Genomic DNA, 114,959 nt, shown 5'->3' with positions numbered 1-114,959 from the left:
CTCCACGTCCTTTTCCGACAGGCCAGCCTGGTCCAGCGCCTTGAGCGCCAGGTGATGGCCAATCGACCCGCGGCCCGTGGCGATGCGCTTGCCCTTGAGGTCGGCGGCGCTGTTGAAGGGCGCGTCGGGGTTCACCAACAATGCCGTGCCGTAAGGGTCGGACTTGTCGACGGCGATCGCCTTGACCGGCGCCCCTGAGGCGAGCACGAACAGCAACGGTGCATCGCCGATAATGCCGGCATCGATCGCCCCAGCATTCAGCGCCTCGGCCAAGGGCGCAGCGGCGGGGAACTCGGCCCATTGAATGTCGTAGGGCAAGTCGCGCAAGGCACCGGCGGCCTCCAGCTGCGCACGCATGTTGCCTTTCTGGTCACCAATGCGCAGGGTCAGGCGTTCGGTTGCGAAGGCTTGGGTCGCCAGCAATGCGCTGGCGGCAATCATCAGAAGGTGGGATCGGATGGACATCCGCGGCTCCTTGCAGGTAGGGAACCTGGACTCTAACGGCAGCGAATTAATAAATGAAATTGATTTTAGCGATAACCTAATATGCAAAACAAAGCACAAACCAGTGACTATCGAACCCTCGACACCTGAAGCAACAGGCCACCTGCATCACTCAAGCGCGCAACCGGTGTACAGTAACCCCACAACAAAGCCCGTCAAGGAGCCCGGCGATGACCGTGACGCTGTCCCCCCTGCAGATCGACTGCGATTTCGATTCCGGCAACATCCAGGTACTGGATGCCAGCAACCCTGCCAAGGTCCACCTGAACATCCGGCCGGACACCCACAGCGGCCACTTCCAGTGGTTCCACTTCAAGGTCAGCGGGTTGACGCCGGGCCAGGTCCATCGCTTCAGCCTGGATAACGCCTCCGCATCCTCCTACAAGAATGCCTGGGCCGGGTACAACGCCGTGGCCTCCTACGACCAGCAGACCTGGTTCCGCGTACCCAGCCAGTTCGATGGCAAGGCATTGTCATTCGAAGTGACTGCCGAGCAGGAACAAATCTGGTTCGCCTATTTCGAGCCCTACCCGCGCGCGCGCCACAATCAACTGATCGAGCGCGCCAAGCAGATCCCCGGTGTCGAACTGCTGGCCAGCGGCCGCAGCGTGCAAGGGCGCGATATCCCCTTGCTGCGTGCAGGCGACGGCGCAACCGGCAAGCGCAAGCTGTGGCTGATTGCCCAGCAACACCCGGGCGAGCACATGGCCGAGTGGTTCATGGAGGGCGTGATCGACCGCCTGCAAGCCAACGATGGCCAGGTGCAGCAACTGCTGGCAAAGGCTGACCTGTACCTGATCCCCAACATGAACCCGGACGGCGCCTTCCTCGGGCATCTGCGCACCAACTTCAAGGGCAAGGACCTCAACCGTGCCTGGCAGGACGCCAGCGTCGAGTTCAGCCCTGAGGTGTTCTTTGCCCAGGCGCAGATGAAGCAGTACGGGGTGGATGCGTTCATCGATGTGCACGGGGATGAAGAAATCCCCCATGTGTTCACTGCGGCGTGCGAGGGCAACCCCGGTTACACACCACGCCTGGCTAAGCTGGAGGAGCAGTTCCGGAGCACGCTGTGCAGCGTGACCCCGGACTTCCAGACCGTGCATGGCTATACACGTGATGAGCCTGGGCAAGCCAATACCACGCTGGCGTGCAATGCGGTGGGCATGGCTCATGACTGCCTGTCACTGACGCTGGAAATGCCCTTCAAGGACCATGACGATGCACCCAATGCCGTTACCGGGTGGTCTGGGGCGCGGTCGAAGGCGCTGGCAGGGGCAGTGTTGGAGACATTGCTGAAGATGGCTGACGACCTGCGTTGACCTTCAAGGCCCCTTCGCGGGGCAAGCCCGCTCCCACAATTTGAGGCTACACAGTTCGGGTGGGAGCGGCGGTGCGGCGGTCCGACTTGCCCGCGAAGAGGCAGGTTCAGTAGAACGCTAAAACTGCACATCCAACGTCACACTGTCGGTGTAGCTCGCCGCCGGCGGTGTGGCCTGGTCGGTGTACACCTTGGCGTTGTAGTTGAACACCTGGCTGCCTGTCCCCGTACCCACCCCTGGATTGATATCGGCATCACTGCTCGAACGCCGGGCACCGGTGACCGAGCCCCAGCGCACTGCACTGGCGCTCTTGAAGATATCGTAGGCCAGGTAGTTGTTGGCCGCCGACTTCATCCTGCGCCGCCCACCCGACACGTTCTGCCCGTCATCCAGCCCCACCGTGTAGCTGGTGCCCTTGGTACATGACAGGCTCACGCCTTGGTTCACCGTGGCAAACCCCGACACCACCGGCGCACTGCCGAAACTGATGGTGGGTGTGGTGATCTGGCAGTCGTTGCTCACCGTCAGGCTGACCGTGAGAAACTGGGTGCCGGAACTGTTATCTCGGCCGATGCACAAACCGCCAATGCCAATCCCATCGCAGTAGTTCCAGGCCCAGTTGACGCTCAGCGTCTCCTGGTAAAGCCCCGCCGCGACGTTACTGTTGAGCTGCGTGCGCATGTAGATCGGCACCGCCTTGGGTGTACCGTTGAGCAACCCGAGCAGGTCAAGAATGCCGTTGCGGGCAAAATCGAAGGCCACACCACGGGTGATCGGGTAGTTGGTGCTGCTGTCGGCATACAGCGTGTAGGGGATGACGTCACCGGTGGGGCCGACCAAACCTCCGGTAGCCGGCAGAATGGTCGCTTTGAAGGTATCGCCACTGCCGAGCACGCTGAGCACCGAGCCGTTGCACTGCAACCCCGAATTGCTGCTGAAGGCGGTCTGTACTGTGCTGCGTACCAGGGTCGAACTGATGGTGCCAAACGCTGCGGGCGAGGTTGGCACCGACGCGCACTTGGCCCACGCCGCACCTGCCGGCAGCAGCAGCGCGCACGCCCACAACCCTCGCTGCCAGGCCTTCATCGGCACACCAATGGGCCGATCAAGGGGACCGAGCCTGCGCCTTCAGGCAGGTCGAATTCGACTTGGCACTGCCCTCCGCCCTCCAGCGCCACCAGCAGGCGGTTGTGCGGCGAGAGGTTCTCCAGGTAGACCAATCCATCCCAGCCAACCACCGCCTGGCTGCCGCTTTCCTCGTGGGTCACTCGGCTGCCGAGCTTGATCACCTGCTGGCTAGCGTCCACCAACTCGATACTCGCCGCCAGCACGCGCCTGAGCGGGAACTCCAGCAAGTAGCCGCTGCCACGACGCACCGCCACACGCTGCTCCACTTCGGGTGCCAGGATGTCGGGCGGCAGGTCCATCGGGTCGATCTCATACTTGCCCCTGTAGTAACCGCTGCTGTACGGCACCAGCAAATGGCCGCTGCTGTCGGTGCGGCCGATCTGCTGGTTCTCGTAGCGCACCGGCACATCGGCGTAGCCGTTGGTGCTGACCACCACGAAGGCGTCGTCGATGCGGTTGGCGGCGAACACCCCGGCGTCCATCCAAACCAACGAGCCGCTGGCGTCTGCCCAACGGGTCATCTCGCCACTGCTGCCGTAGACACCGGCCTGCAACTGCACCGACTGCAGGCGCCAGGTGACATCGGCCTGGCGATAGGCATCGCGGTTGCCACCGGTGGCATACCCCAGGTTGTACCCGACGCCGCCACCCACCGGCACCGCCCTGCTGTAGTTGACCCGCTGCAAGTCCTCGCCTTCCTTGCTGCGTTCTGCGCTTAACGCCAGGGTACCGTTAAGGTCGAACGGCATGACCAATTGCGCCTGCACAGCCCACTGGCTGTCACCGATTTCGCGGTTGGCCGACAGGTAGATGCTGCTGTTGCCCCACAGCGGCTTGCTCCAGCTCAGGTTGATCAACCGCGTGCGCGAAGCGTCTGCGGCGCGTACGTCGAAATAGCCAGCGCCGAGGCTGCCGTATTCATTGAGGTTGAGGCTGACGGTGACCTGCTCGCTACGTTGGCTCAACAGCATGTCCGGGCTGTCGACCCGCGACAGGTCAGCGTAGTCGCCGTGGCGCTGCAGGCGCTGGTAGCTGAAGCCGATACGTTGGCTGTTGTACTGGTAGCCGAGGGCGACCTGATGGCCCTTCTCGCCGTCGAACTGGCTCTGTGCCAAGGCCGCATTCAGCACCCCGAAGTTGCCCAGGCGCATGTTGCCACCCAGGCCGCCCAGCACCAGTGACTCGGCGGTTTCAAGGTGGCTCTCTAGGGTAAAGCTGTCGCTGAGGCCGTAGCGCAAGCTCCCCGAGGCGACCCCTGGGCCGTAACTGAAATCGCGCACGGCATAATCGCGGCGCAGGCTACCGGCAGCTACCGAGAAGTCCGACAGGCCCTTTTGCAGCAGGCTGCTGGTGACATAGAACGGCAGCGTGGTCGACACCTGCCGGCCGAGGGCGTCGGTGGTTACCACCACCGCTTCACCTGCACCGTTGATGAACGGCACGTTGGTCAGGGTGTACGGGCCAGGTTGCAGCTCGGTACTGCTGGACTTGTAGCCGTTGATGAACAGGTCCAGCGAAGTCGGTACCGCCGCCTCTCCGGCGAATGCGGGCAGCGGGTAGGTCACCAGGTCCGGACGAGCCGCAAAATCGCGCGACAGTTGCAGGCCGCCGACCCGCACCGCGCTGGTCCAGGGCAAGGCACCGGTGACGAAATCACCGGCTTCGTAGCTGAGCAGCCGTTGTTCATCGGTGAAGCGCCAGGTGCTGTCGTAACGCAGGAAGCCCTGGCGCGACTGGTCGGCCTGGGCGCCATTGAACGACTGGCGCCACTGGCCGGTACTGGAGAACGTCCCCCAGCTGTCGAACAGGCGCAGTTCGTTCCAGGCTGCCAGGTAGGTGCCACCCTCATCGGTGTCATTCAGGTACAGGTCGTAGTTGAACAAGGCGCCGAAACTGCTGCGCGCATCGCTGGCCGGGTACAGGTTGCGATCGCCCACCTGTTGGTCCGGCAACCAGGCCGGCGGCACCTGCAGTAGCAGGCGCTGGTTCTGGCTGTCGTAGTCGGCGTGCAGGCCTGGCACGGCATCTAGTGCCACCTCGCCCTGGGGATCGTTCGGCAGGCTGATGCCGGCCGCGCGCAGCACATCACTGCCCAGGAACAGCTGCCCGGCCCGTTGCTGCACGGGCACCAGTTCAGCCCTGGGCATCTGGTTCACCAGCAGGTCGAGGTACAGCGTGGCGTCGGCGATGGCGGACATCTCCGTGGGTGGTGGCGGCAGGTCGTCGGCCAGCGCCAGGCAGGGGCCGAACAGGGCGAGCCCCAGGCACCAGCGGCGCGGCGTCGCCGACAGCCATTTCACACACGGTTTCCGACCATTGCCGGGTCCTCCCTGGCCCCTGCCCTTCATTCAGCCGCAGGCTCATTGACCTTGGCGGATGGCATCCGCCACGTTCTGGCCATTGACCCGCCCTTTCAGCACACTGCCGGCGCTCGGCGCCAGCGGCGCCGGCCAACGCATGCTGGCACCGGGCAATACATAGCCCAGCAGGCCTTCGGCCAACGGTTTGCTCTGGCTGCCTTGCTGCACCACCACATCGGTCAGGCGCGCATGCACCGGGCCGGTGTTGCGCAGCTCGACGTAGGGTTTGCCCTGCACGGTCACTGCGTGCCAGCTCAGTTGCGGCTTGCCCACTCCTTCGGCATTACGTTTGCCTTCAGGGTCGGCCTTGCCCCACAACCCTTCGCCGTAGACGAACAGCGGCACCGAATAACGCATCTGCAGGCGGATCGCGGCCGTAGCGCCCTGGCTGGCGTTGTCTGCCGGGACTGCTGGGGGGATTTCGTCGATGATGATGCGATAGGCCTGCTCTTGGCCGGCGGGCGAACTGCCGGTGCGGGTCAGGCGGATCAACTGCTTTTGCCCCGGGGCGATATTGGCCACGGGCGGGCTGCCAATGATGTCGCGCTGTGCCTGAAACTGCTCTTGGTAATCACCCTGGCGCCAGGCGAACACCCGCACCTGCAGGTTCGCCGGCGCAGTGCCGCGGTTTTCCAGCCACAGTGCGCCGGCCTTCTGGTCAGCCTCCAGCACCGGGTCAATCGGCCAGATCAGCACCGAGGTGGCTGCCCCCGCCGGCAGGCTTGCCAGCAGCGATAACCCGATCAAACCACGCGCCCACTTCGCGCCTGCCCACATGCCACTCTCCTTAGACTGCTGTCATGGGTGCTGGCCGTTTCACCAGGTCACCGTCACTTGCACTACATCGGTGTAGGTCCCTGCCGGCAGCGTGCCGGTCAACTGGGTTCTGCCGTACACCGGCAATTTGATTGACGTGGGGTCGGTGTAACTGACCGCCACGCTCTGGCCAATGCCGAAGGCTTGGCTGTACGCCGCGTCGCGGTACAACTGGTAGGCCAACACCTGCGTGCCGCCCGTACGCTTGAGGTTGCGTGTGCCACTGGCGTTGTTCTGGCCGCCATCCAGGCTCATGTTCAGGGTTACCCCGGGTGTGCACTGAAACGTCACACTGGCGCCCCCCAGTGAGGTGCTCAGGGTGCCGCTGGCCAGCGCCGACTGGGTGCCGAAGTCGAGCGTGCCGTAGTTGCTCACGCCACCGACGACCAGGCAACCGGCGACAATCTGCGCATTCACCTGGAACGTGCTGGTGGGCACCGCCCCCAGAGGCGTGGCCAGCAGCACACCGACACCCGTGATGCCACTTGCCAGCCAACCGCGCATGGCTCAGAAGGTCAGCTCGACGGCCACCGTGTCGGTGTACACCCCCGCTGGCAGGCCCGCCTTGCCGCGCGCCTGGCCATACAGGTTGACGGTCTGGGCCACGCCGGTACTGGTCGGCAAGGTGATGGTGGCGTCAATGACCAGAACCTGGGTGCGCCCTGTATCGGTGTAGAAGTCGTAGGGCACGAAGTTGCCGGCGCCATCGGCGAGTGCACGCGTGCCGCCGCTGGACTGGCCATCGTGGCTACCGGCCCGCACGCGGATCGCCGGGATGCTGCCCGCCGAACACAGGATGCTCAAGGCGCTACCCGTGCCGCCAAGCACCTGGGCGTTGGCAGTACCGAACAGGGCATCCTGGGTGCCGAAGTTGAGGGTACCGAAGTTCAACCCTGAGCTCGCGGAACTGCCATTGACCTGGCAGGCCGCGATCAGTGTCAGCGTCGAGGTGATGTTACCGGTCACCGTGGCGGCCTGGGCCTGGGAAGCCAAGGCCAAACCGAGGCCGGCGAGGATGCAGTGGGTGAGGTTCGTGCGCATCGAAGTCTCCTTGCGTGGTTACCAGTCCAGGGTCACTCTCAGGGTGTCGCGGTACAGCCCGGCAGGCAGCGCGCGCGGTTGCGCCACTACCACGCCGTAGATCGGAATCGGTATCTGCTGGGTGCTGCTGATGGTGAAGGCGCGGGCCTGGCCGATGCCGTAGCGGCTGTTGCCACCCGGGTCCACCGCCAGTTGATATGGGATCAGTTCACGGCCGTTGCTCAGGCGCCGTACGCCGTCATTGCCATTCAGGCCGCCGTTGATCCGCACGTTGAAGGCCCTGACTTCGGGCGTGCAACTGATCTGCAAGCTGCCCTCACCGGCCACTTCGTCGACCCGGCTGCGCAGTGGCTGGTCCCAGTTCGGGCCACGTTCACCGAAGTCCATCAGGCCAGGGTTGCCCAGGGTTGCAGGCTGGTCGGTGCCGCTGCTGATCTGGCAGGCCGCACTGATCACCAGCCGCGCCTGGATGAAACCGGTGGTGGTGCCATGGGCCGCACCACCGGGCAACAGCAGCGGGCCGAGGGTAAGCAGCAGGATCGAGGTGCGGTTCATGGCGTCGCGTCCTTGTGCATGGTGGCGTCCTTACCAGGTGACCGTGATCTTGAGCAGGTCGCCATACAGGCCTGCCTGTGGTACCCAGGCCAGTTTGTCGATGCGGGCATAGAGTGGCAGTTCGATCGAACCGCTGCTCGGCACCCGCGCCGAGTGCGCGACATCGACCGCCAGCGGCTCGCGCCAGGCGGGGTCGCGGTACAAGCGATAAGGAATAGGCCGGGCCTTGCCGTCGTCGTTGGCCAGAAAGCGCAGTTCACCTGCGCCACCGTGCTGGCCGCCATCGACCCGCACCTGATAGGGCGTGTCGGGGTTGCATTCCAAGCGTGGCGGCCGCTGGCTGTGCAGTACACCGCTCAAGGGCGCGCCTGGGCCATCGAGCCGCGCGGCACTGCCAAGGTCAATCAGGCCCAGCGCTTGTGCCCCGGCATCTCGCGTCTGGTTGACCAGCATGCAACCCCGCTGCACCAGGACCCGCACTTCAACGAGAAAGTCCGTCGCTACGGCACTGCCGCTCAACAACAGGCCAAACAACGCGGCCAAAAAGCGTTCCGTCACTTTATAATCCTTATCGCTGTGTGCTGACGCTTTGCATTGAAGCTGTGTACCCATTGGAGCGTAGCAGCGGGGTGGAATAGCAGTGATGGCTTCAAGCCATTTTTTTGTATTAGCGATAAAGCGATAGCGGGCGTTCGCGGCCACCGCGAAAAAATCTTCGATGCCACCGAACCCCTCGTCGCACAGTGCCTCCAATGGCCATGAGCCGGCAAATCAGCCGACATTCTGGTACGGTGCATGTCAACCATCGTCCTGCACCAGACACGTGACCGCTGCATGGGCGGGCATGACAGGAGCGTTTTCATTGATAACTGCAGACAACCCCCTCGCCGAGGCCGTAGAGCGCTGTGCCCAGGAGCCGATCCAGGTGCCGGGCAGCATCCAGCCCCACGGGTTTCTGCTGGTGCTGGACGAGACCGACCTGCACATCCTCCAGGCCAGCGAAAACGCCGAGCACTGGCTAGGCTTGCCCGCCAGGGAGCTGCTGGGCTGCGCCTTGGCCGAGCTGGTCGATGACGGCTTCGATATGCGCGCGCACCTTGCACGCCTGCCCGACGACGAGGCCTTTCCGTTCCATATCGGCGACGTGTGCCTGCGCCCGAGTGCGCCCTGGCGCGACAAGCTGCGCGTGCTGGCCCACCGTCACGACCAGGTGCTGATCGTCGAGTTCGAGCCTGTGCGCTTGCCGGCCGACCTGGCTGAGCAAGGTGATTACTACCCACTGGTGCGCAGCTTCGTCGGCAACCTGCACCTGGCCGCCAGCCTTGAAGACCTGCTGCAGCAGTCGGTGGAACAGCTCAAGCGCATCACCGGGTTCGGCCGGGTCAAGGCGTACCGGTTCGACAGCGAAGGCAATGGCCAGGTGCTGGCCGAGGTGGCCGACCCCGGCTACCCCAGCTACCTGGGCCTGTGCTTCCCCGCCTCGGACATCCCGCGTCAGGCGCGCGAACTGTATCGGGTCAACCGCATCCGCGTGATCGAAGACGCCAACTACCAGCCCTCCAAGCTGGTACCCGCTGCCAACCCCCGCACCGGCAAGGCGCTGGACATGAGTTTCGCCGCGCTGCGCAGCGTGTCGCCGGTGCACCTGCAATACATGCGCAACATGGGCACGCTGGCCTCGATGTCGCTGTCGATCGTGGTCGACGGGCAACTGTGGGGGCTGGTGTCCTGCCACCATGACCAGCCACGCCCGGTGGACCTGCGTACCCGTACCGCCTGTGAGCTGCTGGCCAGCGTGTTGTCGCTGCAGATCGAGTCGCGTGAATCCCACGCCAGCACGCGTACCCTGCTCGACCTGCGCCAGCACATCGTGCGGATGATCTCGTCGATGGCCGATCACGACAGCGTCAGTGAGGGCCTGCGCGACCTGCCCGATGTGCTGCTGGAGTTTGCCGGTGCCAGCGGCGCCGCAGTGATCTCTGCCGACCGTTGCGACCTGATCGGCAAGACGCCACCGCAGGCGCAAGTCACGGCGCTGGTACACTGGTTGGCCCAGCGCGGTGAAGACACGGTCTTCCACAGCGACAACGTACGCCGCGACATCGACGAGCTGCCTGAACTGGCAGACCATGTCGGCGGTGTACTGGCAGTGGCCATCTCTCAAATCCACTCGCACTACCTGCTGTGGTTCCGCCCCGAGCAGGTGCGCACGGTCAACTGGGCCGGGCAGCCAAGCAAACAGGTCGGGCCGCAAGGCCAGCTCGACCCGCGGCACAGCTTTGAACGCTGGCAGGAAGAGGTACGCGGCTTTTGCCAAGCCTGGGACCCGTTGATCGTCGAAGGCGTGGTGGAGCTGCGCACTGCCGTGCTGGGCATCGTCCTGCGCAAGGCCGAAGAGCTGGCACAACTGGCCGGCGAACTGCGCCGCTCGAACAAAGAACTCGAAGCCTTTTCCTACAGTGTGTCCCACGACCTGCGCGCGCCCTTGCGGCACATTGCTGGGTACACCGAGTTGCTCGGCGAAATCGAAGGCCAAGGCCTGAGCGAGCGCGGCCGGCGTTTCTTGCAGCACATAGGTGAAGCCGCGCAGTTCGCTGGCAGCCTGGTGGACAACCTGCTGAATTTCTCGCAAATGGGCCGCTCGGCCCTGCGCCTGTCGGATGTCGACCTCAATGCCCTGGTCGACGCCATACGCGCCGAGCTGGCACCGGACTACCAGGGCCGCGAAATTGTCTGGGACATCGCCCCCCTGCCCAAGGTGATCGCTGACCCGGCGTTCATCAACCTGGCGCTGCAAAACCTGATTGGCAACGCCATCAAATACACCCGCGGTCGCGACCCTGCGCGCATCGAGATCCGCGCCCAGGAGCACCCAGACGAGGTCGAGGTGTGCATCCGCGATAACGGCGTAGGCTTCGACATGGCCTACGCCAACAAGCTGTTCGGCGTGTTCCAGCGCCTGCACCGCATGGAAGACTTCGAAGGCACCGGGATAGGCCTGGCAAGCGTACGCCGCATCATTGAGCGCCATGACGGCCGTGTCTGGGCCGAAGGCCAGATCGACCAGGGCGCCAGTTTCCATTTCACCCTCCCGCGCCCCGCCGCGACTACATGAGGCCCCTGTACCATCATGCTCAAACCTATCCTGCTGGTAGAAGACAACCCCCGGGACCTGGAGCTGACGCTGCTGGCGCTGGAGCGCAGCCAGTTGGCCAACGAAGTCATCGTGCTGCGTGACGGCGCCGATGCGCTCGACTACCTGTTGCGCCGCAATGCCTATGCCGAACGCGACGGTGGCAACCCCGCCGTGCTGCTGCTGGACCTGAAACTGCCCAAAGTCGATGGCCTGGAAGTGCTCAAGGAAGTTCGCACCACCCCTGACCTGCGCAGCATCCCGACCGTGATGCTGACCTCGTCGCGGGAGGAGCCCGACCTGTTGCGCGCCTACGAACTGGGGGTCAATGCCTACGTGGTCAAGCCCGTGGAATTCAAGGAATTCGTCGCCGCCATCTCCGACCTCGGGGTGTTCTGGGCCGTGCTCAACGAACCGCCACCCGGCTCGCTGCGCCTAAACCGCCGCGGCAGCAACTGAGGCCACCGCGAAGATGCTGCCAACGCCGCTGAAACTCTTGATGGTCGAAGACAGCTCGATGGACGCCGAGCTGACCCTGCTGCGCCTGGAGCGCAGCGGGCTGCACGTTCAGTCGCAGTTGGTGTTCGATCATGTCGGCGTCGAACACGCCCTGCGTGAGAGCCACTACGACCTGATCCTTTGCGACTGTGTGCTGCCCGGCTCGTCCGGTACCGACGTGCTGGCCATCGCCCAGCGCCTGGCGCCAGACACCCCGTTCATCTTCCTCTCCGGCATCTACGGTGAAGAGCACGCGGTGGAGATGATCCGCCTGGGTGCCACCGACTATGTACTGAAAAAAAACCTGCCGCTGCTGCCAAAGGCCGTGCGCCGGGCGTTGACCGAAGTGCAGGAACGCCAGCGTCGGCGCCGCGCCGAAGAAGCGCTGGCGGATGTCGAGGCGCGCGCCCGCATCGCCATCGACGCCGCCGGCATGGGCACCTGGGACCTGCGCCCACAGGAAGGCCTGTTGCTGTGGGACGACCGCTGCAAGACCTTGTTCGGGCTGCCAACCAGCACCGAAATGACCCTGGACGTGTTCTTCGCCGGCATCTACCCCGAAGACCTGGCCATGGTCCGCGACGCCGTGCAGCATGCCATGCGCCCCGAGAGCGGCGGCCACTACCGGGTCGAGTTCCGCATCGCGCAACCCCACGGCCTGGAACCCCGCTGGCTGCTCAGCAGCGGCCAGAGCCAGTTCGTCGATGACCAGTGCGTGCGCTTTTCTGGCGTGCTGCAGGACATTCACACCCAACGCCAGGCTACCCTCGCCCTCAAGCAACTGAACGAGATGCTTGGCGAACGGGTCGAGCGCCGTACCCGTGAACGCGACCGCGCCTGGGAGCTGTCGCAAGACTTGTTGGCGGTGCTGAACAAAGACCTCACACCGGTCGCCCTCAACCCGGCCTGGGAAGCCAGCCTGGGCCTTTCGCGCGAACGCCTGAGCCAGACGTCACTGTTGCACCTGCTGCCCGAGCCCGATCAGGAGCTTTTCCTCACGGAGCTGGCCGCCCTCGCCCACGGCCGCACCAGCGCGCGCTTTGTCGGCCGCATCCTGCATGCCGGCGGCCAGCAGCGCTGGCTATCTTGGGTGGTGGTACCCGAAGACACCCTGCTGTACGTGGTGGCCCGCGACATCACCAGCGAGCGCGAGTCCGCCCTGGGGCTGGCCGAGGCCAACACCCGCCTGCGTGAACAAATCACTGAACGCGAGCGTATCGAGGCTGCGCTGCAACAGATGCAGCGCTTGGAAGCGGTCGGCCAGTTGACCGCGGGTGTGGCGCACGACTTCAACAACCTGCTGACGGTGATCCTCACCGGTGCCAGCTTCCTTGAACGGGACCTCAACAAGGCCGACCTGGACAAAGCGCGCACCCGCCTCACACACATCCGTGAAGCAGGCGAACGCGGTGCCAAGCTGACCTCGCAGTTGCTGGCCTTCTCCCGGCGCCAGCGCCTGGAGCCCGTGCCGCTGAACCTGAACCGGACGCTGGCCGGTCTTGAAGAACTGCTGCGCCGCACCCTGGGCGGTAACGTGTCTGTGCGCCTGGACCTGGACCCGCAGCTGTGGCAGGCACTGACCGACCCGACCCAGACCGAGATGATCATCCTCAACCTGGCGATCAATGCCCGCGACGCCATGCCCGACGGCGGCCAACTGACCCTCTACACCCGCAACACCCACATCGAGGCCCGCCCCCAGCGCCCGGAAGACCCGGACCCTGGCGAGTACGTGATGCTGAGCATCCGCGATACCGGCTGCGGCATGAGCGAAGACGTGCTGGCCAAAGTGTTCGAGCCGTTTTTCACCACCAAGGACATCGGCAAGGGTTCGGGGCTTGGCCTGGCCCAGGTGTTTGGCTTCGCCAAGCAGTCGGGCGGCGGCGTGCGCATCGACACCGTGCCCGGGCGCGGCACCCAGGTAGCGGTGTACCTGCCGGCGGTCAAGGGTGAAGCGCAGAGCGAGCCCGTGGTGCCAGAGGTTTCCCAGCCGATCGGTGACAGTGGCCAAAACCACACTGTCTTGCTGGTAGATGACGACCACCTGGTACGCGACATGCTCGGCGATGTGCTGCGCCAGTACGGCTATCAGGTGCGCCAGGCACACAGCGGCGAACAGGCATTGGCATTGCTCGACGACGGCATCGACCTGTTGCTGACCGATTTCGCCATGCCCGAATTCAATGGCGCGCAGTTGGCCCTGGCAGCGCGCGAGCGACACCCACGTTTACCGGTGGTGTTTCTGACGGGGTATGCGGAACTGGAAGGGTTGGAACTGCCCGGTAGCCTGGTGATTCAAAAACCGGTGCAGGCCGATGAACTGGCGCGGGTGCTGAGTGAATTGCTGCGGGTCTCGGCGTAGCTTTACAGCACCTGTTGTATGCACGCTAACTGCACCTGCCGTATCTACGCTACCTGGAGCAGCCTTGTGCTGCGAAGAGGCCGGCAGCCGCAGCGGACATTCCCTGACGGTCACTGGCCTCTTCGCAGCACAAGGCTGCTCCTACAGTTTGGCGGGCATGCCAGGACTAAAAACCGGAAACGACAAAACCCAGCGCTTATCTGGCTAAGCACCGGGAAGAAATATTGAGTTGAATCAGAAAATGGCAGGGGCGGCTGGATTCGAACCAACGCATGGCAGGATCAAAACCTGCTGCCTTACCGCTTGGCGACGCCCCTGTATCGAGATGCAGCAAACGCTGCTCTGACAATTCCAACTGAGTGACAACTGGGTTGTTGTCTTGGAATGCGCGGCACTTTAACAACATTCTTTCGGCCTGTGAACCCCCTGATGTAAAAAAAATGCTTTAAAACAGCAAGTTAGTCCCTTCCCTCTGCCAATACCCCATCCTGGCAACCATCCGTCGCTTTCCGCCTGCATGGCTTCAACACAATCGCATTTCGCCTTTCCAATCAGATAGGCGCATTCATTGACCAAGGAGGTATCCATGCCTGTCTCACACGACCTTTACCAAGACCTGCACTACCCGCGGGAAATCGTCCAGCAACGTCGCCAGCAAGACAAAGCCCTCGACCGCCTGCTGGACGAGTACATGGACATCGACAACCAGGTGCTGGCCGCCGAATCGATCTCGGCCGGCAACTTCGTCGACGAAGACCTGCGCCACCTCAAGGAGCGCCGGTTGACGGTGAAGTACATGATCGAGCGCCAGCTGGAGCGCAAAGCCTAAGCGGGCGCTCGACCTATCTCGTCAGGCGATCATTGCCCACTGCTTTCTCTATTGGTCAAAATGGCGACCGTCGCGCAAGCTGCGCCCTGCACCGCCATCGACCAAGGAGCTATCGAATTGCCTGCCTGGATCCCTACCCCGTTGCGTCAGCTCGGCCAGCGCCTGCGCGCCAACACTGCCCCTGAAAGCGAACTGCTGGCCTGGTTCGAAGACAAGGCGTGCAGCCGTGGCTACCAGCTCAGTGACGGCCAACGCCGGGTCATCCACAGCATGGCCGAGCAACTGGCGCAGCTGGAACACGGGCAACCGTGCAGCCTGTACCTGCACGGCTCGGTCGGCCGCGGCAAAAGCTGGCTGCTCGACGGGTTTTTCCAGGCTGTGCCGGTAGAGGCCAAACGACGCCTGCACTTCCATGATTTTTTTGCCCGCCTGCACCAGGGCATGCACCGCCACCGCGCGCTGGACGATGCACTGGGCGCTACCTTGGACGAGCTGATTGGCCAGTGCCGGGTGTTGTGCTTCGACGAGTTCCATGTGCATGACATCGGCGATGCCATGCTGCTCACTCGGCTGTTCACCGCGCTGTTCGAGCGTGGGGTTTTCCTGTTGGTAACGTCGAACTACGCACCTGAAGGCCTGCTGCCCAATCCGCTGTACCACGAACGCTTCCTGCCCGTGATCCGCCTGATCAACGGGCGCATGCGGGTGCTGGAAGTCGGTGGCGACACCGACTTTCGCAGCCTGCCGGCCAACCGCGAGCATCAGCGTTTTACCCAGGGGCACTATGTGTGGCCCGGCACTGCCGAGCAACGCCAGGCGGTGCAAGTACCGGACGCGCAGCCGGCCACATTGGACATCAATAAACGCAGCCTGCGCGTGCTGGCCAGTAACGACCGGCAGGTGATGTTCGCCTTCGACGACCTGTGCGAACAGCCTACCGCGGTGATCGATTACCTGGCACTGGCGGCGCAGTACGATGCGTGGGTCATCGATGGGCTGGACGACCTGTCGGAATGTTCGCTGGCAGCGCAGCAGCGGTTCGTCAACCTGGTGGATGTGCTGTATGACCAGGACAAGCAGGTGACAGTGATCGGGCGGCGGCCGCTGGACGAAAGCCTGGGCGGAGCGATTGCCGACCTGATGCGCACCCGCAGCCGCTTGGGGCAGTTGCATCAGGTGGGGCCTGAGTACTTTGTTGGCTGAACTGGCGCATTCGCGGGGCAAGCCCGCTCCCACCGGCATGTCACCGAACCTGAAAGCCGGGGGCTTCCTGTGGGAGCGGGCTTGCCCCGCGAATGGGCCATCAATACCACCGAATCAACCCGCCCGTGGCAGGTCTGCCAACACCGCCTCGATCTCCCCTAGCACCGCCGGATCATCCAAGGTCGACGGCGGCACATAGTCCTGCCCATCGGCAATCTTGCGCAGCACCGCCCGCAAAATTTTCCCCGACCGGGTCTTGGGCAGCCGCTTGACCAACCGCACCCGGTTGAAACACGCCAGCGCACCGATTTCTTCGCGCACACTGCCGACCAGGTCCACCAGCAACTGCGATTCGGCAATGCCCTCGCCATCTTTCAGCACCACCAGCGCCAACGGCACCTGACCCTTGATAGCGTCATGCACGCCGATCACCGCGCACTCGGCCACGGCCGGGTGACGCGCCACCAGGTCCTCCATTTCACCGGTGGACAGGCGATGCCCAGAGACGTTGATCACGTCGTCCGTGCGCCCCATGATGTAGACGAAGCCGTCATCGTCCAGGTAGCCGCCATCGCCCGTGTGGTAGTAGCCCGGGTAGGCGCGCAGGTACGCTTGCAGGTAGCGCTCGTGATCGCCCCACAGGGTCTGGCTGCAGCCGGGCGGCAACGGCAGCGCGATCACGATCGACCCCTGGTGGTTTGGCCCCAACACATGGCCGTCATCGTCCAGCACACGCACGTGGTAACCCGGCACTGCGCGGTTGCTCGACCCTGCGCGCGCCGCGCTGCCCTCCAGCCCAACGCAGGGCGCGGTGACCGGCCAGCCGGTCTCGGTTTGCCACCAATGGTCGTGCACAGGTTTGCCAGTGACCCGCTCCAGCCATTCGTGGGTGCTTGAATCGAGTTTTTCCCCCGCCAGGAACAACTGGCGCAGCGAGCTCAGGTCGTGCCCTTTGATCCGCTCACCGTCCGGGTCTTCCTTGCGGATGGCGCGCATGGCGGTCGGCGCACAGAACAACGCGTTGACCTTGTATTGCTCGACCACGCGCCAGTAGGCGGAGGCGTCCGGGGTGCGGATCGGCTTGCCTTCGTAGAACACCGTGGTGCAGCCGCTCATCAACGGCCCGTAGACGATCAACGAATGGCCCACCACCCAACCCACGTCAGAAATACCCCACCACACATCGCCCGCCTGCATGCCGTAGATGTGGCGCATGGCATAGCACAGCGCAACCGCGTTGCCGCCGTTTTCACGCACGATGCCCTTGGGCTTTCCGGTGGTGCCGGAGGTGTACATGATGTACAGCGGGTCACCGGCGTCCAGCTCGACAGGGGCCACCGGCTCGGCCGTTGCCAACGCCTGCTGCCAGTCCAGGTCGCGGCCCGGCTGCAATTGGGCGGTGGCCTGGGGGCGTTGCAGGACCAGCACGTTGCGCGGCTGGTGACGGGCCAACTGCAGGGCACGATCGACCAGCGGCTTGTATTCGATTACCCGGTCGAACTCCAGGCCACAGGACGCCGTCAGCAGCAACGTGGGGCGGGCATCATCGATGCGCAAGGCCAGCTCGTTGGCGGCAAAACCGCCGAATACCACCGAATGCACTGCACCAATCCGCGCGCACGCCAGCATGGCCATGGCCGCCTGCGGCACCATGGGCATGTAGATGATCACCCCATCGCCCTTGCCGACCCCCAACTGGCGCAGCAAACCGGCCAGGCGTGCCACCTCGTCGCGTAGCTGGTGGTAGGTATACGTCTGCTGAGTACCGGTCACCGGCGAGTCGTAGATCAGCGCCAACTGCTCGCCACGGCCTTGTTCGATCTGATGGTCGAGTGCCAGGTGGCAGCTGTTCAGGCGGCCGTCAGCAAACCAGCGGTGGGTGCGGTCTGGGTTTTCCTGCAGGGTCAGGGAAGGCTTGCGGTGCCAGGCCAGGTGCGCGGCTTGCTCGGCCCAGAAAGCGGCAGGGTCGGCGATGGAGTGGGCGTAGCTGTGCTGATAGCTCATGTCGAAGGGAACCCGGTACTTGTTGTTATTGAAGGGCGAAACTTGAGTATGGACCGCCACGCCGGGCGCGCCATGGGACTAAAGTCACAACCGACCTGCAAATTTGCAGACAACACGAATACGCCCCATAACGGTGCAAAGCCTCTAGAATAGGCCGCCCCTTTTAGCCACCGAGCAGCCCATGGACATCGATCAGGCCCGTACCTTTCTGGAAATCGTGCGCTGCGGCAGCCTGGTCGCCGCCGCCGAACGCCTGTTCGTGTCACAAACGGCGATCACGGCGCGGGTTCAGCGCCTTGAGCAGCAACTGGGCTGCCAGTTGTTCGTGCGCAGCCGCAACGGCGCCAGCCTGACCAGCGATGGTGAGGCCTTCGTCAGCTATGCCAACCAGCTGGTGCAGACCTGGGAGGCGGCGCGCCGTGACCTGCCGCTGCCCGAAGGTTGCCAGCAAGTGCTGCATGTGGGCGGCGAAGTGAGCCTGGGTAACCCGATGATGCTCGATTGGGTCAGTGCGCTGCACCGCGAACTGCCCAGCCATGCCATCCGCAGCGAAGTGAGCGACGGCGAATCGCTGCTGCGCAAGGTCGAAATGGGCCTGCTGGACGCCGCGCTGGTCTATCAGCCGACTTACGGGCCAGGCCTGCAAGTCGAGCAATTGATGGAAGAGAAGCTGATCCGCGTGCGCCGGGTCGATCAGCCTGACCCGTACATTTACATCGACTGGGGCGAGGCGTTCCGCCGCCAGCACGATGCCGCCCTGCCCGACTGCGCGCGCCCGGCACTGAGTTTCAACCTCGGGCCGCTGGCCCTGCAGTTCATCCTAGACCAGGGCGGCAGTGGCTACTTCCGTACCCGCGTGGTGCAGGCTTACCTGGACAGCGGCGTGTTCGAGCGCGTGCCGCAGGCGCCAGAGTTCACCTACCCGACGTATCTGGTGTACCCGCGCAAGCGCGACAGCGAAGCGCTGCAACAGGCCTTCGCGATACTCCGCCAGCTGGTGGCTGCCGGCGCCAGCGATTGGTCACAGCGCTGGGACCCGGTTATCTGAGGCACTGCCGGCGGCGCTCAGCAATTGCCGCTTGAGGCCGGCGATCAGGTCAGTCTGGGTAACCACCCCGACCAGCTGGCCATTGTCGAGCACCGGCAGGCAGTGCAGCCCTTGCTCGCACAGCAAAGGCAGCAGGCGTTCCAGCGGGTGCTGGCTGCTGACGCTGACCACCCGCCGGCTCATCACCTGCTCCATGCGCACTGCCTTGCGCCCGAACAGGCCACGCCAGCGGAACCGCCCGCGTTGCATGGCCGGCCCTACCAGGTCACTTAAGCTGACGATGCCGACCAGCTTGCCGTGCTGCAGCACCGGCAGGGTTTTCAGGTGGTGGCTGGCCAGCAGCTTCCACGCCTGCTCCAGGGTGGTGTCCGGTGACGCGAACTGCACATCGCGCGACATCACGGAGGCTGCAGTGATACCGCCCAGGCTGCGCTGCAAGGCATGCTGTTCAGTGGCGAGGATGATGCGCTCCAGTTCGTCCCGGGTGACGTCGACGAACTCGCCCAGCTCTTCAAGGGCCTGGTCCAGGTCGGCGCCGCTGACCCCGACACGCTCGCTGGGCAGCGGGTCGTGGGTGTGATGCAGCTCTTTGCGTGGGGCCGTGCCTTTGGGGTAACGCACGCCAGTCAGGCGGTTGTAGACCACCGCCACTGCCACCAAAATCAGCGCATTGAGCAGCACCGGCTCCAGCAGGTGATCCCCCAAGCCGGCCAGGCCGGGGTCGGCCAGCACCGCACTGACCGCCACACCGCCGCCCGGCGGGTGCAGGCAGCGCAACAGGCACATCACCAGTACCGAGAGTGCCAGGGCAGCAGCCGCCACCCAAAGCTCGGGCCCGAAACCCTGGCGCATGGCCAGGCCGACGGCGCCCGCCAGGGCGTAACTGCCCAGCACGGGCCAGGGCTGGGCCAAAGGCCCGGAATGCACGGCAAATACCAACACTGCCGAGGCGGCCAAAGGGCCCAGAAGGTGCAAAGCGATGCCAGGGCCATAGGCCATGCTGGTCAGCCAGCCGGCCAGGAACAGGCCAAGCAAGGCGCCGATACCAGCGCGCAGCCATTCTTTGGGGGGGATATTCAGGGGTGCGGGCAACAGCCGCTGCAGACGACTTTCGGAACGCGAAGCAGGCATGTGAATAATCGAAATCGTAGTTTTTCTGGTTAAAAAGAAAGCCCAGCCGCGCTGGCCTGGGCCCTGTATTGCCAGAGCAATAGCGCAAGGGGCTCCGTCCGTGGAGAGATGGAAACTGGGAAGTTTCGTGCGGGGATTGTGCCGGGTGGGATTGGCAAGGGCCAATTCAAAAAAATGCGCCTGTACTGCAATTTTTTTGCAGTGGTGATCTGCTCACAGGCCCGCTGCGACAGTTCTGTGGGCGCGGCCTTGCGTCGCGAAAGGGGCGCGAAGCGGCCCCGGCATTATCTAGCCCTGCGCGGCAAGTCGATGCTGACCCGCAACCCGCCCAACGGGCTCTGAAGCAACGCCAGTTGCCCGCCCCAGGCCTCGACGATATCGCGCACGATGCCCAGCCCAAGGCCATGCCCATCGACCTGCTCATCCAGCCGCGAGCCCCGCTCCAGCACCTGCAGGCGCTGGCTTTCTGGAATACCTGGGCCATCATCGTCGACCCACAGCCGGTAACCGCCGTCGCTCGGTGCAATGCCCAGGCGTACTTCGCAGTCTGCCCATTTGCAAGCGTTGTCCAGCAGGTTGCCCAACAACTCCAGAACGTCCTCGCGGTCCCACGGCAACAGCAGACCCGGCGGTACGTCCCGCTCAAGCAACAGGCCTTCGCCGTGGATCATGCCCAAGGTGCCCAACAGCCCCGGCAATTCGGCATCGCAGTCGAACTGGGCACCGGGCAAGGCGTCGCCCGCCAGGCGAGCGCGGTTGAGTTCGCGGGCCAGGCGCTGCTGAATGTGCTCAAGCTGCGCGCGCATTTGCTCGCGCACGTCCGGCAGGCCCTCCAAACGCGCGCTGGACGCCAGGCTCAGCAAGACCGCCAACGGCGTCTTCAGCGCATGGCCAAGGTTGCCCAGTGCATTGCGCGAGCGCCGCAAGCTGTCTTCGGTGTGGCTCAGCAAGTGGTTGATCTGCCCCACCAGCGGCGCCAGCTCCACAGGCACTTCGGCATCCAGTTGCGAGCGCTGCCCTTGCTGCAACTGGGCGATCTGCTGGCGGGCACGCTCCAGCGGGCGCAATGAGCGCTTAACCGTGACGCGCTGGAGCACCAGCACCAGTATCAACGCCACCAGCCCCATGCCCAGGCCGATCTGCTGCATGCGCCGGAAGCCTTCACGCACCGGTGAGTAATCCTGCGCCACGCTGATCGAGATGTCCTGGCCTAGGCGGCGATAGTCAGCACGCAGCGCCAGCAATTGCTGCCCCTCTGGGCCCAGCTCGTGGCTATCGGAAAGCCCAGGAGCGGCGGGCTTGGGCATGTCCAGGTCCCACAGCGAACGCGAGCGCCAGGTGCCTTGGTCAAAATCGATGCGAAAGTAATACCCGGAAAACGGCCGCTGATAGGCCGCAGAAATGCGCCGCTCATCCAACTGCAAACCTGCAGGCCCCCGCACCAGGGCCACCAGCAGGTTCTCGCTTTCCTTGCGCAAGCCGTTTTCCAGGTAGCGCTGCAGGCCCGCCTCGAACAGCCACAGGGTGAGTTGCGCCAGCACCACACCCACCACCACCAGCACGGCCACCAGACCCAGGCTCAGCCGCGCCTGAATCGACTTCACGCGACGCTCCCGGCGTAGATATAGCCTTGCCCGCGGCGCGTCTCGATCACACTGCGGCCCAACTTGCGGCGCAGGTGGTTGACGTGCACTTCAAGGACATTGGAATCGCGCTCCGTCTCGCCGTCGTAAAGGTGCTCGGCCAGGTGGCTCTTGGACAGGATCTGCTGCGGGTGCAGCATGAAATAACGCAGCAGCCGAAACTCGGCAGCGGTCAGCTGGATATCGACACCGTCACGGCTCACGCACTGCCGGCTTTCATCCAGGTGCAGGCCGGCGGCTTCCAAGGTGGGCTGGTTGGCCAGGCCACGCGCACGGCGCAGTAACGCCTGGATGCGCAACTGCAACTCTTCGGGGTGGAAGGGTTTGCTCAGGTAGTCGTCGGCACCGGCCTTGAGGCCTTCGATGCGCTCGGCCCAGGAGCCGCGGGCGGTCAGCACCAGCACTGGCGTGGCCAGGCCAGCGGCACGCCACTGGGCGAGCACGTCGAGCCCCGGCAAGCCTGGCAAGCCGAGGTCCAGGATAATCAGGTCGTAGGGTTCGCTCTGGCCCTGGTACACCGCATCGCGGCCATCGGCCAGCCAGTCCACGGCGTAGCCCTGGCGCTGCAGGCCGGCGATCAGTTCATCGGCCAGCGGGACATTGTCCTCGACAAGCAACAGGCGCATTCAGTCGTCTTCCTCGTCTTTGAGCAGGGCACCGGTACTGGCGTCTAGCTTGATTTCGCGGACCACACCTTCGGCAGTCAGCAACTCGACTTCGTATTCGTAGCGATCGTCGTCTTCTTCCAGCTCGGCCTCCAACAAACGCGCCCCGGGGTGACGCCCCAGGGCGGTTTCCAGCAGTTGCTCGAGCGGCAGGATGACGCCCTTCTGACGCAACGCCAGGGCCTCGTCCTGATCCAGGTCACGGGCAGCCGCCAGGGAGCAGACAGCCAGCAGCGAAAGCGCGAGGTATCGCGCTGGCCGCGGTAAGTGGATCATCAGTTGTCTCGTGCGTCCTTGAGTACTTCACCGGTCTTGGCATCCAGGTCGACGTCCCACTCGACGTTCTGTGCGTCGCGCAGCTCGACCTTGTAGATGTAGCGGCCGTATTCGTCTTCAAGTTCCGAGTCTTTGACCGTGGCGCCTGGGTGCTTGGCCATGGCGGTGGCTTTCAGCTCATCCAGCGACTTGATGGTCTTGGCGTTGACCAGTTTGACCACTTCGTCAGGCTGAACGTCCTTGGCGAAAGCGGCATTGGCGCCCAGGGCAAGGGCGGCGGCGGTGAACAGGGCAGTCAAGGTTTTCATCGTGTCTTCTCTCCTGAGAGATGTTCAAGTTGTCTACGGGGTTAAGATTACCCAGCGGTCCTTAATTCAACCTGAAAACAGCTGGCGCCATGATAAACTGCGCGCATTCTTGATTCATACAGAGTTCTGACAGCGTGGAAATCTTTAAGGAATTTACATTCGAATCGGCCCACCGCCTGCCGCACGTCCCTGCCGGGCACAAGTGTGGTCGCCTGCACGGTCACTCGTTCAAGGTCGGCCTGCACCTGACCGGCCCGCTTGACCCGCACACAGGGTGGATTCGTGATTTTTCCGAGATCAAGGCGATCTTCAAGCCGATCTACGAACAGCTGGACCACAACTACCTGAATGACATTCCAGGCCTTGAAAACCCCACCAGCGAAGTGATCGCCAAGTGGATCTGGGAGCAGGTCAAGCCGTTGCTGCCAGAGCTGTCGAAGGTGCGCATTCACGAGACCTGCACCAGCGGGTGCGAATATACCGGCGACTGAGCCGAGAAGTTTTCCGGCCTCTTCGCGGGGCAAGCCCGCTCCCACACGTGCCCCGCAAATTCTGAATAGTGTGGGGCACTTGTGGGAGCGGGCTTGCCCCGCGAAGAGGCCAGTGAAATTTCAGCCCTGCCCATTCTCCAGGGCATCGCGCAAGAAGCTCGGGGCGATATAGCGCTGGTAATGCGCCTCGGACAGCAGAAAGAACTCGCGGTCGATGGCGTCGCGCAACTGCGGCAGTTCCCAGCCTCGAAACTCCGGCAGCAATACCATGCCGTAAGCCTCCAGATCACGGATCATCCGGGCCCCACGGGCGATCAACTGGTAGGCCCAGCAATATTCCGACTGTTGGTCCACAAAGCGGATGGAGCGCTGCTCCAGCTGCAGGCGCAGCAGGCTTTTGTCGAAGACTTCCAGCTTGGCCATCATCACCTGCACCAGCAACTGCTCCAGACGCAGCCACACGGCGCGCTTCTGCGCGTCGTCGTAGCCGTTCCAGTTGATCACTTCGTGGTGAAAACGCTTGCAGCCACGGCATACCGTGTCTCCGTACACCGTGGAGCACAGGCCGACGCAAGGGGTCTTGATGGACTTGTTGGACATGAAAAACAACGGCTTGGCGGTGGAACACGGGCCCATGTTAGCCCTTTGTCTAACCAGGGTCACTCGTTAAAGTCATCTTCGCCGCCTTACCTTCAGGCTTTTTTTGCCGTAGAATCATCCGGCCTTTTCAAGGCAACAATGTCCGTTGGAAGCTGTTTTCAAAGCGTCACGAGCACAGTTAATCCGGTAGAACGGCGTTGGCCCGGGCCATGCACCCTCGCATGCCCGTGCCAGCCCTCATCAGCTCCCCGTTCTGCAGGCGTAAAACTTTGAAAGCAGCTTCTGTAAGGATTCTCTGCGACCCTGGCTGGGCGGCCCAAGAAGCCGTCATTGCGCATGGGTGCAGGGAATGCTGGATGAGCGTCCCGGACTCCCTTTAGGGACCACTGATGAGGGTAATAACTGTGCTTGAAGCCTACCGCAAACACATCGAAGAGCGTGCCGCCCTGGGTATCGTGCCCCAGCCGCTGAACGCCGAACAAACTGCAGGCCTGGTCGAGCTGCTGAAAAACCCGCCGGCCGGCGAAGAAGCCTTCCTCGTAGACCTGATCACCAACCGTGTACCGCCAGGGGTCGACGAAGCTGCCTATGTCAAGGCTGCCTTCCTGTCCGCCGTGGCCAAGGGCGAAACCAAATCCCCGCTGATCGACCGCAAGCTCGCCACTGAGCTGCTGGGCACCATGCAGGGCGGCTACAACATCGAAACGCTGGTCGCGCTGCTGGATGACGCCGAACTGGGCGCCGTCGCGGCCGAAAAGCTCAAGCACACCCTGCTGATGTTCGATGCCTTCCACGACGTAGCCGAAAAAGCCAAGGCGGGCAACGTCCACGCCAAGGCCGTGCTCGAGTCCTGGGCTGCCGGCGAGTGGTTCACCTCGCGTCCGGCCATCGCCGACAAGTACACCCTGACCGTGTTCAAGGTGCCTGGCGAAACCAACACCGACGACCTGTCCCCTGCCCCGGACGCCTGGTCGCGCCCTGACATCCCGCTGCACGCCCTGGCCATGCTGAAAATGGCCCGTGACGGCATCGAGCCACAGCAGCCAGGTTCGGTCGGCCCTCTGGCCCAGATCGAAGCGGTCAAGGCCAAAGGCTTCCCAGTTGCCTACGTGGGTGACGTGGTCGGTACCGGTTCGTCGCGTAAATCCGCCACCAACTCGGTGCTGTGGTTCTTCGGTGACGACATTCCGTACGTGCCGAACAAGCGCGCCGGTGGCTTCTGCTTCGGCACCAAGATCGCCCCGATCTTCTACAACACCATGGAAGACGCCGGCGCCCTGCCAATCGAGTTCGACTGCACCAACCTGGCCATGGGCGACGTCATCGACGTCTACCCGTTCAAAGGTGAAGTGCGCCGTCACGGCAGCGACGAACTGGTCACCAACTTCGAGCTGAAAACCGAAGTGCTGCTGGACGAAGTCCGCGCAGGTGGTCGTATCCCGCTGATCGTTGGCCGTGGCCTGACCGATAAAGCCCGCGCCGAGCTGGGCCTGGGCCCTGTCGACCTGTTCAAGAAACCGGAGCAGCCTGCCGCTTCGACCAAGGGCTTCACCCTGGCACAGAAGATGGTCGGCCGTGCGTGCGGCCTGCCAGAAGGCCAGGGCGTGCGCCCAGGTGCCTACTGCGAGCCGAAGATGACCACCGTCGGTTCCCAGGACACCACTGGCCCGATGACCCGCGACGAGCTGAAAGACCTGGCGTGCCTGGGCTTCTCCGCTGACCTGGTCATGCAGTCGTTCTGCCACACTGCGGCCTATCCGAAGCCGATCGACGTCACCACCCACCACACCCTGCCAGACTTCATCCGCACCCGTGGCGGCGTGTCGCTGCGCCCAGGCGACGGCATCATCCACAGCTGGCTGAACCGCATGCTGATGCCTGACACCGTCGGCACCGGTGGCGACTCGCACACCCGCTTCCCGATCGGCATCTCGTTCCCGGCCGGTTCCGGCCTGGTGGCCTTCGCTGCCGCCACCGGCGTCATGCCGCTGGACATGCCAGAGTCGATCCTGGTGCGTTTCAAGGGCAAGCTGCAACCTGGCATCACCCTGCGTGACCTGGTTCACGCCATCCCTTACTACGCCATCCAGAAGGGCCTGCTGACCGTCGAGAAGAAGGGCAAGAAAAACGCCTTCTCCGGCCGCATCCTGGAAATCGAAGGCCTGGACGAACTGACCGTCGAGCAAGCGTTCGAACTGTCCGACGCCTCGGCTGAACGTTCGGCTGCCGGTTGCACCATCAAGCTGCCAGAAAAGGCCATCGCCGAGTACCTGACTTCCAACATCACCCTGCTGCGCTGGATGATCGGCGAAGGCTACGGCGATGCCCGCACCCTGGAGCGTCGCGCCCAGGCCATGGAAGCCTGGCTGGCCAAGCCTGAGCTGCTGTCGGCCGACGCCGATGCCGAATACGCCGAAATCATCGAAATCGACCTGGCCGACGTCAAAGAGCCTGTGCTCTGCGCGCCGAACGACCCGGACGATGCCCGCCTGCTGTCTTCGGTACAGGGCGAGAAGATCGACGAAGTGTTCATCGGTTCGTGCATGACCAACATCGGTCACTTCCGCGCTGCCGGCAAGCTGCTGGAGAAGGTCAAGGGTGGCATTCCGACCCGTCTGTGGCTGGCTCCGCCAACCAAGATGGACGCTCACCAGCTGACCGAAGAAGGCTACTACGGCATCTACGGCAAGGCCGGTGCGCGCATGGAAATGCCAGGCTGCTCGCTGTGCATGGGTAACCAGGCACGTGTGCAGACCGGTTCGACCGTGGTCTCCACCTCGACCCGTAACTTCCCGAACCGTCTGGGCGACGCCACCAACGTGTACCTGGCATCGGCCGAGCTGGCTGCTGTCGCTTCGATCATCGGCAAACTGCCGACTGTCGAAGAGTACATGCAGTACGCGCAGGACATCGACAGCATGGCTGCCGACGTCTACCGCTACCTGAGCTTCGACCAGATCGCCGAGTTCCGCGAGGCTGCGGCCAACGCCAAGATCCCGGTTGTTCAGGCGTAATCAGCAGTAAGCTGTAAGAAAAAACCCCGGCAGAAATGCCGGGGTTTTTTATTGCCCTCTCGGGCCTCTTCGCGGGGCAAGCCCGCTCCCACGGGTTTGGACTGTCCCCAAGAAGTTGGACACCCATCCAACTTTCTGGGGGCAGTCAAGGCTTGCTCGGCCCCTGTGGGAGCGGGCTTGCCCCGCGAAGAGGAGCGCACTGGCAACCTCACATCACGAACAGATCCACAAACCTGTGCACCGCCGTCGCCTCCAGCTTTTGCTGATCCTCGCACAGCTCGAAAATCGCCTCACACCGTTGCCGCGCAAACCGCGTCGCCAGGTTCTCCCTGAACTTCGCCTCCAGCAAGGGTATGCCCTCCCCGCGCCGACGCCTGTGACCGACCGGGTACTCCACCACCACCTGCTCGGTGCTGCTGCCATCCTTGAAAAACACCTGCAAGCCGTTGGCGATCGAGCGCTTGTCAGCCTCCAGGTATTCACGGGTGAAGCGAGGGTCCTCGACCACCTCCATCTTGTCGCGCAAGCGGTCGATACTCGGGTGGGCAGCGTGGAAGACATCCTCGTAATGCTCGGCCACCAGATGGCCAAAAATCAGCGGCACCGCCACCATGTACTGCAGGCAGTGATCACGGTCAGCGGCATTGGCCAGTGGGCCGACCTTGGAAATGATGCGAATTGCCGACTCCTGCGTGGTAATGACAATACGGTCCACTTCATGCAGGCGATTGCGCACCTGCGGGTGCAGCAGCACGGCGGCTTCACAGGCCGTCTGGGCGTGGAACTCGGCCGGGAAACTGACTTTGAACAGCACGTTCTCCATCACATAGCTGGCCAAGGGCTGCGGCAGGCGCAACTCCTGCTGGGCAGAGGGTTTGAGCGCCAGGTCCTTGTTGGTATGACTGAATGACACATCATAGAAGCCCCATTGCGGCGCCGTGAGCACGCCAGGCACACCCATCTCGCCACGCAGCGCGATATCGGCCAGGCGCACACCTCGGCTGGACGCATCGCCAGCAGCCCAGGACTTGCGCGAGCCTGCGTTGGGTGCATGGCGGTAGGTGCGCAGCGCCTGGCCATCGGCAAAGGCATGCGACAACGCCGACAGCAGTTGCTCGCGGCTGGCCCCCATCAGCTTGGCGCACACGGCCGTGGAGGCCACCTTGACCAGGATCACGTGGTCCAGGCCCACGCGATTGAACGAATTCTCCAGCGCCAACACGCCTTGGATCTCGTGCGCCATGACCATGGCTTCGAGCACTTCGCGCATCAGCAGTGGGCGTTCACCCTTTGCTACGTGTTTTTGCGACAGGTGATCGGCCACGGCCAGAATGCCGCCGAGGTTGTCTGAAGGGTGCGCCCACTCGGCGGCCAGCCAGGTGTCGTTGTAGTCCAGCCAGCGCACGATGCAGCCGATGTCCCAGGCGGCTTTGACCGGATCGAGGCGGTAGGCGGTGCCGGGCACGCGGGCGCCATTCGGCACCACCGTGCCTTCCACCAACGGGCCGAGGTGTTTGGTGCACTCGGGGAAGCGCAGGGCCAGCAGGCCGCAGCCCAGGGTGTCCATCAGGCAGTTGCGCGCGGTGTCCAGCGCCTCTGGGGATTCGACCCGGTAGGTGAGGACGTAGTCGGCGAGGGTTTGCAGCACCCGGTCGTAGTCCGGGCGCTGGTTAAGGTCCACGTTGGCGCTCATTTGCAGCTCCTGTGATTGTGGGGCTGCCTGGCAGCCCATCGCCGGCAAGCCAACTCCCACAGGTTCGGTGTGGGAGCCGGCTTGCCGGCGATGGGCCGCGAAGCGGCCCCAGTCATCGAACGCCGAGCGCCAGTGGTGCGTCAGAAGCTATCGCCAGGCACCCTCACCCAGCCTTCCATCAGCACGCGAGCACTGCGGCTCATGATTGCCTTGGTCACCGTCCATTCGCCCTTCACCTGACGCGCTTCGGCGCCAACCCGCAGGGTACCGGAAGGGTGACCGAACCGTACGGCACTGCGCTCGCGCCCGCCGGCGGCGAGGTTGACCAGCGTGCCTGGGATGGCGGCAGCGGTACCGATGGCGACCGCGGCAGTGCCCATCATCGCGTGGTGCAGCTTGCCCATGGACAACGCACGCACCAGCAGGTCGATGTCAGCCGCCGCTACCACCTTGCCACTGGACGCAGTGTAGGTGCTCGGTGGCGCGACGAAGGCCACTTTCGGCGTGTGCTGACGCCCGGCCGCCTGGTCGACATGCTCGATCAGGCCCATGCGCACGGCGCCGTAGGCACGGATCGTCTCGAAACGCAGCAGCGCTTGCGGGTCACCGTTGATCGCGTCCTGCAGCTCGGCGCCGGTGTAGCCGATATCGCTGGCATTGACGAAGATGGTCGGGATACCCGCATTGATCAGGGTTGCCCTGAACGTGCCAACCCCTGGCACTTCCAGGTCATCTACCAGGTTGCCGGTAGGGAACATCGACCCACCTGCGCCCTCTTCGTCGGCAGCTGGGTCCAGGAATTCCAGCTGAACCTCGGCCGCCGGGAAGGTCACGCCGTCGAGTTCGAAATCACCGGTTTCCTGCACTTCACCTTCGGTGATCGGTACGTGGGCGATGATGGTCTTGCCGATGTTGGCTTGCCAGATACGTACGGTGGCGATGCCGTTACGCGGCACCCGCGCCGGGTCGACCAGGCCGCTGCTGATGGCGAAGGAACCGACCGCGGCAGACAGGTTGCCGCAGTTACCGCTCCAGTCGACGAAGGCCTTGTCGATGCTGACCTGGCCAAACAGATAGTCGACGTCGTGTTCGGGCTTGATGCTGCGCGAGAGGATCACCGTTTTACTGGTGCTCGAGGTCGCGCCGCCCATGCCATCGATCTGCTTGCCGTAGGGGTCGGGGCTGCCGATCACCCGCAACAGCAGCGCATCGCGGGCTGGGCCTGGGATCTGCGCCGGCTCGGGGAGGTCGTCCATGCGGAAGAATACGCCTTTGCTGGTACCGCCACGGATGTAGGTGGCGGGGATCTTGATTTGTGGTGCGTGTGCCATTGCTTAAGTGTCCTGTTTGAATATGCAATAACCCTAGGGCCGCTACGCGACCCATTCGCGGGGCTAGCCCGCTCCCACAGGTACAGTGCAAACCGGCAGCGCCACACCTACCCTGTGGGAGCGGGCTTGCCCCGCGAATGGGCTGCAAAGCAGCCCCATGCCACTACGCGGTCGCTTCGAGGAAGTCTTGGGCAAAGCGCTGCAGCACCCCGCCCGCCTCGTAGATCGACACTTCCTCGGCGGTATCCAGGCGGCAGGTCACCGGCACCTCGACCCGCTCGCCATTGCGACGGGTAACCACCAGCGTCAGCGTTGCACGCGGCTTGCGCTCACCGAGCACATCATAGGTCTCACTGCCATCCAGACCCAGGGTGTTGCGGTCCGTACCCGGCTTGAACTCCAGCGGCAGCACGCCCATGCCCACCAGGTTGGTGCGGTGAATGCGTTCAAAGCCTTCGGCCACGATCGCCTCGACACCCGCCAGGCGCACCCCCTTGGCCGCCCAGTCACGGGACGAGCCCTGGCCGTAGTCGGCACCGGCGACGATGATCAGCGGCTGCTTGCGTTCCATGTAGGTCTCGATCGCTTCCCACATGCGGGTCACCTTGCCTTCCGGCTCGATGCGCGCCAACGAGCCCTGCTTCACGCTGCCGTCATCCTGGCGCACCATTTCGTTGAACAGCTTGGGGTTGGCGAAGGTGGCGCGCTGGGCGGTCAGGTGGTCGCCACGGTGGGTGGCGTAGGAGTTGAAGTCTTCTTCCGGCAGGCCCATCTTCGCCAGGTATTCACCCGCCGCGCTGTCCATCATGATGGCGTTGGACGGTGACAGGTGATCGGTGGTGATGTTGTCCGGCAGCACCGCCAGCGGGCGCATGCCACGCAGGGTGCGCTCACCGGCCAGGGCACCTTCCCAGTACGGCGGACGGCGGATATAGGTGCTCATCGGGCGCCACGCGTACAGCGGCGCCACCTTCGGCCCACGGTCTTCCTCAATGGCGAACATCGGAATGTAGACCTTGCGGAACTGCTCCGGCTTGACCGAGGCACGCACCACGGCGTCGATTTCTTCATCGCTCGGCCAGATATCCTTGAGGCGGATTTCCTTGCCGTCGACCACGCCCAGCACGTCTTTCTCGATGTCGAACCGGATGGTTCCGGCGATGGCGTAGGCCACCACCAGCGGCGGCGAGGCCAGGAACGCCTGCTTGGCGTAAGGGTGGATGCGCCCGTCGAAGTTGCGGTTACCCGACAACACCGCAGTGGCATACAGGTCACGCTCGACGATCTCTTGCTGGATCACCGGGTCCAACGCACCGGACATGCCGTTGCAGGTGGTGCAGGCGAAAGCGACGATGCCAAAGCCCAGGTGCTCCAGCTCTTTCTCAAGCCCTGCTTCTTCCAGGTACAGCTGCACAGCCTTGGAGCCTGGCGCCAGCGAGGATTTGACCCAGGGTTTGCGCGCCAGGCCCAGTTTGTTGGCATTGCGTGCCAAAAGGCCCGCTGCGATCACGTTGCGCGGGTTGCTGGTGTTGGTGCAACTGGTGATGGCGGCGATGATGACCGCGCCGTCCGGCATTTGCCCCGGCACATCTTCCCAGGCCCCGGCGATGCCCTTGGCCGCCAGGTCGCTGGTGGCCACGCGGGCATGCGGGTTGGACGGGCCGGCCATGTTGCGCACCACGCTCGACAGGTCGAAGCTCAGGGTACGCTCGTAGACGGCGCCGGCCAGGCTGTCGGCCCACAGGCCGGTGGCCTTGGCGTAGGTTTCCACCAGCTTGACCTGCTGCTCTTCGCGACCGGTCAGCTTGAGGTAGTCGATGGTCTGCTGATCGATGGCGAACATCGCTGCAGTGGCGCCGTATTCAGGGGCCATGTTGGAGATGGTCGCGCGGTCGCCCAGGGTCAGGGCATGGGCACCCTCGCCGTGGAACTCGAGGTAGGCGCCGACGACTTTCTGTTTACGCAGGAACTCGGTCAGGGCCAGCACCAGGTCGGTGGCGGTGATGTTCGGTGCCAGCTTGCCGGTCAGCTCGACGCCGACGATTTCCGGCAGGCGCATCCACGAGGCGCGGCCGAGCATCACGTTCTCGGCTTCCAGCCCGCCGACACCAATGGCGATCACGCCCAGGGCGTCGACATGCGGGGTGTGGCTGTCGGTGCCAACGCAGGTATCCGGGTAGGCCACGCCGCGGTCGCTGTGGATCACCGGTGACATCTTCTCCAGGTTGATCTGGTGCATGATGCCGTTGCCCGGCTGGATCACGTCGACGTTCTTGAACGCCTTCTTGGTCCAGTTGATGAAGTGGAAACGGTCTTCGTTACGGCGGTCTTCGATGGCACGGTTTTTCTCGAACGCCTGCGGGTCGAAACCACCGCACTCGACCGCCAGGGAGTGGTCGACGATCAACTGCACCGGCACCACCGGGTTGACCTGGGCCGGGTCGCCGCCCTTGTCGGCAATGGCGTCACGCAGGCCGGCCAGGTCGACCAGAGCGGTTTGGCCGAGGATATCGTGGCACACCACGCGCGCCGGGAACCACGGGAAGTCGAGGTCGCGCTTGCGCTCGATCAGTTGGCTGAGCGAGGCGTCGAGGGTGGCGGGGTCGCAGCGGCGCACCAGGTTTTCGGCGAGCACGCGCGAGGTGTAGGGCAACCCGTCGTAGGCGCCGGGCTTGATAGCCTCGACTGCCGCGCGGGCATCGAAGTAGTCCAGGTCGGTGCCTGGCAGGTGCTTGCGGAATGCGGTGTTCATCATGGAATCAGGCTCGGTCACAGGATTCGGAAGGTTGCTCCGTCCCTGTGGGAGCGGGCTTGCCCGCGAAGGCGTCAGCAGGTACCCATCGGTTGCCCGGTCTGACGCCTTCGCGGGCAAGCCCGCTCCCACAAGGGAACGGGTTGCCTCTCTAGATCTATTCAGCGCTGCTCGATCGGCACGAACTGGCGCTGTTCGACGCCGACATACTCGGCGCTCGGGCGGATGATGCGGTTGTTGGCACGCTGTTCGAACACGTGCGCCGCCCAGCCGGTCAGGCGCGAGCAGACGAAGATCGGGGTGAACAGCTTGGTCGGAATGCCCATGAAGTGGTACGCCGACGCATGGTAGAAGTCGGCGTTAGGGAACAGGCGTTTCTGCTCCCACATGGTCTTGTCGATGGCTTCGGACACTGGGTACAGGACCTTGTCACCGACCTCGTCAGCCAGTTGCTTCGACCAGCCCTTGATCACCTCGTTGCGCGGGTCGGACTCTTTGTAGATGGCATGGCCAAAGCCCATGATCTTGTCCTTGCGCTCCAGCATCTTAAGCAGCTCGGCCGTGGCGTCCTGCGGGCTCTGGAAGCGTTCGATCAGTTCCATCGCCGCTTCGTTGGCACCGCCGTGCAGCGGGCCACGCAGCGAGCCGATGGCGGCGGTGACGCAGGAGTACAGGTCGGACAGGGTCGAAGCGCAGACCCGTGCGGTGAAGGTCGAGGCGTTGAATTCGTGCTCCGCGTAGAGGATCAGCGACACGTTCATCACCTTGACATGCAACTCGCTCGGCTTCTTGCCGTGCAGCAGGTGCAGGAAATGCCCGCCGAGGGTGTCTTCATCGCTGGTGCAGTCGATGCGCACGCCATGGTGGGTGAAGCGGTACCAGTAGCACATCACGGCCGGGAACAGCGCCAGCAGGCGGTCGGTCTTGTCGTGCTGGGCTTCGAAGGTGAGTTCGGGCTCTAGGGTGCCCAGCACCGAGCAGCCGGTGCGCATCACGTCCATCGGGTGGGCGTCGCGCGGGATGCGCTCGAGCACTTCCTTGAGGGCTTGCGGCAGGTCACGCAGGCCTTTCAGCTTGTGCTTGTATTCGGCCAGCTGTGCTTTGCTTGGCAGCTCGCCGTACAACAGCAGGTAGGCCACTTCTTCGAATTCAGCATCAGCCGCCAGGTCACGGACGTCGTAGCCACGGTAGGTCAGGCCGGCACCGGCCTGGCCAACGGTCGACAGTGCGGTCTGGCCGGCCACCTGGCCACGCAGGCCTGCGCCACTGAGTACTTTTGCTTCGGCCATGGTGTTTCTCCTTTCTTGAATTTGTTATGGATTTCTTGCTGGCTAATTCGGTTTGCCTGTACCGGCCTCTTCGCGGGCAAGCCCGCTCCCACAGGTCCAACACAGCTTTTGAAACTTGCGCTGTACCTGTGGGAGCGGGCTTGTCCCGCGAAAGGGCCAGCACAGGCGGTCACTTATCCTTTCTTCTGGGCAAACAACGCATCGAGGCTCTGCTCGAAGGCGTGGTAACCAATGGCATCGTAGAGCTCCATGCGGGTCTGCATGGTGTCGACCACGTTCTTCTGGGTGCCGTCACGACGCAGCGCCGTGTAGACATTCTCGGCCGCCTTGTTCATGGCGCGGAACGCCGACAGCGGGTACAGCACCAGCGACACGTCGACCGACGCCAGCTCTTCGGTGGTGTACAGCGGGGTGGCGCCGAACTCGGTGATGTTGGCCAGAATCGGCGCTTGCACGCGGTCAGCGAAGGTCTTGTACATCGAAAGCTCGGTAATGGCCTCCGGGAAGATCATGTCGGCGCCGGCCTCGACGCACGCTGCGGCACGGTCCAGCGCAGCATTCAAGCCTTCGACGGCCAGGGCATCGGTGCGCGCCATGATCACGAAGCTGTCATCGGTACGGGCATCGACGGCGGCCTTGATACGGTCGACCATTTCCTGCTGGGTGACGATTTCCTTGTTCGGGCGGTGGCCACAACGCTTGGCGCCAACCTGGTCTTCGATGTGGATGGCGGCTGCGCCGAACTTGCTCATCGAGCGCACGGTACGCGCCACGTTGAACGCCGAGGCACCGAAGCCGGTGTCGACATCCACCAGCAGCGGCACGTCGCAGACGTCGGTGATGCGGCGCACATCGGTGAGCACATCGTCCAGGCCGCTGATACCCAGGTCCGGCAGGCCCAGGGAGCCTGCGGCCACGCCGCCACCGGACAGGTAGATGGCCTTGAAGCCGGCGCGCTTGGCCAGCAGGGCATGGTTGGCGTTGATGGCGCCGACTACCTGCAAGGGATGTTCGGCGGCAACCGCGTCGCGGAAACGTTGGCCGGGCGTGCTCTTCACAGTCATGAATCACCTCGTGGGCTATTGTCGTTGGCGTCCAGGTAGTGACGCTCGATGTTGCGTTTGGACGCGCCGATGTGGCGGCGCATCAGGAGTTCGGCCAGCTCACCGTCACGGTCGGCGATGGCATCGAGAATCCGGTGGTGTTCGGCAAACGCCTGGCGTGGCCGATTGGGCGTGGCGGAGAATTGGATGCGGTACATGCGCACGAGCTGGTACAGCTCGCCACACAGCATCTTGACCAGGGTCTGGTTGCCGCTGCCCTGGATGATCCGGTAGTGGAAGTCGTAGTCACCTTCCTGCTGGTAGTAGCCGACACCCGCCTGGAACGCCGCATCGCGCTCATGGGTGTCGAGCACCCGGCGCAGTTCGTCGATATCGGCCTGGCTCATGCGCTCGGCGGCCAGGCGGCAGGCCATGCCTTCGAGCGATTCGCGGATTTCGTACAGCTCGATCAGCTCGGCATGGTTGAGCGACACCACCCGCGCCCCGACATGCGGCACGCGCACCAGCAGGCGCTGGCCTTCGAGGCGGTGGATGGCCTCGCGCAGCGGCCCGCGGCTGATGCCGTAGGTGCGCGCCAGCTCCGGCTCGGAGATCTTGCTGCCCGGGGCGATGTCGCCCTTGACGATGGCCGCTTGGATGCGCCGAAAGACGTTTTCGGACAAGGTTTCCGTTTCGTCCGCCAACGCTGGGCTGGGAGTGGATAGGTCCAGCATATTGTCGACACCCTGATAATCACATGGCCAGAAATTAGCTAATTAAGCGCGATCAGTCAAAGACAAAATGAACATTGTCGACAATCGTCTAATAACGAACTAACCCTGCCCCGCCGCTGTCAGATCGCGACGCGCTGGCGTCAAGACGTCGGCGTGATAGAATGCCGCGCCTCCGACGGAGTATGGATAGCGTGTCTGTCATCTATTCATGTTGTTGACAGATGAACGAGGAAGCTTGCGCAGTCGTTGCCAGTCGCCTTGCCCCGAACCCTGCACAGTACCGCGCCAGGATTATGAGACTTACACCCGTTTTATTGCTGCTATGCCTCACCCTGCTGCCGGCCATCGGCCAAGCGGCGGGCAAGACCGTGTACGGTCTCAACGAATACGCAAAGCTGGGCGACCTGGACCTGGAAGTGGCCGCCAAGCTCGACACCGGTGCCAAGACCGCCTCGCTCAGCGCCCGCGACATCAAGCGCTTCAAGCGTAACGGCGAGAGCTGGGTGCGTTTCTACCTGGCCATCGATGCCGCCCATTCGCACCCGATCGAACGCCCCCTCGCGCGCGTCAGCAAGATCAAGCGACGGGCAGGCGACTACGATGCCGAATCGGGCAAGGCCTACACCGCGCGCCCGGTCATCGAACTCGAAATCTGCATGGGCCAGGCCCTGCGCACCATCGAAGTCAACCTCACCGACCGCAGCGCGTTCCAGTTCCCGCTGCTGATCGGCTCCGAGGCGCTCAAGCACTTCGACGCGCTGGTCGACCCAAGCCTTAAATACGCGGCCGGCAAACCTGCCTGTGCCACCGACGCTCCTAAAGCAGAGTAATCCCGATGCGCTCTCTTACCCTCCATCTGAAAGTCCTGATCACCGTCCTGGTGCTGCTGGGCGTGGCGGTCACCGCTTATCAGATCTTCTTCCTCGGCATCCCGGTGACCGAAGACGAAACCGACGACCTGTGGAATATCGACGCCAAGGTCGAGTTCGTGGCCAGCACCAAGGACCCGGTCAAGGTGCAGATGTTCGTGCCGCCACTGAACCGCGACTACGTCAGCCTCAACGAGAGCTTCATCTCCAACAACTATGGGGTGAGCGTCAACCGTGCCGACGGCAACCGCAAGGTGACCTGGTCGGCACGCCGCGCCAGCGGCAACCAGACGCTTTACTACCGCCTGGTGCTGACCAAGCGCTACAGCAACGAAAAGACCACCATCAAGGGCCCGACCTTCCGTGACAGCCTGGCAGTCGACGGCCCCGAGAAGATCGCCGCCGAAGCCCTGATGGCGCCTATCCGCCAGCATTCGGCCGACGTTGAGACCTTCGTCAGCGAAACCATCAAGCGGGTCAACAACCTCAACGACGACAACGTCAAGCTGCTGCTGGCCGGCGACACCTCGGCCATGAAGAAGGCCCAGGTCATCGACCTGCTGTTGTCCATCGCCCACGTGCCGATGGAAAAGGTCCACACCATCCGCCTGGTCGCCGACACCCCGCAGACCCCAGAACTGTGGCTGCGCAGCTTCAACGGCAACGACTGGCTGTACTTCAACCCGGACACCGGCGAGCAGGGCCTGCCCAACGACCGCCTGCTGTGGTGGACCGGTGATGACAACCTGATCACCGTCGATGGCGGCAAGAAAGCCAACGTCACCTTCAGCATGAACAACAGCGAGATGAACGCCATCCGCCTGGCCAAGCTGACCGACGAGAACACCGACGCCGACTTCCTCGAGTACTCGCTGTACGGCCTGCCGCTGCAGACCCAGCAGACCTTCATGATCATGGTGATGATCCCGATCGGCGTGTTGGTGATCCTGGTGCTGCGCAACCTGATCGGCCTGCAGACCCTGGGTACTTTCACCCCAGTACTGATCGCACTGGCCTTCCGCGAGACCCAACTGGGCTTCGGGATCGTGTTGTTCACGGTGATCACGGCGCTGGGCCTGTCACTGCGCTCGTACCTCGAACACCTCAAGCTGCAGATGCTGCCACGCCTGTCGGTGGTGCTGACCTTCGTGGTGGTGCTGATCGCCGCCATCAGCCTGTTCAGCCACAAGCTGGGCCTGGAGCGCGGGTTGTCGGTGGCGCTGTTCCCGATGGTGATCCTGACCATGACCATCGAACGCCTGTCGATCACCTGGGAAGAGCGCGGCGGTGGCCATGCCATGAAAGTGGCCATCGGCACCCTGTTCGCAGCGTCCGTCGCGCACCTGCTGATGATGGTGCCGGAGCTGGTGTACTTCGTCTTCACCTTCCCGGCGGTGCTGCTGATTCTGGTGGGCTTCATGCTGGCGATGGGTCGCTACCGCGGCTACCGCCTGACCGAGCTCGTTCGCTTCAAGGCGTTCCTGAAGAAGGCTGATGCCTGATGTTCGGACTGATCAAGACCTGGAAAGCCCTGGAGGCCCGGGGCATCATGGGTATCAACCGGCGCAATGCGGACTATGTCCTGAAGTACAACAAGCGCCACCTGTACCCGATCGTCGACGACAAAATCATCACCAAAGAGCGCGCGCTCGCGGCCGGCATCCACGTGCCGGAAATGTACGGCGTCATCGAGACCGAGAAAGAGATCGAGAAGCTCGACCAGATCATCGGCGGGCGCAGTGATTTCGTTATCAAGCCGGCGCAAGGCGCCGGCGGTGACGGCATCCTGGTGATCGCCGACCGCTTCGAGGATCGCTACCGCACGGTGTCGGGCAAGATCATCAGCCACGAGGAAATCGAGCACCAGATCTCGAGCATCCTTACCGGCCTGTACTCGCTGGGTGGTCACCGCGACCGGGCGCTGATCGAGTACCGGGTAACGCCGGACCAGATCTTCAAGAGCATCAGCTACGAAGGCGTGCCGGACATCCGCATCATCGTGCTGATGGGCTACCCGGTCATGGCCATGCTGCGCCTGCCGACCCGGCAGTCCGGCGGCAAGGCCAACCTGCACCAGGGCGCCATCGGCGTGGGTGTCGATCTGGCCACGGGGGTGACCCTGCGTGGCACCTGGCTGAACAACATCATCAGCAAGCACCCGGACACCACCAACGCCGTGGACGGCGTGCAACTGCCGAACTGGGACGGCTTCATGAAGCTTGCGGCCGGCTGCTACGAGCTGTGCGGCCTGGGCTACATCGGTGTGGACATGGTGCTGGACCAGGAAAAGGGCCCGCTGATTCTGGAACTCAACGCCCGCCCAGGCCTGAACATCCAGATTGCCAACGACTGCGGGCTGACCCAGCGCACCCACGCCATCGAGGCGCACATCGAGGCGCTGGCCAAGGACGGTGTGACCGAGGATGCCGAACAGCGCGTTCGTGTCTCGCAAGGGCTGTTCGGGCACGTGCATCCGCGCTGAAATTGCCGGGGCTGCTTTGCAGCCATTCGCAGCGCAAGGCTGCTCCTACAGGTACCGCGCAGCCCTTCCCTGTAGGAGCAGCCTTGTGCTGCGAATGGGCAAAACACAATGTTGAATGTCGCGCTAACGCTAGGCGCATTTCCTACACAGGTCTACAATCGCCCTCCTCGCTTTTACATCGCCGTCCACACTGATGCCGACCTGTACGCTCCACCCCCTGCCCTACCAGCCTGACCCTGCCGCCTATTTCGCCCGCCTGCGCCAGGCGCCCGGCGCGATTCTGCTCGACAGTGCCCGCCCCGGTGCTGAACGCGGCCGCTTCGACTTGCTCAGCGCCTGGCCCGTGCAACACCTACAAGCCTACGCAGACGAGGACGGCCGCGCCTTCCTGCAACGGCTGCGCGCAGGGCTGGCGCAACTGGGCCACGCCGACTTGCCGGTTGGGGTGGAACTGCCGTTTGCCGGCGGCCTGATCGGCTACCTCAGCTACGACTTCGGCCGGCGCCTGGAAAACCTGCCCAGCCTGGCCGTCGATGATCTCGGCCTGCCCGATGCGCAACTTGGCCTTTACCACTGGGCATTGGTGACCGACCACACGCTGGCAACCAGCCAGCTGGTGTTCCACCCAAGCCTGGCAAGCGCTGAGCGCGAGCGCCTGATTGCCCTGTTCGAAGCCCCCGATTGTGCTGCAACTGGCGATTTCCACCTGCTGGCCAACATGACCGGCGACTTGAAGCCAGAGCACTACCAAGCAGCGTTCGACCAGGTGCAACGCTACATTCAGGCCGGCGATTGCTACCAGATCAACCTGACACAACGCTTCCGCGCACCGTGCCAGGGCGACCCGTGGCGCGCCTATCAGGCGCTGCGCAAGGCGTGCCCGACGCCATTCTCCGGCTACCAGCAACTGGCCGATGGCAGCGCACTGCTGAGCTTCTCGCCGGAGCGGTTCATTCGCGTCAGCCAAGGGCTGGTCGAGACTCGCCCGATCAAGGGTACCCGGCCACGCTCTAGCAACCCCGACCAGGACGCCCGCAACGCCGAAGAGCTGCTGAACAGCCCCAAAGACCGCTCGGAAAACCTGATGATCGTCGACCTGCTGCGCAACGACCTGGGCCGTACCTGCCAGATCGGCTCGGTCAAGGTGCCCGAGTTGTTCAGCCTGGAAAGCTACCCCAACGTTCACCACCTGGTCAGCAGCATCACCGGGCAATTGGCCACCGACAAGGACCCACTCGACCTGATCGGCGACAGCTTCCCCGGCGGCTCAATCACCGGGGCGCCGAAGATCCGCGCCATGCAGATCATCGACGAACTGGAGCCCAGCCGCCGTGCACTGTATTGCGGCTCGTTGCTGTACGTGGATGTGCGCGGCGAGATGGACAGCTCCATCGCCATTCGCAGCTTGCTCGTGAAGGATGGCCAGGTCAGCTGCTGGGGCGGCGGCGCAGTGGTGGCGGACTCCGACTGGGCGTCGGAATACGAAGAATCGATTGCCAAGGTGCGGGTGCTGATGGAGACCTTGCAACAGCTCTGATTCGGCGCCACAAGGCCTTTATGCCAGGCGTCTAACCCAGCATTTTTTGTTACCATCACCTCATTACGAGCGCACAGCGCCACAGCCAAGATGGAAACCGCCTGATGAGCCAACCCTTCGACGTCGCCGCCCTCGCCGCGACCTATGCCAACAAGTCCCCGCAAGACATCCTGAAACTCGCCTTCGAGCATTTCGGCGACGACTTGTGGATCTCCTTCAGCGGCGCCGAGGATGTGGTGCTGGTCGACATGGCCTGGAAGCTGAACAAACAGGTCAAGGTCTTCAGCCTCGACACCGGCCGCCTGCACCCGGAGACCTACCGCTTCATCGACCAGGTCCGCGAGCAGTACAACCTGCCGATCGAGATCCTCAGCCCGGATCGCAGCAAGCTCGACCCGTTCGTCAAGGAAAAGGGCCTGTTCAGCTTCTACAAGGACGGCCACGGCGAGTGCTGCGGCATCCGCAAGATCGAACCCCTGCGCCGCAAACTGGCCACGGTAAGCGCCTGGGCCACCGGCCAGCGTCGCGACCAGAGCCCAGGCACGCGTAGCCAGGTGGCGGCACTGGAAATCGACAGCGCCTTCTCTACCCCCGAGCGCCCCCTGTACAAGTTCAACCCGCTGGCACAGATGAGCAGCGAAGAAGTGTGGGGCTACATCCGCATGCTCGAGCTGCCCTATAACAGCCTGCACGAGCGCGGCTTCATCAGCATTGGCTGCGAACCGTGCACACGGCCGGTGCTGCCGAACCAGCACGAGCGCGAAGGCCGCTGGTGGTGGGAAGAGTCGACCCAGAAGGAATGCGGCCTGCACGCCGGCAACCTGATCAGCAAAGGCTGATCGACAGGTAAAGAAAAACCGGCCCACTGGGCCGGTTTTTTCATGCTCGAACGGCTTAGTGCACCGGCAGCTCGACGCCTTCGAACAGCTCTTCAAGCTCTTGCTTGTTATGGCACTGGATGGCTTTGGCCATCACTTCGCGGGTCAGGTGCGGGGCGAACTTCTCGATGAAGTCGCACATGAAGCCGCGCAGGAAAGTGCCACGGCGGAAGCCGATCTTGGTGATGCTGGCCTCGAACAGTTCGCTGGCATCCAGGGCCACCAGGTCGCTGTCGAGCTTGGTGTCGACGGCCATCTTGGCCACGATGCCCACACCCAGACCCAGGCGCACGTAAGTCTTGATCACGTCGGCGTCGGCGGCGGTGAACACCACTTTCGGCGTCAGGCCGCGATGGTTGAAGGCTTCGTCCAGCTTGGAACGGCCGGTAAAACCGAACACGTAAGTGACGATCGGGTATTCGGCAACGGCTTCCAGGGTCAGCTTCGGCAGCTTGGTCAGCGGGTGCCCCTGCGGAACCACCACGCAGCGGTTCCACTTGTAGCACGGCATCATGATCAGGTCGCCGAACAACTCCAGCGCCTCGGTGGCGATGGCGAAGTCGACAGTGCCATCAGCGGCCATCTCGGCAATTTGCATCGGCGAGCCCTGGTGCATGTGCAGGGCCACTTCCGGGTACTGCTTGATGAAGCTGCTGATCACCGGCGGCAGCGCGTAGCGGGCCTGGGTGTGCGTGGTGGCGATGGACAGGGTGCCCTTCTTCTCGTTGGAGAATTCCTGGGCGATCTGCTTGATGCTCTCGACCTTGCGCAGGATTTCGCCAGCGGTATTGATGATGCGCTCACCTGCCGGCGTGACGCGGGTCAGGTGCTTGCCGCTGCGGGCAAAGACTTCAACGCCCAGCTCATCTTCGAGCAAACGGATCTGCTTGCTGATACCTGGCTGGGAGGTATACAGGCTCTGCGCCGTCGCGGAGACGTTGAGGTCGTGGTGCGCCACTTCCCAGATGTAGCGCAGTTGTTGAAGCTTCATAGGTTTCCCTCGGTTCAGCGGTGAGTCAGCGGCAGCAGGCAGCGACGATATATAACTATATTAGTGGTTCTGGAAATAAATCTAGAACTATTTTGTTACACGCGCCCCAGTACTAGCCTACGGCCAGCTTCACGTTTTCCTACGTCCCAGGTGCTGTGCAAGCGGCACCATATACACCGGCACAGGCGACAACTGCAGCAACCGCACCGCCGTTCGCCCCAGCGGCACATCAACGCCCGCACCGGCACTGTGGCTTCCGAAAATCAGCAGATCGACGCTCAAGCGCTGCGCCTGGTCGAGTATGACCTGGGCAGGGTCACCCTGGCGCACACGCACCGCCTTGATGACCGCAAGGTCCGCCTCCTCGCCCAGTTCATCGCGAAAATTTTCCAGCACGCGCTGTTCGATATTGGCCATGACCGTGTTGACGCCCTGGCTGTGCAACTGGTCAAGCGTCTGCTCATCGAGATAGCTTTGCAGCAGCGACTCGGCGAACTGGCCCATGGGCTCCACGGCGTGAATCACATACAACTCGGCATTGAACGTGCGCGCCAATGCCAGGGCGTGCTGCATGACAAAAGGGGCGTAGACACCGAGGTCGGTGGCGTACAGCATGGAGCGGATCATTCGACCTCCTCGACTGCCGCTGCGGCAGAGCAAGCTTCAGCTTAGCAGCGCGCCGCACGCACGCTTTGCCGTCCGGCGTGCTGCTGGCGCGGGCCGCAGGAGGCGTCAGATGGGGCGTGTATCGCGGCTGATGAACGACAGCGCCTGGTACAGCATCTCCATGCGCGGCAAGCTGCAGCCCGCCGCCCGTGCGCGCGCCAGCGGCTCGCCATAAATGGCCTGAAGCTCCAGCGGGCGCTGCTGGGCATGGTCGTGGTACATGCTTGGCCAGTAGTCGGGCATCCGTTCGGTGACCTGGAACAGATGCTCGGCATACCCCTCGGGCAGCACATGGCCACACGCTGCAGCGCCTTGCACCACCTCGTCCATCAATGCCTGGATCAACGCCCGGCTATGCGGGGCGGCCATCAGCGGCGTGGTGCTGGCGCCGAGCAACACCGAAAGCCCGTTATACGGCACGTTCCACACCAGCTTCTGCCAACGGGCCTGGCTCAGGTTGTCCATGGCCTGCGAATCGATACCCGCCGCCTGGAACAGCCCTGCCCCCTCCTTGACCAGCGCAGCACCACCCTCGCTTGCCGGCCCACTGTGATAGCCCAGGTTGACCGTACCCAGTGCCTGATGGCGGATCACACCCGGGGACTGGCGATTGACGCAAATGAAGCACAGGCCGCCGAGCAGGTGCATGTCGTCGCGCAATGCCGGGCGCAGTTGCTCCTCCACGCCCAGGCCATTCTGCAGCAGCACCACGCGTGCGTCAGGTGCAGCGGCCTGCACGATCAGCGGCGCCAGCTGGTCGTTGCTGGTGGCCTTGGCGCCCACCAGCAGCCAGTCGCACTGCGGCATGTCGGCAACATTGGCATACGCCTGAACCTGCATCTGCAACGCGCCATGCACGGCACTTTCAAGCACCAGCCCCTGGTCGCGCACCACCTCGTATTCGCTGCGCAACAGGAAGTGCACGTCGAAACCGGCCCGCGCCAGCATCAACCCATAAAAGCCGCCGATGGCACCACTGCCGATGATCCCGATACGTGGTTTGCGCGGATGCATGCCGATCTCCAGGTAAATGTCAGAGCGCTTTTTTACACCGGTTGCGGCCCGCTGGGCACCCCAATCGCGCAACGGCGCCGCCAGCACGGGAAAATCCCTGCCCTGACGGGCCAAAGCCCATTGTCGCGCCACCTGTAACGCGCTAAGGTTCGGCTCCCCGCTGCGAACATTCTTGCTGCTGGGCCGCACGGGGATTGCTGGCGGCCGGCACCCGTGACCTGACGAGTAACACGATGGCTGATTTACCGATCGACGACTTAAACGTTGCCTCCAACGAGACCCTGATCACGCCCGATCAGCTCAAGAAGGAAATCCCCCTCAGCGCCACGGCCCTGCAGACCGTGACTGCCGGCCGCCAAGTGGTGCGCGATATTCTCGACGGCAAGGACCATCGCCTGTTCGTCGTGGTCGGCCCCTGCTCCATCCACGACATCAAGGCTGCCCACGAGTACGCCGAACGCCTGAAGGTATTGGCTGCGGAAGTCTCCGACACCCTCTATCTGGTCATGCGCGTGTACTTCGAGAAGCCGCGCACCACCGTAGGCTGGAAAGGCCTGATCAACGATCCGTACCTGGATGACTCGTTCAAGATCCAGGACGGCCTGCACATCGGCCGCCAACTGCTGCTGGACCTGGCTGAAATGGGCCTGCCGACCGCTACCGAAGCGCTCGACCCGATCTCCCCGCAGTACCTGCAGGACCTGATCAGCTGGTCGGCCATCGGCGCCCGCACCACCGAATCCCAGACCCACCGCGAAATGGCCTCGGGCCTGTCTTCAGCGGTCGGCTTCAAGAACGGCACCGATGGCGGCCTGACCGTTGCGATCAACGCCCTGCAGTCGGTGTCCAAACCGCACCGCTTCCTTGGTATTAACCAGGAAGGCGGTGTTTCGATCGTCACCACCAAGGGCAACCCTTACGGTCACGTGGTGCTGCGCGGCGGCAATGGCAAGCCGAATTATGATTCGGTCAGCGTTGCCTTGTGCGAACAGGACCTGGCCAAGGCCAAGATCAAGGCCAACATCATGGTCGACTGCAGCCACGCCAACTCCAACAAGGACCCGGCCCTGCAGCCACTGGTGATGGAAAACGTCGCCAACCAAATTCTCGAAGGTAACCAGTCGATCATCGGCCTGATGGTCGAGAGCCACCTGAACTGGGGCTGCCAGTCGATTCCGAAAGACCTGAACGAACTGCAATATGGTGTTTCGGTGACCGACGCCTGTATTGACTGGTCTGCGACTGAGAAGACCTTGCGCAGCATGCACGCCAAGCTCAAGGATGTACTGCCGCAGCGCCAGCGCGGCTGACAAAAAAAAGGGCCGCTAAGCGGCCCTTTTTTTTACAGGTTCAGACTTTGCTCGAATGACGCTGCTGGCGTTCCATGTAGCGTTCTACATAAGAGCACGACGGAATCACCGTGTACCCCATCTGCTCGGCATACTCCAGGGCCCGCTCGGTCAGCGCTGCGGCAATGCCACGCCCGCGCAGGGCGTTAGGCACGAAGGTGCGATAGATGTCCAGCGTCTGCTTGCCCAGATCCATGTACGTCAGATAGGCACGATGACCGTCCACGTTGGTCTCGAACTGATGACCGGCCTGGTCATGGTGGATGGTCAGCGCTTCGCTCATCACTACTCCTCGCAGGTCTTCTCGGCAGACCCATACCTTAACCGATGGTGGTTTATCCGGCACAGAATCCTCTACGCCACCTGTTGCCCCTTGGACCACAGGACGATTGCAATCGTTCTACCCTCGGGCATTCACAAGATAGTAGGCGCGGCAAGCAGGATTGCTCAAGGTGGCAACGGTTAAAAAACGGCAAAAAACGTCGCTAATGGACTCTTCCCGTTACGCCAACAGCCGCCGGATGTTGTAGGGCTTAAGACGCTGAACGACAGACAAAGTCACCGTTAGTTCAACAAAAAAGTTCCCGTAGTACAGACGGTTGCGGCCCCTGTACGTTTTTTTCACAAACGCGTCGCAAATCTTGTCGGCGTGACCTGGAGCAACATTTTTTTTGCAGTTCTTGCGCTCTGTCAGTTTACTTACTACAAGTAATGGGTACTATGTACGCCGGCCAGTTTCTCTTTTCCGAGAGATGGCTCTTTAATAGAAAGTCCTTGAAGGGGAACACGATGAACAACGTTCTGAAATTCTCTGCTCTGGCTCTGGCCGCAGTTCTGGCTACCGGTTGCAGCAGCGTATCCAAAGAAACCGAAGCTCGTCTGACTGCGACTGAAGACGCAGCAGCTCGCGCTCAAGCTCGTGCAGACGAAGCCTACCGTAAGGCTGACGACGCACTGGCAGCCGCTCAGAAGGCTCAGCAAACCGCTGACGAAGCCAATGAGCGCGCTCTGCGTATGCTGGACAAAGCCAGCCGCAAGTAATAGTCCTCACGGATTGTTATGAAGCCGACCCACTTGTGGGTCGGCTTTTTTATTGCCCCGCAACAAGCAGTGCACAAACGAAAAGGCCTGCACTAAGGCAGGCCCTGGGCAGCTCGCGAACGCTTACTGCAGTTCAGGCGGGATGCTCGAAACCATCGGCGCCGTACCCTGATTATCGACTGGGACGGCAATTTCGACGGGCATGCCATCTTCAGCGGCGACAACGTCACGCACCATGTCCCAGTTCATGCGCAGGTTGTTCGCCAGGTCTTCACGCTTGAGCAATGCATTGATAACCGCAGTGTGCTTATCCACCACCGACGGATTACCTTGATCGTCCAACGGCGTGTGCGCTTCGAGGTAGACCTTGCCAGCACTGATACCGAACTTGTAAGGCTCGTTGATGATGCGCACTGGGGTACCTACCGGCACCATCTTCGACAGCTCGACCACGTTGTTGTTGAGCATGCGGAAGCAACCGTGACTGGTGCGCATGCCGATGCCAAACTTCTTGTTTGAACCATGAATCAGGTAACCTGGTACACCCAGGGTGAACTTGAACGGGCCCAGCGGATTGTCCGGCCCGGCAGGCACCACGGTCGGCAGGATGTCGCCGTCGGCGGCGTGCTCGGCGCGGATGGAAGCGGGCGGGGTCCAGGTCGGGTTCGGGGTTTTGGCGGTGATCTTGGTATTGGCGATTGGCGAACCCCAACCTTCACGACCAATGCCCAGCGGGAAGGTGTACACCACGCTCTGCCCTTTCGGGTAGTAGTACAGACGGTACTCGGCCAGGTTGATGACCACGCCTTCGCGCGGCCCCGGCGGCAGCACATAGCGGGTCGGCAGGATGATTTCGGTACCGGCACCCGGCAACCAAGGGTCGACGCCCGGGTTGGCGGCGATCATTTCCAGGTAGCCAAGGTCGTTGGCAGTGCCGATATCGGCGAAGGTGTCTTCGTACTTTGCCTTGATCACCTGCACCTGGCCGACGATGTCTTCACCGGGGGGTGGCAATGGCAGCTCCAGCGCAGCAGCGGGGCCCGCTACCAGCAGGGCGGCCAGGGACAGGCTACGGGTGACGGCAGGAAAGCGCGGCAACATCCGGTAAATCCTTCGAAAGGTGGGTCAAGAGGATCGATTGTACACCCGCACCGATGCAAGCGGGAGGCATTGGCGTCACGCAAGCGTTTCAGATGATGAAAGGTGTGTCAGGTTTGGCATCAAAGCTGCGGCCACACCGGGCGCATGCCGCGCCGCTGGGCGTCGAGAATGGCGCGGCAGAGTGCGCACAGGCGGTCGTCGCGGTAGATCGACCGTTGCACCCCGGACCAGCGCGGCTGCGCGGGCAGCAAACCGCCGCACAAGGTACGGTCGACCGGCACGCCCAGCTCAAGCTGGCGGGCCGCCAGGTGGACGCGAACTTCCTGGCAGGCAAACAGGTCGAGCTGTTCGTCAGGCTCGATCAGTTGGTAGGCATAAAGGGACCAGGCAGGGCGCGGCATCGGGGGCTCTCGAAACGGGGGGCGCAACCTTAGCCGAAAGCCGGCCCCGTTTAAAGCGTCACAGCAAGGGTTTTATCGCCGGCCAGGCATTTTCCAGCAGGCGCTGCTGGGCACCTTGCGCAGGATGGATGCCATCAGCTTGCATCAGCGCCGGCACACCGCCCACACCCTCCAGGAAAAACGGCACCAACGGCACCTGTTTTTCCGCAGCCAACTGTTCATACACCTGGGCAAACGCCGTGGTGTAACGCACACCATAGTTGGGCGGCAGGCGCATCCCCAGCAACAGCACCTTGGCACCTGCTTGCCGAGCGCTCTCGATCATCGAAGCAAGATTTTGTTGCAATTGCTGCGGCGGCTGCCCGCGCAGCCCGTCATTGCCGCCCAACTCCAGCACCACCACCGCCGGCTTGTGCGCTGCAAGCAGCGCCGGCAGCCGCGCCTGGCCTCCTGCACTGGTATCGCCGCTGATCGAAGCATTGACCACCTGATCATCGAAACCTTCGTCCTTGAGCCGGGTCTGCAACAAAGAGACCCACCCCTGGCGGCTATCCAGGCCAAAACCGGCGCTGATACTATCGCCAACCACCAGCACCGTTCCCGCCGTGGCGCTCTGGGCCAGGCAACACAAGGCCAGACCGGCACTCAACCACCACATTCGCATTGGATTCTCCATGGGCCCCAGCATTCTCGTTGCGCAGAACCTTAGCAAAGTGGTCCCCAGCGCGGAAGGCGATCTGACCATCCTCCACGCCCTCTCCCTCGATCTCGCCCAAGGCGACAGCCTGGCCATCGTCGGTGCTTCGGGCTCAGGCAAGTCGACGTTGCTCGGCTTGCTCGCCGGCCTCGACCAGCCCAGCGCCGGCAAGGTCATCCTCGCCGGGCATGACCTGGGCCCACTGGACGAAGACCAGCGCGCCCGCGTGCGCGCCGAGCATGTCGGCTTCGTATTCCAGTCATTCCAGTTGCTAGACAGCCTCAACGCCTTGGAGAACGTCATGCTGCCTCTGGAGCTGGACGGCCGCCGTGATGCCCGCGAACACGCGCGCACCCTGCTCGAACGGGTTGGCCTGGGCAAGCGCCTGAGCCACACCCCGCGCCAGCTGTCCGGTGGCGAGCAACAACGGGTGGCGATTGCCCGCGCCTTCGCGGCACAACCTGCCGTGCTGTTCGCCGACGAGCCCACCGGCAACCTCGACAGCCACACCGGCGAACGCATCAGCGACCTGCTGTTCGAATTGAACAAGGAGCGCGGCACCACGTTGGTACTGGTCACCCATGACGAACGCCTGGCCAGACGCTGCCGGCGCCTTATCCGCCTGGACGCCGGCCGCCTGGTGGCCCCGGTGGAGGTCTGAGCCCATGACCAGCATGCCCTTCTCCCGATTGTGCGGCTTGGCGTTGCGCCAGTTGCTGCGCGACATCCGCGCCAGCGAAGTGCGCGTGCTGTTCTTTGCCCTGCTGGTGGCCGTTGCGGCCAGTACGGCGATTGGTTACTTCGGTGCCCGCCTCAACGGCGCCATGCAGTTACGTGCCAGCGAATTCCTCGGTGCCGACCTGGTGCTGCAAGGCAGCGCACCTGCCCGGGACGAACAGATCAGCGCAGGCAAGGCCCTCGGCTTGCGCCACGCCCAAGTGGTCGAATTCACCAGCGTGGTGGGCGGAGACAGCGGCATCCAGCTGTCCAGCGTCAAGGCCGCCGACGGCGCCTACCCCTTGCGCGGGCAAGTCCGCAGTGCCGCCGCCCCCTATGCCCAGGAAACCCCCGGGGGTGGCCCGGCGCCCGGGGAGGCCTGGGTCGAACCAAGGCTGCTGGCCGCGCTGGGGCTAGCGATCGGTGACAGCATCGACGTGGGCATGAAAACCCTGCGCATGAGCCGCGTACTGACCTACGAGCCGGACCGCGCCAACAACTTCTATAGCCTGACCCCGCGGGTAATGATGAACCTGGCGGACCTGGCCGCGACCGGGGTGATCCAGCCGGGCAGCCGGGTGTCCTACCGCGACCTGTGGCGCGGCGACGTCGAAGCGCTGGCCCAGTATCGCCAGGCCGTGGAGAAAAACCTCGCGGCCAACCAGCGCCTGCTCGACACCCGCGATGGCAACCGCCAGATCGGGGGCGCCCTGAGCAAAGCCGAGCGCTACCTGAACATGGCAAGCCTGGTGGCGGTATTGCTGGCCGGCGTCGCCGTGGCCATGTCGGCCAGCCGCTACGCCGCCCGGCGCCTGGATGCCAGTGCGCTGCTTCGCTGCCTGGGCCTTTCCCGTCGGCAGGCCCTGGGCCTGTACTGTGTACAGCTGGCCATGCTTGGCCTGGTGGCTGCCGTGGCAGGCGCCCTGCTCGGCTGGTTGGCGCAACTGGGCCTGTTCCGGCTGCTGCACGGCCTGCTGCCGAGCGTCGTTCCGCCTGGCGGTGTCGTACCCGCGCTGGCCGGCATCGGCACCGGGCTGGTCGCCCTGGCCGGCTTCGCCCTGCCGCCCATTGCCGCCCTCGGCCAGGTACCCCCGCTGCGCGTGCTGCGCCGTGACCTGCTGCCGGTGCCACCCAGCAGTTGGCTGGTGTATGGCGCCGCCTTGTTGGCCCTGGGCCTGATCATGTGGCGCCTGAGCCTCGACCTGCTGCTGACCTTCGCACTGCTGGGCGGTGGCCTGGTCGCGGCGGTGGTGCTCGGCGGCCTGCTGCTACTGGGCCTGCGCAGCTTGCGCCAACTGTTGGTCGGTGCCCCGCTGGCCTGGCGCCTTGGGCTCGGGCAATTGTTGCGCCATCCGTTGGCCGCCGCTGGCCAGGCCCTGGCTTTTGGCCTGATTCTGCTGGCCATGGCGCTGGTCGCATTGCTGCGTGCCGAGCTGCTCGACACATGGCAGGCACAATTGCCCAAGGATGCACCCAACCACTTCGCCCTGAACATCCTGCCGGATGATCGTGAGCCCTTCGCTCAACACCTGCAGCAGGTCAATGCGGCCTCGGCACCGCTGTACCCGGTAACGCCCGGCCGCCTGATCCAGATCAACCAGCAACCGGTGCAGCAGATCGTCAGCAAAGACTCCGCCGGCGAGCGCGCCGTGCAACGCGACCTCAGCCTGACCTGGGCCGCCGAACTGCCCAATGGCAATGCACTGACGGCAGGCGAATGGTGGCAGGCACTGCCGTCGGGCGACGAGATACCGGGCGTTTCGGTGGAAGCCGAACTGGCCACGAGCCTGAAGCTGCAACTGGGTGACCTGCTGACCTTCGACATCGGTGGCCAGCAACGCCAGGCCCGGGTCAGCAGCCTGCGCAGTGTGCACTGGGACAGCTTCCAGCCGAACTTCTACATGATCTTCCAGCCTGGCACGCTGCAGGGGTTGCCCACGACTTACCTCACCAGCTTCTATCTGGCCCCAGGCCATGACCTGGATGTGGTCGCGCTGTCACGGGCTTTCCCGGCGGTGACCATCCTGCAGGTTGACGCGTTGCTGGATCAGCTGCGCAGCATCCTTGCTCAGGTCACCCTGGCGGTCGAGTACGTACTGCTGTTCGTCTTGGCGGCAGGCTTGGCGGTGCTGTTCGCCGGCTTGCAGGCAACACTGGACGAACGCATTCGCCAAGGCGCCCTGCTGCGGGCACTGGGCGCGGCACGGCCATTGCTGGTCAAGGCAAGACGTATCGAGTTTGGCCTGCTGGGCGCAGCCAGCGGGTTGCTGGCTGCACTGGGTTGCGAGTTGATCACGCTGGTGCTGTACCGCTATGCCTTCGACCTGCAATGGAACCCGCACCCGTGGCTGCTCGTGTTACCCCTGGCGGGGGCAGTGCTGGTGGGGGGTGCTGGGGTGCTCGGCACGCGGCGGGCGCTCAATGCCAGCCCGTTGACGGTGTTGCGGGAGGGGTGAAAAAACCGCTACAGGAGCGTAATGCTGTTCACTTAAGAATGCTGGGGCCGCTCTGCGGCCCATCGCGGCACAAGGCCGCTCCCACATCGACCGCGTTATACCCCTAGGGCCGTTCCTACACGTAGCTGATGCTGTTGACGTACCAGGCCGCGTCGCCGGTCGGGGTCTGCACCACCACCTCGTCGCCCTCCTCCTTTTTGAGCAAGGCACGGGCCATGGGTGAGTCGATCGAGATGTAGTCGTTACGCCCATAGATCTCGTCATACCCGACAATGCGAAACTTCTTGGTCTCGCCCTCGTCGTTCTCGATCTCGACCCAGGCACCGAAAAACACCTTCCCTTCCTGCTCTGGCGAATACGCCACGACCTTTACATCCTCAAGGCGCTTGCGCAGGTACCGGACCCGGCGGTCGATCTCGCGCAACAGCTTCTTGTTGTATTGGTAATCGGCATTCTCGCTGCGATCACCCAGCGATGCCGCCCAGGTCACCTTCTGGGTGATCTCGGGGCGGTAGACACGCCACAGGTGATCCAGCTCTTTTTTCAGGGCCTCATGGCCTTCGGTGGTGATGATGTTGGTGCTCAACTGCGTTCTCCTCAACGGCGGGTGATCAGGCCTTGACGAGCGATGCGGGTGAGATGGCCAATGACTTCGGCAGCCTCGGCAGAGGCCGGGGCCTGAATGACCGCCAAATCGAAACGGTCGTTGCCGTACTGCGCGAGATGGCAGCAGGTTTCGGTGAACTGGATTAGAAAGGCACGCGCCTGGCCCTTGCGACGTGAAAGGCCTTCGAGATGACGCAAAAGGGTAGGCTGATGCTGGCCACCGAGCAGGATGCGCGGTGTGCGGGAGGCCTCGTTTGCAGGCAACGGGCTCAAACAGACGCTAGTACGTGGGCTACGTGGGCAACTCATGGTGCTTCTCTCCGCCTCGCGAATCCCGCTGGGCAGCGGTGGGAGGCGTCACCGAACCAGCGCTTTAGCGGTATTTCGGATGACCCGGAGGGGGCCTCTCCTGCGCCCCGCAAGTAGCTGTTTAAATCGGCGCAGGCGGTATGCTAGAGCTACAAGCGCAAAGATTCAAGCCTCAAGCTGCACGATGCAGCTTGAGGCCCGGGGCCTGTCAGCGGGCGATCAGGCGGTCGAGGGAGAAGCGACCTGCACCTTCGATCATCACCGCCAGGGTGCCGGCCAGCAGCGCCAGGGCAAATTCATAACCGTTGTTGGCCATGAACAGGCCGTTGCCGATGTGCACCGAAAAGATCGCCACCACCAGGGTGACCGTCAGCGCCAGGGCCGCTGGGCGTGCCAGCAGGCCGATCACCAGGGCCAGGCCGCCGAAGAACTCGGCGCTGCCAGACAGCAAGGCCATCAGGTAACCCGGTGCCAGCCCGATGCTTTCCATCCACTGGCCGGTGCCCTCCAGGCCATAGCCGCCAAACAGGCCGAACAGCTTCTGCGCGCCATGCGCCATGAAGATGATGCCGACCAGGATACGGATCACGCTGAGGCCAGCGCCTGCACGGGTTGCGATCACTGCGTTGAGGGAGGTGGTGTTCATGATGTGGCGTCCTTGAATCCGGGAAGTTGTGTTGGAATGGCGCCATCATAATCAATTCAATGAATATGAAAATCGCAAAAACCCCAACATAACAATCGACAAAATCGATTTGTCAGCGCTTGGCTACTCGCTCCAGAACAGCACGCTCACGGTTGAACGCCAGGAAGTACTTGTTGACACTGTTGACGAAGTTGACTGGCCCCATGCCCACCTGCTCCATCGCAATGCGCTCGGTCTGGAAGAACCACTGGTTGCCGTTGAGCCCCCGACGGCGGGCTTCGGCACGCATCGCCTGGACCCGTTCAGGCCCCAGGTTATAGGCCGCCAGCACAAACGCCATGCGCTCTCGCTCGTTGATCTGGGCACTGGCAAAGAATTTGCGCCGGATCAGCGCCAGGTAGCGGGCACTGGCTTGGACGTTGCCATCGACCGTGGCGGTATTGCTCACCCCGACCCGTTGCGCGGCCGACGGGGTAATCTGCATCAGGCCATGGGCGCCGCCCGTGCCGCGGGCCGATGGGTTGAGTGTCGATTCCTTGAAGGCGAGCGCGGCCAGGTTGAGCCAGTCGATTTGCTGCGCCTCGCCATGCTTCTGCAGCACCGCACGCACTGCGCTCAGCCGCTGCCGATCCTTGCTCGCCAAGGGGTTGTGTACGCGGTACTGGCGACGGTAGATGCGCTCGAACGCGGCATCCTGGTTATCCGGTGCGCGGTAACCCTGCAGAAAGCGATCGACGCTGGCCAGCAGCTGCGGCGCGTCGCGCCCCACGTACCAGCGCATGGCTTGCGGCGCCCCCAGGTGCACACGGCTGTCCAGGCGCAGACGCGGCATCACCCTGGCCCAACGCAGGGCAATCGGGCGCTCGACCACTGTCAGGTGATAGATACCGGCCTGGACCATTTCCAGCACGTCTTCCACCGCCAGGGTCGAGTCGACCCACTCCACCTTGATTGGCGCACGCTTGCGCAAGGCCAATTGCTGGTTCACCTGCTGGATCAAAGGCCCGGCGGCACTGGCACTGGTCAAGGCGACCGTACGCCCCGACAACTGCTCGACATGGCTGAAGCTGCGCTCGCCTTTGCGCCCGACCAGCAACAGCGGCACTTGGTCGAGCACCGGCGCGCTACTGCTGACGCCCCGTACCACCACCGGGTCGAGCAGTTCGCCCGGGGCAGCCAAGTCCCCTTCGCCGCGCTGCAGGGCACCCAGTAACTGCTCTTTGGCGCGGGGGATGAGTTTCAGCTGAATCTGCTGCCCATCGCCAGCCCGAGCATTCAGGTAATGCTCAAGCGCACGCAAGCGATAGTATTCGATGCCGACCGGCTCGCCCTTGACCTCGCCAGAGCTGTTGCGGCTTTGATTGACCAACACCCGCAGCACCTTGCTGCTACGGATCTGCTGCAGGTCACGCAGCTTGCTGGGCGGGATATTCTGCTGCGGCCCTGGCAGACGTGCCTGGGCAGCACCGGCAGTGGTCAGCCCAAGCATCAGCAGGAAGGTCAGCAGGTATCGCAGCATGCGAGAGCGTGTCCGAGGTCGGTGGGCGGCGTTCATGTGGCATCGCCGCTTCGTGATAAATGACGGCAGAAGACCACGGCAACAGCATGAAGTTCTTGGTTTTTTCCGAAAAACGCGGATTTTGCTATGCTGGCCGCCCCGCGGCAGAGATAGCACCATGCAACTGATCGATATCGGCGTCAACCTGACCAACAGCAGTTTCCACGACCAACAGGCGGCCATCGTCGAGCGCGCCATCGAAGCTGGCGTGGCGCAAATGGTCCTGACGGGCACCAGCCTGGCGGTCAGCGAGCAGGCGCTGGAGCTGTGCCAGCAGCTGGATGCAAGCGCTGAACACCTGTTCGCCACCGCTGGCGTGCACCCTCACGATGCCAAATCCTGGGATGCCAACAGCGAGCGTCAGCTGCGCCAATTGCTGAATGAGCAACGGGTACGGGCAGTGGGCGAATGCGGCCTGGACTTCAACCGCGACTTCTCCCCTCGCCCGCTGCAGGAAAAGGCCTTGGAAGCTCAACTGGCGCTGGCTGCCGAACTGGGCTTACCGGTGTTTCTGCACGAACGTGATGCCAGCGAGCGCTTACTGGCCATCCTCAAGGGCTACCGCGACCACCTGAGCGGTGCCGTGGTGCACTGTTTTACCGGCGAGCGTGAAGCATTGTTCGCCTATCTGGACATGGACCTGCACATCGGCATAACCGGCTGGATATGCGATGAACGCCGCGGAACGCACCTGCATCCCCTGGTCGGCAACATCCCGGAAGGCCGCCTGATGCTCGAGAGTGATGCGCCCTACCTACTGCCGCGCAGTCTGAGGCCCAAGCCTAAAAACGGCCGTAACGAACCGGCGTTTCTACCGGAGGTGCTGAGGGAAGTGGCGTTGCACCGGGGCGAGCCCGTGGAGCACACGGCAGCCCATACGACGGCGGCTGCACGGGCATTCTTTCGGCTAGCCTAAGCTGGCCCCAGCCCTAATGCCAGTCAGTTAGGGCCTAGGGGGCCGCTGCGCGGCCCCAATTAAGGCGGATGAAGCTTAACTGACTGGCATTAACCCCTGCCCTGTTTTTTCTTGATACATATCAAGAATGCCTCTGTCGGGTGCAGGCACAATGATGGCACCTTGCCAATATTGTTTCCGCTCAACTCAGAGAAGACCTGCCCATGGGTGCCTGGCTTAGCAATGTTTCCCTGAAGTACAAGTTCTGGGCCGTCAACGCGGTGGCCTTTGTCACGACCTTGCTGCTGGTGCTCTACGCCGTGCACCTGGAGCAACGCGCCCGCGCCGACGCGGCCCAGGCGCAAGCTGCGGCACAAGCCCAGCTGTTGTCCGCCTGGCCTGCCGGGCAAGCGCTGCCCCGGCAAGCCAATGTCATCAGCTGGTTGCCGGGCCAGACGCCACGTTTTGCTGGCGAACCGATCGAAGCCCTGCGCAACGCCCAGGGCTGGGTCGACCTGCCCGCCGCGTGGCTGCTGGGCGACAACCCGCTGCGCGGCGCCCAGGTGCTGCAACACGGCGACCAGCAGGTTGCCGTAGTGGCCCAGTCACCAAGCGTGCGCCAGGTGTTCTTCGAACGCTTCACCAACTACGCCGTGTGCGTACTGATCCTGATGCTGGCCATGCTCGGAGCTTCGCAGTTGCTGATCCGCTTCCTGCTCAGCCAGCTCAACACCCTCAAGGACGTCATGCTGCACGTGGAGAAGACCGGCGACTTGTCGGCGCGGGTGCCGTTGGCATGTGGCGACGAAGTCGGCCAGATGGCCGGGGCCTTCAATGCCATGCAGTCGACCTACCACCGTGTGGTCAGCACCGTGGCCCTCACCGCCGCGCAACTCGACGCCGGCGCAGCGCGCCTGGCGTCTAGCATGAACGACGTGCGCCACGGCATGCTCGGCCAGCAAAGCGAAACCGACCAGGCCGCCACGGCCATCAACGAGATGTCGGCCACGGTGCACCACATTGCCCAGCATGCCGGCGCTACCCGCGACCTGTCGCAGACGGCCGATACGCTCGCCGGCAGCGGCCAGGAAGTGGTCAGCCGCGTACAAGATTCGATCGCAGGGCTATCCAGCGGCGTGCAGCAGACCGCCGAGATGATCCGCCAACTGGCCGAGGACAGCCAGAAGATCAACGGCGTGGTGGGGGTGATCCACAGCATTGCCGAGCAAACCAACCTGCTGGCACTGAACGCCGCCATCGAAGCAGCACGCGCGGGTGACTTGGGCCGCGGCTTCGCGGTGGTCGCCGATGAAGTACGCAACCTGGCCAAACGCGTGCAGACCTCGACCGACGAGATCACCACCATGGTCTCCGCGCTTCAGTCCGGCACCCGCGATGCAGTGGAGTTCATGCAGGAAAGCTCGTACAAGGCCGACGATTGCGTTAAACAGGCCCAGGCAGCCGGTGAGGCGCTGGCCGAGATTACCGGTGCAGTGGCGCAGATGCGCGAAAGCAATACCCAAATCGCCGTAGCTGCCGAAGAGCAAAGCCAGGTGGCCGAAGAAATGAACCGGGCGGTGGTGAGCATCCGTGATGTCACCGAACACACCGTGCAACAGACCGTCGGCTCGGCCACCACCAGCAACGAATTAGCGACCCTTGCTGGCGAGCTGAACAAGGCCATAGGCCAGCTCAAGCTATAGTCACCTTAGCTAGCCACGATAGCCAGGCTCGATTGGCCCCCTCCCCGTGGCCGCACTAAGCTTTGGGCATGACCGAGAGGAAATGCCCATGAGCAAACGCCTGCCCAATCTGCCCGCCTGGCAATGGCGTGGCTATCACCATAACCATCGCCACCCGACCAACCTGGCGCTGCACCTGATTGCCGTACCTCTGTTCATTCTCGGTGTGCTGCTGGTGCTGTCCGGCCTGTTTGCCCTGGACCTGGGTCAGCTTGCCGTTGGCATCATTTCTCTGATCGCTGGCCTGGGCTTGCAACGTCACGGGCATCGACTAGAAGCTCAACAACCCGAGCCGTTTGCCAACCGCAAGGACGCCGTACAGCGCCTGCTGACGGAACAGTTCATCACCTTTCCGCGCTTTGTACTGAGCGGTGCCTGGTGGCGGGCTTGGCGCGAACGGCACAAGCATCGCCACTGAAGGCTGAAGAGGACATCTAGGCGAAAACTGTTACCGTTTGACGGCTTAGCGCCAGCAACTCGCCCTTTTCCGACCAGAGCGCGGCGGCGGCATGCCCATAACCATCACGCGCGTACTCGGTCTCGACGCAATAGCGGCACCAGTCCAGCGTCGACAGCTTTGGCGTGGGCTGGATGAATTCGATGGTCCAAGTCAGCGTACTGCCGGCTGCCGGCTGTTTCAGGTGCGGCAACAGGCTCGGTGGCCAAGCATCTACCAAAGCCAGCAGGTGAGACACGTTCAACGCTTCGTCGGCGATGTTGCGCAAGCGTACCCAGCCGCCCATCTGCCGTGAATCGTTGCCACTGAACGGCAGCCCGCCCACCGCCCAGCGAAGGGCTACATGGCGCATGAATTCCGGGGTCACGCCTTTGATGTAAGGCAGCTCTGGGGCAGCTTGCTCCAGCGGCTTCATGGCAAACGCCGGTTGCGCCGGGATGTCGACCACCGAGGGGCGGCCTGCACCGAAGTTGCCCTGTACCAGCGTCACCACCTGCCCTTCCTGCACCGCTCGGCCAAGCAAGGTACTGACAGCCTTGCCTTCACGCAGCACGTCGACTTCGAAACGAATCGGTACATCCGCCGCCGCAGGCGCCACGAAGCTGATGGCCAAGGAGCGCACAGGGCGGTCATCGGTCAATTTCAGGCGCATTGCTTCATGGACCATGGCAGCCATCAACCCGCCGAAGGCCGCGCGGCCCTGGGCCCATGTCGGGGGGACGGTTACCGATTCAGCATTCGCTCGCACGGCGTCGAGCAGTTCAGTGAAGTTCATCGCACGAAGGCTCCTGCAGCGTATCGATCTGGGGGCACGTAGTGCACGCGCCCTGCATCGAAACATACTAACCAGCCCTCCTACACCGATCAGGCCCTAAATCGGTCATATGCCGGGCTATCGCTGCTTCAACGCCACCTGCAAAGCCTCCAGCGTGAGGTCGGATTGACGCTCCGCCTCATGCAGCTCTTGCTCCCAGTCGATCTTGCACGGCGCCAGGTCGGCGTGCTCGCGCGCTTGCAGCAACCATTGCAGGCGGTCATGCCAAGTGCCCAGGTCGCCCTGAGCCTTTTTCAGCAGGCGTTGCAGTTTTTTTCCGGCATGCTCAAGCTGCGGATACGCCTCATCACCGTAGCGTGCACGCTTGATCAACAGCCGCAGCCGATGCCGATCGTGGGCCGGGTCTGCCAGTGCCTTGCGCAGCTTGCGCCATTGCTGAACCAGGCGTTTGTCGACGCGTTTTTCCAGCGCATCCGCCAGGCCCTCGCGATCCGCCGCACGCAGGAACAACGGAAACGCATCCACGATCGCCAGTAGGCGGGTCAGTTGCGGGCTGCCAGCGACACTGCCAAAGGCCTTGCCCCGCCCTGCCAGCCGCCGCTGCCCGGCCTCGACCAAGCCCCGCTCGACCAACTCGGCCGCCAGCACCTCCCGGTCACGCAACGGCGTCGTCAATGTGCCCAGGGACTTGGCAGCGCCCTCCAGCTGTTCGACACCCGGCAACCCCCGCAGCGGCCGCAGCAGGCTGCGCAAGCGCCGTACAGCGATGCGCAGGTCGTGCAGTGCCTCGCTGTCGGTATCCGCGGCAAGCCGCTCGCGGCAGGCCAGCAGGCGCACTTGCAAGGCCAGGATTTGTGACACGACATGATCGAGCATGGCAGACATGGGACGCTCCTCGGTCAGCGGCCAGCGCGCGACTCACGAATGTAGAAACGCGCCTTCTCGGCCTTCTTGGTACACCCTTCAAAACCTTCGAACTGCTGCTGGGTCTTGGCCCCCGTCAGCAGCGACAACGCCTTCGAATAACTGACAGTACCGGCAAACCCTTCGGCCTTGGCCAGGTCGAGCTCCTTCCAGGCGGCATCCAGCTGGGTCGCGCAGCTGTCACGGTAGGCCGTCTTGCCCGCACAGCCAGCAAGGGCCAGGGCAATCAGTGGAAGGCAGATCCAGGCTTTCATCGGTAATTCCTCAAAGTCAAAAGAGTGGCTGTTCGACGCATGGGCAAGCAAAAAGTGCCCGCGTATGGGCTTTGCTTAGCGTAGATCAGCGCGGTCTACATTGAAGCACAGGCAGCAATGGGTGCATTGTTAAACCATGGTTGCACAGGCTGAGGGAAAATCATGAGTAAACGCGTGGCGCTGGTGTTGGGGTCGGGGGGTGCACGAGGGTATGCACATATCGGGGTGATCGAAGAAATAGAGCGGCGCGGCTACGACATTGCCTGCATTGCCGGCTGCTCCATGGGGGCAGTGATTGGCGGCATCTACGCCGCCGGCAAACTTGACGAGTATCGCAACTGGATCGAAAGCCTCGACTATCTGGATGTACTGCGCCTGGTCGACGTCAGCTTTCGCCTCGGTGCGATCCGCGGTGACAAGGTTTTCGGACAGATCCGCAAAATCGTCGGCGACATCAACATCGAACAGTTGCGCATTCCCTACACCGCCGTAGCCACCGACCTCACCCACCAGCAGGAAATCTGGTTTCAGGAAGGTTGCCTGCACCAGGCCATGCGCGCTTCGGCGGCGATCCCTAGCCTGTTCACCCCAGTGATGCAGGGCAACCGCATGCTGGTCGATGGCGGCATTCTCAACCCGCTGCCGATCGTGCCGGTGGTGTCCAGCCACTGCGACCTGATCATCGCGGTCAACCTCAACGCCACCAACCAGAAGCAGTACCAGTTGCCGGTGATCGAACGCCCGGCAGCCTTCAAGATGCGCTTCGATTCGCTGCTTAGCTCACTGGGGTCGCGCCTGCCGTTCCGGCGCAAGCCGGCGGAAGAACTGATACGTATCGAACAGGAAATCGTTGCCGAAGGCCTGGCCCCACCCAGCCCATGGCTGGCGGACGTCGCCGACCCGGAAGGCCAGCAGCCCGCGGCCGCGCCCGAGCGCGAAGGCGCACCCAAGTCGGCCACCGGCTCGTTCATCATCGACAACGTGGGGCCGGCTTCGCTGCTGGACCTGATCAACCAGAGCTTCGAGGTGATGCAGACGTCGTTGGCGCAGTACAAGATCGCCGGTTACCCGCCAGATGTGTTGATCAACGTACCGAAGCGGGTGTGCCGGTTCTTCGAGTTCTACAAGGCCCCCGAGCTAATCGCCTTGGGGCGGGAGATTGCGCGGGACACGCTGGACAACTACGAAGGGGTGAAGCGCTAGGAGGCCGCTCCTACAAAAGGCCAGAAACAAGACAGGCCGCATTATGCGGCCTGTCTTGTCATGCAGTGATCACTCAGTAACGGGTGATATCGGCATTGGCTTCCAGCTGCTTGCGGTAAGCCGCAAAGTCTTGCTGGCCGGCACGCGACGCGAGGTAGCGGCGAATCTGCTGCTTCTCTTCGTCGGTGGCGGCGGCGCCTTCGTTGACACCTTTGAGCTGCAAGACAACCAGGCTGCCATCGCCCAGGACCACGCTGCTGTATACCGGCTTGTCCTTGGCTTGCGGCTTGCCCAGGCGGAACACGGCCTGCAGTTCGGCCGGGTCGATACCCTCCTCACCGCGGGTCACCGCCTCGTAGGCTTTCCAGCCCTGCCCTTCATGGACGCTGCCAGCGGCAACAGAACCATCACGCAGGCCGGCAATCAGCTTGTCCGCCTTGGTCTTGAGCTCGGCAGTCGCCTTCTCCTTGGCCAGGTGTTCGCTGATGTTCTTGGCCACGGCTTCCAGCGGCAGTTGTTCTGGCTTGCGGTGCTCCTTGACGCGCAGCACCACGGTGGTTTCCGGATCGAGCTCGATGGCGGTGCTGTTGGCACCCTCTTCCAGCACTTCTTCCGAGAACGCCGCCTGGACCACTGCACGGTTGGCGGTGATACCTTCGCCACCCTCACGGCCGAAGGCTGCGGAGGTGTGCACCTTCAGGTTCAGGTCCTGTGCCGGCTGAGCCAGGTCAGACGCCTCGTACGCGGCATCCTGCAACTGCTTGCTGGCGTCGACGTAGCGCTGTTCCACCAGCGGGATCTTCAGGTCACGGGTGAGCTTGTCTTTCAGGCTGGCAAAGCTCGGCACTTCCGGCGCCTCGACACCCAGCAGCTTGATCAGGTGGTAACCGAACTCGGTGCGAACCGGGGCCGACACCTGGCCATCCTTCAGCTTGTACAAGGCATCTTCGAAGGCTGGGTCGTACACGCCCGGGCCGGCGAAGCCAAGGTCACCACCGCTGTTGGCCGAACCTGGGTCCTGGGAGAACTCCTTGGCCAGTGCGGCGAAGTTTTCACCCTTGGCCAGGCGCTGCTCGATCTCTTCGGCACGGGCCTTGGCCTGGGCGTCGGTGACCTTGTCGTTGACCTCGATGAGAATGTGCGCCGCATGGCGCTGCTCGGCGAGGTTGGCGATTTCTTTCTCGTACTGGGCCTTGAGTTCGTCGTCGCTGACCTTGACCTGGTCGAAGAACACCGACTTTTTCAGCTCGATGTAATCGATGACCACCTGGTCGGGCGACATGAATTCCTTGGCATGCTTCTCGTAGTGCGCCTTGACCTCTTCTTCGCTGACCTTGACCGCGGCCGGGTCGGCCTTGAAGGTCAGGGAGGCGAAATCACGGGTCTGCTTCTCAAGGCGTGCAAACGCCTCGACCTGCTTGTCAGTGACGAAGCTGCTGCCGGCAAGGCCGGTACGCAATTGGCCAATGAGCATTTCTTCGGCGAGCATGTCGCGGAATTGCAGGCGGCCGTAGCCCATCTGGCGAATGACCTGGTCGAAACGATCGGCGTTGAACTTGCCGTCAACCTGGAATTCCGGGGTTTGCAGGATCACTTGATCCAGCGCAGCCTCGGAGAAGGCGAACTTGGCATCTTCAGCACCTTGCAACAACAGCTTGCGGGTGATCAGGCCTTTGAGCGCCTCATCACGCAGCAGCTTGTCATCCAGCAGTGCAGGGTCGAAATCCTTGCCCAGCTGTTGCATCAGCTGGCGGCGCTGCATGTCGGCCGCTTGGCTCAGCTCGTTCTGGCTGATGGTCTGGCCGTTCACCTTGGCGGCGTCCTGGCTATGGCTGGCAGCCTGGAAAATGGCCTCGAAGCCGGTCAACGCCATCAACACGACGATTAGGCCGATGATGGTCTTGGCAATCCAACCTTGTGAATTGTCCCTGATATTTTGCAGCATGCGTCCCCCAGAAACGGCTGTACCACTGCGTCGACAACCGCGGAGCGTGGGTAGAATCCTGATAAAAGAAAGGCGCATCCGAGGATGCGCCTTTTCTTAGCAAACGTGTCAGGCGGGAACGTTTGCGACCCGCCTTAACGTGCTCGGACCTGGCGAAGCCGGGCCCGGCTGAAAGAGACGACTTAGTTGACGGCGTCTTTCAGGCCTTTGCCAGCCTTGAAACCTGGAACCTTGGCAGCAGCGATTTTGATGGCGTTGCCGGTTTGCGGGTTGCGGCCGGTGCGCTCGGCGCGCTCCTTGACCGAGAAGGTGCCGAAGCCAACCAGAACGACGTCGTCGCCTGCTTTCAGGGCACCCGTTACGGAGTCGATCACAGCGTCCAGAGCCTTACCTGCGGTAGCTTTGGAAATGTCAGCCGATGCAGCGATAGCGTCAATCAGTTCCGACTTGTTCACTCTAAGTCCCCTTATTTCTCTATTGAGTTTGTTTCTAAGTATGTAATGAAAAGCGTATCAAACGAGTGCTGGGTGGCCTGATAACAATAGCGTGCCGCTTTATAGCAAGGCCCCGAAAAAACTGTCAAGGAAAGCCCCCCAGCCAAAAACTACTAATGCGTGCTGATTCTTTCCTTCGCGTCGCTGTCGCGCTTCTCTTCCTTCGCGACAATCTCCGGAGCCACATCTGGCAAGGGCTCCGGGGCGTATTGCAGCGCAATTTGCAGGACTTCGTCAATCCATTTGACCGGTTTGATCTGAAGATCCTGTTTGATATTTTCCGGAATCTCCTTCAGATCGCGAACATTCTCCTCGGGAATGATCACCGTCTTGATACCACCACGGTGTGCCGCCAGCAGTTTTTCCTTCAAGCCGCCAATGGCCAGCACCTGGCCACGCAGGGTGATCTCGCCGGTCATGGCCACATCGGCACGCACCGGAATCTGCGTCAGCGCCGACACCAGTGCGGTGCACATGCCAACACCGGCACTCGGGCCATCCTTCGGCGTAGCACCTTCAGGCATGTGGATGTGCACATCGTGCTTCTCGTGGAAGTCGGCTGCGATGCCCAGGCTGCGGGCGCGGCTGCGTACCACGGTCTGCGCGGCAGTGATCGACTCGACCATGACATCGCCCAGGGAACCGGTTTTGATCAGCTGGCCCTTGCCAGGGATGACCACGGCCTCGATGGTCAGCAACTCGCCGCCCACTTGGGTCCATGCCAGGCCGGTTACCTGGCCGATCTGGTCCTGCTGCTCGGCGAGGCCGTAGCGGAACTTGCGCACGCCCAGCAGGTGCTCGAGCTGCTCGCTGGACACCTTGACCTTGACCTGCTTCTGGCCGGTATGTTCCTTGACAACCTTGCGGCAGACCTTGGCAATTTGCCGTTCCAGGCCCCGCACACCGGCTTCGCGGGTGTAGTAGCGAATAATGTCGCGGATCGCCGAGATATCGACCTCGAGCTCTTCCTTCTTCAAGCCGTTGGCTTTGACCTGCTTGGGCACCAGGTACTTGACTGCGATGTTGATCTTCTCGTCTTCGGTGTACCCCGGCAGACGGATGACTTCCATCCGGTCCAGCAGCGCTGGCGGGATGTTCATCGAGTTGGAGGTGCACAGGAACATCACGTCCGAGAGGTCGTAGTCGACTTCCAGGTAGTGGTCGTTGAAGTTGTGGTTCTGCTCAGGGTCGAGCACTTCGAGCAGCGCCGAGGCAGGGTCGCCACGCATGTCACTGCCCATCTTGTCGATTTCGTCGAGCAGGAACAGCGGGTTACGCACGCCGACCTTGGTCATCTTCTGGATCAGACGACCTGGCATGGAGCCAATGTAGGTGCGACGGTGGCCACGGATCTCGGCCTCGTCACGCACACCGCCGAGGGCCATGCGCACGAACTTGCGGTTGGTAGCAGCGGCAATCGACTCGGCCAGCGAGGTTTTACCGACGCCAGGCGGGCCGACCAGGCACAGCACCGGGCCACGGATTTTCTTGACGCGCTTTTGCACGGCAAGGTATTCGAGAATGCGTTCCTTGACCTCTTCCAGGCCATAGTGGTCGGCATCGAGGATTTCCTCGGCCTTGGTCAGGTCCAGGCGCACCTTGCTCTGGGCCTTCCACGGCACCTGCACGAGCCAGTCGAGGTAGGAGCGAACCACCGTAGCCTCGGCCGACATCGGCGACATCTGCTTGAGCTTGTTCAGCTCGGCCTGGGCCTTGGCCAGGGCATCTTTGGGCAGGCCAGCGGCTTCGATGCGCTTTTTCAGCTCTTCGACTTCGTTGTGGCCTTCGTCGCCATCGCCGAGCTCTTTCTGAATGGCCTTCATCTGCTCATTCAGGTAGTACTCGCGCTGGCTGCGCTCCATCTGCTTCTTGACCCGACCACGGATGCGCTTCTCGACCTGCAACAGGTCGATTTCGGCATCCAGCAACGCCAACACGTGCTCGACGCGTGTCGCCAGGTCGACAATCTCGAGGATTTCCTGCTTCTGTTCGATTTTCAGCGCCATGTGCGCGGCCATAGTGTCGACCAGGCGCCCAGGCTCTTCGATGCTGTTCAACGAGGACAGTACTTCGGCAGGGACTTTTTTGCCCAGTTGCACGTACTGTTCGAACTGCGACAGCAACGTGCGCACGAAGACCTCCGACTCGCGCTCGGCGGCGTCGACTTCGTCGATCAGGGAGACTTCGGCACGGATGTGCCCTTCCACTTCCGTGAAGCGCTCTACCGCGCCACGCTGCTCGCCCTCTACCAGCACCTTGACGGTGCCATCGGGCAGCTTCAGCAATTGCAGTACGGTGGCAACGGTGCCGACGCGGTACAAGGCATCTTCGCCTGGATCGTCATCGGCTGGGTTTTTCTGGGCCAGCAGCAAAATCTGCTTCTCGCCCGTCATCGCGGCCTCTAGGGCTTCAATGGATTTTTCGCGCCCCACAAACAGCGGGATGACCATGTGCGGGTAAACAACGACATCGCGCAATGGCAAAAGAGGCAAGTCGAGGGTGGTCTTCATGATTTCGCCTCTAACAGCGGCCTTGATGGCCGGAAACCGGTGGAAATGATGCTTGGACCTAATGTGGGGGCACGCTTGGGAAATTACAAGCGCTTGCGCAGGAAAAGCAGAAAGGGGCCCGTAGGCCCCTTTCTTGCTTGCAACCATCACCCAAGCATCACCTGAATCAGGCGTCGGGTGCGGCCTTGGCTTGCGGCTCGCTGTTCTCGTAGATCATCAGCGGCTGCGAAGTCCCTTCGATGACGCTCTCATCGATCACCACCTTGCTGACATCCTTCTGCGAAGGAATCTCGTACATGGTGTCGAGCAGCACGCCTTCGAGGATGGAACGCAGGCCACGGGCGCCCGTCTTGCGCTCCAGAGCCTTGCGAGCAACGGCCTTGAGCGCATCGCTGCGGAACTCGAGGTCGACGCTTTCCATCTCGAACAGCTTGGCATACTGCTTGGTCAGTGCGTTTTTCGGCTCGGTGAGGATCTGCATCAACGCAGCCTCGTCCAGCTCATCGAGCGTCGCCAGTACTGGCAAACGGCCGACGAACTCTGGGATCAGGCCAAACTTGACCAGATCGTCCGGCTCGACTTCACGCAAGGACTCGCCAACTTTCTTGCCTTCTTCCTTGCTACGTACTTCTGCACTGAAGCCGATGCCACCCTTGGTGGAGCGGTTCTGGATGACCTTTTCCAGGCCAGAGAACGCGCCACCGCAAATGAACAGGATGTTGCGGGTATCAACCTGCAGGAATTCCTGTTGCGGGTGCTTGCGCCCACCTTGCGGTGGAACCGAAGCAACGGTGCCTTCGATCAGCTTCAACAGCGCCTGCTGCACGCCTTCGCCCGAGACGTCACGGGTGATGGACGGGTTGTCCGACTTGCGCGAAATCTTGTCGATTTCGTCGATGTAGACAATGCCCATCTGGGCCTTTTCCACGTCGTAGTCGCACTTCTGCAGCAGTTTCTGAATGATGTTCTCGACGTCCTCACCCACATAACCGGCTTCGGTCAGGGTGGTGGCATCGGCAATGGTGAACGGTACGTTCAACAGGCGTGCGAGGGTTTCGGCGAGCAGGGTCTTGCCCGAGCCAGTAGGCCCGATGAGCAGGATGTTACTCTTGCCGAGTTCGACTTCGTCGCCCTTCTTGTCACGCTGATTAAGGCGCTTGTAGTGGTTGTATACCGCTACGGCCAGCACCTTTTTAGCGCGCTCCTGACCAATCACGTACTGGTCCAGGATGCCGCTGATTTCTTTCGGCGAAGGCAATTTGTGCGCGCTGCTCTCGGCCTGGGCTTCCTGCACCTCCTCACGGATGATGTCGTTGCACAGGTCGACGCACTCGTCGCAGATAAATACCGAGGGCCCGGCAATCAATTTGCGCACTTCGTGCTGGCTTTTGCCGCAGAAGGAGCAATAGAGCAATTTGCCGCTGTCCTCGCCGTTACGGGTGTCAGTCATTCGATCGATCCAATCCGGTAGGCTTGCAACACAAGATGAAGGCAATTGCGGGCTTTTTCAAGTCCGCAGGTAGGCGCTTTCGGCACCCACCTGCTCTGGCCCCTGGGATCAGGAGGCCAGTTGCCGCTTGTCGTATACCGAGTCGATCAGGCCGTACTCGGCCGCGCGCGAGGCGCTCATGAAGTTGTCACGCTCGGTGTCGCGCTTGATGGTCTCCAGATCCTGGCCAGTGTGGTAGGCCAGCAGCTCGTTCAGACGCGCCTTGATATTGAGGATTTCCTGGGCATGGATCTCGATATCGGTAGCCTGGCCCTGGAAGCCGCCCAGCGGCTGGTGAATCATCACGCGCGAGTTCGGCAGGCAGTGACGCTTGCCTTTGGCACCGGCAGTCAGCAGGAACGCGCCCATGCTGCAGGCCTGGCCGATGCAGATGGTCGAAACGTCCGGCTTGATGAACTGCATGGTGTCGTAGATCGACATGCCAGCGGTGACCGAGCCACCCGGCGAGTTGATGTACAGATGGATATCCTTGTCCGGGTTTTCCGCTTCGAGGAACAGCATCTGCGCAACGACGAGGTTGGCCATGTAATCCTCTACCGGGCCAACCAGGAAAATCACACGCTCCTTCAACAGGCGCGAGTAGATGTCGTAAGCGCGTTCGCCACGGGCGGACTGCTCGATAACCATCGGGACCAGGCCGCCTGCGGCCTGGATGTCAGAGCTCTGCTGAATATAAGAATTGCGGGACATGTCCTGCGCTCACTCCCAAATAGTCATGGCTTGAATACGCACAAGCCAGCGCGAAGGCTGGCTTGTGGGGGTTTCCTACGAGAGTAGCGTATTACTCGGCTTCGGCAGGTGCCTGGGCTGGTTTTACGGCTTCTTCGTACGAGACCGACTTGTCGGTCACAGTCGCTTTCTGCAGAACAGTATCTACAACTTGTTCTTCCAGCACAACCGAACGGACTTCGTTCAGTTGCTGGTCGTTCTTGTAGTACCAGGAGATGACCTGCTCAGGCTCTTGGTAAGCCGAAGCCATTTCTTCGATCATTTCGCGAACCTTGCCTTCGTCTGGCTTCAGTTCGAACTGCTTGACCACTTCAGCGACGATCAGGCCCAGGACCACACGGCGCTTGGCTTGCTCTTCGAACAGCTCAGCTGGCAGTTGCTCAGGCTTGATGTTGCCACCGAACTGCTGAACAGCCTGCACGCGCAGACGGTTGACTTCGTTTTCCAGCAGGGCTTTTGGCACTTCGATCGGGTTGGCAGCCAGCAGACCGTCCATGACCTGGTTCTTGACCTTGGCCTTGATTGCCTGACGCAGTTCACGCTCCATGTTCTTGCGAACTTCGGCGCGGAAGCCTTCCAGGGTCGATTCCTTGATGCCGAACTGAGCGAAGAATGCTTCGTTCAGCTCAGGCAGCGCAGGGGCCGAAACGCTGTTGACGGTGATGGTGAACTCGGCGGCCTTGCCGGCCAGGTCCAGGTTCTGATAGTCCTCTGGGAAGGTCACGTTGACAACGCGCTCTTCGCCAGCCTTGGCGCCAACCAGGCCTTCTTCGAAGCCTGGGATCATGCGGCCGGAGCCCAGAACCAGTTGGGTGCCCTTGGCCGAACCGCCAGCGAACACTTCACCGTCGACCTTGCCGACGAAGTCGATGTTGACCTGGTCGTCGTTCTGCGCGGCGCGATCAACTTCTTCGAAGCGGGTGTTCTGCTTGCGCAGGACTTCCAGCATGTTGTCCAGGTCGGCGTCAGCCACTTCGGCGCTCAGGCGCTCGACGTTGATCGACTCCAGGCCAGCAACGGTGAACTCTGGGAACACTTCGAAGATTGCGACGAATTCCAGGTCCTTGCCCTTTTCGAAGGACTTCGGCTCGACGGCTGGAGCGCCGGCCGGGTTCAGCTTCTGCTCGACCACGGCTTCGTAGAACGAAGACTGGACCAGATCACCGAACACTTCCTGACGGGCGTCAGCTTCGAAACGCTGACGAATCACGCTCATCGGTACCTTGCCAGGACGGAAGCCTGCAACCTTGGCACGACGGGCAGTCTGTTGCAGACGCTTGTTGACTTCGGTCTCGACGCGCTCGGCCGGGACGGCGATGGTCATGCGGCGCTCGAGAGCGGAAGTGTTTTCAACAGAAACTTGCATGGATATTCCTCGTTGCACAGACGTTAGCCGGCGTTAGCCCGACTCCAGAATCAAGGGCAAGCATTCTAGTGAGTCGCGCAGCAGAAGTCACCCCACTCGGGACGACGGGAAACCACGCCGGTCGATTAACTTGCAAGGCCCGCACGGCTTACCGCCGAGCCCCTTTCAATTGAGGCTGCGCAACGCCTTTGGCGACGCGCAGCCGTAATAACTTGTCAAACAACTGCTGCCTACGAAATCGCTTCCTTTATTGAGGGTCGATCTCGTTGAACTGGCAGTACTCTTCCCACGCCATGCCCAGCGCCTCAGCGACCTCGCGATGGGTCTCCAGGCGCATGGCCTGCAGTTGCTCGGGGCTTTCGGCGATCAGTTGCAGCGCCAGCTCCCAAGGCTCGACGCCCTGTTCCTGCGCCGCATCTTCGAACGCCCACTCGATCTGCTGAGCTTGCTCACGCGCATCCAACTCGCGGATTTCTTCGAGCAGTTGCGGATTGGCTTCGGCGAAGCGCTGCAGCGCCAGGGCCTGACGGGCTTCTTTTGCAATCATGGGGTTATCCTCTGCCGACCGCGGGGCCGGTGTTTCAACCGGCTGAAATCTATCAGCTTTTATTGGGGTGTCACCAGAGGATTGCAAGGGGTGGATTGTGAAGTGTTCGATTTGAGCCTTGCAGCGCCTTTGAGGTCGAGCGCCGCCCGCGCGGCGCTTCGCAGCACAAGGCTGCTCCTACATCTGTTTCGGGCCAGTCACGCCTACCCCAACGCGCGCGACCGCCTTGTTGACCCGACTCGATATAGAGGCGGACGCCAAAGGGTCGCGCGCGCATGCCCCAGGAATAATTGGCCCGAAACAAATGTAGGAGCAGCCTTGTGCTGCGAAGCGCCGCGCGGGCGGCGCTCTATCTCAAAAGCGCTACAAGGCTCAAATTGAACACCCCACCCAAAAAAACGCACAAAAAAAGCCGCAATCAGCGGCTTTTTCGCAACACAAAAAAACAAAGGCGCCCGATCTTCGATCAAGGCGCCTTCGAAAAATATGGGGTGGACGATGGGAATCGAACCCACGACAACCGGAATCACAATCCGGCGCTCTACCAACTGAGCTACGCCCACCATATTGCGGTGTTGCGGTACAACCTTACAGAAGCATGGTGCGGACGAAGAGACTCGAACTCTTACAGCTTGCGCCGCTGGAACCTAAATCCAGTGTGTCTACCAATTTCACCACGTCCGCGTAACGCTTAAAACAAAGGCGCCAGATACTATCAAGGCGCCTCTGTAAAATATGGGGTGGACGATGGGAATCGAACCCACGACAACCGGAATCACAATCCGGCGCTCTACCAACTGAGCTACGCCCACCATATTGCGGTACAACTACTTGCTTGCCTAAGCTGCCTGATGGCGCACCCGGCAGGACTCGAACCTGCGACCATCCGCTTAGAAGGCGGATGCTCTATCCAGCTGAGCTACGGGCGCATAAGCGATCAGCCTAACCGAACGATGTTTTAGCAGAGAACCGCTAAACCATTCATTCTGCCCGACTTTGCCAACCAGTGCTAGGCAGTGCCCGACAAGTGCGGCGAATGTTATAGTCGAGGCGCAGGGTCGTCAACATCTTTCTCAAAAAAATTTAAATTATTTAAGGGGTTAGGGGATTTGCCCGACCACCCGCCTTTGCCCTCGGGCCGTGTCGTGCGAGAATGTGCCCTCTTTATTGTTTCCTTCTCGATGGTTAATCACGCGTCTATGACTGCACACCTAATCGATGGCAAGGCGATCGCCGCCAGCCTGCGCCAGCAGATCGCTCAACGTGTCGTGGAGCGTCGCCAGCAAGGCCTGCGCACCCCAGGCCTGGCTGTGATCCTGGTCGGCACCGACCCCGCCTCCCAAGTCTATGTCTCGCACAAGCGCAAGGACTGTGAAGAGGTCGGCTTCATTTCCCAGGCGTTCGACCTGCCCAGCGAAACCACGCAGCAAACCCTGACCGACCTGATCGACCGCCTCAATGATGACCCGGCTGTCGACGGTATCCTGCTGCAGCTGCCGCTGCCCGCGCACCTGGACGCCTCGCTGCTGCTCGAGCGTATTCGTCCGGACAAGGATGTCGATGGCTTCCACCCTTACAACATCGGTCGCCTGGCCCAGCGCATCCCGCTGCTGCGCCCGTGCACGCCCAAAGGCATCATGACCCTGCTCGAAAGCACCGGTCAGGACCTGTACGGCATGAACGCAGTGATCGTCGGCGCGTCCAACATCGTGGGCCGCCCCATGGCCATGGAACTGCTGCTGGCCGGCTGCACCGTCACTGTCTGCCACCGCTTCACCAAGGACCTCGCCGGCCACGTCGGCCGTGCCGACCTGGTGGTTGTGGCCGCCGGCAAGCCGGGGCTGGTCAAGGGTGAGTGGGTCAAGGAAGGCGCCATCGTCATCGACGTGGGCATCAACCGCCAGGAAGACGGCAAGCTGGTCGGCGATGTGGTCTACGAGACCGCCTTGCCGCGCGCGGGCTGGATCACCCCGGTGCCGGGTGGTGTCGGGCCGATGACCCGGGCGTGCTTGCTGGAAAACACGCTGTATGCGGCGGAAGAGCTGCATAAGTAACAAGGCGTGACATGAAAACGGCACCTGCTGCAGGTGCCGTTTTTTTTGCCTGAAGGTTTTAGGCTCGCTGCACCGGCCTCTTCGCGGGTAAACCCGCTCCCACAAGTTCGGCACCTGTCTTCAAGACAGCGATGAACCTGTGTGGGCTTGCCCCGCGAAGAGGCCAACGCGGTCATCAGCCGATTACTTGCGCGCTGCCTCCCACGACTTCAGCAACTCGGTGTAGCTCACCGTCTCGCCCTTGGGCTTCTCGTTAGCCAGCTTCGGCTTCGGCGCACCCGGCTGGTCGTACCAGTACTGGGCATCCTTTTCCGGATTGAGCTTCGGTGCACAGGTCGCCTGTGCGTTGGAACGCTGCAGCCGTTCCATCATGCGGTCCTGATCGCGGGCCAGGCCATCCAGCGCCTCCTGCGGGGTCTTTTCGCCACTGGCCACTTCGGCGATATGGCTCCACCACAACTGCGCCAGCCGCGGGTAGTCAGGCACGTTAGTGCCGGTGGGCGTCCATTGCACCCGCGCCGGGCTGCGGTAGAACTCCACCAACCCACCCAGCTTGGGCGCCAGGTCCGTCATGGCCTGGGAGTTGATGTCCGACTCACGAATCGGCGTCAGGCCGACGATGGTCTTTTTCAGCGAAACGGTCTTGGAGGTTACGAACTGCGCATACAACCAGGCGGCCAGGCGTTGCTTCTCCGGGGTGGATTTGAAGAAGGTCCACGACCCCGTGTCCTGATAGCCCAGCTTCATCCCCTCCTCCCAATACGGCCCCTTGGGCGACGGCGCCATGCGCCACTTCGGCGTGCCGTCGGCATTGACCACCGGCAAGCCGGGTTTGGTCATGTCGGCGGTAAAAGCCGTGTACCAGAAAATCTGCTGGGCAATGTTGCCTTGGGCCGGCACCGGGCCCGCTTCGGAGAAGGTCATGCCCTGGGCTTCCTTGGGCGCGTAGGCACGCATCCAGTCCACGTACTTCTGCGTCGCATAGACCGCCGCGGGGCCGTTGGTGTCACCGCCTCGGGTAACGCTCGAGCCCACCGGGTGGCAGTCCTCGACGCGAATCCCCCACTCGTCCACTGGCAAACCATTGGGCAGGCCTTTGTCGCCACCACCGGCCATCGAGAACCAGGCATCGGTGAAGCGCCACCCCAGCGAGGGGTCTTTCTTCCCGTAGTCCATGTGGCCGTACACGCGCTTGCCGTCGATTTCCTTGACGTCTTCGGTGAAGAATTGGGCGATGTCCTCGTAGGCCGACCAGTTCACCGGCACGCCCAGTTCATAGCCGTACTTTTCCTTGAATTTGGCTTTTAGCTCAGGCCGCTCGAACCAGTCGGCACGGAACCAGTAAAGGTTGGCGAACTGCTGGTCAGGCAGTTGGTAGACCTTGCCATCCGGCGCGGTGGTGAAGGAAATGCCGATGAAGTCTTTCAAGTCCAGCGTCGGCGAGGTGTAGGCCTTGCCCTCGTTGGCCATCAGGTCGGTGATCGACTCGACCTTGCCGTAACGAAAGTGCGTGCCTATCAAGTCCGAATCGTTGACCCAGCCGTCATAGATGTTCTTGTCCGACTGCATCTGCGTCTGCAGCTTCTCCACCACATCGCCTTCCTGCAGCAGGTCGTGGGTCAGCTGGATGCCGGTGATCTCGCTGAACGCCTTGGCCAGCACCTTGGACTCGTATTCATGGGTGGTGATGGTTTCCGACACCACGTTGATCTTCATCCCACGAAACGGTTCGGCGGCCTTGATGAACCACTTGAGTTCGGCCAACTGCTGCTCTGGGGTCAGGGTCGACGGTTTGAACTCACTGCCGATCCACTTGTTCGCCGCGTCTTCGTACTGGTCGGCCCACGCCATCCCGTGCACGCTGGCCAGTACCAGCAACGCGGCCAGGGTCAAATGTCGCCGTTTGTGATTGTTGTGGAACATTGTGATCTCCCGATTGAGTTATTCCCGGAGCCGTCGCTCAGCCCCAGCGCAACACCACCACGAGCCAGCCCAGCGACAGCAGCGAGGCCACCCACAAAGGCCAGTCGCTGACCCCGACTACCAGCAAGTGCAGGTAGGCGCTGGCCAGCAGGCCGATGAACAACCGGTCGCCACGGCTGGTGACGATCGGCAGGAAGCCGCGCCGCTCCACGCAGGGGCGGCGCAGTTCAAGCAGGGTCATGCACAACAGCAGCATGCCGACGGCCGCGAAGAACAGCGCCGTGGGCAAGGTCCAGGCCATCCATTCCATGTGCTCCCCTCCTCACACTCGGCCGAGGGCAAAGCCCTTGGCGACATGGTTGCGGACAAACCAGATCACCAGCATGCCGGGCAGGATGGTCAACACCCCGGCCGCCGCCAGCACGCCCCAGTCGATCCCCGAAGCGGACACGGTTCGGGTCATCACCGCTGCGATAGGTTTGGCGTTCACCGACGTCAGGGTGCGCGCCAGCAGCAGTTCGACCCAGGAAAACATGAAGCAGAAAAACGCCGTCACACCGATGCCGGAGCCGATCAGCGGGATGAAGATCTTCACGAAGAAGCGCGGGAAGCTGTACCCGTCGATGTAGGCCGTTTCGTCGATCTCTTTCGGCACCCCCGACATGAAGCCTTCAAGAATCCACACCGCCAGCGGCACGTTGAACAGGCAGTGGGCCAACGCCACGGCAATGTGCGTGTCGAACAGGCCAATCGAGGAATACAGCTGGAAAAACGGCAGTAGGAACACCGCCGGCGGCGCCATGCGGTTGGTCAACAACCAGAAAAACAGATGGCGATCACCGAGGAAGCGATAGCGCGAGAAGGCATAGGCCGCCGGCAACGCCACCGCCAACGAAATGACTGTGTTCAGGCACACGTAGTACAGCGAGTTGATATAGCCGCTGTACCAGCTCGCATCGGTAAAGATCACCCGGTAGTTGTCCAGCGTGAATGCCTGCGGCCACAGGGTCAGGCCGCCAAGGATTTCGGTGTTGCTCTTGAACGACATGTTCAGCAGCCAGTAGATCGGCACCAGCAGGAAGAAGAAGTACAGCAACAGTGGCACTGCTTTGCGCGCGCTCATGGCCTAGTCCTTGTCGGCGTGCGTCATGGCGGTATAGAACAGCCACGACACCAGCAGGATGATCAGGAAGTACACCAGCGAAAACGCCGCGGCCGGCCCCAGGTCGAACTGCCCTACCGCCATGCGCGTGAGGGTCTGGCTGAGGAAGGTGGTGGCGTTGCCAGGCCCGCCACCGGTCAGCACGAACGGCTCGGTGTAGATCATGAAGCTGTCCATGAAACGCAACATCACCGCAATCAGCAGCACGTTCTTCAGCTTTGGCAGCTGGATATGGCGGAACACTGCCCAGGCCGAAGCCCGGTCGATGCGGGCAGCCTGGTAATAGACATCCGGTATGGCGCGCAGGCCCGAATAACACAGCAGCGCCACCAGCGACGTCCAGTGCCAGACGTCCATCACCAGCACCGTGAGCCAAGCATCGAACGGGTCGCCGGCATAGTTGTAGTTGACCCCAAGCTTGGCCAGCGTGGCACCGAGCAGGCCGATGTCGGCGCGGCCGAAGATCTGCCAGATGGTGCCGACCACGTTCCAGGGAATGAGCAGTGGAATAGCCATCACGATCAGGCAGATCGAGGCCATGCGCCCCTTGGTCGGCATCGTCAAGGCGATGGCGATGCCCAATGGAATTTCGATCAGCAGCACGCAGCCGGAATAGATGAACTGGCGCAGCAAGGCATCGTGCAAGGCCGGGTCGCGCAACACCTGGCGGTACCAGTCGGCACCGACGAAATAGCGGTTGGACTGGTCGAAGATGTCCTGCACCGAATAGTTGACCACGGTCATCATCGGCACCACGGCGCTGAACGCCACCAGCACGAACACCGGCAGCACCAGCCACCACGCCTTGTTGTTGCGCACCTTGTTCATGGTCCGGCCTCCAGCAGTACATCGTCGACATACAGCATCAGCCACTGGCTCGGCAGGGTGACCCAGGCCTGCCCCGCCGGCAGCGGGCGATCCTCGCCCAGGCGCGCCTTGAGCGTGGCGCTGCCGAGCTGGAAGGTGACGATGCGGTAGGTGCCAAGGTCTTCGATATCCAGCACCTGCACGGCAAACGCGTTGTCGAGCGGGCTGTCCCAAAGCTGCACGAACTCCGGCCGGATGCCCACTTGCAGGCGCCCGCCGGTGGTTTCTGCCAAGCGTTCGCGCAGGCCTTCGGGCAGCGTCAAGTGCAAGCCGTCAAAGCTGACGCCATCGGCTTCGGCACGCACGTCGATGAAGTTCATGCCGGGGCTGCCAATGAAGTAGCCGACAAAGGTGTGCCGCGGGCGCTCGAACAACTCGCGCGGGGTGCCGAACTGGACGATGCGCCCGCCGTGCATCACCGCGATCTTGTCAGCGAAGGTCGACGCCTCCAACTGGTCGTGGGTGACGTAGATCATGGTGATGTTGAACTGCTCATGGATCTGCTTGAGCTTGCGCCGCAGCTTCCACTTCAGGTGCGGGTCGATCACCGTCAACGGCTCGTCGAAGAGAATCGCAGACACGTCATCGCGCACCAGGCCACGGCCCATCGAAACCTTCTGCTTCTCGTCGGCGCTGAGGTTGCGCGCCTTCTTTTTCAGCACAGCGGACAGGTCGAGTACCTCGGCGATCTCTTCGACCCGGGCACGCACCCTGCCCTCGTCCACGCCCTGGTTTCGCAGGGGGAAGGCCAGGTTGTCGAACACCGTCATGGTGTCGTACACCACCGGAAACTGAAACACCTGGGCGATGTTGCGCGCCTGCGGCGACAGCGCGTTCACGGGCTTGCCGTCGAACAGCACGTCGCCATGGGAGGGAGTAAGCAGCCCCGAAATGATATTGAGCAAGGTCGACTTGCCGCACCCCGAAGGCCCGAGTAAGGCATAGGCGCCGCCTTGCTCCCACACATGCTCCAGCGCGTGCAGGGCGTAGTCCGCCTCCGAGGTCGGTTGACGGCTGTAACTGTGCGCCAGCTGGCGCAGGCGGATCTCGGCCATCAGCGACTCCTCGCCTGACGCACGCCTGGAGCCTGCACCAAGGCCCCGGCAGCGTCGAAGACAAACAGCTTGTGCGTGGGGATGAACACGCGGATTGGGGTGTCCACCTGGTACTCGTGCACACCTGGCAGGTGCAGGGTCATCCGCCAGTGTTCATTGCGCACGTGGAGGAAGGTTTCCGAGCCACTGATCTCGGCCAGCTCCACCAGCACCGCCAGCTCCAGGTCATCATCATGGGTCGGCACCAGGGTGATGTGGCTGGGCCGCACGCCAAAGCGGTAGTCCCCCTCGCCCAGGCGCTGCAGGTCGGCATTGCGGGCAAAGTGCACCGCCTGCGCCAGGCTCACCTCGTTGCCGGCGATGCGCCCAGGCACCAGGTTGATCGGCGGCTCGGAAAACAGCTCGGCGGCCAGCACGCTGCTGGGCTGCTGATAGACCGCAGCGGTCGGGCCGCTCTGCACGATGCGCCCCTCATGCAGGATCGTCGTGGTGCCGCCCAGAGCCAGCGCTTCGTTGGGTTCGGTGGTGGCGTACACGGCAATGCAATTACGCGCCGCAAACAACGCCCGCAGCTCCTGGCGCAGGCCTTCACGCAGCTTGTAATCGAGGTTGACCAAGGGCTCATCGAACAGGATCAGCGAGGCGTCCTTGACCAGCGCCCGGGCCATCGCCGTGCGTTGCTGCTGGCCGCCGGACAGCTCCAGCGGCAACCGCTGCAGGTAGGCTTCGATGCGCAGCATTTCGGCGGTTTCCTGCACCCGCCGGCGAATTTCCGATTCGGCCAGGCGCGCCTGGCGCAGGGGCGAGGCGATGTTTTCGTACACGCTCAAGGTCGGGTAGTTGATGAACTGCTGATACACCATCGATACGTTACGCAGGCGCACCGGCACCCCGGTGACATCGTTGCCGTCCAGCAGCACACGGCCCAGGTCCGGGCGGTCGAGCCCGGCCATCAGGCGCATCAGGCTGGTCTTGCCGGCCAGGGTGCGGCCGAGCAAAACGTTGAACGAACCCGGCTCGAAACGCAGGGACGCATCGACGATGCAGGCCTGGTTATCGACACTGCGGCTGACCTGCTCCAGCACCAAGGACATGGCGTGGCCTTTTTAGGATTGTTGTCCGCTGGGCAGAGCGAGTTTCGTGCCAGCCCAGCCTGAACGCTCTGCCGCGCGCCCTCACCGCGCGAGGTCAGCCATGGCCTGTTCACAGCTGAACACATTCGCTGGACAACTGAACACGCCAAGGTTTGACAATGAACAACGGTGGACGACACTGAACAGCGGTCGGCTGATAACAACAATCACACAGGACAGGCCCATGGCCGCATCCGCTTCGCCGCATGCCCAACTGATCCAGGCATCCTGGGCGCGTTGTCGCGACCACGGCCTGCAACCGCAAAGCCCACCCGATTTCGATTGCCTGCCGCCGGCCGAACTGAGCGCCCTGCTGGAGCGCCGCCAGGCCCTGCTGCGCCTGACACGCGATGAGGTGCTGCCGCAATACGCAAACCTGCTGGGCAACGCCAGCTACCTGGTGATGCTGGCCGACGCCGGTGGCTGCCTGCTCGACAGCTGGGGTTCGCGGCGCTTCGTCGACCCGCGCCAGCGCCACGGCTTCAGTGCCGGCGCACACTGGCACGAGCGCGGCGTCGGCACCAACGCACTCGGCACGGCGCTGGTCTGCGCCGAGGCGATTCATGTGGGCCAGGATGAACACTTCCTGCGCCAGAACCGCTACCTGTGCAGCGCTGCGGCGCCGGTGTTCGATGGCGAACGGCAGCTGGTCGGCGCGCTCGATGTGGCCAGCGACGGGTACTTGCCTGCCAGCCAGACGCTCGGCCTGGTACGGATGATGGGCCAGAGCCTGGAGAACCGTTTGATACTGGCGCAGCATGCCGACCACCACGCCCAACTGCTGTTCAACAGCGCTTCCGACAACCTCGACAGCCCCTGGGCGGGCTTGCTGGTGTTCGATGAGCGCGGGCTGGTCATTGCGGCCAATCACCGGGCCGACAGCCTGCTCGGCGACAACCCGCTGCGGCAAAACCTCGAGCAACTGTTTCAAGTCCCGTTGCAGCAGTTGCTAGCCCAGCCGCCGCAACAGCCCTTCGCCTTGCAGGCCGCCGGGCGCCACCGCTTCCACTGCCAGTGGCAAGCGCCGCGCCACGGCCCCAAGCGCCCGGCCCCAGGCCCTGTCGACCCACGCCTGGACAACGCCTTGGCCCAGGCCAGCCTGTTACTGGAAAAAGACATCCCGGTGTTGATCCAAGGCGAAACCGGGGTTGGCAAGGAAGTCTTCGTCGAGGCCCTGCACCGCGCCAGCCGCCGCGCCGGGCAGCCGCTGATTGCAGTCAACTGCGCGGCGATCCCCGCCGAGCTGGTCGAGTCGGAGCTGTTCGGCTATGACAAAGGGGCCTTTACCGGCGCCCACCACAAGGGCAACCCCGGGCTGATCCGCAAGGCCGACCACGGCATCTTGTTTCTCGACGAAATCGGCGACATGCCGCTGCCGACCCAAGCCCGGCTGCTGCGCGTGTTGCAATCGCGCAGCATCCAGCCATTGGGCAGTGGCGAGCCGGTGACCGTGGACATCCGCGTGGTTTCGGCCAGCAACCGCGACCTGGCCGAAGCCGTGCGCAACGGGCAATTTCGCGAGGACCTCTACTACCGCGTGGCCGGGCTGACCCTGGTGTTGCCCGCCTTGCGCGAGCGCAGTGATCGGCACGCGCTGATCGAGCAGGTGCACGCCCGGCATCTCGCCCCCGGGCAACCCCGGCAACTGCCCCCGCACATACTCGACCTGCTGTTGCACCACCCCTGGCCAGGTAACCTGCGCCAGCTCAACAGCGTAGTGCAGGTGGCGCTGGCCCTCGCTGGCAGCCAGCCCATCGGCACCGAACACTTTTCAGCGTGTTTCATTGCCCAGGCCGGCACACCTCGCGCATGCTCGCCACCCGCCCCTGCCACGGACCTGGCCAACCTGCTGCACAGCTGCGGCGGCAACATCTCATCGCTGGCACGCCTGCTCGGCATCAGCCGCACCACCCTGTACAAACGCTTGCGTGAACAGGGGCTCGAACCCGCCCACCTGCAGGGTGGGCGTTGAAGGTGCTATCAGCATACTGAAGCCGGGCTAATGCGGGTCATTACCCTCGCTGCTCCAACCTGTCAGGAGCAGCCCATGAGCCATTTGCACCCCCATCACGTAGCCCTGATTCAACAGCGCCTGCCTGGCTGGCTTCGCCAGACTTCCTCGCATCAGCGCCAGGCCCTGAAAACCCACCTGCTGCACAGCCACCGCGCCACACATGCACTGCAGAAGGCCCTTGCCCCGCTGCAATCGGTAGAGGCGTTCTGCCGACCGTTGTTGAAGGACGCGCTCGCACACTGGTACCCCGGCGTGTCGCTGCCTCCACTCGATACCACCGTGTTGACCGAGCGCACCACGGGCCACCTGCGCAATCGGTCCTGGCTGGAAGCTGCCCTGCAGAATCTGCAAGCGGACACGCCGGTACGCCTCTATGCCAACCAGGATGCGCCTGAACTGGAACAGCTCGACAGCGTGCGATTCGTGAAAGGCGTACGGCGCCTCGACCTTGGCCAGCGCTACCTGGACCACCTGCGCGAGCACGTCGACACCGCTGATTTTCGCGCGTTGCTGGGTGAGCAGGACCGTGCCGCCTTCGCGGTCGAATTGTTATCAGCGCGGCTGCAAGGGCACATCGACAGCCGCGGCGAAGCCTTGGGCGAGGCCGCGCTTGCCGGCGCGCGCGAGGTACAGACGCTCAGTGGGGCGATGCGCCTGCAATGTGGCTACCTGAGCCTGCTCGGTTTCCCGCTGAGTGGTGCCCTGCTGCTGCGACTCGAGCCACACGGGCAGACTGAGCCGTGCCTGCTTTACCTGCCTGGGGACACCCAAGGCGCCCTGCACCAGTACTCGTCCTTGCAGGCCGTCGGCGCAGCACTCACGAAGCGGCTATGGGAGGAGCCTTTTCGTGTGTATTTCAAACGTTTTGTCAGCCACGCGCAGCAACCCGCCTTCGCCGCGCGACTAAGGCACACACTCTACCCGCGCTATCCCTACGCAGCGCTGCACCCGACCCCGCCTACACTGGAGAAACGTGAGTCATTTAACTGGATCAACCGGCTGTTCCCCTCGCCCCACGACCTGTGGCAAGAAACCTTGGACAAGAACGCCCGCCTGCCACTGGACTTCACGCCGTGGCCCGGCGAATGCTTCAGTGCCAGGGCCCGCAACCAAGTGCAAACCACCTTGGCAGATGCCGTGACACTGGCTGTGCCCACGGCGCAGTTCGACGCGGCGGCGCAAACTGCCCGGCTGCTCGGTTGGCTGGGTGTGGGGCTGACTGTGCTGAATGTGGCCAGCTTTTTCGTGCCCGCCTTGGGCGAGGTGATGCTGGTGGTCGGCGGGGCGCAAATCGTGGGCGAGTTCCTCGAAGGCGTCCATGCGCTGAACGAAGGCGAAACCGAGGCCGCCATCAGCCATCTGTTCGGTGTGCTCAACAGCCTGCTGCAGGTTGCGGCACTGGGTGCCGTGCACAGCGCGGTCCAGCTGGCAGGCCCCCTTGAAAACTGGACACGCCTCCCCGGCAGAACAGGCCAGCGCCTGTGGCACGGCGACCTGCGCCCCTTCACCCGCGAGGCGCCCTGGCCGCCAGGCACCCCTGGAGCGGATGGCTTGCACCACTGGCAGGGCCAACCGTGGATCAACCTGGAGGGCAAGGCCATGCCGCTGGAAAAAGCCCCCGACAGTCGCTGGCAGCTGGCGCACGCGAAAGGCCATCAACGCGCCCCTCGCCTGCTCGGCAATGGCCAGGTGCCGTGGTTGCTGGAGCACGAACAGCCCTTGGCGTGGGACGCGGCCAAACTGCTGCGGCGCATCGCCAACAGCGGCCCGGCGGTGAGTGATGAAACCCTGCTGCGCGCCCTGCGCTGCAGTGGTTTCAGCGAAGCAGCCGTGCGCCGCGTGGTGGTCGATCAGGAAGCTGCCCCCGCCCTGCTGCTCGACTGTTTGCAAGCACTGGGCGCCACCGATACCCCCACAGCGGCCAGCACCGACGCCATCACGCTGCTGCATGGCCGGGACTTCCCATCCCTCAGCCGCAGAGCCAAGGCCGAGATCCTTGCCAATACCCGTACCAAGGACTTGGCCCTTGGCCAACGAAGGGGCCGATTGCCGCTCTCGGTAGCCGAAACAGCCCGCGCCTACCAGCACGAAGCACGCCTCGACCGCGCCCTGCTGCGCTTCTATCAAAACAGCGGCCCGGTGCAGGACCGTGATGCCCTGGCCGTGGGTTTTCTGCGACGGCTACCGGGTTGGACGGGCGAGGTGCACCTCGAATTGCGAGAGGGCACCCTGCAAGGCCCACGACTGCAGGGCACTGGCGCCCAGGGACGAGCCGGCAAAACCGTGGTGCGCGATGATCGGGGCTACCAACCCTACGACGAACACGGCCAACCGCTGGCCGGCCACACGGCGCTCTACCAGGCCATTCTCAACGCCCTGCCTGACAGCGAGCGCATCGCCCTTGGCTTGCAGATACATGACCCTCTGCCCTTGCGTGACGCCCTGCTCGAACAGGCTGCCGGCAACCGCACGTACGCCACCAAGCAATTAGGTATGGCGCCTGTGCGCACCCTGTATCGGCGGCCCACACGGCTCGCGCCGGGCGGCCGTGTCGGTTACCCCCTCAGCGGCCGTGGCCGGGGCTGGCTGAATGATGACGAGCTGTTCGACACGTTGTACCCCAGCCGCCACCCCGGTGACCGCGAGTGGCTGCGCCAGCGCTTGCGCCTGGAGGCCGGTGAAAGCCCAGGCGCCTTTACCCGGCTGCTCGAACAGTTGCGCGAAGAATACCAGCGCCTGAACACCACACTGGATGGCTGGGTAAATGACACAGAAGGCCTGGCGGTAGACACCCTCGAACAACGCACCGCTGCGCGGACGGAGGCCGCACGGCGCATACGCCAGGCCTGGCGCAGGGAGGGTGTGGAGGCCGATCAGCTGGACCTGGTGCTGGAAGCCCAGGACCTGGGCGCCTTGCCGACCTTACCCACGCGCCTGGAGCACGTCCGGTGGCTGACGGTCGTCGACTCACCCCATGGCGAAGCGATCAACCTCGATGGCTTCCTGCAGGCCTTCCCTGGCGTGCGTAACCTGGACCTGGCCAGCAACAGGCTGCGTTTGCTGCCCGGCGCCCTGGCCCAGATGACCGAACTGGAAACCCTGGACTTGCAGTGCAACGTCGTGGCTTTGCAGGAGGCACACAATATCGATCTACTGACGCGCCTGCCCCGCCTGCAGCGGCTCAACCTCTCTGGCGGCCTGGAGAGCCTGTCTGTCGCCGCACTGCAGCGGCTCGGCCAGCTGCAGCAGCTGTACGCGCTGAGAGCCGACTTGAACAGGCTCGCACTGCAAACCGAACACTTCGAAGCGTTGCAAGGCTGGCCCGCGCTGACCGAATTGAGCCTGGGCTCATGCGAGATCACCCTCACCGCAGAAAGCCGCGCGGCGCTGGGCCGCCTCAACCAGCTGCACTCGCTGCGCTTAGGGGATAACCCACTGCAATTGACACCCGACGTGACCGGCTGGCAGCACTTGCATACCCTCGACCTCGACCGCGTCGGTATCACCCAATGGCCCGAAGGCCTGCCAGGCTTGATGAACCAACGCCCACTCGTGCTGCGCTCGCTCGACCTCAGTGGCAACCGGTTGGTCGATGCACCCGAATTGCACGACACGGCGTTCGCTGAAGCGATACGCAACGGGGATGAAGGCACCTATTACGACTTCGACGACAACCCTTTCAGTGAGCAGGCCCAACGCAGCCTGTTCGGCGCAGGGCTGACGGCCATCCCTGACATGGAAGCCCTGGAGGACGAGGCCTGGGTGATCGAATTGCCCCCCGAGCTTGAGGCACACCGCGAGGCCAATGCCGAAGACGCTGAGTGGGCGCCCGTGTACCGCCTGACCGAACGCATGGCGCAAACGCCGGAGTACCTGGCTAACCCGGTGCGCACGCGTGAGCGCATCGTGCATGTACTGCGCACGCTCACCCGCGAAGACGTCGGTGACGCGGGCTGGGGCCTCGCCGAGCTGCGTGAGCAAGTACTCACCGAGATCAACGACGCAGCCGAGGCATGCGTGGACCAGGCCAGCCTGCTGTTCCAGCGGGTCGAAACGCAGGTGTCGGTATGGCGTAGCGTGGCCGCCGCGCACCCCGGCGCCACCGACGAAGCGGTCGCTGTGTCCGTCGCCACCGGCCTGGCCCGCCAGGGCCGCCTGGATGAACGCATAGGCGCCCTGTACAACGCTCGCCGGGCACGCCGGCAGGCCTTGAACGATGCGCAAAACGACAACGAACGCCAGGCCGCACCAGCCCTGGTGGCGGAAGACGACTTGAGCGATGCGCACCTGAGCGACCCGCAAACCCCGCCCGACGAAATTGAAATCGCCCTGGTCGCACGCATCGCCCTGCGCGAACGCCTGGGCCTGCCCGAACAACCTGGGCAGATCGCCTTCGGCTACCTGGCGCAACTGAGCGAGACCACCCTGCAACGCCTGGCCCTGGCAGTCGAAACTGAGGCGGATGCTGCCTTCCTGGCACGCTGGGCGAGCGAGCAACGCTTCTGGCGCGCATGGGTTCGGCGGCTACGGCCTGAGCCATTCGAAACGCTCGCACGTGACTGGGAGGCCGCCTCGGAGTACTACACCGAGTTGAGTGAACCCACCACCGCGCCCGGGGCCTACCGCGGGCCCGCTGTTCCGTTGGCGTTTATCACCGCGCTGGAGCGCGAGACCCACACCGTACCGGGGCTGGCATGGCGGGTGGAGGGCACCTTGCAGCGCATCGACCTGGTGTCGGGGCGCTACAGAGGCGAAGACGAGCTTTACGCGCTGGCTGGCCGCCTGCTGCTCAGCACGCGCCAGCAGGCGCGAGACCAGCTCTACCGGCAGTTGACCCAGGCTCTGTTCCAGGCCGGCTGACGTACAGCGGGTGGCAGGCCCCCTGCAGGGCGTGTCGCCCGCAGCCGATTCGGCTGCAAGCGCTTCGACTTCAGCCTTTACCGCTGCGCCATTGCTCAGGCTGCCGATACCCCTGCGCCCAGGCCAGCACTTCACTCGCCGGCATCGGCCTGGCGATGAAATACCCCTGCGCCAGCTCGCAACCCAGTGCCATCAGCACCCGCCCATGCTCGACACTCTCCAGGCCTTCGGCAACCACCTCGCGGCCAAACGCACGCGCCAGCCCGATCACCGCCCCGGTCAGGGCCAGGTCATCCTGGTCATGGAGGATGTCACGCACGAACGACTTGTCGATCTTGATGGTCTGGGTCGGCAAGCGCTTGAGGTAGCTCAGCGACGAATAGCCGGTGCCGAAATCGTCCAGCGAAAAGCGCACGCCCAAGACCCGGCAGGCATCCAGGCACCGGCTGACATGCTGCAGGTTGTCGATGGCCACCGACTCGACGATTTCCAGGTCCAGGCGGGCCGGGTCAACCCCGGGGTGCTCCGCCAGCACCTGTTCCAAGCGTTCGACGAAATCACTGCGCTGCAAATGCCGCGCAGCAATGTTGACACTCACCGACCATGGCTGCCCCTGCCCTTGCCAGGCCTGCAACTGGCTCAGCGCCTGGTGGATCACCCATTCGCCAATTTCGATGATCAGGTCGGTTTGTTCCACCAACGGCAGGAACTCGCCCGGCGGCACCAGGCCACGCCCCGGCCGTTGCCAGCGCAGCAACGCCTCGAAACCCAGCACCTCGCCGCTGCGCAGGTTGACCTTGGGCTGGTAGTACAGGCACAACTCGCGATTGCGCAGTGCCCGACGCACCCGTGTCACGGTCTGGTGGGTGGCCTTGAGTTCCTGCTCCTGGGACACATCGAACACGTGGTAACGGTTGCGCCCACGCTGCTTGGCCACATACATGGCCTGGTCGGCGTGGCGCACCAGGGTATCGGCGTCCTCATCGTCGAGCGGGTACAGCGTGACGCCAATACTGGCGCTCAGCGAGAGAGTGTGCTCGCGCACCACATAGGTGGCCGCCAGCGCCCGCAGCACCCGGCGCAGGGCCGCATGCAGCTGGCGGTCGTCGCTGACATTGCGCAGGATCAGCACAAACTCGTCACCCGACAACCGGGCCACGGCATCCCCCCCGCGCAAGATGCCCTTCAGGCGCTGCGCCACTTCGACCAGCAACAGGTCGCCGGTGGCATGCCCGTAGCCATCGTTGACCGCCTTGAAACCATCCAGGTCGAGCATGCACACCGCCAGCGGGATGTCTTCACGGCGCGAGAACGCCAGTGCCTGGTTGAGCAGGTCGGACAGGTAGGCGCGGTTGGGCAGCCCGGTCAGCACATCGTGCCCCACCCGCCATTGCAAGGTGTGCAGCAATTGGCGCTTCTCGGTGACGTCGAAGCGGATCGACACATACTTGCGCACCTTGCCGGTCAGCGGGTCGACCAGTGGCACCATGGTGCTGTCGACCCAGTACAACGAACCGTCCTTGGCGCGGTTGCAGATCTCGCCCTTCCACACCTTGCCCGCCGTCAGCGCCCGCCACATGCCGAGGAAGAATTCCGGCTCGTGCAGGCCGGAATTCAGAATGCGGTGGTTGGCGCCCAGCAGTTCGTCGCGGCTGTAACCGGAGATGCTGCAGAACTGCTGGTTGACGTAAGTGATGCAGCCACGCAGGTCGGTTTCGGAAAAGATCGCGGCCGCGTCCACGGCCGCGCGATAGTTATCGTCCATAAGCATCCTGCCCTAACGGTTGAAGCGCTCCACGAGGGCGCGCAATCCGGCGCACACCTCCTCCAGCTCGGCACCGCGCGAGGCGGCCGCGTTGGCGCTATGGGCGCTGTGCTGGGCAATGCCCGCCACACCGTTGATCTGCCGCGACACCTCTTCAGCCACGGCAGACTGCTGCTGCGAGGCTGTGGCCATCTGCTGGCTCATGCCGCTGATGCGTTGCACGGCTTCACGAATACCGTGCAGCGCCTGTTGGGCCTCCTGCACCTGGGCAACGCCCTGCTCGGCGCCCTGAATGCCTCGGCTGGCAATGGCCACGGCTTCTTCGGCACCGCTGCGCAGGCCATCGATGATGGCCTGGATATGCAACGTCGACTGCCGGGTCTTGTCGGCCAGCGCCCGCACCTCATCGGCCACCACGGCAAAGCCACGGCCCTGCTCACCGGCACGGGCGGCCTCAATGGCGGCATTGAGCGCCAGCAGGTTGGTTTGCTCGGCAATGCCCCGGATCATCCCCGCCGCCTCGGCGATGGCACCGGTCTGACCAGCCAGGTGGGTGACCGCTTGGTTGATCTGGTCCACGGTGCCGGCAAGGGCGCGAATCGCCGTGCCACTGGCATCGGCCACGCGGCTGCCCTGCTCGGCCAGCAGGTGCGCGGTATGCGCCTCGGCGGCGGTGAGTTGCACATGGTTGACCACCTCGCCGATCGAGGCGGTCATCTCGGTCATCGCGGTTGCGCTCAGGTCGGTTTCAGCGCGCTGCTCCAGCAGGGCCGTTTCGGTACCGCGCGACAGACGCCCGGCATCGTGCGCGGCTACCGCCATCTGCGTGGCCAGGTCGCTGAGCCGGGTCAACGCGGTTTTCAGGCGCGCCTCTTCCCCGATCAGAATCAGCTGCAGTTGCCCGGCAGCGCCCGGCAGGTCGCTGTAGGTCAGCGCAGCGGTGGGGTCGGCGAAGGTGCCTTCGGCGCCCTGGATAACCCGCCGCAACTGGCGGCCCAGGTCGTTGCGCATCCACAGGCCATAGGCCGCGAACAACGCAAGGGTTAGGCCCTGCCCTGGCCAGCCTGGCCAGAACTGGTTGGCGCCCACCGCCAACACACCACCCAGCAGCGGCAAGGCCATGGCCTGGCCCAGCAACGCCAGGCGGCGGCCGTACGACAGCGGCGCCTGGCCCTGGCGCAGTCGCGCATACAGGGCCTCGGCACGGCTGACTTGTTCGCGGGTCGGGCAGACCCGTACCGATTCGTAGCCGATCACCCGGCCGTCTTCAAGGATCGGCGTGACGTAGGCATTGACCCAGTAGAAGTCGCCATTGCGGCAGCGGTTCTTGACGATGCCCATCCAGCTTTTGCCGGCTTTGAGGTAGCGCCACATCAATGCGTACACCGCTGGCGGCATGTCGGGGTGGCGCACCAGGTTGTGCGGGCTGCCGATCAACTCGGCCTCGCTGTAACCGCTGATGGCGGCAAATTCGGGGTTGCAGTAGGTAATGTGGCTGGCGGTGTCGGTGGCGGAAATCAGCCGCTGACCCGAGGGGAAACGTTGCTCGACCGGGGTTACCGGGAGATTGAGACGCACGATGAGACTCCATTCACTGACGAACCGGCACCCTGCCCATCGACGACCATCGGAACCGATACGCAGCGATCCGCTCCAATGTGCACATGCGCTTCCAGCCATACCGGCATGAGGCCGAATGACACTGGAAACTCGACGATGACTGTCCGGTCAAGCCGCGAATTCTACGAAATTCATCACATAAATCAAATAAAGGTGATCGATCATGGCGTTGCGCCATGCGGATAGATATCGTTAAGTTCTTGATTCTAAATGGGAATTAAGTGATGACGAGATCAGCTCTGGGTTTTGCCCTGCGCCGCTACCGCAAGCTGGCGGGTCTGACCCAGGCACAATTCGCCGAGCGAACCGGCTTCGACCCCAAGACCATCAGCCGTTTCGAGACCGGCGCCTATACCCCCAGCGTCGATGCGCTCATGGCCTTCGCAGGCGTACTGGGTGTCAAACCCAAGGACTTCTTCGCCGAACCGGACGACGAAGAGGAACAGCGCGCCTATCTGTTCGGTGTCATCCACAACGCCCCGCCCAAAGATCTTGGCAAGCTGATTGCAGCAGTGGACCAGGCGTTGGCCAAGCCCTGACCTGATTCATCGGTTTACCTGGGGGCGCTGTTCAGCCCCGATAAATGGCATGCACCGAATTAGAGCCTGGCAGGGCCAATTGCCCCACAACTGGTCAGACCGGTAAGGCCAAAATCACTTGCAATGTAGGATTTTTCGCGCTTTTATGGCCTCGCGCTGAACAAACCGGTAAGACCACAATAATTAAGTCCTGCGCTCTTTGACCCTCGCGGCATCGAAGCAAGGACACCGACCAGAGATCACTCCCATGCTCAAATGGTGCTCGCGTTCGATCTTCCTGCAAGTCGTGCTGGGCCTTGCCCTCGGCATTGCCTGCGGCCTCAGCTTCCCCGAAGTCTCCCTGCAACTCAAACCCCTCGGTGACGGCTTTATCAAGCTGATCAAGATGCTCATCGGCTTGATCGTCTTCTGTGTGGTGGTCAGCGGTATCTCCGGTGCCGGCGACTTGAAAAAGGTCGGGCGGATCGGCCTGAAATCAGTCATCTACTTCGAAGTACTGACCACCATCGCCTTGGTGATCGGCCTGGTGTTCGCCTTCAGCAGCGGCATTGGCAGCGGTGCCAACATCCACCTGGACCAGTTGTCCAGCGCCGACGCCAGCAGCCTGGCCGAGCGCGGCCAGCACATCCATGGTGCCACCGCCTTCTTCATGGACCTGATCCCGACGTCGGTGATCGGCGCCTTTGCTGACAACAACATCCTGCAGGTGCTGCTGTTCTCGGTGCTGTTCGGCAGCGCGCTGAACCTGGTGGGCGACTCGGCGGCAGGTATTTCGCGGCTGATCAACGAACTTAGCCACGTGATCTTCCGCATCATGGGCATGATCGTGCGCCTGGCGCCCATTGGTGTGTTCGGCGCAATCGCCTTCACCACCAGCAAATATGGCCTCGAGTCGCTGCAGCACCTGGGTGGCCTGGTGGCACTGTTCTACCTGACCTGCGCCGGCTTCGTGCTGATTGTCCTCGGTACCGTCATGCGCCTGTCGGGCCTGAAACTGCTGCCCCTGATCAAATACCTGCGTGAAGAGCTGACCATCGTCCTCGGCACCGCCTCTTCCGACGCCGTGCTGCCGCAGATCATGCGCAAGCTCGAGCACTTGGGCATTGGTACCTCCACCGTCGGCCTGGTGATCCCGACCGGCTACTCGTTCAACCTCGACGGTTTCTCCATCTACCTGACCCTGGCCATCGTGTTCATCGCCAACGCCACCGGCACGCCACTGGAGATGACCGACCTGTTGACCATCCTGCTGGTCTCGCTGGTGACTTCCAAGGGCGCTCATGGCATCCCAGGCTCGGCGCTGGTGATCCTCGCCGCCACCTTGACCGCCGTGCCGGCCATTCCGGTGGTGGGCTTGGTGCTGGTGCTGGCGGTGGACTGGTTCATGGGTATCGGCCGGGCACTGACCAACCTGATCGGCAACTGCGTGGCCACCGTGGCCATCGCGCGCTGGGAGAAGGACATCGACCTGGAGCGCGCGCAGAACGTACTCGCTGGCAAACCAGGTTTTGCCCACACGCCCCGCAAGCAGCCCAACATCCATCAACAGGAATTCTGATCGAACGCGGCCGGCGGTGACGCCGGCCCTTCCAGGAGCGAACCGTGATCAGCTCATCGACCGTCGTCAACTCAGTGGTGGAAAAACTCCGCCAAGCCCTGGCCCGAGGCCAGTGGCGCTCCGGCGACATGCTGCCTGGCCAGCGCGAACTGGCCGAACAACTGGGCATCAGCCGCCCCAGCCTGCGCGAAGCCGTCACCGTGCTGGAAACCCTGGGCCTGGTGCGCGCGCTGCCCGGTAAAGGCGTGCTGGTGCTGGATGCCGATGCTGCCCTGCTGGAGCCGGGCATCGACACCAGCGCGTCGGCCAGCCTGGCCGATGTACTGGAGCTGCGCTACACCCTCGAGCCCTTCATCGTCGGCCTGGTCGCGCAATCGGCCAACAGCCACGACATCGGCCAATTGCGCCTGACGCTGATGGACATGCGCGAAGCGCTGGAGGCCGATGACAGCGAAGCCGGGGTCAAAGCCTACATCGCCTTGCATGAGGCGCTGTTCGCCCTGACCACCAACCCGATCTTCCAGAGCGTGGTGCAGCAGACCAGCAACGCCCTCAAGCAGAGCGCCGACATGCTGCGCAACTCGCCCGAACACCTGGCCGCACGGCTGAAGGAAAACGATGCCGTGGTGCGCGCCATCCGCGAACGCAACAGCGCCGAGGCCAGCGCCCAGATGCGCCAGCACATCCTTGCCGAAGGCCAGCGCATGGGCATCCAACTCAACATCCCGGACGAACACCCCCGCCCTTGACCCAGGAGAGCGACCATGACCGCCTGCGCCCACGCCGCCCCCCGCCTGCCTGCCTTGCTCGCCGCCGGCGAAACTCGCCTGTCGGCCGACCAGATCTACCCACGGCTGTTCGACGCAATCCTTGAACAGCGCTTGCCGCCGGGTGCACTGCTGCCCGAGCAGGCCCTGGGCCATGCCTTTGGTGTCAGCCGCACGGTGATACGCCGGGTGCTCGGCCGCCTGTCGGACCAACAGGTGGTGGTTCAGCGCCCCAGCCACACCGCGCACCTGGCCGCACCCGACCCAGACCAGGCGCGCCAGGTGCTCAGTGCCAGGCGCCTGGCCGAAACCACCTTGATCACCCTCGCCGCGCAACGCGCCCGGCCGGCGCAGATCCGCCAGCTGCGCCTGCTGGTCGAGCGGGAGCGCCAACACCACGAAAACGGTGAGCGCTGCGCGGCCATCCGCCTGGGCGGCGAGTTTCACCTGAAGCTCGCGCAGGTCGCCGCCAACGCCCCGCTGGCGCGGTTTCTCAACGGTTTGGTGCCGATGACCTCGCTGATCATCGCCCGCTATGAGTCGCCCTGCTGCGACCACTGTGCCTGGGAAGAACATGCGGCGATCATCGATGCGGTCGAGGCAGGTGATGCCCCCGCAGCGCTGGCGCTGATGCACGAGCACCTCGACCGGCTGCAAGACAAGCTCGACCTGGGCTGAGTTTTTTCGCCGTTGTAGGAGCGGCCTTGCGTCGCGAATGGGCTGCGAAGCGGCCCCCTGCAATGTTTCGGCGAGGCTGAAATCCTGGGGCTGCTTCGCAGCCCTTTCGCGACGCAAGGCCGCTCCTACTGGCAGCGATCTCTCTATACTCGAGAAACCACCCCAGCCTCTACCCAGGGAGGCGGCCGCGTGAGCTCGCGTACCCCCTTACTGCTACTGTGCCTGTTGCTGGCCCTCGGCGGCTGTGCGAGCAAGCGCCCGCCCGCCCCGCCACCGCCCGCCGTGCTCACCGCCGCTGCCTGGCAGCGCATCGACCAGGACCTGATCGAGGCTTCGGTCGGTGCCGCCGGGTCGGCCAACGATTACGCCCGCCGCTCGATGCGGGTGTGGAAGGAGCAGGTGCAGCAACGCACCGAGAGCGACTTCATCCCCTGGTTCACCGGCTACTGGACCCAACAATGGCTGACCCTCAAGGTCGCCTGGTACAAGATCGACAGTGGCGAGGGCCGTGAGCCTGCAGAAAAACGCCTGGCGCTGTACCTGCAAGAGCAGTACCACGAGCGGGTGATCGAGCCCGTGGCCGAGCAGATCAACCCCGAGGGTATTCGCGACCGGGCCTGTGAACTGTACGTGCAACTGTTCGGCCAGCAACTGCCTGGCATCATCGCCCGCTACAACGCACCGGCTGAGCAATTCAGCCAGCGCCTCAACCGGATACCCGCCATCGCCCTGGGCCCGCCCGCTGCACGCAACGCCAGCCTCTACCAACTGCTGCGGGCCAAGTCGCTGGACCAGCAACCGGCCTGGCAAGCCATGCGCGAGCATTTGCACCAACAAGCCAGCAAAGGCCCGGGGCAGACCGACGTGGGCCTGTCGTCGGTGGCCACCCGCGCCAGCGAGAAGCTCGGCGCCACCCTGGCCCCACGCGGCATCGCCAGTGCCGTGGCCTCTGCGGTGGGCAAGGTGGCTGGGGCGATGATCTCGGTGGCGGCAACCGGGTACGGCATGATCACCCACGGCCGTGAACAACCGCAGATGGTCGAACAGTTGCGGGTGATCCTCAACGTGGCGCTGAACCAGGAATGGCAGGAGTTGATGGAGAACCGCCAGAGCGGGGCGATGGCGGGGGTGTATTACCTGTCGGGGCAGGTCGAGGACAGTTTGCTGGCCAGTGCGCCGCGGCCGGTGGAGCAGCCGATAGCGCCGCAGGCGGAACAGCGGCAGGCGCCTTTGTTGATACGCCTGCCGCCTTAGGGGTTGCTTGTGCGGGCCTCTTCGCAGCACAAGGCTGCTCACAAGGGGCATTTCAGCAACCTGTCAGGCAGTGGCCAGCGCCGAGGTGGGCAAGCCGAAGAGCCTGTCGAATGCCCAGTTGTAGGCAAAGGTGTAGCACGGCACCAGGATGATGAACGCCAGGTCCACCAGAAACGCCTCGACCAGGCTCATGTCCAGCCACCAGGCAATCAGCGGAATCAGGTACACCACCAACGTCAGTTGAAAACCGATGGCATGCGCCACGCGCCGGGCCACGCTGCGCCCGCGTTTGGCCTGGCGGGCCTCCCAGCGCTCGAACAGGGTGTTGTAAATCAGGTTCCAGAGCATCGCGATGGTGGTGATCATCACGGCCAATGGCCCGGTGTGGGAAGCCTGGGTGTCTGACAGATACGCCAGCCCGAGGGTGGACATGCACAACCCGATCAGTTCATAGAAAGTCACATAGACCAGTTTGCGTTTGAGCCCCTGCACCTGGGTTTACCTCCAAAGTCAAAAAACGATGGGGGCGAGAATGCTTCAATCTTCTTGACAGTAAAAGTCAGCAGCTGTCAGATCAACTGACAGGAGGCTGCCATGAACTTTTCCAGCGACAATATTCAGCTATTTCTCGCCGTGCTCGACCGCGGGTCGTTCTCCGCTGCCGCACGCGCCCTGCACCGGGTGCCGTCGGCCGTGAGCATGGCCATCGGCAACCTTGAGGCAGAGCTTGGGTACAGCCTGTTCGAACGTGGCCCGCGCGAAGTGCGGGCGACGGCCCAGGCCTTGGCCCTGGAACCTCACGCCAGGTTGATCGCCGAACAACTCGGGCTGCTGCAGGTGCATGCCCTGGAGTTGTCCCAGGGGCTTGAGAGCAGCCTGACCATCGCGGTGGTCCCCGACGTCGACCATCGCCCGCTGTTAGGCGCCATCGCCCAGCTCGGTGAGCGCTACCCGCTGCTGGACATCGCGCTGCTCAGCGCCCCCCAGGAAGAAGCCCTGCACTTGCTCGACAGTGGCCGCGCCGACCTCTGCGTGGCCTTCGCCGGCCTGCAGGTCGATGCCCGTCGCGGCTTCCAGTACATCGGCATGGAGTCGCTGGTGGCTACCCTGTCACCCACCCATCCGGCGCTGCTCGACGCACGCATTCACTACCTTGAAGACCTGATCAATGTGCGCCAGATCCTGGTGCGCAGCCGCGACCTGCCGCTGACCGACCCGCGCGCCCTGATCGGTGCCACACACTGGTCCACCGACAGCTTCGACGTCGCCCTGCAGATGGTCGAGGCCGGCCTGGGCTGGGGTGACTTGCCGCTTTCGCGCATTGCACCGCTGTTGGCGGCCGGGCGGCTGGTGCGGCTGGATTTTCGCAATACCCGTAATGAACTGCAGTTGCCCGTGCACATCCTGTGGCGCAAACAGCACCCGCTGCGCCAGGCGGCGCGGCTGTTGATCGAACAGCTGTGTAAACGCTGAATGCCGTTCGTCGAAACGGCCTAAAGAAATTTCGCTAAGTGTTTCAATTTTTTACCCCTCAAGCCGATAGCCAGACGACAGGGCGCAGCGCGTCATGAGTGCGCTATGCCCTCCCCCCTGATTGGCTCAAGGTCTCGAAACATGAACCTGAAATTTCGCCACAAGATCCTGCTCAGCGCGTGCGGCGTCGTGGTCCTGGCTTTTGCCCTGTTCACCCTTTACAACGACTACCTGCAACGCAACACCATTCGCCAGAATATCGAGTCCTCGGTGCAGCAATCCGGCGCACTGACCGCCAGCAGCGTGCAGAACTGGATGAGCGGGCGCATCCTGGTGCTGGAAAACCTGGCCCAGGACATCGGCCAGCAAGGCGCCGGTGATACCCTGAACGGCCTGGTCGAGCAACCGTCCTATACGCGCAATTTCCTGTTCACCTACCTGGGCCAGGCCAATGGTGCATTCACCCAGCGCCCAGACGCGCAGATGCCCGCCGGTTACGACCCCCGCCAACGCCCGTGGTACAGCACCGCGGCAAGCGCCGGGCAGACCGTTTTGACCGCCCCTTACCAAGGCGCCGTCGGCGGCTTGATGGTCACCATTGCCACCCCCGTGAAGGGCAAAGGCAACGGTGAACTGATCGGTGTGGTCGGCGGCGACGTGACCCTCGACACCTTGGTCGAAATCATCAACTCGGTCGATTTCGGCGGCATCGGCCATGCTTTCCTTGCCGACAGCAATGGCCAGGTCATCGTCAGCCCGGACAAAGACCAGGTGATGAAAAACCTCAAGGACATCTACCCTGGCAGTGGCCTGCGCGTCGCCTCGGGCATGCAGGATGTCACCCTCAATGGCCAGGACCGCCTGATCTCCTTTGCCCCGGTCAACGGCCTGCCGTCGGCCCAGTGGTACATCGGCCTGTCGATCGACAAGGACAAGGCCTACGCCGCCCTTAGCCAATTCCGCACCTCGGCGATCATCGCCATGCTCATCGCCGTGGCCGCCATCGCCGGCCTGCTGGGCTTGTTGATCCCGGTGCTGATGCAACCGCTGACCACCATGGGCCGTGCCATGCGCGACATCGCTGAAGGTGAAGGTGACCTCACCCGCCGCCTGGCCGTGCAGAACAAGGACGAGTTCGGCGAACTGGCGATGTCGTTCAACCGGTTCGTTGAACGCATCCATGCCTCGATCAGTGAAGTGTCGTCGGCCACGCGACTGGTGCATGACCTGTCGGAAAAGGTGGTCAACGCCTCCAACGCTTCGATCACCGGCTCCGAAGAGCAGAGCATGCGCACCAACAGTGTGGCGGCAGCCATCAACGAGCTGGGCGCTGCTACCCAAGAGATCGCGCGCAACGCCGCCGACGCCTCGCAGCATGCCAGCGGCGCCAGCGAGCAGGCCCACGGTGGCCGCGAAGTGGTCGAGGAAGCGATCAGTGCCATGACCGCCCTGTCGCAGCGCATCAGCGAATCGTGCGCGCAGATTGAAACGCTCAACGCCAGCACCGACGAAATCGGCAAGATTCTCGATGTGATCAAAGGCATTTCCCAGCAGACCAACCTGCTGGCGCTCAACGCCGCCATCGAAGCCGCGCGTGCCGGTGAAGCCGGCCGTGGCTTCGCCGTGGTCGCCGACGAGGTGCGCAACCTGGCGCACCGCACCCAGGAGTCGGCCGAAGAGATCCATCGCATGATCACCAGCCTGCAAGTGGGCTCGCGCGAGGCGGTGCACACCATGAACACCAGCCAGGTCTCCAGCGAACAGACCGTGCAAGTGGCCAACCAGGCCGGTGTGCGCCTGGCCAGCGTGACCCAGCGCATTGGCGAGATCGATGGCATGAACCAGTCGGTGGCCACTGCCACTGAAGAGCAGACTGCCGTGGTCGAGAGCCTCAACCTGGACATCACCCAGATCAACGCCCTCAACCAGCAAGGCGTCGAGAACCTGAACGAGACACTGCTGCACTGCGATCAGCTGGCCCAACAGGCTGGCCGATTGAAGCAGCTGGTGGGCAGCTTCAGAATCTAAGTGTCACGTTCGCCAGCAAGCCCTCTCCACACCCCTGTGGGAGCGGGCTTGCCCGCGAATGAGCTGCGCAGCAACCCCGCTACACCACCACCGCTTTTACCGCCTTACCCCGCCGCACCCAGGCCAGCAACACCGCTGCCATCAGCACAAAACCCAGGTAGCCAAACAGCGGATATACCTCGCCCACCAGGCTGATGAACCCCACCAGGCTACAGCCAAACGCCACCACCCCGGTCACCACCGAGCCCCAGCGAAACGTCGCCGTGCCCGCCGGCAACAGCCGCGAAAGGAACGAGAACATAGTGCCCACCGCCGTGTTCACGATCATGCCGAAAATGATCAGGCACATCACCAGCCCCAACAGCGGCGACACCTCATTGGCAATCGACAGCATCGGCATCGGCAGATCGGCAACACTGTCCAGGCGCGACAACAGCCCGGCGCTCATCACCAACATCAAGCCACCGAGCGCTGCACCGCCCAGCAACCCGCCCCACACCGCAGTCTTCTCGCCCTTGGCCGAGCCCCCCAGAATGGCCAGGATCGGCGCACCGGCAACGATGTTGTAGGACACATACAAGAACGCGCCCAACAGCCAATGACGGGTACCGGCCTGCTGCTGGCTCGCCAGGTGATCGAGGTCGGCAAAGCTCTGCTCGCGGGTGAACACTGCGTACAGTGCAATCGCCGACGCCACCAGGATCAACAACGGGGTGATCGCGCCGATGGCCAGGATCACCTTGCGCACGTCCAGGCACACGATGCCCACCACCACGACCGTCATCAGCACGCTGCCGGTCAACGCCGGGATGCCGAACTGCTGCTCCAGCAGTGCCCCCCCACCGGCCAGCATGACCACGGTGACGGCGAACATGAAGAAGGTGATCAGCCAGTCGACGAACAGGCCCAGGTGACGGCCACAGATGGCCTGTATCACGTCCTTGTGCGATGTGGCCCGCAGGCGGTTGCCCAAGCCCGCCAGGGCCATGCCGAGGAAGGTGAACAAGGCGGCGCTGACCAGCGCGCCGACCAGCCCCCACACCCCGAAATCGACAAAGAACAACAACAGTTCCCGCCCCGAAGCAAAGCCCGCCCCCACGATCACGCCAACGAAGGCCCCGGCGATTTTCAGCTGCTCTTGCATGTGAACCTCTGGTTTTATTGTTGTTGTGCGTCACTGCGGCAAAGAACCCCTGTAGGAGCAGCCTTGTGCTGCGAAGAGGCCTTCAGCACCCCAGCAATGCCATGGGCATCTGGCCCCTTACGCAGCACTAGGCTGCGCCTACAATTTCCTGCTGGATCAGTGAACGGTTACGCTTGGCCGATAAACGCCTGCACCTCGATCTCCACATCCACCCCCAGCGCCAACGCCGAGGCCACCGTCGAACGAACCGGCAAGGCGGCGCCGAAGAATTCCTTGTAAACCTCGTTGAAGCCGGCGAAGTGGCTCATGTCCGACAGCCACACCGTGGCTTTCACCACTTGATCGAAGCGTGCCCCGCACGCCTCCAGGCTCTCGGCGATGCGTTCGCAGGCCGCGCGGGTCTGGGTCTGGATATCACCCCGTACCACTTCGCCGCCGGCACTCATCGGTACTTGGCCAGACAGAAACAGGAAGCCGCCGGCTTTTACCCCACGGGAAAACGGAAATGGCAGGCTGCTGGGAAAACGCTGGATATCATTGCTCATAAAAAGCTCCTTTCAGGGTTGCTGGAAACGTGCCGGGGACAAGCGTTCAGGCGCCACCCCCTGGCTGACAAGGCTAGGGCACAGCGGCTGGCCAAGCAGCAGGTCAGCTGCCAGGCGCGAAGCACCTGCGGCCGACTGGATGCCATAGCCACCTTGCGCCGCCAGCCAGAAAAACGCAGGCATGCGTGCATCAAAACCAATCACCAGGTCGCCATCGGCAACAAACGAACGCAAACCGGCCCAACTGTGGCTTGGGCGGCGGATAGTCAGCGTGGTCATGGCTTCGATGTTGTAGATGCCCACCGCCACATCGAGCTCTTCGGGCGCGGCATCCTGGGGTTCGACCGGGTCGGCGTTGGCGGGCGAGCCGAGCAGTTGCCCGGCGTCGGGCTTGAAATAGAAGCTCTCGTCAACGCCAATCACCGCTGGCCAACGGGCGAAGTTTTGCTCGGCGGGGCCGGGGAAAGTAAACGCGCTGCGGCGGCACGGCTGCAGGCCGATGGGCGCCACGCCGCATTGCTCGGCGACGCGGTCGGCCCAGGCACCTGCCGCATTGACCAGTTGATGAGCCTGGACACAGCTGCCATCGCTCAATTCCACCTGCCACACGCCATCGAGCAAGCGGGCCTTGGCCAATTCCGCGTTGCAGCGCAGTTCACCCCCGGCAGCCCGATAGCCGCGCAAAAACCCTTGGTGCAGCGCGTGTACATCCAGGTCCATGGCGCCTGGCTCCAGCACCGCGCCGGCCACGACCTCGGGCCGCAGGCTCGGCACCAGCGCCAGCGCCGCGTCGCGGTCGAGCAGGCTGACTTCGGTGCCATTGGCCAGGTTCTGCGCATGGGTCTGTTCGAGCAGTTGCTGTTGTTCATGGCTGGCGACATAGAGGCAGCCGCGCGGCTCAAGCAAAGGGTGTTCGCAGAAGCCTGCGGGCGGCGCTTCGTAGAACGCGCGGCTGGCACGGGTCAGCGCCTGAATCTGCGGCGTGCCGTAGGCCTCCATGAACATAGCCGCCGAGCGCCCGGTCGAGTGATAGCCCGGCTGTGACTCGCGCTCGAGCAGCAGCACCCGTTGCTGGCCAGCCAGGCGATAACCCAAGGAGGCGCCGGCAATGCCTGCGCCGATGATCAGGGTGTCGTAGATCGGGGTCATGCACGCTCCTGCTTCGATAATTATCATTTATGAGAATTCTAATATATGAGAATTTAGAAATGCGCAAGGGTCCAAGGTAATATGCCCGACCAACGCCGTATGCCGAGTGCCCCGAATGCCCGATGACCGTCCCGATGCACTGCCCTTGCTAGACCGCGCCGCCGTTGGCAGGCGCCTGCGCCAAGTGCGCAAGGCGCGCCAATTGACCCTCAAGCAATTGTCCGAAGCCAGCGGCGTGCCGGTGTCGACCTTGTCGAAAATGGAGCTTGCCCAGGTCTCGGTGAGTTACGAAAAACTGGCCGCCGCTGCCCGCGCGCTGAATGTCGATATCGCGCAGTTGTTCCGTGCCAGCGGCACGGCTGATACGCCGGTGCCGGTCACCGTGGTGGTGGATTCACTGGCCGCGGTGGCGGGCTACGCGACGGGTACCTACGACTACCACCCGATCGCCGGTGCATTCCCCGAGCGGCGCATGACACCCGCCTATGCCCGCATCATCGCCCGCGAACGCGGGCAGTTCGACGACTTTATCCGCCACCCAGGGCAAGAGTTCGCACTGGTGCTCAGCGGGCGCGTGCGCATCGAGTTCGAAACGGGTGAAGCCGTTAGCATCGGGCCGCAGGAGACGGCCTACTTCAATAGCCAGGTGGGGCATATCTACCTGTCGGAAAGCGAAGACGGCGGTGATGCGCAGGTGATGGTGGTCATGACGGACCGCTGAGCGGTGCCGCACAGGCACCACGCAGTTATAACCTAATAACGAACTAGTCTATTTGGCTATTAAAAATTCTATATGCTGGCTTCCATCCGATAACGGGCAAAGTTGGGCAGTCGAGTAGCGTATGGATGTAGGTTCTTTCGGTTTCACCCTTGCCGGGCTGGTCGTGGGTTTCATCGTCGGTATGACCGGCGTAGGTGGCGGCTCGCTGATGACCCCTATTCTTTTGTGGTTTGGCATCAACCCGGCCACTGCTGTCGGCACCGACCTGCTCTATGCCGCCATCACCAAGGCCAGTGGCGTCTGGGTGCATGCCCGCAACAAGAACATCGACTGGAAAATCACCGGCCTGCTGAGCCTGGGCAGCGTGCCCGCCGCCGCACTCACCCTGTGGTTCCTCAGCACCCTGCATACCGACACCTCGGCGCTCAACGCCATCATCAAACAAGGCCTGGCCGTGGTGTTGATCCTCACCGCACTGGCCATTCTGTTCAAATCGCGCCTGCAGGCATTCGCCAGCCATCATGCCGGTGACCACTATCACCTCAGCGACCGCAGCCTGAACACACTGACCGTGCTCACCGGCGTCGTGCTGGGCGTCATGGTCACCCTGACCTCCATCGGCGCTGGCGCATTGGGCACCGTGGCCTTGTTCCTGCTTTATCCGTTCCTGGTGACCCGCCGCCTGGTCGGCACCGAAATCGCCCACGCGGTACCGCTGACCTTGGTCGCGGGCCTGGGCCACGCCGGCATGGGCAACATGGACTGGTCGCTGTTGGGCTACCTGCTGCTCGGTTCGCTGCCGGGTATCTACATGGGCAGCCACCTTACCGGGCGGATTTCCGACCGCGTGCTGCGCCCGTGCCTGGCCGCGATGCTGTTGCTGATCGGCTACAAACTGGCCTTCTGACTGCCACCGCTATCAACCCAGACGCAGACGCCACTGCCCGGCGAAGCTGAGCTCAAGGCACGATAGCGGCAGCACATCAATGCGCTGATGGGCGCTCATCGGACACCCCAATAGCTGGACCAGTACGGCGCGGATGACCATGGGGTGAGTCACCGCCAGCCATTCACCCGGCGTGTCGAACGCCGCTAGCCAAGCCGCCACGCGCTGGCACAGCTGGGCGAACGATTCGCCGCCATGCGGTGCGCTGTCGGGGTTTTCCAGCCATTCGGACAACGCCTGTGGATGAGCTGCCTGCAACTGCTTGAGCGACAAGCCTTGCCAACACCCCAGGTCGCAATCCGCCAATGCCGGTTCGACCCGTGCTTGCGCCGATAAAAATGCCGCTGTCTCGCAGGCCCGCCGCTCCGGCGCACTCAGCACCTGCACGGCAGGCCCAGCTGACACGGGCGGTTGCTCAAGCGCCAGGATGCCGTCCTCCGGCCGGGGCAGGCAGCCGGTCTTCTGCGCGTGGGTCAGGGCATGGCAAACGAGGGTCAGGCGAACGGCTTTCACCGGTGCTCTCTTCATGGCAGGCGGGAGCGGATGGTTTAGCATGCCGTCACTTTTTTTGCGCGACGAAATGCGCCTGGCCTGTGCGGATCAAGCCAGCAGCAACATCACACCCCACACCGGCACTGCCGCCGACAAGCCGACGGCCAGCCGCGGCCAGTAGGGCAATAGCATCACCAGCAGCATCCCTGCCAGCGACAGCGCCCCGAACCACGCCACCGGCCCCATGGCCCAACCCCAGGCCTGGGCGCACAGCAGCAGGCTGACCAGCAGCGCCAGCCACCCTGCCCCTCGCAACCCCAGGCGTAGGCCACGTGGGCAGGGCCGATTCCAGACATGCTTGTAATGCCGCTCCAAGCCCTGGCACAACGCGAGCATCCCGACGTAGGCAAACAACATACCGCCTGTAACCCACATCATCATGCGCCCGCCTCCACGCTTCGCCCTGCCCTGGTCTTCTGCGGCGCCGACGCAGCCTGACGTACCCGCCAAGCCACCAGCCCCAGCAACACGCCCAACACCATCGCACACGCCACCACACCCAGGCGCATCGCGTCAGCCATGCCACCCAACGCGGCCAAGCCGATGCATAGCAGCGCCACCAACAGCAATTGCTCGACCCAGGCGCGCCGTGCCGGCCTCATCCCCGCGTGCAGCAGCGCCAGCAGCCACGTGCCAAAGAACACGCGCACCTCCCAGCTTTCCCGTTGCACGAGCTCAACCGGCAACAAGCGGCTGGCCCACAGCAGGGCCACGCAGGCCAGTAACAACCCGCTGACGAAGCCGACATTGCACACTTCGGCTACCCGGTACCAGCGCCGCGCCAAAGGCTGCGCCGTGGCGCTGGCATATTTGCGCCCACGCTTGACGCAAAACAGCACCAGCCCACTGGCGATCATCACGCAACTGACCACCCCGCAAATGAAGTACAGCCAACGCATCGGGTAGCCGCCGAACTGGGCAAAGTGCAAACCGACCATCACCCGCTGAGTCAGCGGGGCCGCACGCCACTCAGGCACATCGCTAAGCAGCTCGCCGCTGACGCCATCGAAGACCATCGCCTGGCCTTTGGCGAGGGCGATCCGGTTGCCCAGCTCGGGGCGGATTTCAATACGCGCGCCTGCGGTGTTGGGGTTGCGGATGTTCAAGCCGCCAATCGGCCCCAGCCGCGCCTCGGCCTGGGCCAGCTACGGCGCCACATCAACCAGTTCGCCCGGCTGCCTGGCCAGTTGCCGTGGCTGCTCCAGGCGGGCATTGCCCTGCGCCTGGAAGTACGCGCGGCTGTCGCCTTCGAACAATGCATCGACCCCTGCCGGGATGTAGATGAGCATGAAGATCACCAACCCGGTGTAGGTGATCATCAGGTGGAACGGCAGCAACAGCACGGCGCTGGCATTGTGAAAGTCCAGCCATGAGCGCTGGCCCTTGTTGGGCCGGAAGGTGAAGAACTCCTTGAAGATCTTTTTGTGGATCACGATGCCCGTGACCAGTGCCGCCAGCATCACCAACGCCAGCGCACCGACCACGAAGATGCCCCAGTTGCGCGGCAAGTCGAGGGTGAAATGGAAGCGGAAAAAGAAGTTGCCGCCGACACTGTCACGCACCTCGATGGCCTCGCCGGTACGCGGGTCGAGCTGCACGCCACCGCCATGGCGACGTTCGCCGGTGGACACCCGCAACCCGGGCGAACGCTCGGTGGGCAGGCTGATGCCCCAGTTGCCGGCCTTCGGTTCGTGGGCTTGCAGATAGGCAACGGCCCGCCGAGCGGCGTCGGCCTGGGACACCTCGGTTGCCGGGACCTCCGGCTGCATCCAGTGATTGAGCTCCTTGTCGAACACCGCCAGGGTGCCGGTGACGAAGATGGCAAACAGCAGCCAGCCGAAAATCAGCCCGGCCCAGGTGTGCAACCAGGCCATCGATTGGGTGAAGGTATTCTTCATGCCAGCCACCTCAGTGCCTGCGGCCAGAAGCCGATCAGTGCCAGCGGTGCAGCAAGCACCAGCGGCGCCCAGGCACGCACGGCATCACGGCTGGCAAAGGCCCAGAGGATTGCGCCGGTGTAGAAGATGAAGGCTGGCAGGGTCGCGACAATGACCGCGTCGGCGGACGACAGCGGCAGCAACCGGGCCAGGCAGGCACTGGCGGCGTAGCTGAACGCGTAACCGCCCAGCAACGCCGCGGTGCTGCGGGAGAAGATCTGCAGCCAGGCGGGGGCTTGGATCATCGGAAGCTCCTCGAGGGTCTTGGGTGGGCTGCTGCGCATGCCGATCGCCCTGTAGGAGCAGCCTTGTGCTGCGAAGCGGTCGATGACAGCCCCGAGAGTCTTCGCTGTTGTCACCGGCCTCTTCGCAGCACAAGGCTGCTCCTACAGGGGGATTGGGCCGCACTGCGGCCCCGGGATCAGAAGGTGATATTCAACGAAGCAAACACCGCCCGACCCGGCTGGTTGTAAGTGTTGGCGCCCGAGCTGCTGGCATTGCCACCGCGCAGGATCTGCTTATCGAACACGTTGTTCACCCCCACCCGCACGTCATAGTTGGCGTTGAACTTGTAACCTGTGCTCACGTCCACCAGACCGTAGGCTTCGACATCCTGCTGCGCCTCCTGGTCGTAGCTTTCCTGGGTGCGGTAGTTGTAGGTCGGCGACTTCTGCTTGCCGAAGTAAGTGCCTGCCACCTGGAACGACAGTTTGTCGGTGGCGCGCCAGTCGAGGGTGGTATTGACCGTGTACTCTGGGATCACCGACAGCGGCTCGCCCGTCTCGCGGTTGTCATTGTCGAGCATCCAGGTCAGGTTGGTGTTCCAGTCCAGGGTCGGGCTCAGCTCGATGAAGAAGTTGCCCTCGATCCCTTCCACGCGCGCTTCGCCGGCGTTCTCCCACTGCGTCACGCGGCGGCCACTGTTGATGGTGTAGAGCACATCGGTGTCGCCGATGATCTTGTTCTTGTAATCGTTGCGGAAGTAGGTCGCGCTGGTGCGCCAGGTGCCACGGTCGTACAGCAGGCCGATCTCTTTGTTGACGCTGATTTCTGGCTTGAGGTCGGCGTTGCCCTGTAGGTAGCAACCACCCGAGTTGGTCTGCTGCACGCTGCAACCGTTACCACGGCTGTAGAGCAGGTAGTTGGGGTTGGACTGGTACAGGTTCGGCACCTTGTAGGCGCGGGCGATACCGCCCTTGACCGACAGCGCCTCGGTCAGCTTGTGCGAGAGGTTAAGGCTGGGGCTGAAGTTGTCGCCGAAGGTCTCGTGGTGGTCAAAGCGCAGGCCTGGGGTGACGGTGGTGTCGCCGACAATGATGTTGTCTTCGACGAACAGCGCGTAGCTCTTGGCGGTCATCTTCGAGTTGCTGCGGTCGAAGCCGCTGATCGCGTCGTTGCCACCACCACTGGGGTCAAAACTCTGCGGGCGGAACGAGCCTTGATCGTTGAGCGACTCGTACAGGTACTCGCCACCCAGGGTCAATACATGCTCGGTGCTGCCCATGGCGAATGGCAGGTTAACTTCGCTGCTCAGACGAGTATTGCGCAGCCGCGACATGGCGGCGCCGCTGTCGTTGATCGCGCCTTCCGGGCCCCCGGCCAAGCCTTCGTTGAGGCGCCAGTTGCGCACGTACTCGTAGGCCAGCGTGGTCTTGCTGGTGCCCCAGGCGAAATCGCCCAGGTGGGTCAGGTCGTAGGTGTTGCGCTGCATCACGTTGGTCTCGTGGCCATACAGGCTGGAGATCAGATCGACATTGCTGCCGCCGTTGCTGTTCATGGTGTCGCCAGCATAAATGTTGCCTTGTCGGCTGTAGCCGGCGCTGGTTTCAAAGCGGTGCTCGTCGTTGAGTTTCCAGCTCAGCATCCCGTTGATGTCTTTGTTGCGCACGCCTTCGCGGCCGGCCGACAGCGCACTGTTGGCATGGCCGGCGTTGATGTCCAGGTCGTCGGCGTCGGTCTTGGCCAGGCCACCGTACAGGCGGAAACCCAAGTTTTCGGTGAGGCCGCCCCCCAGGTTGAAGTTGGTACGGCGGCTGGCCCCCTCGGCGCTGTCTTCGGGCATCTGCGTGTACAGGCTGACGCTGCCTTTGAGCTCATCGGTCGGGCGCTTGGTGATGATGTTGACCACCCCGCCCATGGCGCCAGAGCCGTAACGCGCCGCCGCCGGGCCGCGCAGGATCTCGATGCGCTCGACCGCTTCGGCCGGCACCCAGTTGGTTTCGCCACGGGTATCGCGGTCGCCGTTCCAGCCATAGCGCACCGCATTGCGAGCGCTCGAAGGCTTGCCGTCGATAAGGATCAAGGTGTTTTCCGGCCCCATGCCACGCAGGTCGATCTGCCGGTTGTTGCCGCGCGCACCGCTGGCACTGTTGCCGGTCAGGTTGACCCCCGGTTCGCGGCGGATCAGTTCGGACAGGTCATTGGCCGGGGGATGACGCTTGATGTCCTCTTCGGTGATGATCGACGAACCCAGCGCCTGCCGCGCTTCGCGCTCGGCGGTGACCAGGGTGTCCTGAATGACCAGCGCGCTTTGCGCAGCAGGCACCTCCAGCACTTCACCGGCGCGTTGCTCTTCAGCCTGGGCGGCAGTCGCGACCATGGCCGGCGAGGCCAACGCAACGAACGCCAGGGCCAGGCTGTTGGGTGAAGGTCTGGATTGCATCGGTACATCTCCTGCGATTCATGAGCGAAAAGGCACATCCCTGCCAGGAAGCCGGCGAGCCCTCGCCCACCGGCCTCGCAACTACAAAGTGGAGGCCAACAGGGGTGGTAAATATAGTGATTCTCAAATGAGTTTAAATCTTATTTACGAAACTTACATGTTTGTAACGGAACTTTGCTGAAACGCCCGTGCTTGCCCTACTCTGTGGCGGCTTCTTTGGCCCTTCGAGACCTTGTGTTCATGCTCCCAGCCGCGTTGATTTTCCTGTTCACCCTGACCCTGGTCATCTGGCAGCCCAAAGGCCTGGGCGTCGGCTGGAGCGCCACCTTGGGCGCCGTGCTCGCGCTGGTGTGCGGGGTGGTGTCGCTGCACGACATCCCCACGGTCTGGGCCATCATCTGGAACGCCACGGCGACGTTCATCGCCCTCATCATCATCAGCCTGCTGCTGGACGAAGCTGGCTTCTTCGAATGGGCGGCGCTGCACGTGGCGCGGTGGGCGGGAGGTGACGGGCGCCGCCTGTTCGCCTTCATGGTGCTGCTGGGCGCCGCTGTGTCGGCGCTGTTCGCCAATGACGGCGCGGCGTTGATCCTTACACCCATCGTCATGTCGATGCTGCTGGCGCTGCGCTTCTCGCCCGCCGCCACCCTGGCCTTCGTCATGGGTGCGGGCTTTATCGCCGACACTGCGAGCCTGCCACTGGTGGTGTCGAACCTGGTGAACATTGTCTCGGCGGACTACTTCGGCCTGGGTTTCAACGCCTATGCCTCGGTCATGGTGCCGGTGAACCTGGTGGCCGTGGCAGCCACCTTGTTGGTGCTGAGGGTGTACTTTGGCCGCGACATCCCGCTGCGCTATGCCACCGATGAGCTCAAGCTGCCAGCCATGGCCATCCGCGATCGCGCAACGTTTCGTGTCGGTTGGGTGGTGCTGCTGGCGCTGCTGGCCAGCCTGTTCGTGCTCGAGCCGTTGGGTATCCCGGTCAGTGCCGTGGCCGCAGCCTGTGCGGCCGTACTGTTCGCCGTCGCTGCCCGTGGTCACGTTATTTCCACACGCCGCGTGCTGCGCGAAGCCCCGTGGCAGATCGTGGTGTTTTCGCTGGGGATGTACCTGGTGGTCTACGGGTTGCGCAATGCCGGCCTGACCGACTCGCTGGGCAGCGTGCTGAACTGGCTGGCCGGCCATGGGGTGTGGGCGGCTTCGCTCGGTACCGGGCTGATTGCCGCGCTGTTGTCGTCGGTGATGAACAACCTGCCCAGCGTGCTGATCGGTGCGCTGTCGATCCATGCCAGCGAGGCGCAAGGCGTGGTGCGCGAAGCGATGATCTACGCCAACGTGATTGGCTGTGACCTGGGGCCGAAGATCACCCCGATTGGCAGCCTGGCCACGCTGCTGTGGCTGCATGTGCTGGCGCGCAAAGGGGTCAGCATCGGCTGGGGGTATTACTTCAAGGTCGGGGTGTTGCTGACGGTGCCGGTGTTGCTGGTGACATTGGCGGCTTTGGCGGTGCGATTGAGTATTTGATAGTGCCTGGACTGCTTCATTAGCAACCACCTGATACAACCTTGCGCTTCGTCATCTAGCCCAACTCTAGCAAAATTCCTACGTCAAGGACGTAGGGATACAGTATGCTAACAATCATTGAAGCCCCACTTTTTTCAAGACAATGGCCCGATTATTGGTCCATAGAAGAGCACGGGGCATTCATGTCCTACCTTGCGAATGACCCTGATGCCGGAACGGTTATTCCCGGCTCAGGGGGATGCCGCAAGGTACGCTGGTGCTTGGACGGCAAAGGCAAACGAGGAGCGGTCCGGGTGATCTACACAGCCCAGCTCACCAACGGTACGTTGGTTGCACTGCTGATTTACTGTAAAAGCGCCACCGAGAATATCCCCGCGCACGTACTGCGCAAGATTGCAAAGGAGCTCACCCATGCCCCTGACTGAAAAAGACCTGATGTTGCGCGATTCCACTCGCAATATCGGTGAAGAATTACTGGAGTCCATCCGGGATGTGAAGGCGGGCCGCTACGGCGCTGTGCACCAGGTGGAGGTGACCGAGGCAGCCGAAGCCCGAAGCAGAACGGGGCTTTCACAGCTCAAATTCGCAGAGCTGCTAGGCGTTTCGGTGCGTACCCTCCAAGAGTGGGAACAAGGCCGCCGCACCCCTTCTGGTGCAGCTCGTTCATTGTTACATATCGCAGCTTCTCGCCCAGACGTGTTCCGCGAGGTTCTGCAGGATCGGTAAATCGGGCTGGACTCAGCTGGGTTTCCGACGATGGGCTGCAATGCAGCCCTCCTCAGACTCAGCGATTAACCCGCCATAACCCGGCCATCTGCGTCGTGAAGCCTGCGCTCATCAACTCGCGCCGCATTGCCCATTCCGCTGCCGCCGGTACCGCTGCACTGCGCAGCGTGCCCCTACCCCAACGTGCGTTGACACCGTCGATCACACCCATTACCCGCTCCGCATGCACCGTCTGCGACGGGGCAAACAAGTCGCCGGTGAATTGCCCACGCTGGCACAGCTCCAGCAACAACACTTCTGCCTTGCTGTAGCGAAAGCCCTGCCGATAGATACGCCCCACCGCCTCCAGGGCCATGCGTGTGAGCAGCCGCACGTCATCTGTCGGATACGGCAACTGCACCACCACGCCGTTGGCGTACTTGGCCTCGTCCGGGTTGAACATACCGGTACGGATGCTGACGCGCATCTTGCTCGCCAGGGAGCGCTGGCTACGCAACTTCTCCGAGGCGCGCATCACGTAGGTGGCCACGGCTTCCTTGATGGGTGCCAGCTCGGTCAGGCGCTTGCCGAACATGCGGCTGCAACAGATTTCCTGGCGTGGCGGGTCGATGTCCTGCAGTTGCAGGCACGGCGTGCCCGCCAATTCGCGGGCGGTCTTTTCCACCACCACGCTGAAGGTCTTGCGCAGCAGGCCTGGATCGGCGCGTGACAAGTCCCAGGCGGAGCGGATTCCCATGCCCTGCAGGTGCGCGGTGAGGCGTTTGCCGATGCCCCAGACCTCGGACACGTCGCACTTCTTCAACACCCACTCACACTGCGACGCGATGCGCAGGTCGACCACCCCACCGCTGTGAACGGCCCAGCGTTTGGCCGCGTGGTTGGCCAGCTTGGCCAGGGTCTTGGTACCCGCGATGCCGACGCCGACGGGGATGCCGGTGTGCTTGAGCACCCGCTCGCGGATGCCGCGGCCCAGGTAGTCGAGGTCTCCGGGTACGCCGGTCAGGTCGGCGAAGGCTTCGTCGATGGAATACACCTCCAGTGCCGGGACCATGCCTTCGATTACCGCCATCACCCGCTGGCTCATGTCACCGTACAACGCATAGTTGGATGAAAAAGCCACCACGCCATGGCGGCGCAACAGGTCCTTCACCTGGTAATACGGCTGGCCCATCTTCACCCACTGCTTGGCCTCGGCACTGCGGGCGATGATGCACCCATCGTTGTTGCTGAGCACGACGATGGGCGTGCGCAGCAGATCGGGGCGGAACACGCGCTCGCAGCTGGCGTAGAAACTGTTGCAGTCGATCAGGGCGTAAACGGGCTGTGGGTTCATTTCGAAGGCTTACGTTAACTGTATATTTATACAGTACACCTTATAAGCACGCTATCGCCTCCTCCATTCATCCGATTTGCATCCTGCGCGCTGGCTCCTACAGTTCTGAACGTAGCAACCCCCGCGAGACGGCCAATGCGCACCACCGAAAAAACCGGCCATACGATTGCCGCCAATGGCCTGCCAAAGATCCCGCGCAGTGTCTGGGCGCTGGGCTTCGTGTCGATGTTCATGGACATTTCCTCGGAGATGATCCACGCCCTGCTGCCGCTTTACATGGTGACCGTGCTCGGCACCTCGGTGGTCGCGGTCGGCTTTATCGAAGGCATCGCCGAGGCGACCGCATCGATCACCAAGGTGTTTTCCGGCGCACTGAGCGACCGGCTGGGCAAGCGCAAGCTGCTCACGGTCGTGGGCTACGGCCTGGGCGCGCTGACCAAACCCGTATTCCCCTTGGCCTCTGGCCTGGACTGGTTGATCGCGGCACGCTTTGTCGACCGTATCGGCAAGGGCATCCGCGGGGCGCCGCGGGATGCATTGGTGGCCGACGTGACGCCGCCCGAATTGCGCGGCGCCGCCTTCGGCCTGCGCCAGGCACTGGACACTGTCGGCGCCTTCGTTGGGCCGTTGCTGGCGATCTTGCTGATGTGGCTCACGGCCAGTCATTTCCAGACGGTGTTCTGGGTGGCGGTGATCCCTGCGCTTGTGGCGGTCGGCACGCTTGTGGTGTTCGTGCACGAGCCCGAGGCCACGGCCACGTCGCGACCGGTACGTTCGCCACTGGCCCTGCACCAACTGAGGCGGCTTGGCGCCGGCTACTGGCGACTGATCGCATTGGCCATGGTGTTTACCTTGGCACGCTTCAGTGAGGCCTTTTTGTTGCTGCGCGCCCAGGACATGGGCCTGGCCGCGTTATGGGCACCGGCGGTTCTGGTGGTAATGGCCTTGGCCTATTCGCTGTCGGCCTACCCCGCCGGAGTGCTGTCGGACAGGCTTGGCCGCCGTGGTGTATTGATGGCAGGGCTGGGGCTACTGCTGCTGGCTGACGTGATGCTGGCGTTGTGGCCCGGCTGGGCCGGGCTGGCGCTGGGGGTAGTGGCCTGGGGGCTGCACCTGGGTTTCACTCAAGGCGTCTTTGCCGCGCTGATCGCCGACAGCGCCCCGGCCAACCTGCGCGGTACCGCGTTCGGCCTGTTCCACCTGCTGACCGGCGTTGCGCTGCTGGTCGCCAGCGTGGTGGCCGGGCTGATGTGGGATGGGGTCGGGTTCCAGGCCACCTTTCTGCTGGGCGCAGTGTTCGCTGGGATTACCCTGACTGGGGTTGGCTTGCTGCGCTGAACGGCCGCTATTTCGGATCGTGGCTGCGCACGCTGAAGGTCACTACACCCCAGATCGTCAACTCATCGCCTTCGAGGATGTAACGTGGGGGGTAACGCGGGTTCTCCGAGCGCAGCACCACCTGCCCACCCACCTTATGCAGCCGCTTGCACAGCGGTTCGCCATTGACCGCTGCGATCACGATCTGGCCATGCCGCGCTTCGAGGGAGCGGTCGACCAGCACCAGGTCGCCGTCGAAGATCCCGGCGCCCTGCATGCTGTCGCCGTCTATCCTGACCAGATACATATGCGGGGCACGCAGGTTGAACAACTCATCGAGCGAGATGGGCTGCTCCATGTGGTCCGCCGCCGGCGACGGAAAGCCAGCCGGGATGCGGAACAGATAACGCGAAACAGCACCGCTACCGCAGGTGATGGGACCCAGGATGGAAGTCATGGCACGGCCTTGAATTTAACTGTATATAGATACAGTATCGATCTACCGAGCATCAGGTCAATTTCGGCGTAGGACATTTCGACAAGTGGGGGTACATGCCATGTGTGGACGCTTCGCCCAGTCTCAAGGCTTGGCCGATTACCTGCGTGAACTGAACGCCGAACAGGACGTGATCAGCGGCTATGACAACCTGCCGATCGGTCGCTACAACGTCGCCCCCGGCAGCCGGGTGCTGATCCTGCACCGTGCCGAGGACGGGCTGCGCGTCGACCCCTGCCACTGGGGCTGGGCACCGTTCTGGGCCACCGGCAAACGCCCCGCCCCGATCAACGCCCGGGTAGAAACGGTTACCACCGGCAAGTTTTTCAAAGCCCTGTGGCCGCAGGGGCGGGCGTTGGTGATGGCGGATGGTTGGTACGAATGGGTGGCCGACCCGCATGACGCCAAACGCAAGCAGCCGTACTACATCCGCCTGAAAAGCCAGGCACCGATGTTCATGGCCGCGTTGGCCGAAGTGCACACGGGGATGGCGCCTAACGAAGGCGATGGCTTCGTGATCATCACCGCCGCCAGTGACGAGGGCATGGTCGACATCCATGACCGCCGGCCTCTGGTGCTTGAGCCGGCGGATGCGCGCATATGGATTGACGCTGACGTACCCGCCGAGGAAGCCGAGCGCCTGGCACGAGAGCGGTGCCTGCCGGTCGAGGCGTTCGAGTGGTTCCCGGTGAGCAAGGCTGTCGGAAATGTGCGCAACGACGGGGCCGAGTTGATCGTGATGCAGGATACCGAGCATCAACCCTGACGCTGCGCTGTCATTTCCCTCCTACCCCTCCGCTAAACAGGAACGTGCGCCGGTTGCTGCTCCATGACCGACCAGCCCCCATGCCCATCCACCTCGAGCCGATGCGTGTGAAACGCCGCCAACGTACTGCGGTGGCCAACACTCACCAACAGGGCCTGCGGCATCTCGCTGCGCAGTAGCCCATACAACGTATGCTCCAGCCCTTCGTCCATGGCCGAGGTGGACTCGTCGAGAAACACTACTTGGGGCTGGTTGAACAGAACCCGGGCAAACGCCAAGCGCTGTTGCTCACCCACCGAGAGGATGTGCGACCAGTCGCAACTGACGTCCAGGCGTTCGGCAAGGTGGGCCAGGTTGACCTGGCGCAGGGCTTGCTGCATGCGCACTTCATGCTCGGGTGCGCTGGCCGATGGGTAGGCGATAACGGTGCGCAGGTCGCCTAGTGGCAGGTACGGGCGCTGAGACAGGAACAACGCCTGGTGCCCCACGGGGCGCCTGACCTCACCCTCAGCGTAAGGCCAGAGCCCAGCCAATGCACGCAACAAGGTGGTTTTACCACTCCCTGAAGGCCCTTTGATCAACAGCGCCTGGCCAGCGCGCAGGCTCAGATCAAGGTTGGCAATAAGGGGATGGCCATCGGGGCGCAGTACCTGCAAACCGGCAATGTCCAGGGCATGCGGCTGTTGCTCGGTAGTGACGCGCGGCAGCGAACTGGCCTGTTCATTGGCATCGAGAAAGCCCGTCAAACGATCGAGGGTGGCGCGGTACTGGGCGAATGCGTCGTAGGATTCGCGGAAGAACGACAACGAATCCTGCACCTGGCCAAAGGCCTGTGAGGTCTGCATCACGTCGCCAAGCTTGATAGCGCCACTGAAGAAACGCGGCGCCTGAAGGATGAAGGGAAACACCACGGCAACCTGGCTGATACCCAGGTTGAAACCGCTGAACTTCAAGTTTCGGAAGACCAATGCCCAAGCGTTGACAATCAATGCGCCAAAGCGGCCCAACAGTGTGCCCCGCTCTACCTGTGCACCTTGATAGAAGGCGATGTTCTCGGCATTTTCACGCAGGCGCATCAGCGCGTAACGGAAGTTAGCGGTGAGTTTCTCGTTGAGGAAGTTCAGACGAATCAACGGGCGGCCAAGGCGAAAGGCAATCCAAGTGGCAACGATCACGTACAGGTACACGGCAAAGACCATCGCCCGCGGGATCTCGACCCCCGCCACTGCCAGCGGTGCCGACAAGCCCCAGAGGATGCCCGTGAATGCCACCAACGACACCAGCGCACTGACTGCGCCGAGGGCAAGCGACACGGAGTTGGTGACGAAAGCATTGACGTCCAGCTCGATACGCTGGTCGGGGTTGTCTACGGGCTCGGCGAGGAACTGGCCACGGTAGTAAGCATCGCCGTGCATCCAGTCGTGCGTCAGGCGCTTGGTGAGCCAGACTCGCCAGTGAATGCTGAAGGCCTGGGTCACGTAGAACGTGAACAGCGAGCGCAGCACGTGGATGGTGGCGAGCACCGCAAATACGCCTAGCAGGTACCAGAAGGCGCTCTGATCCAGGCCTTGCAGGGCGCTGTAGAAACCGTTGTACCAGAACGAAAACAGCACGTTCAGGCGCACCGAGAACAGCGTCATCACCAATAACAGGGCAAACACCAACAGCGGCCGCCAGCTGCGCCTGAAGCTGAAATACGACCCGGCGAGCTGCCAGAATTGGCTGCCCCAGCGTGTAAAACGCACTGCCAGTGTCGCCGCTGCGGTGAAGCAGACCAGGGTGATGGACGAGGCGATTGCCAGCCAGCTCAGGCTCTCTTGCAAAGCCTGGTGCCAGTTCATTTCCATGATGGGTATCCATGCTGAGTATTTCCGCGAGGGTAGCATTACCTCAGGTTTTATCAGGCATGGATGACGCATGTTTCATCATCACGGCCAGTGTTGACGGCCAGA

The 114,959-nt window shown here is 63.1% G+C and carries 100 protein-coding genes, 5 tRNA genes and 2 pseudogenes (1 of these 107 running past the window's edge); 39 read left to right on the top strand and 68 right to left on the bottom strand.

From position 1 onward, the window contains the following. On the bottom strand, positions 1-465 hold the beginning of the coding sequence (locus tag GIB19_RS15415) for an ABC transporter substrate-binding protein (protein WP_099453501.1). 501 nt of this gene lie to the left of the window's left edge; 465 of the gene's 966 nt are visible here — the first part of the coding sequence; its start codon is at positions 463-465; its stop codon lies beyond the left edge, outside the window. Between the two features lie 209 nt (positions 466-674). Here GIB19_RS15415 and GIB19_RS15410 point away from each other — a divergent pair, with 209 nt between their 5' ends. Then, positions 675-1,823 (top strand): M14 family metallopeptidase, encoded by a 1,149-nt coding sequence (locus GIB19_RS15410; protein WP_265969567.1) that lies wholly within the window; start codon positions 675-677, stop codon positions 1,821-1,823. A gap of 117 nt (positions 1,824-1,940) precedes the next feature. On the opposite strand, the gene GIB19_RS15405 is transcribed toward GIB19_RS15410, so the two are convergent. From GIB19_RS15405 to GIB19_RS15375, 7 genes are all read right to left on the bottom strand, one after another. Then, the gene (locus tag GIB19_RS15405; RefSeq protein WP_099429908.1) at positions 1,941-2,909 is read right to left on the bottom strand and encodes a Csu type fimbrial protein; all 969 of its coding nucleotides are present in this window, start codon (positions 2,907-2,909) and stop codon (positions 1,941-1,943) included. Next, the gene (locus GIB19_RS15400) at positions 2,906-5,149 is read right to left on the bottom strand and encodes a fimbria/pilus outer membrane usher protein (protein WP_446731387.1); all 2,244 of its coding nucleotides are present in this window, start codon (positions 5,147-5,149) and stop codon (positions 2,906-2,908) included. The genes GIB19_RS15405 and GIB19_RS15400 overlap by 4 nt, the downstream gene beginning before the upstream one ends. Positions 5,150-5,311: 162 nt before the next feature. Beyond that, positions 5,312-6,088: a fimbrial biogenesis chaperone gene (locus GIB19_RS15395; RefSeq protein WP_099429910.1), complete on the bottom strand. Its 777-nt coding sequence runs from the start codon at positions 6,086-6,088 to the stop codon at positions 5,312-5,314. A gap of 39 nt (positions 6,089-6,127) precedes the next feature. Then, complete coding sequence (locus GIB19_RS15390; RefSeq protein ID WP_274887094.1) at positions 6,128-6,631, bottom strand: Csu type fimbrial protein; 504 nt, start codon at positions 6,629-6,631, stop codon at positions 6,128-6,130. A gap of 3 nt (positions 6,632-6,634) precedes the next feature. After that, entirely contained in the window at positions 6,635-7,168 is a 534-nt protein-coding gene (locus GIB19_RS15385; protein ID WP_027593899.1) for a Csu type fimbrial protein, read from the bottom strand. Between the two features lie 18 nt (positions 7,169-7,186). Further along, entirely contained in the window at positions 7,187-7,723 is a 537-nt protein-coding gene (locus tag GIB19_RS15380; protein WP_099429911.1) for a Csu type fimbrial protein, read from the bottom strand. Between the two features lie 30 nt (positions 7,724-7,753). Further along, positions 7,754-8,281, bottom strand: coding sequence for a Csu type fimbrial protein (locus GIB19_RS15375; RefSeq protein ID WP_027593901.1), 528 nt, complete (start codon positions 8,279-8,281; stop codon positions 7,754-7,756). Positions 8,282-8,588: 307 nt separating this feature from the next. Here GIB19_RS15375 and GIB19_RS15370 point away from each other — a divergent pair, with 307 nt between their 5' ends. From GIB19_RS15370 to GIB19_RS15360, 3 genes are read left to right on the top strand one after another with little or no spacing between them, the layout of a single operon-like run. Next, complete coding sequence (locus tag GIB19_RS15370) at positions 8,589-10,838, top strand: ATP-binding protein (RefSeq protein ID WP_274887130.1); 2,250 nt, start codon at positions 8,589-8,591, stop codon at positions 10,836-10,838. Positions 10,839-10,853: 15 nt separating this feature from the next. Continuing rightward, entirely contained in the window at positions 10,854-11,315 is a 462-nt protein-coding gene (locus GIB19_RS15365; RefSeq protein WP_027593903.1) for a response regulator, read from the top strand. 13 nt (positions 11,316-11,328) lie between these two features. Beyond that, positions 11,329-13,716: a hybrid sensor histidine kinase/response regulator gene (locus GIB19_RS15360; RefSeq protein ID WP_274887091.1), complete on the top strand. Its 2,388-nt coding sequence runs from the start codon at positions 11,329-11,331 to the stop codon at positions 13,714-13,716. A 242-nt stretch (positions 13,717-13,958) separates the two neighbouring features. Here GIB19_RS15360 and GIB19_RS15355 read toward each other — a convergent pair. After that, positions 13,959-14,033: transfer RNA gene (locus GIB19_RS15355), tRNA-Gln, on the bottom strand. Positions 14,034-14,302: 269 nt separating this feature from the next. Here GIB19_RS15355 and GIB19_RS15350 point away from each other — a divergent pair. Both GIB19_RS15350 and zapE read left to right on the top strand, forming a co-directional pair. Then, on the top strand, positions 14,303-14,545 hold the full coding sequence (locus GIB19_RS15350) for a hypothetical protein (protein WP_027593905.1): 243 nt from the start codon (positions 14,303-14,305) through the stop codon (positions 14,543-14,545). A 117-nt stretch (positions 14,546-14,662) separates the two neighbouring features. Continuing rightward, complete coding sequence (zapE, locus tag GIB19_RS15345; RefSeq protein ID WP_099430940.1) at positions 14,663-15,748, top strand: cell division protein ZapE; 1,086 nt, start codon at positions 14,663-14,665, stop codon at positions 15,746-15,748. 114 nt (positions 15,749-15,862) lie between these two features. Here the strand turns inward: zapE and GIB19_RS15340 are convergent, their stop codons facing one another. Further along, positions 15,863-17,752: a propionyl-CoA synthetase gene (locus GIB19_RS15340; protein ID WP_274887088.1), complete on the bottom strand. Its 1,890-nt coding sequence runs from the start codon at positions 17,750-17,752 to the stop codon at positions 15,863-15,865. A 181-nt stretch (positions 17,753-17,933) separates the two neighbouring features. Between GIB19_RS15340 and GIB19_RS15335 the strand changes: the two genes are divergently transcribed. Further along, on the top strand, positions 17,934-18,800 hold the full coding sequence (locus GIB19_RS15335; protein ID WP_274887087.1) for a LysR family transcriptional regulator: 867 nt from the start codon (positions 17,934-17,936) through the stop codon (positions 18,798-18,800). Here the strand turns inward: GIB19_RS15335 and GIB19_RS15330 are convergent. From GIB19_RS15330 to GIB19_RS15310, 5 genes are all read right to left on the bottom strand, one after another. Further along, positions 18,774-19,931 carry an HPP family protein gene (locus tag GIB19_RS15330; RefSeq protein WP_099429915.1) on the bottom strand — a complete coding sequence of 386 codons (1,158 nt, stop codon included), beginning with the start codon at positions 19,929-19,931 and terminating at the stop codon, positions 18,774-18,776. The two genes, GIB19_RS15335 and GIB19_RS15330, sit on opposite strands and share 27 nt — an antisense overlap. 284 nt (positions 19,932-20,215) lie before the next feature. Continuing rightward, on the bottom strand, positions 20,216-21,535 hold the full coding sequence (locus GIB19_RS15325) for an ATP-binding protein (RefSeq protein WP_099429916.1): 1,320 nt from the start codon (positions 21,533-21,535) through the stop codon (positions 20,216-20,218). Next, a complete protein-coding gene (locus GIB19_RS15320) occupies positions 21,532-22,200 on the bottom strand; it encodes a response regulator transcription factor (protein ID WP_027593911.1) in 669 nt (222 codons plus the stop codon). The genes GIB19_RS15325 and GIB19_RS15320 overlap by 4 nt, the downstream gene beginning before the upstream one ends. Beyond that, the gene (locus GIB19_RS15315) at positions 22,201-22,515 is read right to left on the bottom strand and encodes a PepSY domain-containing protein (RefSeq protein ID WP_027593912.1); all 315 of its coding nucleotides are present in this window, start codon (positions 22,513-22,515) and stop codon (positions 22,201-22,203) included. After that, positions 22,515-22,823, bottom strand: coding sequence for a PepSY domain-containing protein (locus GIB19_RS15310; protein WP_274887084.1), 309 nt, complete (start codon positions 22,821-22,823; stop codon positions 22,515-22,517). Before GIB19_RS15310 ends, GIB19_RS15315 begins: the two co-directional genes overlap by 1 nt. A 134-nt stretch (positions 22,824-22,957) precedes the next feature. On the opposite strand from GIB19_RS15310, the gene queD reads away from it, so the two are divergent. Beyond that, complete coding sequence (gene queD, locus GIB19_RS15305; protein ID WP_033699061.1) at positions 22,958-23,314, top strand: 6-carboxytetrahydropterin synthase QueD; 357 nt, start codon at positions 22,958-22,960, stop codon at positions 23,312-23,314. A 120-nt stretch (positions 23,315-23,434) separates the two neighbouring features. Here queD and GIB19_RS15300 read toward each other — a convergent pair whose 3' ends face one another. Further along, the gene (locus GIB19_RS15300) at positions 23,435-23,914 is read right to left on the bottom strand and encodes a DUF1289 domain-containing protein (protein WP_177323889.1); all 480 of its coding nucleotides are present in this window, start codon (positions 23,912-23,914) and stop codon (positions 23,435-23,437) included. A gap of 404 nt (positions 23,915-24,318) precedes the next feature. Here GIB19_RS15300 and acnB point away from each other — a divergent pair, with 404 nt between their 5' ends. Next, entirely contained in the window at positions 24,319-26,928 is a 2,610-nt protein-coding gene (gene acnB / locus GIB19_RS15295) for a bifunctional aconitate hydratase 2/2-methylisocitrate dehydratase (protein WP_099429920.1), read from the top strand. A gap of 208 nt (positions 26,929-27,136) precedes the next feature. Here acnB and prpD read toward each other — a convergent pair whose 3' ends face one another. The 6 genes from prpD to GIB19_RS15265 form a co-directional block, all read right to left on the bottom strand. After that, a complete protein-coding gene (gene prpD, locus GIB19_RS15290; protein ID WP_099429921.1) occupies positions 27,137-28,621 on the bottom strand; it encodes a 2-methylcitrate dehydratase in 1,485 nt (494 codons plus the stop codon). 140 nt (positions 28,622-28,761) lie between these two features. Continuing rightward, positions 28,762-29,952, bottom strand: coding sequence for a 2-methylaconitate cis-trans isomerase PrpF (gene prpF, locus GIB19_RS15285; protein ID WP_274887081.1), 1,191 nt, complete (start codon positions 29,950-29,952; stop codon positions 28,762-28,764). Between the two features lie 163 nt (positions 29,953-30,115). Beyond that, the gene (gene acnD, locus GIB19_RS15280) at positions 30,116-32,704 is read right to left on the bottom strand and encodes a Fe/S-dependent 2-methylisocitrate dehydratase AcnD (protein WP_274887128.1); all 2,589 of its coding nucleotides are present in this window, start codon (positions 32,702-32,704) and stop codon (positions 30,116-30,118) included. A gap of 161 nt (positions 32,705-32,865) precedes the next feature. After that, complete coding sequence (gene prpC, locus GIB19_RS15275; protein ID WP_099429924.1) at positions 32,866-33,993, bottom strand: bifunctional 2-methylcitrate synthase/citrate synthase; 1,128 nt, start codon at positions 33,991-33,993, stop codon at positions 32,866-32,868. Positions 33,994-34,166: 173 nt separating this feature from the next. Continuing rightward, complete coding sequence (gene prpB / locus GIB19_RS15270) at positions 34,167-35,057, bottom strand: methylisocitrate lyase (protein WP_027593921.1); 891 nt, start codon at positions 35,055-35,057, stop codon at positions 34,167-34,169. After that, on the bottom strand, positions 35,054-35,770 hold the full coding sequence (locus GIB19_RS15265) for a GntR family transcriptional regulator (protein ID WP_027593922.1): 717 nt from the start codon (positions 35,768-35,770) through the stop codon (positions 35,054-35,056). Before GIB19_RS15265 ends, prpB begins: the two co-directional genes overlap by 4 nt. A gap of 293 nt (positions 35,771-36,063) precedes the next feature. Between GIB19_RS15265 and rloA the strand changes: the two genes are divergently transcribed. From rloA to GIB19_RS15240, 5 genes are all read left to right on the top strand, one after another. Continuing rightward, positions 36,064-36,600 carry a retropepsin-like aspartic peptidase RloA gene (gene rloA / locus GIB19_RS15260; protein ID WP_027593923.1) on the top strand — a complete coding sequence of 179 codons (537 nt, stop codon included), beginning with the start codon at positions 36,064-36,066 and terminating at the stop codon, positions 36,598-36,600. A gap of 5 nt (positions 36,601-36,605) precedes the next feature. Next, complete coding sequence (gene rloB / locus GIB19_RS15255; protein ID WP_027593924.1) at positions 36,606-38,141, top strand: osmotic stress tolerance membrane protein RloB; 1,536 nt, start codon at positions 36,606-36,608, stop codon at positions 38,139-38,141. Next, a complete protein-coding gene (locus tag GIB19_RS15250; RefSeq protein ID WP_099429926.1) occupies positions 38,141-39,121 on the top strand; it encodes an alpha-L-glutamate ligase-like protein in 981 nt (326 codons plus the stop codon). Before rloB ends, GIB19_RS15250 begins: the two co-directional genes overlap by 1 nt. A gap of 193 nt (positions 39,122-39,314) precedes the next feature. Then, the gene (pabB, locus tag GIB19_RS15245) at positions 39,315-40,658 is read left to right on the top strand and encodes an aminodeoxychorismate synthase component I (protein ID WP_274887075.1); all 1,344 of its coding nucleotides are present in this window, start codon (positions 39,315-39,317) and stop codon (positions 40,656-40,658) included. Positions 40,659-40,762: 104 nt separating this feature from the next. Further along, entirely contained in the window at positions 40,763-41,497 is a 735-nt protein-coding gene (locus GIB19_RS15240) for a phosphoadenylyl-sulfate reductase (protein ID WP_099429928.1), read from the top strand. A 55-nt stretch (positions 41,498-41,552) separates the two neighbouring features. Here the strand turns inward: GIB19_RS15240 and cysB are convergent, their stop codons facing one another. The 3 genes from cysB to GIB19_RS15225 all read right to left on the bottom strand — a co-directional run bounded on the left by cysB (position 41,553) and on the right by GIB19_RS15225 (position 44,207). Next, positions 41,553-42,527: an HTH-type transcriptional regulator CysB gene (gene cysB / locus GIB19_RS15235; protein WP_027593928.1), complete on the bottom strand. Its 975-nt coding sequence runs from the start codon at positions 42,525-42,527 to the stop codon at positions 41,553-41,555. 129 nt (positions 42,528-42,656) lie between these two features. After that, positions 42,657-43,154, bottom strand: a complete 498-nt coding sequence (locus GIB19_RS15230; protein WP_027593929.1) for a universal stress protein — start codon at positions 43,152-43,154, stop codon at positions 42,657-42,659. Positions 43,155-43,259: 105 nt separating this feature from the next. Next, on the bottom strand, positions 43,260-44,207 hold the full coding sequence (locus GIB19_RS15225; protein ID WP_099430942.1) for a putative 2-dehydropantoate 2-reductase: 948 nt from the start codon (positions 44,205-44,207) through the stop codon (positions 43,260-43,262). A gap of 233 nt (positions 44,208-44,440) precedes the next feature. Between GIB19_RS15225 and GIB19_RS15220 the strand changes: the two genes are divergently transcribed. Then, positions 44,441-45,517 (top strand): 3-deoxy-7-phosphoheptulonate synthase, encoded by a 1,077-nt coding sequence (locus tag GIB19_RS15220; RefSeq protein ID WP_099429929.1) that lies wholly within the window; start codon positions 44,441-44,443, stop codon positions 45,515-45,517. A 40-nt stretch (positions 45,518-45,557) separates the two neighbouring features. Here the strand turns inward: GIB19_RS15220 and GIB19_RS15215 are convergent, their stop codons facing one another. Next, complete coding sequence (locus GIB19_RS15215; protein WP_025338432.1) at positions 45,558-45,839, bottom strand: GNAT family N-acetyltransferase; 282 nt, start codon at positions 45,837-45,839, stop codon at positions 45,558-45,560. A gap of 506 nt (positions 45,840-46,345) precedes the next feature. Here GIB19_RS15215 and oprI point away from each other — a divergent pair. Continuing rightward, on the top strand, positions 46,346-46,597 hold the full coding sequence (gene oprI, locus GIB19_RS15210) for an outer membrane lipoprotei OprI (protein ID WP_003259780.1): 252 nt from the start codon (positions 46,346-46,348) through the stop codon (positions 46,595-46,597). Between the two features lie 123 nt (positions 46,598-46,720). Here oprI and GIB19_RS15205 read toward each other — a convergent pair whose 3' ends face one another. The 3 genes from GIB19_RS15205 to GIB19_RS15195 form a co-directional block, all read right to left on the bottom strand. After that, on the bottom strand, positions 46,721-47,698 hold the full coding sequence (locus tag GIB19_RS15205; RefSeq protein WP_085273233.1) for a L,D-transpeptidase family protein: 978 nt from the start codon (positions 47,696-47,698) through the stop codon (positions 46,721-46,723). Between the two features lie 119 nt (positions 47,699-47,817). Next, complete coding sequence (locus GIB19_RS15200) at positions 47,818-48,099, bottom strand: hypothetical protein (RefSeq protein ID WP_027593933.1); 282 nt, start codon at positions 48,097-48,099, stop codon at positions 47,818-47,820. Positions 48,100-48,157: 58 nt separating this feature from the next. After that, positions 48,158-48,763 carry an arylesterase gene (locus GIB19_RS15195; protein WP_027593934.1) on the bottom strand — a complete coding sequence of 202 codons (606 nt, stop codon included), beginning with the start codon at positions 48,761-48,763 and terminating at the stop codon, positions 48,158-48,160. 10 nt (positions 48,764-48,773) lie between these two features. On the opposite strand from GIB19_RS15195, the gene GIB19_RS15190 reads away from it, so the two are divergent. After that, positions 48,774-49,457, top strand: a complete 684-nt coding sequence (locus GIB19_RS15190) for an ABC transporter ATP-binding protein (RefSeq protein ID WP_027593935.1) — start codon at positions 48,774-48,776, stop codon at positions 49,455-49,457. A 4-nt stretch (positions 49,458-49,461) separates the two neighbouring features. Further along, positions 49,462-51,969, top strand: a complete 2,508-nt coding sequence (locus tag GIB19_RS15185) for an ABC transporter permease (RefSeq protein WP_099429930.1) — start codon at positions 49,462-49,464, stop codon at positions 51,967-51,969. A gap of 115 nt (positions 51,970-52,084) precedes the next feature. On the opposite strand, the gene greB is transcribed toward GIB19_RS15185, so the two are convergent. The 4 genes from greB to GIB19_RS15165 form a co-directional block, all read right to left on the bottom strand. Further along, on the bottom strand, positions 52,085-52,555 hold the full coding sequence (greB, locus tag GIB19_RS15180; protein ID WP_099429931.1) for a transcription elongation factor GreB: 471 nt from the start codon (positions 52,553-52,555) through the stop codon (positions 52,085-52,087). 11 nt (positions 52,556-52,566) lie between these two features. Next, positions 52,567-52,884 carry a hypothetical protein gene (locus tag GIB19_RS15175; protein ID WP_027593938.1) on the bottom strand — a complete coding sequence of 106 codons (318 nt, stop codon included), beginning with the start codon at positions 52,882-52,884 and terminating at the stop codon, positions 52,567-52,569. Positions 52,885-53,092: 208 nt separating this feature from the next. After that, positions 53,093-53,530 carry a DoxX family protein gene (locus tag GIB19_RS15170; protein ID WP_085273231.1) on the bottom strand — a complete coding sequence of 146 codons (438 nt, stop codon included), beginning with the start codon at positions 53,528-53,530 and terminating at the stop codon, positions 53,093-53,095. A gap of 112 nt (positions 53,531-53,642) precedes the next feature. Continuing rightward, complete coding sequence (locus tag GIB19_RS15165) at positions 53,643-55,049, bottom strand: transglycosylase SLT domain-containing protein (protein ID WP_274887041.1); 1,407 nt, start codon at positions 55,047-55,049, stop codon at positions 53,643-53,645. A 157-nt stretch (positions 55,050-55,206) separates the two neighbouring features. Here GIB19_RS15165 and GIB19_RS15160 point away from each other — a divergent pair, with 157 nt between their 5' ends. The 3 genes from GIB19_RS15160 (at position 55,207) to GIB19_RS15150 (ending at position 58,143) form a co-directional block, all read left to right on the top strand. Further along, positions 55,207-56,004, top strand: a complete 798-nt coding sequence (locus tag GIB19_RS15160) for a TatD family hydrolase (RefSeq protein WP_274887040.1) — start codon at positions 55,207-55,209, stop codon at positions 56,002-56,004. 203 nt (positions 56,005-56,207) lie between these two features. Continuing rightward, the gene (locus tag GIB19_RS15155; protein ID WP_274887039.1) at positions 56,208-57,686 is read left to right on the top strand and encodes a methyl-accepting chemotaxis protein; all 1,479 of its coding nucleotides are present in this window, start codon (positions 56,208-56,210) and stop codon (positions 57,684-57,686) included. Between the two features lie 88 nt (positions 57,687-57,774). Beyond that, positions 57,775-58,143, top strand: coding sequence for an Mpo1-like protein (locus tag GIB19_RS15150; protein WP_027593943.1), 369 nt, complete (start codon positions 57,775-57,777; stop codon positions 58,141-58,143). A 16-nt stretch (positions 58,144-58,159) separates the two neighbouring features. Here the strand turns inward: GIB19_RS15150 and GIB19_RS15145 are convergent, their stop codons facing one another. The 3 genes from GIB19_RS15145 to GIB19_RS15135 form a co-directional block, all read right to left on the bottom strand. Beyond that, entirely contained in the window at positions 58,160-58,957 is a 798-nt protein-coding gene (locus tag GIB19_RS15145; RefSeq protein ID WP_274887038.1) for an acyl-CoA thioesterase, read from the bottom strand. A 117-nt stretch (positions 58,958-59,074) separates the two neighbouring features. Beyond that, entirely contained in the window at positions 59,075-59,842 is a 768-nt protein-coding gene (locus GIB19_RS15140; protein WP_274887037.1) for a CHAD domain-containing protein, read from the bottom strand. 14 nt (positions 59,843-59,856) lie between these two features. Beyond that, on the bottom strand, positions 59,857-60,135 hold the full coding sequence (locus GIB19_RS15135; protein ID WP_027593946.1) for a hypothetical protein: 279 nt from the start codon (positions 60,133-60,135) through the stop codon (positions 59,857-59,859). A gap of 162 nt (positions 60,136-60,297) precedes the next feature. Between GIB19_RS15135 and GIB19_RS15130 the strand changes: the two genes are divergently transcribed. After that, positions 60,298-61,338 carry a patatin-like phospholipase family protein gene (locus GIB19_RS15130; protein WP_027593947.1) on the top strand — a complete coding sequence of 347 codons (1,041 nt, stop codon included), beginning with the start codon at positions 60,298-60,300 and terminating at the stop codon, positions 61,336-61,338. A 73-nt stretch (positions 61,339-61,411) separates the two neighbouring features. Here GIB19_RS15130 and GIB19_RS15125 read toward each other — a convergent pair whose 3' ends face one another. The 11 genes from GIB19_RS15125 to GIB19_RS15075 all read right to left on the bottom strand — a co-directional run bounded on the left by GIB19_RS15125 (position 61,412) and on the right by GIB19_RS15075 (position 71,368). Next, positions 61,412-63,283: a SurA N-terminal domain-containing protein gene (locus tag GIB19_RS15125; protein ID WP_186679025.1), complete on the bottom strand. Its 1,872-nt coding sequence runs from the start codon at positions 63,281-63,283 to the stop codon at positions 61,412-61,414. A gap of 182 nt (positions 63,284-63,465) precedes the next feature. Then, positions 63,466-63,738 (bottom strand): HU family DNA-binding protein, encoded by a 273-nt coding sequence (locus tag GIB19_RS15120; protein WP_027593949.1) that lies wholly within the window; start codon positions 63,736-63,738, stop codon positions 63,466-63,468. A gap of 152 nt (positions 63,739-63,890) precedes the next feature. Beyond that, positions 63,891-66,287, bottom strand: a complete 2,397-nt coding sequence (gene lon, locus GIB19_RS15115; RefSeq protein WP_274887034.1) for an endopeptidase La — start codon at positions 66,285-66,287, stop codon at positions 63,891-63,893. Positions 66,288-66,453: 166 nt separating this feature from the next. After that, positions 66,454-67,737, bottom strand: a complete 1,284-nt coding sequence (gene clpX / locus GIB19_RS15110) for an ATP-dependent Clp protease ATP-binding subunit ClpX (RefSeq protein WP_033699106.1) — start codon at positions 67,735-67,737, stop codon at positions 66,454-66,456. 108 nt (positions 67,738-67,845) lie between these two features. Next, positions 67,846-68,487, bottom strand: a complete 642-nt coding sequence (gene clpP / locus GIB19_RS15105; RefSeq protein WP_027593952.1) for an ATP-dependent Clp endopeptidase proteolytic subunit ClpP — start codon at positions 68,485-68,487, stop codon at positions 67,846-67,848. A gap of 91 nt (positions 68,488-68,578) precedes the next feature. After that, positions 68,579-69,892 carry a trigger factor gene (gene tig, locus GIB19_RS15100; protein ID WP_085273229.1) on the bottom strand — a complete coding sequence of 438 codons (1,314 nt, stop codon included), beginning with the start codon at positions 69,890-69,892 and terminating at the stop codon, positions 68,579-68,581. Between the two features lie 247 nt (positions 69,893-70,139). After that, complete coding sequence (locus GIB19_RS15095; RefSeq protein WP_238210583.1) at positions 70,140-70,439, bottom strand: DUF6388 family protein; 300 nt, start codon at positions 70,437-70,439, stop codon at positions 70,140-70,142. Between the two features lie 487 nt (positions 70,440-70,926). Beyond that, positions 70,927-71,002, bottom strand: a tRNA-His gene (locus GIB19_RS15090). Positions 71,003-71,038: 36 nt separating this feature from the next. Next, positions 71,039-71,123: transfer RNA gene (locus GIB19_RS15085), tRNA-Leu, on the bottom strand. A 52-nt stretch (positions 71,124-71,175) separates the two neighbouring features. Continuing rightward, positions 71,176-71,251 (bottom strand) — tRNA-His (locus GIB19_RS15080). A gap of 40 nt (positions 71,252-71,291) precedes the next feature. Beyond that, positions 71,292-71,368, bottom strand: a tRNA-Arg gene (locus GIB19_RS15075). 270 nt (positions 71,369-71,638) lie between these two features. Here GIB19_RS15075 and folD point away from each other — a divergent pair. Continuing rightward, positions 71,639-72,493: a bifunctional methylenetetrahydrofolate dehydrogenase/methenyltetrahydrofolate cyclohydrolase FolD gene (folD, locus tag GIB19_RS15070; RefSeq protein ID WP_027593957.1), complete on the top strand. Its 855-nt coding sequence runs from the start codon at positions 71,639-71,641 to the stop codon at positions 72,491-72,493. Positions 72,494-72,676: 183 nt separating this feature from the next. Here the strand turns inward: folD and GIB19_RS15065 are convergent, their stop codons facing one another. Genes GIB19_RS15065 through GIB19_RS15040 form a run of 6 tightly spaced genes read right to left on the bottom strand, consistent with a single transcriptional unit; the run spans position 72,677 to position 78,594 of the window. Next, on the bottom strand, positions 72,677-74,416 hold the full coding sequence (locus GIB19_RS15065) for an ABC transporter substrate-binding protein (RefSeq protein WP_027593958.1): 1,740 nt from the start codon (positions 74,414-74,416) through the stop codon (positions 72,677-72,679). A gap of 37 nt (positions 74,417-74,453) precedes the next feature. Then, complete coding sequence (locus GIB19_RS15060; RefSeq protein ID WP_027593959.1) at positions 74,454-74,726, bottom strand: DUF2160 domain-containing protein; 273 nt, start codon at positions 74,724-74,726, stop codon at positions 74,454-74,456. Positions 74,727-74,738: 12 nt separating this feature from the next. After that, complete coding sequence (locus tag GIB19_RS15055) at positions 74,739-75,539, bottom strand: carbohydrate ABC transporter permease (RefSeq protein WP_027593960.1); 801 nt, start codon at positions 75,537-75,539, stop codon at positions 74,739-74,741. A gap of 3 nt (positions 75,540-75,542) precedes the next feature. Then, positions 75,543-76,406: a carbohydrate ABC transporter permease gene (locus GIB19_RS15050; protein ID WP_027593961.1), complete on the bottom strand. Its 864-nt coding sequence runs from the start codon at positions 76,404-76,406 to the stop codon at positions 75,543-75,545. Next, positions 76,403-77,500 (bottom strand): ABC transporter ATP-binding protein, encoded by a 1,098-nt coding sequence (locus GIB19_RS15045; RefSeq protein WP_274887033.1) that lies wholly within the window; start codon positions 77,498-77,500, stop codon positions 76,403-76,405. Before GIB19_RS15045 ends, GIB19_RS15050 begins: the two co-directional genes overlap by 4 nt. After that, positions 77,500-78,594: an ABC transporter ATP-binding protein gene (locus tag GIB19_RS15040; protein ID WP_027593963.1), complete on the bottom strand. Its 1,095-nt coding sequence runs from the start codon at positions 78,592-78,594 to the stop codon at positions 77,500-77,502. The genes GIB19_RS15045 and GIB19_RS15040 overlap by 1 nt, the downstream gene beginning before the upstream one ends. 223 nt (positions 78,595-78,817) lie before the next feature. Here GIB19_RS15040 and GIB19_RS15035 point away from each other — a divergent pair, with 223 nt between their 5' ends. Together GIB19_RS15035 and GIB19_RS15030 are read left to right on the top strand one after the other, a co-directional pair. After that, on the top strand, positions 78,818-80,605 hold the full coding sequence (locus tag GIB19_RS15035; protein ID WP_274887032.1) for a sigma-54-dependent Fis family transcriptional regulator: 1,788 nt from the start codon (positions 78,818-78,820) through the stop codon (positions 80,603-80,605). A gap of 75 nt (positions 80,606-80,680) precedes the next feature. Further along, positions 80,681-85,507 (top strand): dermonecrotic toxin domain-containing protein, encoded by a 4,827-nt coding sequence (locus GIB19_RS15030; protein ID WP_274887030.1) that lies wholly within the window; start codon positions 80,681-80,683, stop codon positions 85,505-85,507. Positions 85,508-85,577: 70 nt separating this feature from the next. On the opposite strand, the gene GIB19_RS15025 is transcribed toward GIB19_RS15030, so the two are convergent. The 3 genes and pseudogenes from GIB19_RS15025 to GIB19_RS28455 all read right to left on the bottom strand — a co-directional run. Further along, on the bottom strand, positions 85,578-87,272 hold the full coding sequence (locus tag GIB19_RS15025; protein WP_274887029.1) for a putative bifunctional diguanylate cyclase/phosphodiesterase: 1,695 nt from the start codon (positions 87,270-87,272) through the stop codon (positions 85,578-85,580). A gap of 12 nt (positions 87,273-87,284) precedes the next feature. Further along, entirely contained in the window at positions 87,285-88,394 is a 1,110-nt protein-coding gene (locus tag GIB19_RS15020) for a methyl-accepting chemotaxis protein (protein ID WP_446731386.1), read from the bottom strand. A 126-nt stretch (positions 88,395-88,520) separates the two neighbouring features. Beyond that, a pseudogene (locus tag GIB19_RS28455) lies at positions 88,521-88,952 on the bottom strand (PAS domain-containing protein); the annotation flags it as partial. 164 nt (positions 88,953-89,116) lie between these two features. Between GIB19_RS28455 and GIB19_RS15015 the strand changes: the two are divergent. From GIB19_RS15015 to GIB19_RS14995, 5 genes are all read left to right on the top strand, one after another. Continuing rightward, the gene (locus GIB19_RS15015; RefSeq protein WP_027593967.1) at positions 89,117-89,431 is read left to right on the top strand and encodes a helix-turn-helix domain-containing protein; all 315 of its coding nucleotides are present in this window, start codon (positions 89,117-89,119) and stop codon (positions 89,429-89,431) included. A gap of 247 nt (positions 89,432-89,678) precedes the next feature. Next, positions 89,679-90,989 (top strand): C4-dicarboxylate transporter DctA, encoded by a 1,311-nt coding sequence (locus GIB19_RS15010; protein WP_099429945.1) that lies wholly within the window; start codon positions 89,679-89,681, stop codon positions 90,987-90,989. 44 nt (positions 90,990-91,033) lie between these two features. After that, positions 91,034-91,738, top strand: a complete 705-nt coding sequence (locus tag GIB19_RS15005; protein WP_099429946.1) for a FadR/GntR family transcriptional regulator — start codon at positions 91,034-91,036, stop codon at positions 91,736-91,738. A 15-nt stretch (positions 91,739-91,753) separates the two neighbouring features. After that, entirely contained in the window at positions 91,754-92,434 is a 681-nt protein-coding gene (locus tag GIB19_RS15000) for a GntR family transcriptional regulator (protein WP_027593970.1), read from the top strand. A 189-nt stretch (positions 92,435-92,623) separates the two neighbouring features. Continuing rightward, a complete protein-coding gene (locus GIB19_RS14995) occupies positions 92,624-93,688 on the top strand; it encodes a hypothetical protein (protein WP_274887026.1) in 1,065 nt (354 codons plus the stop codon). 63 nt (positions 93,689-93,751) lie between these two features. Here the strand turns inward: GIB19_RS14995 and GIB19_RS14990 are convergent, their stop codons facing one another. Continuing rightward, positions 93,752-94,180: a PACE efflux transporter gene (locus GIB19_RS14990; protein ID WP_027593972.1), complete on the bottom strand. Its 429-nt coding sequence runs from the start codon at positions 94,178-94,180 to the stop codon at positions 93,752-93,754. 102 nt (positions 94,181-94,282) lie between these two features. Between GIB19_RS14990 and GIB19_RS14985 the strand changes: the two genes are divergently transcribed. Both GIB19_RS14985 and mcpA read left to right on the top strand, forming a co-directional pair. Then, positions 94,283-95,161 carry a LysR family transcriptional regulator gene (locus GIB19_RS14985; protein ID WP_099429948.1) on the top strand — a complete coding sequence of 293 codons (879 nt, stop codon included), beginning with the start codon at positions 94,283-94,285 and terminating at the stop codon, positions 95,159-95,161. A 141-nt stretch (positions 95,162-95,302) separates the two neighbouring features. Beyond that, the gene (gene mcpA, locus GIB19_RS14980; RefSeq protein ID WP_027593974.1) at positions 95,303-97,189 is read left to right on the top strand and encodes a methyl-accepting chemotaxis protein McpA; all 1,887 of its coding nucleotides are present in this window, start codon (positions 95,303-95,305) and stop codon (positions 97,187-97,189) included. Positions 97,190-97,268: 79 nt separating this feature from the next. Here the strand turns inward: mcpA and GIB19_RS14975 are convergent, their stop codons facing one another. The 3 genes from GIB19_RS14975 to GIB19_RS14965 form a co-directional block, all read right to left on the bottom strand. Next, on the bottom strand, positions 97,269-98,333 hold the full coding sequence (locus GIB19_RS14975) for a YkvI family membrane protein (protein WP_099429949.1): 1,065 nt from the start codon (positions 98,331-98,333) through the stop codon (positions 97,269-97,271). Positions 98,334-98,500: 167 nt separating this feature from the next. Next, on the bottom strand, positions 98,501-98,878 hold the full coding sequence (locus GIB19_RS14970; RefSeq protein ID WP_027593976.1) for a RidA family protein: 378 nt from the start codon (positions 98,876-98,878) through the stop codon (positions 98,501-98,503). A gap of 12 nt (positions 98,879-98,890) precedes the next feature. Further along, the gene (locus GIB19_RS14965) at positions 98,891-100,027 is read right to left on the bottom strand and encodes an NAD(P)/FAD-dependent oxidoreductase (protein ID WP_274887023.1); all 1,137 of its coding nucleotides are present in this window, start codon (positions 100,025-100,027) and stop codon (positions 98,891-98,893) included. Positions 100,028-100,142: 115 nt separating this feature from the next. Between GIB19_RS14965 and GIB19_RS14960 the strand changes: the two genes are divergently transcribed. Together GIB19_RS14960 and GIB19_RS14955 are read left to right on the top strand one after the other, a co-directional pair. Continuing rightward, positions 100,143-100,748 (top strand): helix-turn-helix domain-containing protein, encoded by a 606-nt coding sequence (locus tag GIB19_RS14960; protein WP_033694146.1) that lies wholly within the window; start codon positions 100,143-100,145, stop codon positions 100,746-100,748. A gap of 121 nt (positions 100,749-100,869) precedes the next feature. Continuing rightward, entirely contained in the window at positions 100,870-101,655 is a 786-nt protein-coding gene (locus GIB19_RS14955) for a sulfite exporter TauE/SafE family protein (RefSeq protein ID WP_274887022.1), read from the top strand. A 12-nt stretch (positions 101,656-101,667) separates the two neighbouring features. Here GIB19_RS14955 and GIB19_RS14950 read toward each other — a convergent pair whose 3' ends face one another. From GIB19_RS14950 to GIB19_RS14930, 5 genes and pseudogenes are all read right to left on the bottom strand, one after another. Beyond that, complete coding sequence (locus GIB19_RS14950; protein WP_274887021.1) at positions 101,668-102,207, bottom strand: histidine phosphatase family protein; 540 nt, start codon at positions 102,205-102,207, stop codon at positions 101,668-101,670. 87 nt (positions 102,208-102,294) lie between these two features. After that, positions 102,295-102,627: a DUF3325 domain-containing protein gene (locus GIB19_RS14945; RefSeq protein WP_027593981.1), complete on the bottom strand. Its 333-nt coding sequence runs from the start codon at positions 102,625-102,627 to the stop codon at positions 102,295-102,297. Beyond that, positions 102,624-104,144, bottom strand: a pseudogene (locus tag GIB19_RS14940) (PepSY-associated TM helix domain-containing protein). The gene GIB19_RS14945 and the pseudogene GIB19_RS14940 overlap by 4 nt, the downstream one beginning before the upstream one ends. Continuing rightward, positions 104,141-104,428, bottom strand: a complete 288-nt coding sequence (locus tag GIB19_RS14935) for a hypothetical protein (protein WP_027593983.1) — start codon at positions 104,426-104,428, stop codon at positions 104,141-104,143. Before GIB19_RS14935 ends, GIB19_RS14940 begins: the two are co-directional and overlap by 4 nt. A 176-nt stretch (positions 104,429-104,604) precedes the next feature. After that, a complete protein-coding gene (locus tag GIB19_RS14930) occupies positions 104,605-106,845 on the bottom strand; it encodes a TonB-dependent siderophore receptor (protein WP_099429956.1) in 2,241 nt (746 codons plus the stop codon). 240 nt (positions 106,846-107,085) lie between these two features. On the opposite strand from GIB19_RS14930, the gene GIB19_RS14925 reads away from it, so the two are divergent. The 3 genes from GIB19_RS14925 (at position 107,086) to GIB19_RS14915 (ending at position 109,095) form a co-directional block, all read left to right on the top strand. Next, a complete protein-coding gene (locus GIB19_RS14925; RefSeq protein WP_027593985.1) occupies positions 107,086-108,369 on the top strand; it encodes an arsenic transporter in 1,284 nt (427 codons plus the stop codon). Positions 108,370-108,473: 104 nt separating this feature from the next. Next, the gene (locus GIB19_RS14920) at positions 108,474-108,794 is read left to right on the top strand and encodes a transcriptional regulator (protein WP_099429957.1); all 321 of its coding nucleotides are present in this window, start codon (positions 108,474-108,476) and stop codon (positions 108,792-108,794) included. After that, on the top strand, positions 108,781-109,095 hold the full coding sequence (locus GIB19_RS14915; RefSeq protein WP_099429958.1) for a helix-turn-helix domain-containing protein: 315 nt from the start codon (positions 108,781-108,783) through the stop codon (positions 109,093-109,095). The genes GIB19_RS14920 and GIB19_RS14915 overlap by 14 nt, the downstream gene beginning before the upstream one ends. A 58-nt stretch (positions 109,096-109,153) precedes the next feature. On the opposite strand, the gene umuC is transcribed toward GIB19_RS14915, so the two are convergent. Next, complete coding sequence (umuC, locus tag GIB19_RS14910; protein WP_274887020.1) at positions 109,154-110,428, bottom strand: Y-family DNA polymerase; 1,275 nt, start codon at positions 110,426-110,428, stop codon at positions 109,154-109,156. A 135-nt stretch (positions 110,429-110,563) separates the two neighbouring features. Between umuC and GIB19_RS14905 the strand changes: the two genes are divergently transcribed. Continuing rightward, complete coding sequence (locus tag GIB19_RS14905) at positions 110,564-111,766, top strand: MFS transporter (RefSeq protein ID WP_099429960.1); 1,203 nt, start codon at positions 110,564-110,566, stop codon at positions 111,764-111,766. 7 nt (positions 111,767-111,773) lie between these two features. On the opposite strand, the gene GIB19_RS14900 is transcribed toward GIB19_RS14905, so the two are convergent. Continuing rightward, positions 111,774-112,202, bottom strand: a complete 429-nt coding sequence (locus GIB19_RS14900) for a LexA family protein (RefSeq protein WP_027593988.1) — start codon at positions 112,200-112,202, stop codon at positions 111,774-111,776. A 100-nt stretch (positions 112,203-112,302) separates the two neighbouring features. Between GIB19_RS14900 and GIB19_RS14895 the strand changes: the two genes are divergently transcribed. Then, positions 112,303-113,007, top strand: coding sequence for an SOS response-associated peptidase family protein (locus GIB19_RS14895; protein WP_274887017.1), 705 nt, complete (start codon positions 112,303-112,305; stop codon positions 113,005-113,007). 32 nt (positions 113,008-113,039) lie between these two features. Here GIB19_RS14895 and GIB19_RS14890 read toward each other — a convergent pair whose 3' ends face one another. Further along, positions 113,040-114,854, bottom strand: a complete 1,815-nt coding sequence (locus GIB19_RS14890) for an ABC transporter ATP-binding protein/permease (protein ID WP_274887016.1) — start codon at positions 114,852-114,854, stop codon at positions 113,040-113,042. Positions 114,855-114,959 lie beyond the last annotated feature (105 nt).

The organism is Pseudomonas sp. ITEM 17296, assembly GCF_028895205.1.
GTDB lineage: Bacteria > Pseudomonadota > Gammaproteobacteria > Pseudomonadales > Pseudomonadaceae > Aquipseudomonas > Aquipseudomonas kermanshahensis.
This window is presented reverse-complemented; position numbering and strand designations above follow the sequence as displayed.

Coding starts and splice junctions, on each gene's coding strand:
- GIB19_RS15020 (WP_446731386.1), bottom strand. CDS start 88,394: ATGGCCTTGCCGCTGCTGGGTGGTGTGTTGGCGGTGGGCGCCAACCAG.
- GIB19_RS15030 (WP_274887030.1), top strand. CDS start 80,681: ATGAGCCATTTGCACCCCCATCACGTAGCCCTGATTCAACAGCGCCTG.
- GIB19_RS15125 (WP_186679025.1), bottom strand. CDS start 63,283: ATGCTGCAAAATATCAGGGACAATTCACAAGGTTGGATTGCCAAGACC.
- umuC (WP_274887020.1), bottom strand. CDS start 110,428: ATGAACCCACAGCCCGTTTACGCCCTGATCGACTGCAACAGTTTCTAC.
- GIB19_RS15385 (WP_027593899.1), bottom strand. CDS start 7,168: ATGCGCACGAACCTCACCCACTGCATCCTCGCCGGCCTCGGTTTGGCC.
- GIB19_RS14975 (WP_099429949.1), bottom strand. CDS start 98,333: ATGCAAGAGCAGCTGAAAATCGCCGGGGCCTTCGTTGGCGTGATCGTG.
- GIB19_RS14970 (WP_027593976.1), bottom strand. CDS start 98,878: ATGAGCAATGATATCCAGCGTTTTCCCAGCAGCCTGCCATTTCCGTTT.
- GIB19_RS15065 (WP_027593958.1), bottom strand. CDS start 74,416: ATGTTCCACAACAATCACAAACGGCGACATTTGACCCTGGCCGCGTTG.
- cysB (WP_027593928.1), bottom strand. CDS start 42,527: ATGAAGCTTCAACAACTGCGCTACATCTGGGAAGTGGCGCACCACGAC.
- GIB19_RS15350 (WP_027593905.1), top strand. CDS start 14,303: ATGCCTGTCTCACACGACCTTTACCAAGACCTGCACTACCCGCGGGAA.
- GIB19_RS15380 (WP_099429911.1), bottom strand. CDS start 7,723: ATGAACCGCACCTCGATCCTGCTGCTTACCCTCGGCCCGCTGCTGTTG.
- GIB19_RS15200 (WP_027593933.1), bottom strand. CDS start 48,099: ATGCCGCGCCCTGCCTGGTCCCTTTATGCCTACCAACTGATCGAGCCT.
- oprI (WP_003259780.1), top strand. CDS start 46,346: ATGAACAACGTTCTGAAATTCTCTGCTCTGGCTCTGGCCGCAGTTCTG.
- GIB19_RS15010 (WP_099429945.1), top strand. CDS start 89,679: ATGCTCAAATGGTGCTCGCGTTCGATCTTCCTGCAAGTCGTGCTGGGC.
- GIB19_RS15250 (WP_099429926.1), top strand. CDS start 38,141: ATGTTCGGACTGATCAAGACCTGGAAAGCCCTGGAGGCCCGGGGCATC.
- GIB19_RS15045 (WP_274887033.1), bottom strand. CDS start 77,500: ATGGCCGAGATCCGCCTGCGCCAGCTGGCGCACAGTTACAGCCGTCAA.
- GIB19_RS15220 (WP_099429929.1), top strand. CDS start 44,441: ATGGCTGATTTACCGATCGACGACTTAAACGTTGCCTCCAACGAGACC.
- GIB19_RS15185 (WP_099429930.1), top strand. CDS start 49,462: ATGACCAGCATGCCCTTCTCCCGATTGTGCGGCTTGGCGTTGCGCCAG.
- GIB19_RS15170 (WP_085273231.1), bottom strand. CDS start 53,530: ATGAACACCACCTCCCTCAACGCAGTGATCGCAACCCGTGCAGGCGCT.
- GIB19_RS15140 (WP_274887037.1), bottom strand. CDS start 59,842: ATGTCTGCCATGCTCGATCATGTCGTGTCACAAATCCTGGCCTTGCAA.
- GIB19_RS15060 (WP_027593959.1), bottom strand. CDS start 74,726: ATGGAATGGATGGCCTGGACCTTGCCCACGGCGCTGTTCTTCGCGGCC.
- GIB19_RS15015 (WP_027593967.1), top strand. CDS start 89,117: ATGACGAGATCAGCTCTGGGTTTTGCCCTGCGCCGCTACCGCAAGCTG.
- GIB19_RS15340 (WP_274887088.1), bottom strand. CDS start 17,752: ATGAGCTATCAGCACAGCTACGCCCACTCCATCGCCGACCCTGCCGCT.
- prpD (WP_099429921.1), bottom strand. CDS start 28,621: ATGAGCGCCAACGTGGACCTTAACCAGCGCCCGGACTACGACCGGGTG.
- GIB19_RS14920 (WP_099429957.1), top strand. CDS start 108,474: ATGCTAACAATCATTGAAGCCCCACTTTTTTCAAGACAATGGCCCGAT.
- GIB19_RS15215 (WP_025338432.1), bottom strand. CDS start 45,839: ATGAGCGAAGCGCTGACCATCCACCATGACCAGGCCGGTCATCAGTTC.
- GIB19_RS15095 (WP_238210583.1), bottom strand. CDS start 70,439: ATGATTGCAAAAGAAGCCCGTCAGGCCCTGGCGCTGCAGCGCTTCGCC.
- GIB19_RS14895 (WP_274887017.1), top strand. CDS start 112,303: ATGTGTGGACGCTTCGCCCAGTCTCAAGGCTTGGCCGATTACCTGCGT.
- GIB19_RS15240 (WP_099429928.1), top strand. CDS start 40,763: ATGAGCCAACCCTTCGACGTCGCCGCCCTCGCCGCGACCTATGCCAAC.
- GIB19_RS15360 (WP_274887091.1), top strand. CDS start 11,329: ATGCTGCCAACGCCGCTGAAACTCTTGATGGTCGAAGACAGCTCGATG.
- GIB19_RS15175 (WP_027593938.1), bottom strand. CDS start 52,884: ATGAGTTGCCCACGTAGCCCACGTACTAGCGTCTGTTTGAGCCCGTTG.
- GIB19_RS15035 (WP_274887032.1), top strand. CDS start 78,818: ATGGCCGCATCCGCTTCGCCGCATGCCCAACTGATCCAGGCATCCTGG.
- GIB19_RS15150 (WP_027593943.1), top strand. CDS start 57,775: ATGAGCAAACGCCTGCCCAATCTGCCCGCCTGGCAATGGCGTGGCTAT.
- GIB19_RS15390 (WP_274887094.1), bottom strand. CDS start 6,631: ATGCGCGGTTGGCTGGCAAGTGGCATCACGGGTGTCGGTGTGCTGCTG.
- GIB19_RS14915 (WP_099429958.1), top strand. CDS start 108,781: ATGCCCCTGACTGAAAAAGACCTGATGTTGCGCGATTCCACTCGCAAT.
- GIB19_RS14930 (WP_099429956.1), bottom strand. CDS start 106,845: ATGCAATCCAGACCTTCACCCAACAGCCTGGCCCTGGCGTTCGTTGCG.
- GIB19_RS15025 (WP_274887029.1), bottom strand. CDS start 87,272: ATGGACGATAACTATCGCGCGGCCGTGGACGCGGCCGCGATCTTTTCC.
- GIB19_RS14985 (WP_099429948.1), top strand. CDS start 94,283: ATGAACTTTTCCAGCGACAATATTCAGCTATTTCTCGCCGTGCTCGAC.
- prpF (WP_274887081.1), bottom strand. CDS start 29,952: ATGGCACACGCACCACAAATCAAGATCCCCGCCACCTACATCCGTGGC.
- GIB19_RS14955 (WP_274887022.1), top strand. CDS start 100,870: ATGGATGTAGGTTCTTTCGGTTTCACCCTTGCCGGGCTGGTCGTGGGT.
- rloB (WP_027593924.1), top strand. CDS start 36,606: ATGCGCTCTCTTACCCTCCATCTGAAAGTCCTGATCACCGTCCTGGTG.
- GIB19_RS15395 (WP_099429910.1), bottom strand. CDS start 6,088: ATGTGGGCAGGCGCGAAGTGGGCGCGTGGTTTGATCGGGTTATCGCTG.
- GIB19_RS15400 (WP_446731387.1), bottom strand. CDS start 5,149: ATGTCCGCCATCGCCGACGCCACGCTGTACCTCGACCTGCTGGTGAAC.
- GIB19_RS15330 (WP_099429915.1), bottom strand. CDS start 19,931: ATGCCTGCTTCGCGTTCCGAAAGTCGTCTGCAGCGGCTGTTGCCCGCA.
- clpP (WP_027593952.1), bottom strand. CDS start 68,487: ATGTCCCGCAATTCTTATATTCAGCAGAGCTCTGACATCCAGGCCGCA.
- GIB19_RS14935 (WP_027593983.1), bottom strand. CDS start 104,428: ATGATCCAAGCCCCCGCCTGGCTGCAGATCTTCTCCCGCAGCACCGCG.
- rloA (WP_027593923.1), top strand. CDS start 36,064: ATGAGACTTACACCCGTTTTATTGCTGCTATGCCTCACCCTGCTGCCG.
- GIB19_RS15265 (WP_027593922.1), bottom strand. CDS start 35,770: ATGCTGGACCTATCCACTCCCAGCCCAGCGTTGGCGGACGAAACGGAA.
- GIB19_RS15230 (WP_027593929.1), bottom strand. CDS start 43,154: ATGATCCGCTCCATGCTGTACGCCACCGACCTCGGTGTCTACGCCCCT.
- GIB19_RS14905 (WP_099429960.1), top strand. CDS start 110,564: ATGCGCACCACCGAAAAAACCGGCCATACGATTGCCGCCAATGGCCTG.
- GIB19_RS14925 (WP_027593985.1), top strand. CDS start 107,086: ATGCTCCCAGCCGCGTTGATTTTCCTGTTCACCCTGACCCTGGTCATC.
- GIB19_RS15300 (WP_177323889.1), bottom strand. CDS start 23,914: ATGTCCAACAAGTCCATCAAGACCCCTTGCGTCGGCCTGTGCTCCACG.
- lon (WP_274887034.1), bottom strand. CDS start 66,287: ATGAAGACCACCCTCGACTTGCCTCTTTTGCCATTGCGCGATGTCGTT.
- pabB (WP_274887075.1), top strand. CDS start 39,315: ATGCCGACCTGTACGCTCCACCCCCTGCCCTACCAGCCTGACCCTGCC.
- folD (WP_027593957.1), top strand. CDS start 71,639: ATGACTGCACACCTAATCGATGGCAAGGCGATCGCCGCCAGCCTGCGC.
- mcpA (WP_027593974.1), top strand. CDS start 95,303: ATGAACCTGAAATTTCGCCACAAGATCCTGCTCAGCGCGTGCGGCGTC.
- GIB19_RS15155 (WP_274887039.1), top strand. CDS start 56,208: ATGGGTGCCTGGCTTAGCAATGTTTCCCTGAAGTACAAGTTCTGGGCC.
- GIB19_RS15410 (WP_265969567.1), top strand. CDS start 675: ATGACCGTGACGCTGTCCCCCCTGCAGATCGACTGCGATTTCGATTCC.
- GIB19_RS15130 (WP_027593947.1), top strand. CDS start 60,298: ATGAGTAAACGCGTGGCGCTGGTGTTGGGGTCGGGGGGTGCACGAGGG.
- prpC (WP_099429924.1), bottom strand. CDS start 33,993: ATGGCCGAAGCAAAAGTACTCAGTGGCGCAGGCCTGCGTGGCCAGGTG.
- GIB19_RS14960 (WP_033694146.1), top strand. CDS start 100,143: ATGCCCGATGACCGTCCCGATGCACTGCCCTTGCTAGACCGCGCCGCC.
- GIB19_RS15050 (WP_027593961.1), bottom strand. CDS start 76,406: ATGAACAAGGTGCGCAACAACAAGGCGTGGTGGCTGGTGCTGCCGGTG.
- GIB19_RS14965 (WP_274887023.1), bottom strand. CDS start 100,027: ATGACCCCGATCTACGACACCCTGATCATCGGCGCAGGCATTGCCGGC.
- GIB19_RS15135 (WP_027593946.1), bottom strand. CDS start 60,135: ATGAAAGCCTGGATCTGCCTTCCACTGATTGCCCTGGCCCTTGCTGGC.
- GIB19_RS15195 (WP_027593934.1), bottom strand. CDS start 48,763: ATGCGAATGTGGTGGTTGAGTGCCGGTCTGGCCTTGTGTTGCCTGGCC.
- GIB19_RS15055 (WP_027593960.1), bottom strand. CDS start 75,539: ATGAGCGCGCGCAAAGCAGTGCCACTGTTGCTGTACTTCTTCTTCCTG.
- GIB19_RS14945 (WP_027593981.1), bottom strand. CDS start 102,627: ATGATGATGTGGGTTACAGGCGGTATGTTGTTTGCCTACGTCGGGATG.
- GIB19_RS15205 (WP_085273233.1), bottom strand. CDS start 47,698: ATGTTGCCGCGCTTTCCTGCCGTCACCCGTAGCCTGTCCCTGGCCGCC.
- GIB19_RS15405 (WP_099429908.1), bottom strand. CDS start 2,909: ATGAAGGCCTGGCAGCGAGGGTTGTGGGCGTGCGCGCTGCTGCTGCCG.
- tig (WP_085273229.1), bottom strand. CDS start 69,892: ATGCAAGTTTCTGTTGAAAACACTTCCGCTCTCGAGCGCCGCATGACC.
- GIB19_RS15165 (WP_274887041.1), bottom strand. CDS start 55,049: ATGCTGCGATACCTGCTGACCTTCCTGCTGATGCTTGGGCTGACCACT.
- GIB19_RS15225 (WP_099430942.1), bottom strand. CDS start 44,207: ATGCATCCGCGCAAACCACGTATCGGGATCATCGGCAGTGGTGCCATC.
- clpX (WP_033699106.1), bottom strand. CDS start 67,737: ATGACTGACACCCGTAACGGCGAGGACAGCGGCAAATTGCTCTATTGC.
- GIB19_RS15145 (WP_274887038.1), bottom strand. CDS start 58,957: ATGAACTTCACTGAACTGCTCGACGCCGTGCGAGCGAATGCTGAATCG.
- GIB19_RS15335 (WP_274887087.1), top strand. CDS start 17,934: ATGGACATCGATCAGGCCCGTACCTTTCTGGAAATCGTGCGCTGCGGC.
- prpB (WP_027593921.1), bottom strand. CDS start 35,057: ATGACTGTGAAGAGCACGCCCGGCCAACGTTTCCGCGACGCGGTTGCC.
- GIB19_RS15365 (WP_027593903.1), top strand. CDS start 10,854: ATGCTCAAACCTATCCTGCTGGTAGAAGACAACCCCCGGGACCTGGAG.
- GIB19_RS15160 (WP_274887040.1), top strand. CDS start 55,207: ATGCAACTGATCGATATCGGCGTCAACCTGACCAACAGCAGTTTCCAC.
- GIB19_RS15190 (WP_027593935.1), top strand. CDS start 48,774: ATGGGCCCCAGCATTCTCGTTGCGCAGAACCTTAGCAAAGTGGTCCCC.
- GIB19_RS15040 (WP_027593963.1), bottom strand. CDS start 78,594: ATGTCCTTGGTGCTGGAGCAGGTCAGCCGCAGTGTCGATAACCAGGCC.
- GIB19_RS15310 (WP_274887084.1), bottom strand. CDS start 22,823: ATGAAAACCTTGACTGCCCTGTTCACCGCCGCCGCCCTTGCCCTGGGC.
- GIB19_RS15320 (WP_027593911.1), bottom strand. CDS start 22,200: ATGCGCCTGTTGCTTGTCGAGGACAATGTCCCGCTGGCCGATGAACTG.
- GIB19_RS15000 (WP_027593970.1), top strand. CDS start 91,754: ATGACCGCCTGCGCCCACGCCGCCCCCCGCCTGCCTGCCTTGCTCGCC.
- acnD (WP_274887128.1), bottom strand. CDS start 32,704: ATGAACACCGCATTCCGCAAGCACCTGCCAGGCACCGACCTGGACTAC.
- GIB19_RS14890 (WP_274887016.1), bottom strand. CDS start 114,854: ATGGAAATGAACTGGCACCAGGCTTTGCAAGAGAGCCTGAGCTGGCTG.
- GIB19_RS14900 (WP_027593988.1), bottom strand. CDS start 112,202: ATGACTTCCATCCTGGGTCCCATCACCTGCGGTAGCGGTGCTGTTTCG.
- GIB19_RS15315 (WP_027593912.1), bottom strand. CDS start 22,515: ATGATCCACTTACCGCGGCCAGCGCGATACCTCGCGCTTTCGCTGCTG.